Source organism: Streptomyces lateritius, from assembly GCF_014649715.1.
GTDB lineage: Bacteria > Actinomycetota > Actinomycetes > Streptomycetales > Streptomycetaceae > Streptomyces > Streptomyces lateritius.
Genome location: NZ_BMTO01000005.1, coordinates 31,719 through 115,615 on the forward strand (window position 1 = coordinate 31,719; position 83,897 = coordinate 115,615).

The 83,897-nt window shown below is 71.1% G+C and carries 73 protein-coding genes and 1 pseudogene; 31 read left to right on the forward strand and 43 right to left on the reverse strand.

The features are described from left to right. Positions 1-334 precede the first annotated feature (334 nt). The 5 genes from IE136_RS11245 to IE136_RS11265 are packed head-to-tail and all read left to right on the forward strand — an operon-like array spanning position 335 to position 4,473. On the forward strand, positions 335-1,246 hold the full coding sequence (locus tag IE136_RS11245) for an STAS domain-containing protein (RefSeq protein ID WP_158984679.1): 912 nt from the start codon (positions 335-337) through the stop codon (positions 1,244-1,246). Continuing rightward, positions 1,243-1,662, forward strand: a complete 420-nt coding sequence (locus IE136_RS11250) for an STAS domain-containing protein (protein WP_158984677.1) — start codon at positions 1,243-1,245, stop codon at positions 1,660-1,662. Before IE136_RS11245 ends, IE136_RS11250 begins: the two co-directional genes overlap by 4 nt. After that, the gene (locus IE136_RS11255) at positions 1,662-2,216 is read left to right on the forward strand and encodes an ATP-binding protein (RefSeq protein WP_158984675.1); all 555 of its coding nucleotides are present in this window, start codon (positions 1,662-1,664) and stop codon (positions 2,214-2,216) included. The genes IE136_RS11250 and IE136_RS11255 overlap by 1 nt, the downstream gene beginning before the upstream one ends. After that, the gene (locus IE136_RS11260) at positions 2,213-3,217 is read left to right on the forward strand and encodes a SpoIIE family protein phosphatase (RefSeq protein WP_229818770.1); all 1,005 of its coding nucleotides are present in this window, start codon (positions 2,213-2,215) and stop codon (positions 3,215-3,217) included. Before IE136_RS11255 ends, IE136_RS11260 begins: the two co-directional genes overlap by 4 nt. Continuing rightward, positions 3,214-4,473: a PP2C family protein-serine/threonine phosphatase gene (locus IE136_RS11265; RefSeq protein ID WP_229818771.1), complete on the forward strand. Its 1,260-nt coding sequence runs from the start codon at positions 3,214-3,216 to the stop codon at positions 4,471-4,473. The genes IE136_RS11260 and IE136_RS11265 overlap by 4 nt, the downstream gene beginning before the upstream one ends. A gap of 11 nt (positions 4,474-4,484) precedes the next feature. Here IE136_RS11265 and IE136_RS11270 read toward each other — a convergent pair whose 3' ends face one another. After that, positions 4,485-5,474 carry a YihY/virulence factor BrkB family protein gene (locus IE136_RS11270; protein WP_189600246.1) on the reverse strand — a complete coding sequence of 330 codons (990 nt, stop codon included), beginning with the start codon at positions 5,472-5,474 and terminating at the stop codon, positions 4,485-4,487. A gap of 238 nt (positions 5,475-5,712) precedes the next feature. Here IE136_RS11270 and IE136_RS11275 point away from each other — a divergent pair, with 238 nt between their 5' ends. Further along, the gene (locus tag IE136_RS11275) at positions 5,713-6,918 is read left to right on the forward strand and encodes a PP2C family protein-serine/threonine phosphatase (RefSeq protein WP_189600247.1); all 1,206 of its coding nucleotides are present in this window, start codon (positions 5,713-5,715) and stop codon (positions 6,916-6,918) included. A gap of 50 nt (positions 6,919-6,968) precedes the next feature. Here the strand turns inward: IE136_RS11275 and IE136_RS11280 are convergent, their stop codons facing one another. Then, positions 6,969-7,475, reverse strand: coding sequence for a MarR family winged helix-turn-helix transcriptional regulator (locus IE136_RS11280; RefSeq protein WP_158984669.1), 507 nt, complete (start codon positions 7,473-7,475; stop codon positions 6,969-6,971). A gap of 194 nt (positions 7,476-7,669) precedes the next feature. Here IE136_RS11280 and IE136_RS11285 point away from each other — a divergent pair, with 194 nt between their 5' ends. Next, positions 7,670-8,446 carry a SigB/SigF/SigG family RNA polymerase sigma factor gene (locus tag IE136_RS11285; protein WP_189600248.1) on the forward strand — a complete coding sequence of 259 codons (777 nt, stop codon included), beginning with the start codon at positions 7,670-7,672 and terminating at the stop codon, positions 8,444-8,446. Between the two features lie 42 nt (positions 8,447-8,488). Here IE136_RS11285 and IE136_RS11290 read toward each other — a convergent pair whose 3' ends face one another. Beyond that, positions 8,489-8,884, reverse strand: coding sequence for an STAS domain-containing protein (locus IE136_RS11290; RefSeq protein ID WP_229818772.1), 396 nt, complete (start codon positions 8,882-8,884; stop codon positions 8,489-8,491). 171 nt (positions 8,885-9,055) lie between these two features. After that, the gene (locus IE136_RS11295) at positions 9,056-9,562 is read right to left on the reverse strand and encodes a MarR family transcriptional regulator (protein WP_189600249.1); all 507 of its coding nucleotides are present in this window, start codon (positions 9,560-9,562) and stop codon (positions 9,056-9,058) included. Between the two features lie 407 nt (positions 9,563-9,969). On the opposite strand from IE136_RS11295, the gene IE136_RS11300 reads away from it, so the two are divergent. Next, positions 9,970-10,830 carry a PP2C family protein-serine/threonine phosphatase gene (locus IE136_RS11300; protein WP_229818773.1) on the forward strand — a complete coding sequence of 287 codons (861 nt, stop codon included), beginning with the start codon at positions 9,970-9,972 and terminating at the stop codon, positions 10,828-10,830. Positions 10,831-10,869: 39 nt separating this feature from the next. Here IE136_RS11300 and IE136_RS11305 read toward each other — a convergent pair whose 3' ends face one another. The 3 genes from IE136_RS11305 to IE136_RS11315 all read right to left on the reverse strand — a co-directional run bounded on the left by IE136_RS11305 (position 10,870) and on the right by IE136_RS11315 (position 13,125). Next, on the reverse strand, positions 10,870-12,003 hold the full coding sequence (locus tag IE136_RS11305) for a globin domain-containing protein (protein WP_229818774.1): 1,134 nt from the start codon (positions 12,001-12,003) through the stop codon (positions 10,870-10,872). 334 nt (positions 12,004-12,337) lie between these two features. Beyond that, on the reverse strand, positions 12,338-12,523 hold the full coding sequence (locus IE136_RS11310; RefSeq protein WP_189600250.1) for a hypothetical protein: 186 nt from the start codon (positions 12,521-12,523) through the stop codon (positions 12,338-12,340). Positions 12,524-12,735: 212 nt separating this feature from the next. Then, entirely contained in the window at positions 12,736-13,125 is a 390-nt protein-coding gene (locus IE136_RS11315; protein ID WP_158984659.1) for an ATP-binding protein, read from the reverse strand. A 401-nt stretch (positions 13,126-13,526) separates the two neighbouring features. Between IE136_RS11315 and IE136_RS11320 the strand changes: the two genes are divergently transcribed. From IE136_RS11320 to IE136_RS11330, 3 genes are all read left to right on the forward strand, one after another. After that, positions 13,527-14,069, forward strand: coding sequence for a restriction endonuclease (locus IE136_RS11320; protein ID WP_229818775.1), 543 nt, complete (start codon positions 13,527-13,529; stop codon positions 14,067-14,069). Between the two features lie 123 nt (positions 14,070-14,192). Next, on the forward strand, positions 14,193-14,450 hold the full coding sequence (locus IE136_RS11325) for a WhiB family transcriptional regulator (RefSeq protein WP_158984655.1): 258 nt from the start codon (positions 14,193-14,195) through the stop codon (positions 14,448-14,450). Between the two features lie 59 nt (positions 14,451-14,509). Continuing rightward, entirely contained in the window at positions 14,510-15,037 is a 528-nt protein-coding gene (locus tag IE136_RS11330; RefSeq protein ID WP_158984653.1) for a MarR family winged helix-turn-helix transcriptional regulator, read from the forward strand. Here IE136_RS11330 and IE136_RS11335 read toward each other — a convergent pair. Next, the gene (locus tag IE136_RS11335) at positions 14,978-15,844 is read right to left on the reverse strand and encodes an RNA polymerase sigma factor SigF (RefSeq protein ID WP_158984651.1); all 867 of its coding nucleotides are present in this window, start codon (positions 15,842-15,844) and stop codon (positions 14,978-14,980) included. The genes IE136_RS11330 and IE136_RS11335 overlap by 60 nt on opposite strands. A gap of 340 nt (positions 15,845-16,184) precedes the next feature. Here IE136_RS11335 and IE136_RS11340 point away from each other — a divergent pair, with 340 nt between their 5' ends. Next, on the forward strand, positions 16,185-20,498 hold the full coding sequence (locus tag IE136_RS11340) for a hybrid sensor histidine kinase/response regulator (protein WP_158984649.1): 4,314 nt from the start codon (positions 16,185-16,187) through the stop codon (positions 20,496-20,498). Then, entirely contained in the window at positions 20,495-22,972 is a 2,478-nt protein-coding gene (locus IE136_RS11345) for a SpoIIE family protein phosphatase (protein ID WP_229818776.1), read from the forward strand. The genes IE136_RS11340 and IE136_RS11345 overlap by 4 nt, the downstream gene beginning before the upstream one ends. A 30-nt stretch (positions 22,973-23,002) precedes the next feature. On the opposite strand, the gene IE136_RS11350 is transcribed toward IE136_RS11345, so the two are convergent. Both IE136_RS11350 and IE136_RS11355 read right to left on the reverse strand, forming a co-directional pair. After that, positions 23,003-24,223: a phospholipase D-like domain-containing protein gene (locus IE136_RS11350; RefSeq protein WP_158984647.1), complete on the reverse strand. Its 1,221-nt coding sequence runs from the start codon at positions 24,221-24,223 to the stop codon at positions 23,003-23,005. A gap of 125 nt (positions 24,224-24,348) precedes the next feature. Beyond that, positions 24,349-24,768 carry an STAS domain-containing protein gene (locus IE136_RS11355; RefSeq protein ID WP_158984645.1) on the reverse strand — a complete coding sequence of 140 codons (420 nt, stop codon included), beginning with the start codon at positions 24,766-24,768 and terminating at the stop codon, positions 24,349-24,351. Positions 24,769-25,141: 373 nt separating this feature from the next. Here IE136_RS11355 and IE136_RS11360 point away from each other — a divergent pair, with 373 nt between their 5' ends. Continuing rightward, the gene (locus IE136_RS11360) at positions 25,142-25,747 is read left to right on the forward strand and encodes a VanZ family protein (RefSeq protein ID WP_229818777.1); all 606 of its coding nucleotides are present in this window, start codon (positions 25,142-25,144) and stop codon (positions 25,745-25,747) included. Positions 25,748-25,771: 24 nt separating this feature from the next. Here IE136_RS11360 and IE136_RS11365 read toward each other — a convergent pair whose 3' ends face one another. The 12 genes and pseudogenes from IE136_RS11365 to IE136_RS11420 all read right to left on the reverse strand — a co-directional run bounded on the left by IE136_RS11365 (position 25,772) and on the right by IE136_RS11420 (position 43,474). Next, complete coding sequence (locus IE136_RS11365; protein WP_189600404.1) at positions 25,772-27,754, reverse strand: APC family permease; 1,983 nt, start codon at positions 27,752-27,754, stop codon at positions 25,772-25,774. A gap of 472 nt (positions 27,755-28,226) precedes the next feature. Next, entirely contained in the window at positions 28,227-30,473 is a 2,247-nt protein-coding gene (locus IE136_RS11370) for an MMPL family transporter (RefSeq protein WP_189600251.1), read from the reverse strand. Positions 30,474-30,614: 141 nt separating this feature from the next. Beyond that, entirely contained in the window at positions 30,615-30,830 is a 216-nt protein-coding gene (locus IE136_RS11375) for a ferredoxin (protein ID WP_189600252.1), read from the reverse strand. A 4-nt stretch (positions 30,831-30,834) separates the two neighbouring features. Further along, the gene (locus IE136_RS11380; protein WP_189600253.1) at positions 30,835-32,097 is read right to left on the reverse strand and encodes a cytochrome P450; all 1,263 of its coding nucleotides are present in this window, start codon (positions 32,095-32,097) and stop codon (positions 30,835-30,837) included. Positions 32,098-32,240: 143 nt separating this feature from the next. Then, complete coding sequence (locus IE136_RS11385; protein WP_158984637.1) at positions 32,241-32,732, reverse strand: hypothetical protein; 492 nt, start codon at positions 32,730-32,732, stop codon at positions 32,241-32,243. 196 nt (positions 32,733-32,928) lie between these two features. Continuing rightward, on the reverse strand, positions 32,929-33,237 hold the full coding sequence (locus IE136_RS11390; protein WP_158984635.1) for a hypothetical protein: 309 nt from the start codon (positions 33,235-33,237) through the stop codon (positions 32,929-32,931). A gap of 3 nt (positions 33,238-33,240) precedes the next feature. Further along, positions 33,241-33,483: a hypothetical protein gene (locus IE136_RS11395; protein ID WP_189600254.1), complete on the reverse strand. Its 243-nt coding sequence runs from the start codon at positions 33,481-33,483 to the stop codon at positions 33,241-33,243. A gap of 131 nt (positions 33,484-33,614) precedes the next feature. Next, a pseudogene (locus IE136_RS11400) lies at positions 33,615-34,201 on the reverse strand (fumarylacetoacetate hydrolase family protein); the annotation flags it as partial. Positions 34,202-34,301: 100 nt separating this feature from the next. Beyond that, positions 34,302-36,491, reverse strand: coding sequence for a catalase/peroxidase HPI (katG, locus tag IE136_RS11405; protein ID WP_189600255.1), 2,190 nt, complete (start codon positions 36,489-36,491; stop codon positions 34,302-34,304). A 237-nt stretch (positions 36,492-36,728) separates the two neighbouring features. Continuing rightward, complete coding sequence (locus IE136_RS11410; protein WP_189600256.1) at positions 36,729-39,482, reverse strand: S8 family peptidase; 2,754 nt, start codon at positions 39,480-39,482, stop codon at positions 36,729-36,731. Positions 39,483-39,665: 183 nt separating this feature from the next. Further along, positions 39,666-41,306 (reverse strand): DUF4139 domain-containing protein, encoded by a 1,641-nt coding sequence (locus IE136_RS11415; RefSeq protein ID WP_189600257.1) that lies wholly within the window; start codon positions 41,304-41,306, stop codon positions 39,666-39,668. A gap of 8 nt (positions 41,307-41,314) precedes the next feature. After that, positions 41,315-43,474, reverse strand: a complete 2,160-nt coding sequence (locus tag IE136_RS11420; protein WP_189600258.1) for a DUF4139 domain-containing protein — start codon at positions 43,472-43,474, stop codon at positions 41,315-41,317. Positions 43,475-43,594: 120 nt separating this feature from the next. On the opposite strand from IE136_RS11420, the gene IE136_RS11425 reads away from it, so the two are divergent. The 3 genes from IE136_RS11425 (at position 43,595) to IE136_RS11435 (ending at position 46,757) form a co-directional block, all read left to right on the forward strand. Continuing rightward, positions 43,595-43,948, forward strand: a complete 354-nt coding sequence (locus tag IE136_RS11425) for an MmcQ/YjbR family DNA-binding protein (RefSeq protein ID WP_189600259.1) — start codon at positions 43,595-43,597, stop codon at positions 43,946-43,948. Between the two features lie 112 nt (positions 43,949-44,060). After that, positions 44,061-45,539 (forward strand): glutamate-cysteine ligase family protein, encoded by a 1,479-nt coding sequence (locus tag IE136_RS11430; protein ID WP_189600260.1) that lies wholly within the window; start codon positions 44,061-44,063, stop codon positions 45,537-45,539. 120 nt (positions 45,540-45,659) lie between these two features. Continuing rightward, positions 45,660-46,757 carry a carboxylate-amine ligase gene (locus IE136_RS11435; protein ID WP_189600261.1) on the forward strand — a complete coding sequence of 366 codons (1,098 nt, stop codon included), beginning with the start codon at positions 45,660-45,662 and terminating at the stop codon, positions 46,755-46,757. 22 nt (positions 46,758-46,779) lie between these two features. Here IE136_RS11435 and IE136_RS11440 read toward each other — a convergent pair whose 3' ends face one another. The 3 genes from IE136_RS11440 to IE136_RS11450 form a co-directional block, all read right to left on the reverse strand. After that, positions 46,780-47,418: a class F sortase gene (locus IE136_RS11440; RefSeq protein WP_189600262.1), complete on the reverse strand. Its 639-nt coding sequence runs from the start codon at positions 47,416-47,418 to the stop codon at positions 46,780-46,782. Beyond that, positions 47,415-48,101, reverse strand: a complete 687-nt coding sequence (locus tag IE136_RS11445; protein WP_229818779.1) for a DUF4142 domain-containing protein — start codon at positions 48,099-48,101, stop codon at positions 47,415-47,417. The genes IE136_RS11440 and IE136_RS11445 overlap by 4 nt, the downstream gene beginning before the upstream one ends. A gap of 616 nt (positions 48,102-48,717) precedes the next feature. Then, positions 48,718-48,891, reverse strand: a complete 174-nt coding sequence (locus IE136_RS11450; protein WP_158984611.1) for a CsbD family protein — start codon at positions 48,889-48,891, stop codon at positions 48,718-48,720. Positions 48,892-49,089: 198 nt separating this feature from the next. On the opposite strand from IE136_RS11450, the gene IE136_RS11455 reads away from it, so the two are divergent. Continuing rightward, entirely contained in the window at positions 49,090-49,251 is a 162-nt protein-coding gene (locus IE136_RS11455) for a DUF5670 family protein (protein WP_158984609.1), read from the forward strand. A gap of 150 nt (positions 49,252-49,401) precedes the next feature. On the opposite strand, the gene IE136_RS11460 is transcribed toward IE136_RS11455, so the two are convergent. Further along, complete coding sequence (locus tag IE136_RS11460; RefSeq protein ID WP_158984607.1) at positions 49,402-49,629, reverse strand: DUF5133 domain-containing protein; 228 nt, start codon at positions 49,627-49,629, stop codon at positions 49,402-49,404. 175 nt (positions 49,630-49,804) lie between these two features. On the opposite strand from IE136_RS11460, the gene IE136_RS11465 reads away from it, so the two are divergent. The 3 genes from IE136_RS11465 (at position 49,805) to IE136_RS11475 (ending at position 50,947) form a co-directional block, all read left to right on the forward strand. After that, positions 49,805-50,239 (forward strand): ATP-binding protein, encoded by a 435-nt coding sequence (locus IE136_RS11465; protein WP_189600264.1) that lies wholly within the window; start codon positions 49,805-49,807, stop codon positions 50,237-50,239. 23 nt (positions 50,240-50,262) lie between these two features. Next, positions 50,263-50,409 carry a hypothetical protein gene (locus tag IE136_RS11470; RefSeq protein WP_158984603.1) on the forward strand — a complete coding sequence of 49 codons (147 nt, stop codon included), beginning with the start codon at positions 50,263-50,265 and terminating at the stop codon, positions 50,407-50,409. Between the two features lie 70 nt (positions 50,410-50,479). Then, complete coding sequence (locus IE136_RS11475) at positions 50,480-50,947, forward strand: MarR family winged helix-turn-helix transcriptional regulator (protein WP_189600265.1); 468 nt, start codon at positions 50,480-50,482, stop codon at positions 50,945-50,947. Positions 50,948-51,015: 68 nt separating this feature from the next. Here the strand turns inward: IE136_RS11475 and IE136_RS11480 are convergent, their stop codons facing one another. From IE136_RS11480 to IE136_RS11520, 9 genes are all read right to left on the reverse strand, one after another. Further along, positions 51,016-51,417 carry a ChaB family protein gene (locus IE136_RS11480; RefSeq protein ID WP_158984599.1) on the reverse strand — a complete coding sequence of 134 codons (402 nt, stop codon included), beginning with the start codon at positions 51,415-51,417 and terminating at the stop codon, positions 51,016-51,018. A 3-nt stretch (positions 51,418-51,420) separates the two neighbouring features. After that, the gene (locus IE136_RS11485; RefSeq protein ID WP_189600266.1) at positions 51,421-52,110 is read right to left on the reverse strand and encodes a phosphoribosyltransferase; all 690 of its coding nucleotides are present in this window, start codon (positions 52,108-52,110) and stop codon (positions 51,421-51,423) included. 88 nt (positions 52,111-52,198) lie between these two features. Next, entirely contained in the window at positions 52,199-52,870 is a 672-nt protein-coding gene (locus IE136_RS11490) for a dienelactone hydrolase family protein (protein WP_189600267.1), read from the reverse strand. A gap of 429 nt (positions 52,871-53,299) precedes the next feature. Beyond that, positions 53,300-53,926: a hypothetical protein gene (locus IE136_RS11495; RefSeq protein ID WP_158984593.1), complete on the reverse strand. Its 627-nt coding sequence runs from the start codon at positions 53,924-53,926 to the stop codon at positions 53,300-53,302. Positions 53,927-53,964: 38 nt separating this feature from the next. Further along, complete coding sequence (locus IE136_RS11500; protein WP_189600268.1) at positions 53,965-55,059, reverse strand: baeRF3 domain-containing protein; 1,095 nt, start codon at positions 55,057-55,059, stop codon at positions 53,965-53,967. Between the two features lie 247 nt (positions 55,060-55,306). After that, positions 55,307-56,752, reverse strand: coding sequence for a glyceraldehyde-3-phosphate dehydrogenase (locus IE136_RS11505; protein WP_158984589.1), 1,446 nt, complete (start codon positions 56,750-56,752; stop codon positions 55,307-55,309). 82 nt (positions 56,753-56,834) lie between these two features. Next, positions 56,835-58,100, reverse strand: a complete 1,266-nt coding sequence (locus tag IE136_RS11510) for a mannosyltransferase family protein (protein WP_158984587.1) — start codon at positions 58,098-58,100, stop codon at positions 56,835-56,837. A gap of 92 nt (positions 58,101-58,192) precedes the next feature. Further along, positions 58,193-58,666, reverse strand: coding sequence for a hypothetical protein (locus IE136_RS11515; RefSeq protein WP_189600269.1), 474 nt, complete (start codon positions 58,664-58,666; stop codon positions 58,193-58,195). Next, positions 58,659-59,156, reverse strand: coding sequence for a SigE family RNA polymerase sigma factor (locus IE136_RS11520; protein ID WP_158984583.1), 498 nt, complete (start codon positions 59,154-59,156; stop codon positions 58,659-58,661). The genes IE136_RS11515 and IE136_RS11520 overlap by 8 nt, the downstream gene beginning before the upstream one ends. A 640-nt stretch (positions 59,157-59,796) precedes the next feature. On the opposite strand from IE136_RS11520, the gene IE136_RS11525 reads away from it, so the two are divergent. The 4 genes from IE136_RS11525 to IE136_RS11540 all read left to right on the forward strand — a co-directional run bounded on the left by IE136_RS11525 (position 59,797) and on the right by IE136_RS11540 (position 64,144). Then, positions 59,797-61,296 carry a globin domain-containing protein gene (locus IE136_RS11525; RefSeq protein ID WP_189600270.1) on the forward strand — a complete coding sequence of 500 codons (1,500 nt, stop codon included), beginning with the start codon at positions 59,797-59,799 and terminating at the stop codon, positions 61,294-61,296. Between the two features lie 53 nt (positions 61,297-61,349). Then, positions 61,350-62,111: a pyridoxamine 5'-phosphate oxidase family protein gene (locus IE136_RS11530; protein WP_158993967.1), complete on the forward strand. Its 762-nt coding sequence runs from the start codon at positions 61,350-61,352 to the stop codon at positions 62,109-62,111. A gap of 302 nt (positions 62,112-62,413) precedes the next feature. Then, positions 62,414-62,617: a cold-shock protein gene (locus tag IE136_RS11535; protein ID WP_142215547.1), complete on the forward strand. Its 204-nt coding sequence runs from the start codon at positions 62,414-62,416 to the stop codon at positions 62,615-62,617. Between the two features lie 87 nt (positions 62,618-62,704). Continuing rightward, complete coding sequence (locus tag IE136_RS11540) at positions 62,705-64,144, forward strand: DEAD/DEAH box helicase (protein WP_158984581.1); 1,440 nt, start codon at positions 62,705-62,707, stop codon at positions 64,142-64,144. 24 nt (positions 64,145-64,168) lie between these two features. On the opposite strand, the gene IE136_RS11545 is transcribed toward IE136_RS11540, so the two are convergent. Next, entirely contained in the window at positions 64,169-64,819 is a 651-nt protein-coding gene (locus IE136_RS11545; protein ID WP_158984579.1) for a hypothetical protein, read from the reverse strand. After that, entirely contained in the window at positions 64,816-66,453 is a 1,638-nt protein-coding gene (locus IE136_RS11550; protein WP_158984578.1) for a serine/threonine-protein kinase, read from the reverse strand. Before IE136_RS11550 ends, IE136_RS11545 begins: the two co-directional genes overlap by 4 nt. Positions 66,454-67,098: 645 nt before the next feature. Between IE136_RS11550 and IE136_RS11555 the strand changes: the two genes are divergently transcribed. Beyond that, the gene (locus tag IE136_RS11555; protein WP_189600271.1) at positions 67,099-69,162 is read left to right on the forward strand and encodes a phosphocholine-specific phospholipase C; all 2,064 of its coding nucleotides are present in this window, start codon (positions 67,099-67,101) and stop codon (positions 69,160-69,162) included. Positions 69,163-69,233: 71 nt separating this feature from the next. Here IE136_RS11555 and IE136_RS11560 read toward each other — a convergent pair whose 3' ends face one another. Next, complete coding sequence (locus IE136_RS11560) at positions 69,234-70,034, reverse strand: DeoR/GlpR family DNA-binding transcription regulator (protein ID WP_158984574.1); 801 nt, start codon at positions 70,032-70,034, stop codon at positions 69,234-69,236. 153 nt (positions 70,035-70,187) lie between these two features. On the opposite strand from IE136_RS11560, the gene IE136_RS11565 reads away from it, so the two are divergent. Then, complete coding sequence (locus IE136_RS11565) at positions 70,188-71,174, forward strand: SIS domain-containing protein (RefSeq protein WP_158984572.1); 987 nt, start codon at positions 70,188-70,190, stop codon at positions 71,172-71,174. Next, positions 71,174-72,028, forward strand: coding sequence for a class II fructose-bisphosphate aldolase (locus tag IE136_RS11570; protein WP_158984570.1), 855 nt, complete (start codon positions 71,174-71,176; stop codon positions 72,026-72,028). Before IE136_RS11565 ends, IE136_RS11570 begins: the two co-directional genes overlap by 1 nt. Here IE136_RS11570 and IE136_RS11575 read toward each other — a convergent pair. The 5 genes from IE136_RS11575 to IE136_RS11595 form a co-directional block, all read right to left on the reverse strand. Continuing rightward, complete coding sequence (locus tag IE136_RS11575; RefSeq protein ID WP_308432409.1) at positions 72,015-73,763, reverse strand: VanW family protein; 1,749 nt, start codon at positions 73,761-73,763, stop codon at positions 72,015-72,017. The two genes, IE136_RS11570 and IE136_RS11575, sit on opposite strands and share 14 nt — an antisense overlap. Positions 73,764-74,196: 433 nt before the next feature. Further along, on the reverse strand, positions 74,197-75,639 hold the full coding sequence (locus tag IE136_RS11580) for a GH1 family beta-glucosidase (protein WP_158984568.1): 1,443 nt from the start codon (positions 75,637-75,639) through the stop codon (positions 74,197-74,199). 77 nt (positions 75,640-75,716) lie between these two features. Further along, positions 75,717-76,643, reverse strand: a complete 927-nt coding sequence (locus tag IE136_RS11585) for a carbohydrate ABC transporter permease (protein WP_158984566.1) — start codon at positions 76,641-76,643, stop codon at positions 75,717-75,719. Positions 76,644-76,647: 4 nt separating this feature from the next. Then, complete coding sequence (locus tag IE136_RS11590; protein WP_158984564.1) at positions 76,648-77,649, reverse strand: carbohydrate ABC transporter permease; 1,002 nt, start codon at positions 77,647-77,649, stop codon at positions 76,648-76,650. A 100-nt stretch (positions 77,650-77,749) separates the two neighbouring features. Continuing rightward, on the reverse strand, positions 77,750-79,099 hold the full coding sequence (locus tag IE136_RS11595; RefSeq protein WP_158984562.1) for an ABC transporter substrate-binding protein: 1,350 nt from the start codon (positions 79,097-79,099) through the stop codon (positions 77,750-77,752). A 206-nt stretch (positions 79,100-79,305) separates the two neighbouring features. Between IE136_RS11595 and IE136_RS11600 the strand changes: the two genes are divergently transcribed. The 3 genes from IE136_RS11600 (at position 79,306) to IE136_RS11610 (ending at position 83,827) form a co-directional block, all read left to right on the forward strand. After that, complete coding sequence (locus IE136_RS11600) at positions 79,306-80,334, forward strand: LacI family DNA-binding transcriptional regulator (RefSeq protein WP_189600272.1); 1,029 nt, start codon at positions 79,306-79,308, stop codon at positions 80,332-80,334. Positions 80,335-80,515: 181 nt separating this feature from the next. Beyond that, entirely contained in the window at positions 80,516-81,559 is a 1,044-nt protein-coding gene (locus IE136_RS11605) for a phosphatase PAP2 family protein (RefSeq protein WP_229818780.1), read from the forward strand. A gap of 45 nt (positions 81,560-81,604) precedes the next feature. Next, positions 81,605-83,827, forward strand: coding sequence for an NADP-dependent isocitrate dehydrogenase (locus IE136_RS11610; protein ID WP_189600273.1), 2,223 nt, complete (start codon positions 81,605-81,607; stop codon positions 83,825-83,827). The last annotated feature ends 70 nt before the right edge of the window (positions 83,828-83,897 follow it).

Consider the following 83,897-nt stretch of genomic DNA (forward strand, 5'->3'; position numbering starts at 1 on the left):
GCGGCACGGCGGGCGTCGTGCTGCTGGCCGTAGCCGTTGTCGCGATCCTGGTGGGCATCGCAATGGGGCGGTCCAAGAGGCGCTGAACGGAGCCCTCGGCCGGCCAGCTCGCGTCGGCCCCTCCCGGGCCCCGGGTCGGCGGCGCCCGACGTGCTGACCGGGCGCCGCTGACCTGCGGCTCAGGGCGTGGCGCGGGGGCGCGCCTCTCCTTTTCTGTGCGCGTGCCCGGGGTGGGCGGCCGGGGCTGCTCGAATAGTTGTCGTACGGCTACTATCCTGAGCAGGTCGTTGATTCGGCCGGGTAACGCAAGCAGAAGGCGTCTGAGAGGCGAAGGATGAGTTCCACCGAGTCCGCCGTGCGGGAACGTCTGGCCGGGGTACTGACGCGACGCGGCGCCGAGATCGCCGACCGATGGGTACAGCTGCAGCAGGAACGCGCCGATCCCGGCGGGCAGACGGTGCACGAGGCCGAGCTGCGCGAAGAGGCCGACGCGCTCGTCGCCGCTCTGAGCGCGGGCATGGAGAGCGACATCCCGGTCGACCACGTGGTCACGCGCCGGCGCGAACTGCACGAGACCGTGGTCGACCTGTCGCTGCGCCGGGCGCGGGTGGGAGCGGTTCCCACGGCCGCCTCGCTGGCCGTGCTGGGGCTCAAGGAAGCCCTCCTGGAGGCCGTGCGGCAGGAGGCGTTCGAGAAGGACGACCTGTACGAAGCCGCTGTGCTGATCAACCGTGTCCTGGACGCGGCGGGCGCCTTGTCGTTCGAGACGTACGTCGAGCGCCGTGAGGAGATCATCCGTCGGCAGAGCCGGCAGTTGCTGGAGGCGACGACGCCGGTGGTGCGGCTGTGGCGGCACGTTCTGGCCGTTCCGCTGATCGGCAACCTCGACACGGCCCGCAGCCAGGTGGTGATGGAGAACCTCCTCGAGTCCATTCAGAAGGACGAGGCGCTGGTCGCCATCATCGACATCACCGGTGTCCCGACCGTGGACACCTCGGTCGCCCAACACCTGATGCAGACGGTGAAGGCGGTGCGGCTGATGGGCGCCGAGTGCATCGTCAGCGGCATCCGGCCGGCGATCGCGCAGACGGTCGTCCAGCTGGGCATCGACCTGTCGGACATCCTGACCCGCGCCAGCCTCGCCGACGCGCTGGCGACCGCCATGCAACTGACCCGGCAGGAACCCGCCACGGGTGCCGTGGGCGCGGTGCAAGGGGGGACGGACCACGGGCGGGTGGAGCGATGAGCCGGCCGGAATCCGCCCGTGTGCCGATCCTGCGACTGGGTGACACCCTGGTCACCGGGCTGCTCAGTGAACTGGACGACACGTCGGCCGTGGCGCTGGCCGAGGAGCTGACCGCCCGCATCGCGGACGACGGCGCGCGTGGCGTCCTCGTGGACATCTCACGGGTGCAGATCATCGACTCGTTCGTCGCGCGCGCGTTGATGGAACTCAGCACGATGGCTCAGTTGCTGGGGGCGCGGGTGATCGTCGCGGGAATGAGCCCGGCCGTGGCAGTGACACTGGTGGAGCTGGGCATCGACCTCACCGGTGTCGAGACGGCGCTCAACGCCGAGCAGGGCATGGCCGCCCTGGGCTGGTCGAAGACCGGCTCGGGATCGGTGCCGGGCCGGCCGACGGCGGATGGGGTGTCAGTGTGATGCGCTCCGAGGAGGCAGGGTCGGTACGGTCCGGCAGGTCACCCAGGTCGGCGGGGGGCGCCACGGCGACGGCGACGGGCGGGCAGGTCGGAGCCCAGCGAGGCTCCCTCGCCGCCTCCCGCGGCCCGAGGGACTCCGGGGGCACGAGCGGCAGCGCCCCCGTCGAGTGCCTGGTGCGTACGGAGGAGGACCTTCTGCGGGCGCGTCATGCGGTGCGCGCCGCCACCCAGGAGCTCGGGTTCAGTCTCGTGGATCAGACGAGGGTCGTCACCGCGGCGAGTGAACTGGCCCGTAACGCCTTCATCCACGGAGGCGGTGGCGTGCTCTCGATCGAGCGCCTGCGCCGGGCCGGCGCAGTGGGCCTGCGTCTGACCGTCCGCGACGACGGGCCGGGCATCGCCGACCTGGAAGGGGCGCTCACGGACGGATTCACCACCGGCGGGGGACTGGGCCATGGACTCGGCGGAGCGCGGCGCCTCATGCACGAGTTCGAGGTGCGCTCCGCGCCCGGCCAGGGCACCACGGTGACCGCCGTCCGGTGGACCGACCGGTGACTCTTCGCCCGTACCTGCGGCCGCCCACCGCCCACGTGCCCATCGACCACTACAGCGCCGTCCACGTGGCCACCACCCGCGCCCGCGAGATGGCCGTGCGCTGCGGCATGGAGGCGTCGTGGCCCGATCAAGCGGCGGCGGTGGCGAGCGAGTTGGCCAGCAATCTGGACAAGCACGCGACCGACGGGATCGTCTACCTGCAGCCGTTGCCGATGGGGGAGGGGCTGGAGATCCTCGCCGTCGACCGCGGCCCCGGCATGGCCGAGCTCCAGCAGTGCCTGACCGACGGCTACACCACCACGGGCACCCTGGGCACGGGCCTGGGCGCGGTGGGCCGAGTCGCCACCGACTTCCTCATCCGCACCCAGGTGCCGGAGGGAACGGTCGCGTCGGCACGTATCAGCGCCGTCGGCGGAACGACCGCGCCGGGTACGGGCGTGGTGTGCCTGCCCGCCGACGGCGAGCAGGAGTGCGGTGACGGCTGCGCCGTGTTCGAAACGGACGGTGGCGTCACGGCCGCTGTCGTGGACGGCCTCGGCCACGGAGAGGCGGCGGCCCGGGCGACCCGCAGCGCGCTGCAGGTCCTCCGCGACACGAACGACCAGCCGCTGCCCGACATCATGCGGTCGATGCACCGATCCCTGCGCCACACCCGTGGCGCCGCCGTCGGCCTGGTCCGACTCGTGACCGGCGGGGTGGAGTTCTGCGGTGTCGGCAACATTCGGCTGTGCCTGTTGTCCGCCCATGACGTGCAGCGCCGTCTCGACGGCAGGCCGGGAGTCGTCGGATGGAACCTGCCCACCCCGCAGGTGCAGAGCGCGCCCGTGGAACCCGGCCAGATCCTCCTCGCGCACTCGGACGGCATAGAGTCGCGCTGGTCGCACGACCCGTCCCCGTTTCTGCTCCGCCTTCCCGCCGAACTGCTGCCGGCAGCACTGGCCCACCGCCACCGCCGGTCACGAGACGACGCCACCGCACTCAGCCTCACGGGATTGCGATGACCGAACACACCGCGATGACCGAACCCACCTACGGCCAGAGCCCTTTGTCCACCCTGTCCGAGGTGCGGCGGGCCGTGCGCCGCCTCGCCGGTCTGCACGGCCTGCCGGCGGGGACCCGCGCCCGGCTCACCGCCTCCGTCGCGGCGGTGGCCCGCATCGGCCTGGAGAACGGGCAGAGCGTGCGTATCACGGCCCGGCGCGGACCGCGGGAGGAACCGGCCGGCGTCGACACGCTGACGCTCGCCCTCACCACCTCGCTGCCCATCGGCCCCGAGACCCTGGCGAAGCTGCCGCTTGCCGCCGTCGCCACCGATGGCGGAGTCGAATGGCGTATCGCTCTCCCCTCGCCTCGGGAGCAGCCTGGGACGGCTGCTTCCGACGAGGCGGCCGAGGAAGAACTGGCCGCCCTCCTGACGGACCTCGACGCTCTCACCGCCGACCACCAGCAGCTGAAGGCCGAACTCGACGAGACCAACAGCGGCGTCCTCGCCCTCTACGTCCAGCTCGAAGAACGCGACGAGCAACTGCGTCGCGCCCACGGACAGATGCTGCGCGAGCTCGAGGACGCCCTGCGTCCCGCGCCGCTGAGCGTCCCGGGCCTCGAACTCGCCGTCCACTACGCACCCGCCGACACCGACGCCCCCACCGGGGGCGACCTGTACGACTGGTTCGTCCTTCCCGACGGCAGCGTCCACATCACCGTCGTCGACGCGCTGGGCCACGGAGTGGGCAGCACCCGCGCCGCACTCGATGTCACCCACACCGTCCGCACACTCGCGCTCGACGGGTACCCGATGAAGGCCATCGTCGGCCGTGCCAGCGAAGTCCTCAACGGCATGGACCCTCAGCTGATGGCGACCATGCTGCTGGCCCGGATCAACCCCGCCACCGGGGAACTGCTCCTGGCCAACGGCAGCCACCCGCCGGCTCTCGTCGTACGGACCGGCGGGCCGACCGAGTACCTCGAAGTACCCGGCCGCGGCGTGGGATATCCCCTCCCGGGCAGCGACCAGGTCCTGCGCAGCCACCTCCAGCCGGGCGACCTGCTGATGCTCTACACCGACGGTCTGACCGAGAGCCGCAGAGACCCCCTGGAAGGCGAACAGCGCCTCGCCGCGTCGGCCACCCGCAACGCGGGCCGTCCCATACACGAGATTCCCGGGGCCATCGCCGACGACATGCACACCGTGGTCCACCACCCCGATGACACCCTGGCCCTCACGCTGCGTCGCCTGGGAAGTGCTTCCGGCCGTTGAACGCCGGCGGGTCAGGAGTCCGCGCCGGGGTCCGGGTGGACCGGCTCGGTGATCTGGGCGCGTGCGGCTTCCAGCTGAGCGGCGAAGGCGACGCCGAGAAACAGAGCGATGCCGGTGAGATTCGCCCACAGGAGCAAGGCGACGAAGGCGGTGAGCGGGCCGTACACGGCTCCGAACGAGCCGCTGTACTCCACGTAGAGGGCCAGCAGCCAGGTCGTGGCGATCCACAGGATCAGATGGACGGCCGATCCGAAGACCAGCCAGGTGTAACCGGGTTGGCGGCGACGCGGGGCCCAGCGGAAGATCACCGCGGAGGCGATCACCGCCAGGGCGACACCGGCGGGTGTCTGCGTCCAGTGCCACCACTGCGGCAGACCGGACGCGGTGCCGGCGGCGTTCCCGGCCGACGTCCCGGTCGCGGTGAGGACGGCCTCGGCGAGGGTGTCGCCGGCCACGAGGACGAGAAACCCGGCAGCCATCGGCACACCCGCCCCCACTGTCAGCAGCAGACTCCTGCCGTACTTGCGGACGAAGGGCCGGTCGCGTTCGATCCCGTAGATGCGGTTGGTGCCGCGTTCGATCTGTGCCATGACCGACACCAGACTCAGCACGGCGAAGCCGAGCCCCAGCCACATCGCCACCGCGCCCGCCACATCGGTGCCGGCGCTGCGCCGCCCCGCGGCGAGGACGTCTTCGATCAGGGCGGAACTGGCGCCCGGGGCGATCTGCGTGAGTGTGAGCTCCACCGTCCGGCCGATGCCGTCGGAGTGCAGGGTGGACGCCACCCCGACCAGCGCGATCACGAAGGGCACCACGGCGAGTGCGACCTGGAAGGCCAGGGCGCGGGAGTGACTGAAGCCGTCGGCATACCGGAACCGGAGGAAGGCGTCGGTCAGCAGCTTGCGCCCGCCGTACCGCCTCAGCGCCACCCACGCCTCGTCCCCCGAGAGCTCCTCGCCGGCCATGTCCCGGGTCTGTGGCACGCGCACAGCCGATCCCATGTCCCACCCCTGCCTTTCAGCCGTCGGTTTCCGCTGCGCGCGTTCCGCCGCGTGTGTTCGCTGTGCATCCCTGCCCCGGGAGCAGACGAATATAATTGCCGTGTGGCAAATGTTGTGCTGCATTCGTACAATAGAGGGTGTGACTGTGCCGGGGCCCGGCGTACGCTGGCTGGCGTGGGAGCGTGCGTGGCCCTGGCCTGCCGGGTCTGGCTCCCGGCACATAGAGAAGCTGGATGACGTGGACAAATTTGCCGCTGTTGAGCGGGCTCTGCGCAGCGCTGCACCGCACACCCTGTTGAATGTGGTGACTGTCGCACTCATGGAGCAGTACGGCGCCGAGCGCGTCGAACTCCGCCTGGCGGACTACGGAATGCGTTCGCTGCAGGCCGTGGAGAGCGTGCCCTACACGACGGAACCGGTGCTCATCCACGGCTCGCCCCAGGGGCGTGCTTTCGGCGCTCAGGAACCGTGCGTGACCCATGACAACGGCTCCTACGACGTCCATCTGCCCATCACCATCCGCGGCGACCGTATGGGCGTGCTGACCGTAAGACTGCCGGAGGACCGCTACGCGCAGTCGCTGCTCCCCGAGATCCTGCACGTCTGCCAGGCTCTCGGCCACGAGATCCTGGTCGCCGAGCGTGACACCGACCTGTACGTCCTGGCCCGTCGCGCGGCCCGGCTCACCCTCGCGGCGGAGATGCAGTGGCAGTTGCTGCCCGGGCGCTCCTGCGTACGCCCCGAATTCGCCCTCGGCGCCCACTTGGAGCCGGCCTACGCAATCTTCGGCGACAACTACGACTGGTCCGCCTCGGCCAACCATCTGACACTGACGGTCACCAACGGCATGGGGGAGGGCATCGAGGCCGCCCTGCTCACGAACCTCGCCGTCAACGCGCTGCGCAACGCGCGTCGAGCGGGCCTGGGCCTGGCGGACCAGGCGGCGCTGGCGGACCAGGCGGTGTACGCCCAGTACCGGGGCAGCACGTACGTCTCGGTGCTGTTGTTGCGTTTCGATCTCAACACCGGCGAGGTCGAAGCGGTGGACGCCGGCTCCCCGCGCATGTGGCGGCTGCGGGAGCGTTCGGTCGAAGCCGTCTCCTTCGACGCGCAGCTGCCGCTCGGCATGTTCGAGGACACGGTCTACGTCCCCGAGCGGTTCACCGTGAAGTCGGGTGACCGTCTGCTGTTCGGAAGCGACGGTGTGTACGAGGCGTCCTCCCCGGCGGGGGAGCGCTACGGGGAGAGGGCCCTGGCCCGTTCCCTGCTGTCCACCAGGCTGCTGCCCCCTGCCCAGGTGCCGGGCGCCGTCCTGCGCGAGCTCGCCGGATATCACGGGGAGACACCCCTGGACGACGACGCCCTGGTGGTCTGCCTCGACTGGCACGGGCGGCCGGAGAACGGGGACGGCGGGGAGGCCGACGAGGCCTCTGGTGGCTTCTGAGACACCCCCTCGGGGTTGATCCCCGGGGTGTGCTCCTTCGCGGGGCCGCCTCAGGCGCTCTGGGGCGAGGTGCGCGCCGGAGTGTGCGCACGGGCGGCTTCGGCGTCCTCCAGGGCCTCCCGAAAGGCGCTGAGGCCGTCCAGCAGTGCGGCGCGGGCAGCGGGCGGCATGTTCTGGATCGGCGCCATGAGGATCTCCTGCCGCAGTGCTCGCAGCTCTGCAAGGTGCGTCTTGCCGCGGCTGGTCAGGCAGAGCGTCAATTCGCGGCGGCTCACCTGACTGGGAGTGCGCTCGACGAAGCCCATCGCCTCAAGGCGGTCGCAGAGGCGGCTCACCGACGGGGGGGCAGCCCCCAGAAGGTGGCCCAGGCGGCGGAGGTTCATCCCCTCCTCCCGCTCCAGGCAGTACATCACCCGTAGCTGGGAGGCGGAGACCGACGAGGAGGCGGTGACGTCATTGCTCTGTTCCCACAGGACCTCGAGCAGTTCGATGACGGCACTCGCGGCTTGGGCGGCACCTTTGGCGGGTTTCGGACGGGGGCCGGGATCTCTGCTCATGCCGTGACACTCCGCTTCACTCCGGACCGCAACCATATCTCTCCTGCCCCAGGGTGCCGGGGATAGCCGCATACGTCCGGGCGTGTGCGAGACGGCCCCCGGGGGGCGAGGCGGCTTGACCGATCCTTGCTCTGGAGCAACTGTTGATAGGGTGGAAGGGTCCCGGCGGCACGCGAGACGGCCAAGGAGGTGTCATGTCCACCATGACGCCGAGTGTGGAGCGATCGCTCTCGAAGGCGTTCCTCGGCCGGCTGGAGCGGCTCGAGGAAGGCTCACCGGAGTACCAGCGCGTCCGCAATGCGTTGATCATGATGAACATCTCGCTGGTCACGTTCGTGGCGCGTCGTTTCCGCCACCGGACGGAACCGGAAGAGGATGTCGTACAGGTCGGAACGATCGGGCTCATCAAGGCGATCGACCGGTTCGATCTCGGTCGTGAGGTGGAGTTCACGACGTTCGCCATTCCCTACATCGCGGGCGAGATCAAACGGTTCTTCCGCGACGCGACATGGGCGGTCCATGTGCCCAGACGGCTGCAGGAGCTGCGCTCGGAACTGGTCCAGGCGATCAGTGAGCTGTCGAGCGGCCTGCACCGTTCGCCCACGGCGGCGGAGCTCGCGCAGCACCTTCGTCGCCCGGTCGAGGAGATCTCCGAAGGTCTCGTGGCCATGAACGGGTACGTGGCCGGGTCCTTCGACATGTTCCGTCCCGATCAGGACGCCGGCGACGGGGTCGCCCTCCACGCCCGCTTCGGGGATCTCGATCCCGCGCTGGAGCTGGTGGACAACGTGCAGGCGCTCAAGCCCCTCCTCGACGGCCTGGACGCCCGCGACCGCCTGATTCTGCGACTGCGCTTCGGCGGCGAGTGGAAACAATCGGAGATCGGGGAGCTGCTGGGCATCTCGCAGATGCAGGTGTCCCGCCTGCTGGCACGTACCCTCGCGCAGCTGCGCGAGGAGATGCTGACGTAAGGCGGCACGCGCATTTCCCGTGGATTGGCCGCCGTCGCCGTGTCATGAGGACGGAGGGGGCCAGAGGGGCCGCTCGGCGCCCGGTATGTCGGCCAGCGCCCGGCCGACGGAGGGGAAGCAGCGGAGCACCTTGCCGGCGCCGCTGACTGTCAGCGCGCGCATGACCTGGGCGCCCACCCCCGAGAGCAGGAGCCGGCCCTCCATGTGACGGCAGAGCCAGTTCAGTGACAGCAGGCAGTTCAGGCCGCGGGAATCGCAGAAGGCGAGAGCGGTCAGGTCCAGGACCAGGTACCGGCGACCGTCGGCGACGCGTCTTCCGGCCTGGTCGAGCAGATGCGTCTCGGTCCACAGGTCCAGCTCTCCCGTCACCCGCAGGACGGCGCACGAGCCGCTCGCCAGCAGTTCCGTGACGATGATCCGGTCCTTGTCGCCGTACACGCAGCCTCCCCGGCCAGCCCACGGCAACCCATGTCAATAGTTGCCTCAAAACAACTGTACCCTTGAGGCAACACCGTGGGTCGGGACGCGAGGTGCCGACAGTGACGCCCCAGCATCGGAAAGTGAGAAGTCGGGAGTGCGAATCGACTCGGCAGTCCTCGCGCGGCGAGGTCAGGCGGACCGGACGCCCTTGACCGAAGAGGACCGCTGCGGGACAGCACCCGCATCGTTGAGGGCGTCCTGGAAACTCGTCAGCCCCTTCAGCAGCGCATTGCGCGCCGACGGAGTCATCGAGTCGATGACCGCCAGGAGCGCCTCCTGCCGCTGGGCCCTCAGATCGTGCAGGTACGCCTTGCCCCGCGTTGTCAGGTGCAGCTCCAGCTCGCGCCGGCTGACCGGGCTCGGAAGCCGCTGGACGAACCCCAGCGCCTCCAGCCGGTCGCACAGGCGGCTCACGGACGGGGGAGCGGAACCCAGGACCTTGCCCAGCGTGCGCAGGTTGATGCCCTCATCCCGGTCGAGGCAGTACAGGACGCGCAGCTGGGACGCCGAAACGGGGGTCGAGGACACCATGTCCTTGCCGCGCTCCCACAGCACTTCCAGGAGCTCGATGAGCTCCCGGGCCGCATGGGCGGTCTCCAGCGGCCGACGCTGAGAGGAAGCGGGGTTCGCGTCCATATCTAGTGACACTCCGAATCAGACGTCTTATGCCGGCGGCGCTGCTTGTGCGCCACGTTTCTAGTCTCCACATCTCCCCAGAAAGCGGTAATGGTTCGGTGGAACGACGTGTGATGGTGGAACGCGCCTTGCGCGGAGCACCGCCCCATGGCCTTCTGGACTCCCTCCGTACCCATCTTGCGCAGCACTTCGCGGCAACCGCTGTCGACCTGCTGCTGATCGACTACGGGCTGAGCAGTCTCCGTCCCTTCGGCCCCTGTGACGCCGTTCGAGGGCCGGTTCCCGTGGAGGCGAGCCCGGCGGGCAGGGTCTTCTCCGAGCAACAACCATATCTTTCCACCGGGGCGGGCCCCACGGTGACGGCGTATCTTCCCGTGGCGGTTCGCGGCGATCGGTATGGAGTTCTTGTGGTCACGCTGCCGCGGAGCCAGGAGCCGCCCGAGGTTTTCCTCGATCATCTCGGCGCCATCGCCCAGATGCTGGGTCATGCCCTGAGGGTGGCCGAGCGGCACACCGACGTGTACCGCGAAGCCAGGCGGAACGGCCCGCTCACCCTGTCAGCCGAGATGCAGTGGGAGCTGATGCCGGGGCGTTCGTGCTCGCGCGAGGAGTTCGACCTTCACGCGCACGGCGAGCCCGCCTACGCCTCCGGCGGACACCTCTTCGACTGGTCGGCCTCGGCCGACCAGCTCACGCTGGTCGTCGCCAACAGCGCCGGAACGGATGCCGAGGCCGGCCTGGTGAACAACCTCGCCCTCAACGCGATCCGCAACGCCCGCCGCGCCGGCCTCGACCTCGCGGGCCAGGCGGCCCTGGCGGACCAGGCCTTGTACGGACAGCACCGTGGCACGAGGCATCTGTCGACCCTGCTGATGTGTTTCGACCTGCGCACCGGAGCGGCGCAGATCGTCGACGCCGGCTCCCCGAGCGTGTGGCGCGTGTCCGGGCCGACGGCGCGGCGGGTGGAGCTGGAGAGACAGCTCCCCCTGGGCATGTTCGAGGACACCGTCTACGCCGCCCAGCATCTGCGGACCCGGCCCCAGGAGCGCTTGCTGTTCGTCGCCTGCGGTCCGGAGCTGCCGGCATCGCAGGCGGCCCACGCGGACTTCGACCAGGCCGTGAGCCGGGCGGTCACCCGGACGCGCCACCTGCCCGGCGCCGACACCCCCAAGGCCGTCCTGCGCGAACTCGTCGCGCACGGAGCCGCGCCGGACGGCGGACTCGTGCTCTCCCTCGACCTCCGCGGACCGTCGGCCGACGGCGCCTGAGACGGCCGCCCGCCACCGGCTTCCGGCACGCGCACCGGCTCAGGACCACGGCGCGGGCGTCTCCTCCTCGGGGAGACGGGCGGGTTGCAACGGAGCGTTCAACACCGGCACATCGAGCGGGTCGTGATGGATCCGTGCGAGTGGGACCCCTCGTTCCGTCAGCACGTGTGCCGCTGCCGTGACCATGCCGGGCGGGCCGCTGAGGAACACCTCATGACCGCCCCATGGACCGAACTCGGAGATGACCTCGGGAAGACTTCCCTCGGTTCCGGGGATGCGTTGCTGGGAGACGGAGGCCCGCACACTGAGCCAGTGGTGCCGCTGCGACATACGGAGCATGTCGTCCAGGCCGTAGAGCTCCTGAGCCGTGCGGGCTCCGATGAACAGCGCGACCTCACGGTCCGAGCGCTCTGCCGCGACCTGCTCGATCAATGCCCTGATGGGAGCCAGCCCGGTGCCGCCGGCCACGCACAGGAGGTCTCGGCGTGAGTCGGGCGGCAAGGTCATGTCGCCCTCCGGCGGCCCGAGACGAAGGAGGTCTCCCGGCCGTGCCTGGTGGACGAGGGCGGTGCTGACCCGCCCCTGGGGTACGGCCTTCACGTGGAAGGTCATCGTCGAGTCCGGCCGGGGCGCGTTGGCGGGCGAATAGGAGCGCCACTGCCGGGGCCACCACGGGGTCTCCACGCTCACGTACTGGCCGGCCGCATAGGGGTAGTACTCGTCCGTCCGCACCGTCAGCTCGGCGATCCCGTGGCCGTACCGGCGGTGGTCGACGATCCGGGCGGTCCATCGCGCCGGACGCAGCCGGGTGTCGTCGTCGGCGGCGAGCATCATGGTGCGGGATGCTGTGGCGTAGGCCCGCTGCCATGCGTCCGCCAGTTCCGGGCTCCACGCGGGTCCCGCGAATCGGGCCAGAGCGTCGAGGAGGCACTCGCCCACTGCCGCGTAGTGGGCGTTGAGGGTGCCGAACTTCCGGTGGTCGCGCCCCAGTCGGGAGCAGAAGCGGACGAGATTGTCCGCGTCGTCGACGAGGTCGACGATCCGGAGCAGGGCGCGCAGCAGCCGGTCACGCTGGACGTCCATGTCCGGCGGGAACAGACTCCGGACCTCGGGATGGCGCAGGAAGAGGATGGCGTAGAAGTACACCGCCATCTCCTCGGACCTGGGCTCCACGACGGTGAGACTGGCCCGTATGAGCGCCACGTCCGCGGGCGCGAGGGGGGCCGGCAGCGTGGTGAAGGGTGTGGAATGTGGCCGGCTGGAGCGTTGGTTCACCGCGGTGCTCGCGCGATTCCCACTCCGGATCCATCGATCGTGGCGTTGTGGTGCCCGTTCACGCGATGCGTCCTCTTCCGTGGCGTCGGATCGTGGAATTACTGGGGTCGCTGCGGTCCGAGGGCCTCAGGCCACACAAGAGCTTTGCCGTGCGGCAATGCTTGTCATTGGTAATGCATGGGGAGGGCTTCTGGCAAGCCGGAGCGGTAGGCACCCCTCGACTACGTTGGCATTACCAGGCCTTCACCCCTTTTCCACTCCGGTCGGCCCCGGTGGGCGTGCTCAGCGCGAGGAAAGCCAGGGTGACTCCTGTGGCCGGCAGCATGCTCAGGCACAGGACGAGCGCGGTCTCGGCGGGCCAGACCAGTGCGGCCACGGCGCTGCCGGCCAGGACGAGGAAGCACGTCGCGGCGGCCACGCACCACTGCGAGGCTCGTGAGCGTCGAGGGCCGAAGCCGGACCTGGGCATTGCGGTTCACTCCTCGAGGACGTGTCAGGGGACGGGAGTGTGAACGCGGTTCAGCAGTGGTGCGCGTTCACTCCGCCCGGACCACCATGTGCCCACGGAACGTCCTTGCATGCGCATCGATTCGCTGCGGGCGCCGGGAAAGGCACCGGCAGCCGTCGATTTCAGCGCGGGGAGGGGGACCTGAGGATGTGGGCCCAGATGTGCTTGCCGTCCTCCTGGCTGTCGACGCCCCAGCCCGCGGCCAGGTGGTCGAGAAGGTGGAGGCCGAATCCGCCGGTGGCGGTCGTGACACCGGGCGCTCGCTGAGCCGGCTGGGCAGGGCTCTCGTCGCGGACGGCGATGCGGGCGCCGTCGGTTATGGGTTCGAGATGGAGCCAGGCGTCCGTGCCGGCGTGCCGGTGGGCGTTGGTCACGAGTTCGGAGACGAGGAGCACGGCGACCTCTATGCGCTCCGTCGGCCAGCCCCACGTGTGGAGTGCGGTGGCGGTGAGGTCACGGGCGCGGGCGAAAGCGCCCGGCTCTAGCGGAATATGCCAGATATGCCCGCTCATGTTCATCTCATCCACCAGGGTCCTGGGCCGGCCGCACAGTCAAAACGTCGGATGGAAGGGTACCCGCAACCGTCGCGGTGCACCGGGCTTCAGCCCCGTGCGAGGCGGTTCCGAGGAGGAGTTGTTAGAAGCGGCTCCGTGGGGCATACGGCAGCCATGAGTGATCTTGACGCAATTACCCGCGGCGGGGACCACCGCATATGACCGTCCCCCTCAGGCGGCCGGCACGCGAAAGGCGGAGCCCGGCCTTCAGTATGCGGCAGCTGGTGCTGGCTCTCGGACTCGCTGCCATCGTCCTGTGCGCGGTCGGGTTGACGCTGAAACTGATCGTCAGGACGGCGACGGAACGTCCTGGCGCGGCACTGGCCGGGCTCGTGCTTCTCGGCTGCCTCATCGCACTGATGAGAAAGAGGCGCCGCCGTCGTGCCGCGGTCCGTGTCGCGTCCAGCCTCGACGGTCTCGCCCACCGCATCGCGACGGCGCCCGGCCCGCCCGTCGAGCCTTCCTCTTCCCCGGTGGCCGTGGAGGGCGACGCGCCCGACGCGTCCGACGCCTTCCGGGCCGAGGACCTTGCCGCGATGGACCCGGACAGCTTCGAACAGGCTGTGGCCGCGCTGTGCGAGCGAGACGGCTGCCGGGACGTGCACGTCGTGGGAGGCGCGGGTGACCTCGGTGCCGACATCATCGCCACCACGCCCGACGGGCAGCGCATCGTCATCCAGTGCAAGCGCTACGGCCCCTTGAACAAGGTCGGCTCTCAGGACGTACAACGCTTCGGAGGCACCTGCTTCTCGGTTCACGAGGCCCAGGTGGCAGCCGTCGTGACCACCGGCGAGTTCACACAGCCGGCGGCCGAGTACGCCCAGCAGTGCGGGATCCGCTGCGTGGATCACCGTGAGCTCGTCGCATGGACCGAAGGTACGGGCCCCACTCCCTGGGACTGAGAGGGCAAACACCAGGCGCCTGTGGGTGTTTGGGCCCGGCGTTGTCGGTGAGACGGAGAGGATCACGGCCGCGGTGCGCACTGCGACGACGAGACGCTCCACGACGGAGGAGGAACGGCCACCATGACCGACTGGCGCATCAAGGCTGCTTGCCGCGACGAGGACCCTGATCTCTTCTTCCCCGTCGGCAGCACAGGACCGTCTTCGCTCCAGGCACAGGAGGCGAAGACGGTGTGCCGCCGATGCCCCGTGCGGGAACAGTGCCTGGCCTGGGCCATGGAGGAACGACAGGACTTCGGCGTGTGGGGTGGCCTGGACGAGGCGGAACGCCGTGCGCTCAGGCGACGCGCCGCACGCGCGGCCAGGATCGCCGACCGGTGATCACCGGAAAACAGTGCGCTGCCGCACATCAACGTGACCGATGCGGATAGCCGCACCTCATGACCTCACCGCACCGGCCGCCGCACGTGAGTGACCAGGAAGCTCGCCGGGCCGCCGCCATGCTCGTATCCCTGTGGGAGAGCGACGAGCTTGCCGCGGCGCACCAGTTGCCGCGCACGCAGGAGCGCACGCTGGCGGTGATCGACGCCGCGGGGCACATGACGGCGAGCGCACTGGGACAGCGGCTGGGATCCCGTGCGTCATCGGTGAGCCGACTGTGCGGTCGTCTGGAGTCGGCCGGTCTGCTGTCCCGCCGACGTGCCTCACACGACCGCCGCCGGGTGGACTTCACGCTGACCGAAGCAGGCAAGCGAGCCCTCGAAAGCGTGCGGAGGCAGCGACTCGACCGGATGAACGCCATTCTCGCGTCGCTCGACCGGCCGGCACAGACCGCGCTGAAGCGAGGACTCGAAGGACTTGGCGACGCCCTCGCACGGCTTCCCCGTGCCGACTGCCGACGGCGGCCGTCACTCGGTGGTGAGCAGGCCCTTGCGGAGGAAGGCGAGGGCGCGGGAGAGCAGGCGTGAGACGTGCATCTGGCTGACGCCGAGCCGCTCACCGATCTGGGACTGGGTCAGCTCGTCGACGAAGCGGAAATGGAGGATCTGCCGGTCGCGCTCGCTCAGGGCGGTGATGAGGGGTGCGAGGGCGTGGAAGTCCTCGACCCTTTCCATCGCGGGGTCCTCCGTCCCGATGAGGTCCGCGAAGGCGTCCTCGCCATCGGAACCGTCGGCCCCGCCGACGGGGGCGTCGAGCGAGGAGGAGGTGTAGCCGTTGGCGGCGATCCTGGCCTCGATGACCTCCTCCTCCGAGAGGTTCATCAGGGCGGCGAGCTCGCCGACCTTGGGGGCGCGGCCCAGACGGCTGCTGAGTTCGTCGGTCGCCTTGGCCAGTTCGGCCCGGGCTTCCTGGAGCCGGCGCGGGACATGAACCGCCCAGGAGGTGTCGCGGAAGAACCGCTTGATCTCCCCGACGATGTACGGCACGGCGAAGGTCGTGAACTCCACCTCGCGCGACAGGTCGAACCGGTCGATGGCCTTGATGAGGCCGATCATGCCGACCTGCGTGATGTCCTCCATCTCGTCGCCCCGGCCGCGGAAGCGTCCGGCGGCGTACCGCACGAGTGACATGTTCATCTCGATCAAGGTGTTGCGCGCGTACTGGTATTCGTGCGTGCCTTCTTCGAGTACGGCGAGCTGGTCGAAGAACAGCTTCGAGAGCGAGCGGGCGTCCTTCGGGGCCACCTTGTGCGGAGCCGCCACCTCCGGCAGCCCCGGTGCCTTCGCCGTAGCCACGGCCGTGGCCGTTGACGCGGAAGCTGCCGTCACGCTCATGATGTTCCCCTCCCTCGGTGCCCGCCGACCGGCGCGGCCCGGGCGATGAGCGCCGTATACCCCGAGAGCCGAGACGTATGTACGCCAATTACAGAAAGATCATCGCAGCCGGTGCACGGCGGCCAGGGGCCCTGACGCCTGGCCGCCGGGGCTCAGGCTCCTGAAGAGAAGGGGACCACTGTCCCGGCCTGCCTGGCTTTCGTCCGTGACCTGCGACGGGGTAGGCTGCCTCGTATTTGTCGCACGGCAATCATTGCCGACGAGGGGGGCGGCCTGTCCAGGCCGTGGCGGTGTCCGGCTTTCCGGCGGGGCTCCTACCAGCGTTCTACGAGGATTGGTCATGGCTGAGACGACGGTCGACAACGCGCGTGTACCCCGGACACGCGCGCGTGGTGCGGGCAAGGTGGGGGAGCCGGAGCTGCGGCAGCTCCTGGCCGGGCTGACGGCGGTGCGCGACGGTGACTTCGGCACGCGCCTGCCGGACGACGCGGACGGCCTGCTCGGCGAGATCGCCACGGTGTTCAACGGCATGGTCGACCAGCTGTCCCTCTTCACCTCGGAGGTGACCCGGGTCGCCCGTGAGGTCGGCACCGAAGGCACCCTGGGAGGGCAGGCCGAGGTACCCGGCGTCTCCGGCACCTGGGCCGATCTGACCGACTCGGTGAACGCCATGGCGGGCAATCTCACCACCCAGGTCCGTGACATCGCGCAGGTCGCGACGGCGGTCGCGAAGGGCGACCTGTCGCAGAAGATCGACGTGGACGCCCGCGGGGAGATCCTGGAGCTGAAGAAGACCATCAACACGATGGTCGACCAGCTGTCCGCCTTCGCCGACGAGGTCACCCGCGTGGCCCGTGAGGTCGGCACCGAGGGCAACCTCGGGGGTCAGGCCGATGTGAAGGGTGTCTCGGGCACCTGGCGGGATCTGACCGACTCCGTCAACTTCATGGCCGGCAATCTGACCGCGCAGGTCCGTAACATCGCGCAGGTCACCACGGCGGTGGCCCAGGGCGATCTGTCGCAGAAGATCACGGTCACGGCCCGGGGCGAGATCCTGGAGCTGAAGGAGACCATCAACACGATGGTCGACCAGCTCTCGTCGTTCGCCGACGAGGTCACCCGGATGGCCCGTGAGGTCGGCACGGAAGGCATCCTCGGGGGTCAGGCCGATGTGAAGGGTGTCTCGGGCACCTGGCGGGATCTGACCGACTCCGTCAACTTCATGGCCGGCAATCTGACCGCGCAGGTCCGCTCCATCGCCCAGGTCGCCACGGCGGTGGCCCAGGGCGATCTGTCGCAGAAGATCACGGTCACGGCCCGGGGCGAGATCCTGGAGCTGAAGGAGACCATCAACACGATGGTCGACCAGCTGTCCGCGTTCGCCGACGAAGTGACCCGCGTGGCCCGCGAAGTGGGCACCGAAGGCAACCTCGGCGGCCAGGCCACCGTACGAGGCGCGTCCGGTACGTGGAAGGACCTCACGGACAACGTCAACGTGATGGCGTCCAACCTGACCGGCCAGGTGCGCTCGATCGCCCAGGTCGCCACGGCGGTGGCGCGCGGCGACCTGTCGCGGAAGATCACGGTCGAGGCCAAGGGCGAGGTCGCGGCACTCGCCGCGGTGATCAACACCATGGTGGACACCCTCTCGGCGTTCGCGGACGAGGTGACCCGAGTGGCCCGTGAGGTCGGCACCGAGGGCCGGCTCGGCGGCCAGGCACGGGTGCCGAACGTGGCCGGCACCTGGAAGGACCTCACCGACAACGTCAACTCCATGGCGAATAACCTCACCGGGCAGGTCCGGAACATCGCCCTCGTCACCACCGCCGTCGCCAACGGCGACCTCTCGAAGAAGATCGACGTCGACGCCCGGGGCGAGATCCTGGAGCTGAAGACGACCATCAACACGATGGTGGACCAGCTGTCCTCGTTCGCCGCCGAGGTCACGCGTGTGGCCCGTGAGGTCGGCAGCGAGGGCCGGCTCGGCGGCCAGGCCGAGGTCGAGGGAGTCTCCGGCACCTGGAAGCGCCTCACGGAGAACGTCAACGAGCTGGCCGGGAACCTGACCCGTCAGGTCCGTGCCATCGCCGAGGTCGCGAGCGCGGTCGCCGAGGGCGACCTGACCCGCTCGATCAACGTCGACGCCTCCGGTGAGGTGGCCGAACTCAAGGACAACATCAACGCGATGGTCGGCTCCCTGCGGGAGACGACACGGGCCAACCAGGAACAGGACTGGCTCAAGTCCAGCCTCGCCCTGATCTCCGGGCTGATGCAGGGCCACCGCGACCTGGCCGTCGTCGCCGAGCTCGTCATGGACGAACTCACCCCGCTGGTATCGGCACAGTACGGAGCCTTCTACCTGGCCGAGGAAGCCCCCGAGGGCACCGAACTGCGACTCATCGGCTCCTACGGCCGACCCACCGACACCACGGGCCACGACCGCTTCAAGCTGGGGGAGTCCCTGGTCGGTCAGGCCGCCCGCAGCCGGCGCACCATCGCCGTCGACGGAGTCCCCGTCGACTACATCAGCATCTCCTGCGGCCTGGGCCGCACCGCACCGGGCAGCCTGATCGTGCTGCCCATCGCGGTGGACGACCAGGTCCTCGGCGTCATCGAACTGGCCTCCTTCACCGCCTTCACGCCCGTCCACCGTGACTTCCTCGAACAGCTCATGGAAACGGTCGGCGTCAACGTCAACACCATCGTCGCCAACGCCCGCACCGACGAACTGCTCGGCGAATCCCAGCGCCTGGCAGGCGAGCTCCAGGCCCGCTCCGAAGAACTGCAGGTACAGCAGGAAGAACTGCAGCGCTCCAACGCCGAGCTGGAGGAGAAGGCGGCGCTGCTGGCGGCCCAGAACAGCGACATCGAGGGCAAGAACCTGGAGATCGAGCAGGCGCGGCAGGAACTCGAAGACCGTGCCCAGCAGCTCTCCCTGGCCTCGAAGTACAAGTCCGAGTTCCTGGCCAACATGAGCCACGAGCTGCGCACCCCGCTCAACAGCCTGCTGATCCTCGCCCAGCTGCTCGCCCAGAACCCGACGCGGAACCTCACCGCAAAGCAGGTCGAGTACGCGGGCATCATCCACTCGGCCGGATCCGACCTGCTGCAGCTGATCAACGACATCCTCGACCTGTCCAAGGTCGAGGCCGGGAAGATGGACATCAACCCCGAGCGCGTCGCGCTGCGGCAGCTCCTCGACTACGTCGAAGCCACCTTCCGGCCCATGACGACCCAGAAGAGCCTCGACTTCACGATCACCACCGCCCCGGGTGTCCCGGCCGACCTGGTCACCGACGACTCCCGTCTGCGACAGGTCCTGCGGAACCTGATCTCCAACGCGGTCAAGTTCACCGAACAGGGCAGCGTGGAGCTGCGCATCGAACGCGCCGCCGAAGGGGCACTGCCCGCCTCGGTCCACCGCGACGGTCCCGTGCTGGCGTTCCGGGTCAAGGACACCGGCATCGGTATCGCCGAGCAGCATCTCGAAGCCATCTTCGGCGCCTTCCAGCAGGCGGACGGGACCACGAGCCGCAAGTACGGCGGTACGGGCCTCGGCCTGTCCATCAGCCGCGAGATCGCGCACCTGCTCGGCGGCGCGCTGACGGCGGAGAGCGTCCCCGGCCAGGGCAGCACCTTCACCCTCTACCTCCCGGTCACCCGCCTCGACTTCCAGCGCGAGACCGAGCGGAGCACCGAGGACACCCGCACGGCGGGTTCCTCGACCGCGGCCGACCCCTCCGACACCCGCCGCTCCGGCCGTGGGGAGAGCGAACCGCGCAAGCCCCGCCGACTGCTCGTGATCGAGGAGCGCCCGCGCGGACTGCTGTCCCTCGTCGCCGAAAGCGCCGTCGCCGAACTGGCCGGCGGGCACGACCGCGACACCATCGAACTCGTGGCGGCCGTCGGCCCGGAGGAAGCCGCCGGCGCCCTGGCGACCGCACCCGTGCACTGCGTGGTGCTCGAACTCGACCGGGCCGACAGCGATGCCATGCACTTCCTCGACGCGATGGACGGCGATGCCGCGCTGCGCAGTGTCCCCGTCCTCGCGCACAACAACCGGCGCCTCGACGCCGCATTCGAGTCCACCCTGCAGGACCGGGCCCGCAAACGGCCCCTGGAACTGCTCTCCAGCCTGGACGAACTGCGGGAGCGGATCGCGCTGTACCTCTCCGCCGAGCAGCCGGGCGACGTCGTTCCCCTGGTCCGTATCGAGGAATCGCGTCCGCAGACCTCAGAGACCGTGGACGACTCGCTGCGCGGCCGGACCGTCCTCGTCGTGGACGACGACGCCCGCAACCTCTTCGCCCTCAGCGGCATCCTGGAGCTGCACGGCATCAACGTCCTTCACGCGGAGAACGGCCGCAAGGGAATCGAGGCACTCGTCGAGCACCCGGACATCGATCTGATCCTCATGGACGTGATGATGCCCGAGATGGACGGCTACACGGCCACCGCCGAGATTCGGCGGATGCCCGACCACGCCGACCTGCCCATCATCACCGTCACCGCCAAGGCGATGCCCGGCGACCGCGAGAAGAGCCTCGCCTCGGGCGCCAGCGACTACGTCACCAAGCCCGTCGACGCCAACGACCTCATCGCCTGTGTCCGTCGCTGGGTGAACCCGCAGCACGACGCGCGGGTGAGCTCATGACCTCTGTCGAGAACTCCGACGGGAAGCGTCCCATCAGCGGCTCGGCCCAGGACCTCACCGCCCCCTCGGTCATCACGTCGATGGCAGCGGGCCTCGGCGACGCCGAACCCAGCCACGACGCCCAGGCCGCGCAGACAGGACACCAGGCGTCCACGGTCGGTCGCCTGGCGGCCACCGTGGAACGACTGCGCGCGGAGGTACGCGCCGCGCACGCCGCCGCCGAGGGCCGAGCCCTGATCGAGCTCGCCAAAGGCGTGATGATCGAACGGCTCGGGTGCGGGCCGGCGCAAGCCGCGCGCCAGCTGACCGAACTGGCCCAGCAGGCCGGCCTGTCCTCGCTCGAGCTGGCCGCCGACATCGTCAATCAGGCCGCTCACGACCAGGTCGCCGCGGTGGCGGAGGACTTCGTCCGGTACGCCACCGGGCCGGATACCGAGCCCGCACCGTCCGTCGCCGTCCGGCTGCGCACCGCCGAGAGCGCCGCGCTCGCCGCGAGCGACACCCAAGCCGTCGCCGAATCCCTCCTGGAACACGCCCTCGCCCCGCTGGGAGCGACCGCCGTGGCCGTATGGGCAGCCGGTTTGGAAGCCTCCCTCACCCTGTACGGCCACGCCGGCTTCAGCGCGGACGAGGCGGACCGCTGGCGGTACGTCCCCCCGGGCGTCGTCACCGTCGCCCGCCAGGCTCTCGACGAGCGACGCACCGTGCGGATCGAGTCCCTCTCCTCGGTGGGACTGCCCACCATCGGCCGCGCCCAGTCCCTGAACGGCGGCCGCGTCGCCCTGCCCGCCGGTACCGGGGGCCGTATCCACGGCGTCCTCGAGATCTGCTGGCCCGAGGCGCTCACGCCCCACTCGCCGGCCATCACCCGCCAGATCGAAGCCCTGGCCGAACTCTGCGCGCACACGCTCGAAAGCCTGCCGCCGTCCGTCGGCCTCCTGACGGGCACACGGGAGTCGGCCGGCGTCTCGGAACTCGTCGACCTCGCGGACGGCCTGTACGACCCCGCACTCGTCCTCACCCCCCACCTCGATCCCGAGGGCCATCTCACGGACTTCCGCATCCGTCACGCCAACAACCGCTTCCTGGATCCCGCCGGGCGTCCCCGAAGCGCCGTCAACGGCTCCCTGCTGCTGGAGGCCTATCCGACGGCGGGCGGCGAAAGTGAACTTTTCGAGAAGATCGAACGCGTCTACGCCACCGGCGAGCCCTTCCGAGCCCAGCGCATGACGCTCACCGCCCTGGTGGACCAGGTATCGCTGGCCTCCGTCGCCGATCTCAGCATCAGCCGGCACGCCGACAGCGTCCTGCTCATCTGGCGTATCGAGGACGAGACGGCGCGGCTGGCCAGTCTCCTCCAGCACGCGCAGCGCCTGGGGCGCATCGGCGGCTTCGAGGAGAACCTCGTCACCGGGGACATCACCTGGAACGGGCAGCTCTTCGCCCTCTACGGACGAGCGGTCACCGAGAAGCCGGTGCCCCTCCAGGACCTGGCCGAGTACGCCCACCCTGACGACGCCGTGGCCATCGGCCGCTTCCTGCAGGCGGTCCTGCACCATCGCCGCGCCACTTCGACGGCTTTCCGTCTTCAGCGGCCGGACGGGGTCACCCGCCACATCCGGGTCATCGCCGAGCCGGTCCTCGACGCCGACGACCGGCTCCTCGCCGTGCGCGGCGCGTACCAGGACATCTCCTCCCAGCACTGGACCGAGGTCGCCCTCGCAGCCACACGGGACCAACTCGCCCACACCGAGCAGGAATCGGCGGAGCGCAACCGGCTGGCGTTGCAGCTCCAGCACGCCATCATGCCCCCGACCCGTGCTCCTCTCGACGCGCCGGGCCTCGACGTCGCCGTGCGCTACCGGCCCGCAGAGACGGAGTCCCTGGTCGGCGGCGACTGGTACGACGCCGTGGTCCTGCCGTCCAAGCGCATCCTGCTGTGCGTCGGCGACATCGCCGGTCACGGCATAGAGGCGGCGACCGGCATGGTCGTTCTGCGCAACGCCATGCGCGGCCTCGCCGTCACCGGCGCCGGCCCCGGCCAGCTGCTGTCCTGGCTCAACATCGTGGCGCACCACCTCAGCGAACAGGTCACCGCCACCGCTGTGTGCGGCGTGTACGACCCCGAAACCCGCGTCCTGCGCTGGGCCAGGGCAGGCCATCTGCCGCCGGTACTGGTCCGTGGCGAGGAAGCCAGCACCCTCCCCCTGCTCCGCGGACTCCTCCTGGGCGCTCTTCCCGAGGCGGAGTACGAGGAGGGGGAGGTGCAGCTCGAACTGGACGACACGCTGCTGATGTACACCGACGGCCTCGTCGAGCGCAGGGACACCGCGGTTCAGGAATCCCTGTCCCAGCTGCTCGCCTCGGCACAGGACCCGGCCTCCTCACTGGAACGCCGGCTCGACCGGCTGCTGCTGCACAGCAAGTCGGACACCGACGACGACACCTGCCTCATCGGCATCAAGGTCTCGTGAGCCGAAGGAGGCCTCGGCGCCGCTCCGGCGTCACAGGAAGCGGCGAATGGGAAGGACGGCCGTCTCCCCGGTGCGCTGGAGGAACGAGCGGCCTTTCCAGCGGCCGGGCATGATCTCGACGCACACCTGGAGGTCCTGGTCGAAGTGTTCGTCCAGCCTGGCGGTGAACGCCGTGTCGAGGACGGCGAGCATGACCTCTTCGTCGTGGTCGAGGGAGCGCCGGTTGAAGTTCGTCGATCCGATGAGGGCGGCTGCCCGGTCCACCGTGATGACCTTCGCGTGCATCATGGTCGGCTGGTACTCGAAGATCCTCACGCCGCACGCGAGGAGATCGTCGTAGTAGTGCTGTCCGGCCAGCTGGCAGACTCTCTTGTCGGTGTGCGGGCCGGGCAGGAGGATCTCCACCTCGACGCCGCGGCGCGCCGTGGCGCAGAGCAGTTCGATGAAGAAGGTGTCGGGGGCGAAGTAGGCGGTGGTCAGCCTGAAACGTTCCTGCGCGCTCTCCAGCATGACTCTCATCAGGGTCTGCATGTCCTGCCAGCCGAAGCTGGCCGAGCCGCGCACGACCTGAACGACGGCATCACCGTGCGGGCGGTGATCGATGAACCGATCCCGTTCGTCGAAGAGTTCCTCGTGACACTCCGCCCAGTTCTGCGCGAAGGCGGCGGCGATGCCGTCCACCGCGGGGCCACGGACCTGGACGTGGGTGTCACGCCATTCACGTGCGTTCCGGGCGTTGCCGCACCACTCCTCGGCGATGCCGACACCGCCGGTGTACGCGACCTCCTCGTCGACGACGAGCACCTTACGGTGACATCGGTGGTTCTGCTTGAACGGGGAGAGGCGTAGTGGTCTTCGGAACCAGGACACCTTCACACCGGCGTCCTCCATCGCCCGCAGCTGCTCCTTCTCGATGAGCCGGCTGCCGAAGCCGTCCAGAAGCAGCCGCACGCGTATCCCCTGGCGGGCACGCTCGGCCAGGGCTTCCGCGAACTGTCGCGCTATGTCGCCTCTCCAGTACACGAAGGTCATCATGTCCACCGTGTACCGGGCCGAGCGGATGCTGCCGAGCATGGCCGAGAAGATCTCGTCGCCGTTGAGCAGGGGGACCAGAGCGTTGCCTTCGGTCGCGGCGATGCCGATCAGCCGTTCCAGGCGCCTGCGCAGACGCGCACCGGAGCCGGAGGCTGCTGTGTTCCGCGCGTCCTCCGTGAGAGAGACCGGGCCCAGCGGGCCCTGCGTACTCGTCATCGTGCGTCATCTTCCTGATCGTGTCCCGACTTCCAGGGACACACTGTGCCGCACACAGGTGTGGCCCCGCGTTCCTTCCGGGCGGGGCCACACCCCGTGCGTGACTCTGGGGGACCGGGGCGGGTCTACTGCTCCGCACTCTCCTGGATCGCGGGCCCAGCCTGAGCCTCGGCGACCGGATCCTTCTGCCGCACGGCCGCGAGCGCCTCCGCGACGTCCGCGTGGATGGGCGTCGTCACATTGAGCCCCGTGATCTCCAGGAGGCGGCGGACGGCAGGTGTGGGAGCCACCAGGTGCAGATCCCCACCCATCTCCCGGGCTTCTCGGGCTCCCTTGATCACCACGTTGAGACCCGAGGAATCCATGAAGCTCAGAGCCGAAAGATCCAGCACGAGGTGACGGCGCCCGTGCAGGAACTGGTTGGCGACGTGGTGGTGCAGGAACGTGGCGGTTTCGATGTCCAGTTCGCCGCCGACCGTCAGAATCGCGGTGACGGCGTCGCAGACCTTGACCTCAACGTCCAGGTTCTCTTCTCGAACGGGCATGGTTCCTGCTTTCTGCAAATATGGTCAGTTCGGGCTGAGCGACGGATCGCCGCCTGGTAGCGGCAGTCCAGCACGCCTGTGTGCCGCCTGTGATCGACGACGGGCAGCGCAGACCCAAGGCAGCACAGCAGATGCCTCCCAGCGACCGAGCCTCACGGCGGATCGCCATGTCAGATGCCCAGGCAGCGGCCGCGTCATCGACGCGACCGGTGAGTGAGATCAACCCCACAGTGCCCAGGTCGGTAGCTTGTCACCCGGCAAATATTAGCGGGTGCGTCAACTCTCGGGGGCGGGGCGACGGGGCGGAATGGTCGCCCTCACTGCGGGTAACCGCAGGGCCAGTGCCGTCACAGCGAACTGAGGGGGAGTCACCATGAGTGGCACGGCTCACAATGACGATCATGGCAGCAGGGACGCGAGCACCCACGGCACGCCCGACGGCCACGTCCCCGGTCGGGCACCGATGGGCCCTGCGCTCCGTGCGGTCGCCATGCTCGTCGCCTTCACGGGGACGGTCGCCTTCAGTGTGGTGCTTGCTCACCTCACCCTCGAACCGTCGGTCGCATCGGAATCTCTCACCCACAGCAATCTTCGACCCGGTGACTCGATCAGCGACTACCTCAGCCGGCCGGCGCTGCGGGACACCGTCAAGCAGCTGGGTGGAAACATCGTCCTGGGCATTCCGTTCGGCCTGCTGCTCCCGGTACTGGCACCGCGGGCACGTGGACTGCTCCGTGTGATGATCGTGACCGCGATCACCATGCTGCTGGTCGAACTGGTCCAGGGCGCCCTGGTCACCGGACGAGCCTTCGACATCGACGACGTCATCCTGAACACCACCGGCGCCATGCTGGGTTATCTGCTGCTCGGCCGACGGCTGGGCAGGGCCGTCCACCCGCGCCGCCACCACTGGTGGCACCGCTGGACGAAGAAGCGGGCGGTACGGACCGATGCCTCCTCCGGAGAGAGCAAGATCTGAACCCGTCCCTGCCTCGGTGGGCTGTCAGCCACCCACATGGATGCCGGGGCGGCGGTCGGGGTCGGATTCGTGTTTGCGGATGATCTCCCTGGTGACGGGGGCGGTGTCGCCGCGACCGAGGAGGAAGTAGCGGAACATGTGCTTCAGGGGACTGCCTTCGGCCCAGGCGAAGTAGCAGTGCGGCTGGACACCGGTCGTGTCGCGCAGGGCCAGGAGGATCGCGGCGATGGCGTTCGGGGCGGCCGGGGCCTCGGCGCGCAGGATCCGGTAGCCCTCGACCTCGACGCCGTGGACGGCGAGGGTCTCGCTGAAGTCGGAGGGGTCGACCACGTCGATCTCCAGGAACAGAACGTCGGCCGGGCCGGGCACCGGATTCGTACCGCGCTGTTCGCGTTCCTTGGCGGAGTACTCGGCGCTGTCGCCGGCCTGACGGCGGTTGGCGATGATGTTGATCGCGTTGTCGTGGGCCAGGGTGTCGGTGATGAACCCGCGGGCGGCCGGGTCGAAGAGGATGCGGTCGGCGCGCAGCTCGGTGGTGCGGGACACGCGCGAGATCAGAGACACCACGATGATGCCGGCGATAAAGAAGCCGGAGATGGTGATGCCGTCCGGCTTGTCGACGATGTTGTGGACCAGGGCGTAGAGCAGGACCAGGGTCAGCAGCGCGAACCCGGCGGCGACCAAGCGGCGGCCGCGGCGAGCCACGGAGATGGTCACCGCGAAGGCGCCGGAGACCATCATGGCCAGGATGCCGGTGGCGTACGCGCCGGCCTGGGCGTCGACGTCGGCGTCGAAGGCGATGGTGATCACAATGCACAGGGCGGTGTAGACGATCACCACGGGCCGTACCGCGCGTCCCCACTCCGGGGCCATGCCGTAGTCGGGAAGGTAGCGGGGAACGATGTTGACAAGCCCCGCCATGGCGGACGCGCCGGCGAACCACAGGATCAGGATGGTGCTGATGTCGTAGACGGTGCCGAACGCCTCCCCGACATGCTCGTGGGCCAGCCAGGCCAGGGCGCGGCCGTTGGCCGCGCCGCCCGGCTGGAACTCCTTCTCGGGGATGAGGACGGTGGTGACGAAGCTCGCGGCCAGCAGATAGACGCTCATGATGAGCGCGGCGCTGGTCAGCAGCTTGCGGGTGTTGTGGACGCGTGAACGGAGCCGTTCCTCGTCGTCCCGACCGTCGGCGGACACGAGGGGCATCATGCTCACCCCGGTCTCGAAGCCGGACAGGCCCAGGACGAGCAACGGGAACGCGAGGAGCGCCGGCGTCAGCAGGTCGCCGAAACCACGTCCGCCCCCGACGAGCGCGTCAGTCCAGGCGGAGAACGCCCCCGGGGTGGTGAACACATGGACCATGCCGACGGCGACGATCACCGCGTTGAGTGCCAGGAAGACGGCGACGAGGGGGATGGCCACGCTGACGGCTTCGCTGAAGCCGAGAAGGAAGACACCGCCGAGCACCAGCAGCAGCGCCACCGTGAGGGCCACCTCGTGACCGTGCAGGGCCTCAGGGAAGAAGGGGTTCTCCACCACGTGGACGGAGGCGTCGGCCGTGGACAGGGTGATCGTGATGATCCACGACGTGGCCACGAAGCCGAGCAGGACCAGCACGAACAGCTTGCCCCACCAGAACGGCAGCAGATCCTCCAGCATCGCCACCGACCCGGCCCCGTGCGGGCTCTCCTTGGCCACGCGCCGGTACATGGGCAGCATGCCCAGCAGGGTCAGGGCCACGATCAACAACGTGGCCAGAGGGGACACCGCGCCCGCGGCGAGCGCGGCGATGGCCGGGACGTAGGCGAGGCTGGAGAAGTAGTCGACCCCGGTCAGGCACATCACCTTCCACCAGGCATGCGGTTGTGCGTGCCCCTCGCCGGCCGCCGGCCCGACGGCCTGCACCTGGTGGCGCAGCATCCACCGCGCCACACCTCCGGTCGGCCGGGGGCTGAGAGCGGGGCTGTCCACCACTTCTGGCACGGTCGGACCGTTCGCGTCCTTCATGTCCCCCATCTGCCCTTCCTCGCTCCAGCCACGGACGTCTCCGTCACCACACCCGCGGTGGCAACGATCAACGAGTATGCGACCGCGCTGTGGCACCCGCCCGCCAAGGCGACCCTGTCGATCGGGGTGCTCCGGGGCCACCGTGCCGCGAGCGACGGGCCGCATGCCGGGACGGGTGAGTGCCGCGAGGCGACCTCGCCGGTCACATTGAACTGCCGTGCAGGCAACCGCTGTTACTTCGGTGGGCGGGCTTCGGGCGGCAGCGCGAACCGAGCGCGAATCGCACGATCGGGTCCCCGGCGACCCCGCAGCGGTCACACGATGGCGAGACCGGTCACCCGGCCGAGGAGACGCCAGATCCTGTCGCATTCTTAACGTCGGGGAGAGCCGGGCGCCCCGGCCACCGACCACCGATCGCCGGCCGCGCGACACGGCCGGCGACGTACCGGTGACGTACTGGTGACCGGGGTGCTCAGTCCACGAGGTGCGGCTCGCGCTCCGCCTTCTCCCGCGCCGGCCGCCCGGACGGGGCGGGCGTCAGCTTCTCGCCCTCGACGTCGATGTTCGGCAGGAGCCGGTCGAGCCACCTGGGCAGCCACCAGGCGGACCTGCCCAGCAGGGCGAACAGGGCGGGCACGACGGCCATGCGGACGACGAAGGCGTCGAAGAGGACAGCCGTCGCGAGGCCAAAGCCGATCATCTTGACGAAGTCGTTGTCCTCCATGATGAAGCCGGAGAAGACGCTGGTCATGATGACGGCGGCAGCGCTGACCACCCGGCCGCTGTGGCGGAATCCCGTGACGACCGCCTCGCCGGGGCGAGCGCCGTGGACGTACGCCTCCCGCATCCGGCTCACCAGGAACACCTCGTAGTCCATCGCCAGGCCGAACACGACTCCGATCATGAAGATCGGCATGGTGCTCATCACCGGGCCCGGCTGGTCCACGCCGATGACGTCGGCGAGCCAGCCCCACTGGAAGACGGCGACGACCGCGCCGAGGGCGGCGGCCACCGAGAGCAGGAAGCCGAGCGCCGCTTTGAGGGGGACGAGTACGGAGCGGAAGACCACCATCAGCAGCAGGAACGCCAGGCCGACGACCAGCCCCAGATACGGCAGCAGCGCGTCGTCCAGGGTCTGCGAGAAGTCGATGAACATCGCGGTCTGACCGGCGACCAGGATCTCGGAGGCGCCCGTCCGGGACTCCAGCCCGCCCGCCATGCCCCGCAGGGAGCGCACCAGGTCCTCGGTTCTCGCGTCGGCCGGACCGGTGTCGGGGATGACGTTGACGAGGGCGGTGTCGCCCGACGGGTTCGCGGTGGCGGGGGAGACGCCGGCGACTCCGGGGATTTCCTCCAGCGCCGTACGGACCCGCGCCGCCGTCTTCTTCGCGTCCTTCGCCTCGACGGTGACTGTCAGCGGCCCGTTGAAACCGGGGCCGAAGGAGTCCGACAGCATGTCGTAGGCCTTGCGCTGCGTGGTCTGCGGGGCCATGGTGCCCTCGCCGGGCAGACCCAGTTCGAGGCCGGCGGCGGGCACGGCGACGGTGCCCAGGCTCACGACGCCGAGCAGCAGCACGGCGACCGGGTGACGTAGCACGAGACCGGCCCAGCGGGCGCCGAGGTTGGGCGTGCGGCGGGCCTCGCGCTTGGCGGCCCCGCGCTGCCGGCGCTTGGACAGCGGCTTGCCGGTGTGACGCCCGCGGTCCCTGCGGGCGAGCACCCTGACGGGCGCGAAGCCGAGGAGCGCCGGCACGAACGTGATCGCGACGAGTACGGCGACGGCGACCGTGCCGGCCGCGGTCAGGCCCATCTTGGTGAGCATCGGTACGTCCACCACCGCCAAGCCGGCCAGGGCGATGATCACGGTGAGTCCGGCGAAGACGACGGCCGAACCCGCGGTGCCCACGGCGCGGGAGGCGGCCTCCGTGCGCTCACGCCCCTCGGCGATCTCGGCGCGGTAGCGGGAGACGATGAACAGGGCGTAGTCGATGCCGACGGCGAGACCGATCATCATCGCGAGCGTCGAGGTGGTGGACGACAGGCCGAGAGTGCTGCCGAGCGCGGTGATGCCGCTGATGCCGATGCCGACGCCGATCAGGGCCGTCAGCAGGGGCATCCCGGCGGCCACCAGGGAGCCGAAGGTGAGGAGCAGGACGACGGCGGAGATGAGGATGCCGATCTGCTCACCCGTGCCTCCCATCGTCTGCTCGATCTTGACGGCGTCGCCGCCCGCCTCGACGACGAGGCCCGTGCTCCGGGCCCGCTCCATGGCGTCGGTGAGACCGTCGTGTGCCGCGTCGGTCAGCTCGGTGGCCTGCGCCTCGTACGTGACGTACGCGTACGTCGTCGTACCGTCGCCGCTCACGGCATCGGCCTTGAACGGGTCGGGCACGCCCGCGACTTGAGGCATCTTGGCCAGGTCGGACACGAGCCGCTCGACCTGCGCCCTGCGGGCGGGGGAGGTGATCTTCTCGGCGCCGGGGGCGCGGATGACGACGCGGGCGGCGGCGCCGTCGGCGCGGGCGTCCGGGAACTTGTGCTGGAGGAGGTCGAACGCCTTCTGCGACTCCGTGCCAGGCATCGAGAAGGTGTCGGCGGGCGGGGCGGCGGCGGTGGAGGCGGCGAAGCCCGCGCCGACGAGGGCCAGGAGCCACAGGAGGACGATAAGGCCCCGCCGTCGGAAGGCGAAGCGGCCCAGTGAGGAGAGGAACGTAGCCACGGTGGTGGAAGTCCTGTCGGTGAGTGGAGAACGGGTGTTGGGGCGAGTCGTGGAGCACGGCGGGAGACGGTCGCGCCTCGGCCGGCGGGAGGGGCGGGTCGCTCAGAGGTGACACGCGCGTACGGTGGCGCTCACCCCTGCTTACGGGGCGGTGGAGGATCCCCGCTCCGTGACGGTGATGACGGCGGCCGGGCACACACCGGCGGCGACGTGGACGGCCGCGTGCCGTTCCCGGGGCGGCCGGGCGTTCAGCAGGACGACCAGGCCCTCGTCCTCGTCCTGGTCGAAGACCTCCGGGGCGGTCAGGGCACACATTCCGGCGCCGAGGCACCGGTCGCGGTCGACGCGGATGTCCATGGGATCAGTCCTCGTCCCAGGTGACCGGCAGCCGGTGCACGCCGTAGATGCTCATGTTCGTCCGCAGGGGCACCTCCTCGGCCGGCACGTCGAGCCGCAGCGTGGGGAACCGCCTCAGCAGCGCGGGCAGGGCCACCGTCATCTCGACACGGGCCAACTGCTGGCCCAGGCACTGGTGGATGCCGTGTCCGAAGCCCAGGTGTCCCGTGGCCTTGCGGTGCACGTCGAGGACGTCCGGGTCGGGGAATCTCTCCGGGTCACGGTTGGCCGCCTCGAGCGAGAGGGTGACGCTCTCGCCCGCCCTGATCAGCTGTCCCTCCAGTTCGACGTCCTCCAGCGCGGACTTCACGCTGGTGTGGGCGATGGTCAGATACCGCATCAACTCCTCGACGGCCTGGGGGGCGAGGTCCGGGTCGGTGCGCAGAGCCTCGGCCTGGGGGGGGTTGCTGAGCAGCGCGAACGTCCCGTGGGCGATCATGTTCGCGGTGGTGTCGAGCCCCGCGGCGAGCAGGAAGCCGCCGACGCCGACGAGTTCCTCGTCGGTGAGATCGGACTCCTGGACCAGGTCGCCGAGCAGGTCGTCGGAGGGCGCTGCCCGCTTGGCGGCGACCAACTCGCCCATGTACTTCTCGAGTCCGACGAAGGCGGCGTACCGGTCCTCGGGGCTCACGTCCATGGACATGAGCGTGTGGGCGTGATTCTGGAAACGCTCGCGGTCGTCGTAGGGCACGCCGAGCAGCTCGCAGATCATCAGCGCGGGAAGGGGCCGGGCGAACGCCTCGACCAGGTCGGTGCCCGGGCCGCGGCGCTCCATCGCGTCCAGGTGCTCGGTGGTGATCGCGGCGACCCGGTCGGAGAGCCGGCGCATCCGGCGGACGGTGAACCTGCCCATGAGCAGCCGCCGGAAGCGGGTGTGTTCGGGAGCGTCCATCCCGGTCATGTCGCCGACGGGGGCGGGCGGCAGGGGGCCCTCGGGGCCGCCGGGGAAGGGGTAGTGCATCAGCTCGTACCGCGAGCTGAAGCGCGGATCCCCCATGATCGAGCGGACGGTGGCGTAGCCGGTGGCCAGCCGGCCGACGTGCCCGTCGGGATATGTCATCCGGGCCAGCGGCCTCACCTCGCGCAGGTCCGCCAGCCCGGCGGGCGGGTCGAAGGGGCAGCCGGCGGCACGCTGTGTGGGGAGCGTGACGGGCTCGGTGACCTCCGTGGTCCGAGGGGTCCGGGTGGCCCGGGTGGTCTCGGGCCGGGTCGACGGTTCGTGCTGCACGTGTCCTCCGTGGAGAGTGCTGAGGGAAAGTCAGGGCGCGACGACGGAAGAAGGCATGGCTGTCCCGTCCTCTTGGTACTGGTGTGTTCTCGCGCGGGTGGTCGGTGAGGGTGGAGTGGTGTACGGCTGGGGGCGACGGGCGGTCAGCGGGCCCGGCAGCCCGGCTCCAGGGCACGGGCCACCGCACGGACGAGCCAGGCGTTGACGGACAGTGCCCCCAGGCCGGCCGCCTCCTCCACGCGGGCCTTCAAGGGCGCCGGGAGCCGGAAGTTGATGCGGGCCGTACCACCTTCGTCGCCGTCCGCCGCAAGTGGTGCCATTGGCGCCATCGGTGGCGCCACCGGCATGCCCAGCTCGGCCGGAATCTCGCCGGAGCCCTCCGCGGCGGGCGGTGCCGGTGCCGTCACCACGAACTCGGGATCCAGCCCCCGTAGCCGTACGTCCACCGAAACCGGCGTCAGGGCGCGCGTGATCTCCGCCGATGCGGCGGACAGCGCGTCCAGGAACGCCAGCCGGGAGGCCGCCTCCAGAGGGGCGGCCAGTCGTTCGGCAAGGGCGCGCGCATCGTCACCGCCGACGTTCGCGGCGACCGCGAGCTCATGACGGAGGCGCTCGACGTAGGGGGTCAGCTCCATGGGCTTATGGTGGCACCATTATGGCGCCACTGCAAGCCTATGTGGCACCACATGGCATCGGTCCGTCCCTCCATGGGCTGCCAGTGCGGCGTCGTGGAGCTGGCGGACGGGCCGACCCGGCCCCACCCCCGCCGCCCGCCGGGCGGGACGGACGGCGACCACGCCGGAGCGGAGGGAGGGCCGGCGGCGTCCCCGCTCAGGGCCTCGGATCGATGCGCTTCCAGCGTGGGCGGGCATCGGCGCCGCGGCGGCCGGCGACCGAGGCGCAGCGTGGGCAGACCCGCCGTACGCGGTCCGCGGCGCCGCCCGACTCCGGGAACGTGTCGGCCCACGCGACGTGGGCGAAGCGCCGGAGCTGCGACCGGCTGAGGGACAGCCCGCACACCGTCTGGTTCAGACCCCGCTCCCAGGCATGCACCTCTCCGGAAGGCAGGCGCCGCCGGCCGTCGTCCTCGTCGATCCACTGTCCCGAGGCGGCCACCGCGTACCGCTGCGGATTCGGCACGGGTCAGCGTCCTCTCCGCTGCGCGGAGGTGAGCGCCGTACCGACGCCCACGCGGCGAGCGTGCCGGACGCCGTCCTCCTCGGAGGCCGCGCGCAGCATGCCGCAGCCGGCGAACAGCAGGAGGCCCCCGCTGGTCTTCTGCGGCCACTCGTCGGAGACAGGGCCGTAGCCGCGCGCGAAGGTCCGGCACGAGACCAGGGGCCAGGCGCCGCCGACCACGTGGAACAGGCCCTGGGCGCGGGCCACCGTCCGTGGATCACGGCGTGGAAGCTCGGTTCCGACACGGCGCACCGGGCACCTCCCGGAGGAACTCTGGCCCCTTCCCGCTGCCCACCGCCGACGGAGGCAAACAACGTCTCCCCACCCGGGCGGGGCGGTCATGGCCGGTCCCGGTGGCGGCAGCCGGTCGGCACCGGGGCGGGCTCCGGACCGGGCACGACGGTGGTGGTCAGGGTGCCCGATGTTTCGGCCGTGAGGGAGACGGTGTCGCCCGGCCTCAGGGGCGGCGGGCACTGCTCGCCTCACCGGCCCCACAGTTCGGCGGGGCGGCCGCCGTTGCCGCAGATGCCGGAGCCGAGGACGTCGCCGGGCATGACGCGGACGCCCCGGCGCGGGTAGGTGGTCACCTCCTCGAACGTCCGGCTCATGGGGGACAGCAGGTCGTCGCCGACCCTCTCCCCGTCGAGCTCGGCCGCCAGGACGAGGCGGAGGAAGCCGTCGGTGTCGCGGTACGGCTCCAGCTCGTCGGATGTCGCGAGGTAGGGGCCGAGGGTGGTGGCGGTGTCCTCGCCGTTGCCAAGCCCGAGGGCCACCTTCGTCTCGGCCGACTGCAGGTCGGGCGCGGACCAGTCGTCGAAGACGTGCAGCCGGCGATGTGGTCGCGGGCCTGCTCCGGGGCGAGGTCTCGGCCCCCGCGGCCGATGACGGCAGCCGCCTCGAGCTCGAAGTCGAGCACCGTCGAACCCGTGAGACGGCGGCACGGGTAGGCAGGCACCTCGCACCGCCACCGACGGGCGAGCGTGAGGGTCCGGTCGGCCACGGGTGCGGCCGACCGGACCCCCGGCTCAGCGCAGATCGAACCGGTCGAGGCTCATCACCTTGTCCCAGGCCGCGACAAAGTCACGCACGAACTTCTCTCCCGCGTCCTGGGACGCGTAGACCTCCGAGACGGCCCGGAGCTGGGAGTCCGAACCGAAGACGAGGTCGACGGCGGTGGCGGTCCACTTGACCTCGCCCGTGGCGCGATCCCGGCCCTCGAACACGTTCTCGGCCGAGGTCGACGCCTGCCACTCCGTACCCATGTCGAGCAGGTTCACGAAGAAGTCGTTGGTCAGCGTCTCCGGCCGGTGGGTGAAGACACCGTGGGAGGAACCCCCGAAGCCGGTGTTCAGCGCCCGCATACCGCCGACCAGCACCGTCATCTCCGGAGCGGTCAGGGTCAACATGTTGGCGCGGTCCAGGAGGAGCGTCTCGGGCGACAGCTTCTCTCCCGCCCTCAGGTAGTTGCGGAACCCGTCCGCCTTCGGCTCCAGCACGGCGAACGTGTCCGCGTCCGTCTGCTCCTGTGAGGCGTCGGTCCGTCCCGGCGCGAACGGGACCGTGATCGCGTGCCCGGCGTTCTTCGCGGCCTGTTCGACGGCGGCGCAGCCGCCCAGGACGATGAGATCGGCGAGGGAGATCTTCGTTCCGCCGGCCTCGGCGCCGTTGAAGTCCTGCTGGATCCGCTCGAGGGTCCGTACCGTCTCGGTCACCTCGGGCAGGTTGTTGATCTCCCAGTCCTTCTGCGGCGCGAGCCGGATGCGCGCCCCGTTGGCCCCGCCGCGCTTGTCGGTGCCCCGGAAGCTCGCCGCCGCCGCCCACGCGGTGGTGACCAGCTGGGGCACGGACAGTCCGGAGGCGAGGATCGTGCCCTTGAGGGCGGCGACGTCCCGGTCGGTGACGAGCTCGTGATCGACCTCGGGGACGGGGTCCTGCCACAGCTGCGGCTCGGGAACCCACGGGCCGAGGTAGCGCGAGAGGGGGCCCATGTCACGGTGGAGCAGCTTGTACCACGCCTTGGCGAACGCGAGCGCGAGCAAGTCCGGGTTCTCGTGGAACCGCTTCGAGATCGGCCCGTAGATCGGGTCGACCTTCAGGGCGAGGTCCGTCGTCAGCATCATCGGGGCGTGCCGCTTCGACGGATCGTGGGCGTCGGGCACGGTGTTCTTGGCCGACGGATCCGTGGGAGTCCACTGCTTCGCGCCGGCGGGGCTCGTCGTCAGCTCCCACTCGTACCGGAACAGGTTGTCCAGGTAGCCGTTGTCCCACTTCGTCGGCTCGGTGGTCCACGCGCCCTCGAGCCCACTGGTGAGCGCGTCGGCGCCCTTGCCGGTGCCGTAGGTGTTCCGCCAGCCGAGGCCCTGCTGCTCGACGGGGGCCGCCTCGGGCTCCGGGCCGATGTACGAGGGATCGACCGCGCCGTGGCACTTGCCGAACGTGTGGCCGCCGACGATGAGCGCGACCGTCTCCTCGTCGTTCATCGCCATGCGCCCGAACGTCTCGCGGATGTCCCGGGCGGCGGCCAACGGATCCGGATTGCCGTTGGGGCCCTCCGGGTTGACGTAGATCAGTCCCATCTGCACGGCACCGAAAGGGCCGGTGAGTTCCCTTTCGTCGCTGTAGCGCTCGTCTCCGAGCCAGGTGTCCTCGGGGCCCCAGAAGATCTCCTCGGGCTCCCAGATGTCCTCACGTCCGAAGCCGAACCCGAACGTCTTGAATCCCATGGATTCCATCGCGCAGTTGCCGGCGAAGACCAGAAGGTCGGCCCAGGAGATCTTCCGGCCGTACTTCTGTTTGACCGGCCAGAGCAGGCGGCGCGCCTTGTCGAGGCTCGCGTTGTCCGGCCAGCTGTTGAGGGGGGCGAAGCGCTGGGCACCGGAACCGCCACCACCCCGGCCGTCGGCGATGCGGTACGTCCCCGCGGCGTGCCAGCTCATGCGGATGAAGAGCGGCCCGTAATGGCCGTAGTCGGCGGGCCACCACTCCTGGGACGCCGTCATCACCTCGAAGACGTCCCGCTTCAGCGCGTCGAGGTCGAGGGTGGCGAACTCCTTCGCGTAGTCAAAGTCTTCGCCCATCGGATTGGCCTGGGGCGAGTGCTGGTGGAGAACCTGAAGATCCAGCTGGTTCGGCCACCAGTCCCGATTCGTCCTGGGGCGAGTCGCCGTCGGGGTCGGGGAGGGGATTGCCGGGTTCTCGCTTTCGCTGCCGGACACGTCCGTCCTTCTTCCTGTCTCGGTGTTTCCATGGGCTCGCTGCTGCATGGTCGCGCACCGAGGAGCGCGCCGCTACGAGACACACGCAGAGCACCCCGAGTCAGAAAAGGCGGGCGTTTTCCGGGCGTCGTCCCGCAGGCCGGAACAGGTGAGGCCCCGGGGGAAGATCCTCCGGGGCCTCACCTGCTCCACGTGCGTCCGGTCGTGCCGTTCGGGCATGGCCGGTTCGCCGCAGGGTCAGCCGATGGACCAGCCGAAACCGCCGCCCGCGGCCGGAAGGCCGTTCTGGCCCGGCTGATGGGTGGTCACCGAACCCGCCGTGCCGGTGCGGCCGCCGGTGGCGTTGCTCCACGGCAGGTCGTACGCGGCCCCGTACGGAGCGCTGCCCGGCACACCGGCGTACAGCCTGGTGGCCGTGGCGCTCAGGTGGTTGCCGATGGCGTGTCCGGCCGTCGGGGTGCCGCCGAGGCCGGAGGCGTTGCCGGCCTCGATCCAGTAGTCGGTGTCGCCGGGAAGGCCGAACGGGTAGAAGGTCTGGACCGAGCCCGCGTCCGCGGTGGTGCCGACGTCCTCCCCCGGGATGCCGACCGCGAGGACGAGGGTGGTCGGGGCGCCGGGCGCGCGCGGGGCCAGGTTGGCGAGGACGGCCTTCTGGCCGAACTTGTCGCCCGCCTCGGCCGCGCCCTGCACATTCTCGACCTCGGCGTTGAAGTTGGCGGCCTGGGTGACCGCGCCGGCTCCGGTGACGCGGAAGCTCTGGACGGCGCCGGCCTGCGTGACGTCGGTGGTGCCGACCGCGAGGGCCTCCCCGGGGGAGCCCACCGCGAAGACGGTGTCCGTCGCGGCGGCCGTGGCGGACGGACGGTATGCGACGGCCGCCACGGAGGCGCCGAACTGGTCGCCCGCCTCCGACGCGCCGGACACGAAGTCGTCGTCCTGGCTGATGCCCAGGACCGGGGCGGGGATGCCGTCGGCGCTCAGGTCGTGCTTGAGGATCTGCACACCGCCCGCGTTGGCCAGGGTGCCGATCGCCTCACCCGGCGAGCCGACGACGATGTGGTTCGCCGAGGCGGCGACGGAGGAACCGAACCTGTCGCCCGCCTCCGCGGTACCCGACATGCCCGTCTTGTCCTGGTGGATGGCGATGTTGACGCTGCCGCGCAGGTAGTGGGCGCTGCCGGCGTCGCTGACCGTGCCCAGGTCCTCGCCGGACACGCCGATCACCAGATACGGCTCACCGCCGGTGGTGTGACCGGCGGCGACGGCGTGCCCGAAGCGGTCGCCCGCCTCGGGCGCCGAGGCCAGGATCGAGCCCGCGCCCGTGCCCTGGACGAGGTCCAGGGGGGCCTTGCCGGTGGACAGGCCACCGGCGGCGCCGTAGAAGACCTGGGCGGAACCGGCGTCCGTCTGAGTGCCGACGTCCTCGGCCGGGACACCCACGACGAGGTCGGTGCAGCCGTCCCTGTCGTGGTCGAATACGGCGAGGTTCTCACCGAACATGTCGCCCGGCTCGGCGCCTTCCGGCACCGCGGCGAGATCCTGGTTGATCTCGGCGGTGCCCTTGCCCCCGCCGTGGATCACGCGGACGACACCGGCGTTGGCGTCGCCGCCCACGGTCGCCCTCGGGTCGCCGACGACCGTGTCCTCCACGCCGTCGCCGTTGAAGTCCGTGATCCGCGGCGCCAGGTCGAGCCGGACGCGCGGAGTGGTGGCACCGGTGTAGCTGATGCTCTTGCCGCCGGTCTCCAGGACCTTCTCGAGCTCCGCGACGCTCGCCCGCGGGTACGCCTGCTTGAGCACCGCGAAGGCGCCCGCGACGTGCGGGGTGGCCATGGACGTGCCGCTGTACGAGGCGTAGGCGTTGCCGGGAATCGAGGAGACGATGCTGCTGCCCGGGGCGAACACGTCAAGCAGTGGGCCCCGGTTGGTGAAGGAGGACAGCTGGTCGTCCTTGGTGGTGCTGCCCACCGTGATGGCCGACGAGATGCAGCCGGGGGCTCCCACCGCGTTGCTGTACGCGTCGTTCCCGGCGGCGATCACCGTGGCGACGCCGGCGGTGCGCAGGCTGTCGATGACAGCCTTGCGGACGTCCGTGTCGCAGGCTGCCGTGTACTGGCCGCCGCCCAGGCTCATGTTGGCCGACACGACCGGCACGCCGGACTGCCGCAGCTGCAGGACCTTCTCCAGGCCCGCGAGCTGATCGCTGCTGTAGGACTTCACGCACGGCGCCTTGCCGACTCCGCAGTTCGTCTCGGAGCTGAACCTGCTGAACACCTGGATGGCGACGATGTCGGCACCGGGAGCGACACCGGCCTTGGGCGCTCCGGTCACACCCTGCCCGTTGCCCGCGGCGATGCCGGCCACATGGGTTCCGTGGCTGCAGATGCGAGTCGTAGCGCAGGCGCCGGTCTCCACGTCGGCCGCGCCCGCCCCTTCCTGGTGCTCGGTGCCGTTGGGGCACAGGCTGGCGACCCCGGCGGCGGTGTCGTTGGTCGAGAAGCACGCCTCGGCGCTGATCCGGTCGCGGAGGAAGGGGTGCCGGACGGCGACGCCGGTGTCCAGGATGGCCACCGTGCTGCCCGCGCCGGTGTTGCCCGCGGCGGCGGTCTTGTCCGCGCCGATCACGGGGACGCTCGAATCCAGGGTCGGGGGAACCGCCACGTCTTCGGTGACGCTGACCACGCCCGGCTGGCCGGCGAGCTTCTCCAGACCGGCCTTGTCCACACGCAGGGTGGTCACGGGCAGCGTGGAAAGGGTCTGCAGGGCCTTGCCGGCGCGGGCCGCGGCGGGCAGGTCCGCACGGTTCCTGGTGACGACGTTGACTCGGACCGTGCCGCCGTCGGAGACCTGGTCCTCAAGGGCCGGGTCGACGGGGTCGGCTGCGGCCGGGGCCGCTTTCTCGGGGCTCACCGGTGCGGCGTAGGCGGGTATCGCGCCGAGAGAAACGGCCACCACCGCCGTGATGACCGTGGACCATATTGGTCTTTTCATTTCACTCCAACTGGAAGCGGGCACAGGGGGATGCCCACGGGGCGTGCGAAAGAACGCGTCACGGTATCGAACGCGTTGACGAGGGGGAGCGGTTACCTCTGTGGCGGTCACGCTCGGGTGGGGCGGTCACGCTCGGCTGGGGCGGCTGGGGCGGCGCCCGGTCGCGCCGCGCCGCCCGGGAGTTCAGAGGCCGGCGACCTTGGCGCTCGCCGACAACTCGTAGACCAGGGTGACAGTGCGACGGCCGCCGGGCGGGAGGGCGACGTCCCAGCGGGCGATGCCGTCGGCGTCGACCACGTCGGGCGCCGGGGAACAGGCATCCTCGCGCAGGCGCACCTCGACCGCCGAGACCTCCGAGACCGGGATCCGCTCCCTCAGAACGATCAGCCGGTCGCCCTGCTCCCCGGGCGCGGAGAACCGCGAGAGGTGCAGCCGGACCGTGCGGGTGACCAGGGTCCGCTGCGTGAGTCCGGTGGTCTCGCGGGACTCCTCGGCATGCCGGACCACCCGGTGGTCGTCGCGACTGCCGAAGGCGAGCTCGACGGGGGCGCCGGGAGCGGTGAAGTCCAGCGTGCCGCGGCCGGTGAACCCACTGCCGCGAATCAGGTCCACGGGCCCGGCGAGCAGCGCGTGGCCGGACAGATTGTCGAACCGGACCACCTGGGTGACCAGCGGGGACAGTTCGGGTGAGCAGGCGTACTCGCTGCTCGCGGGCGTGGTGAAGACGGAGAGCGGCACCCGGTGGGCGCGGCCGTCCGAGGCGACGGAGACCGGCGCGGGGGAGTTCAGCACCCGGACCTCGCCGCCGTCGTCCACCCCCGGCAGGCCGAGCACGGGAGCGGGGCCGAGATCCGCGATCTCCTCCTCGCGCAGCTCGACATCGACCGTGCGGCGCTCCGCGGCGGAACGGTCCTGGAGCGTCAGCCGGTCCTCGGCGAGCCGCGGGGGATCGGTGGCCAGCGCCGACCGTGCCGTCGACAACGTCAGCCGTACGTCCGACCAGTCCTCGCCCGTGCGCTGCCAGACCATCGCGTCGGTCTCCAGCGTCAGCGTCTCCCCGTCGAGCACGGCCCGGTAGGCGGGCCGCCACAGCGCACACGGGGTGAGGTGACTCAGCCGCAGTCCGACCGGCCCGGCGACCACGGCCTCCACCGTCAGCTCGATGTGGCCGACCAGCTCGGCGGGCTCCTCCTCGGCGAGCTCCATGGCCCGCTGAGCCTCCCCGAGTTGGACCCCAAGGGCGGCCAGGTGGGCCTCGACCGTACGGAGTTCCTCGCCGTACGCGTCACGCTCTCCGTCGACCCGGTCCAGTTCGCGGGCCCAACGGGGCCCTTCGTACTCGCCGGAGCCGGCGCCTTCGCCGATCTCCCGCAGCACATCGGTGGCGAGACGGCCGAGCAGGTCGAGGCGGGCGTGCAGCCGATCGCGTCGCTGCCCCAGGACGATCCGCTCCTCCTCGAGGGTGTGCACCCGGCGGCGCAGGGCGGAGTCGTCGTCGGTGGCCGGCACCGGCCCGCGCGGTGTCCACTCGCGGACGATCCGCACGTCGAGCACGGTCGCCGTATCCGTATCCGTATCCGTATGCGTGTGAATATGCGTATCCGCATGGGTATGCGGATCCGGAACCGGATGCGCGTGCGGAGGCACGGAGGTCAACTCGGCATGGAGGGTGCGGTCGACGGCCAGCGCGCTGACCGGCCCGAGACGCAGCCGCTGCACGCCGGCCTCCAGGTCGAGTACGACGGAGCGCTCGACGTGGGCGCGGTCCTCCAGGCAGGTCACGGCGGTGACGGGGAGAGGGATCGGCTTCCGGGCCGTGGACATGGCGGGTCTCAGCTCCTGCGGTTGCCGCCGGCCAGGGCTTTGCCGGCCGGGATGCGGATCTCGTATCCGCCGTCGAGTACGGCGGTGCCACCTGCGGGCAGGTCCACCCGCCAGATGCGGGTGCCCGGGGCATGGTGCTCGGGCCCGGCGCCGTCCGCGGGTGCCTTCCAGTCGGCCCGTTCCTCGATCCGTACGTCCGGTTCGGAGGTGACCGGAACCCGCTCCCGCACCTCGACGGTGGCGGGCCTCGCGAGCCGGTTGGCCAGCTCCACGTGGACGCGGTGGTCGAGCACGGTGGTGTTGTTGCGCAGGCCCGAGGTCGACTCCTTGAGGTGCGTACGGCGGGTGACCCGGATGGCCTCGGCGGGCCCGAGCCCCACCCGGCGGACACCGCCCGGCGCGAGCGTGGGCAGCGCGGCGGTCAGCAGGAAGTCGTCGTCGACGGTGACCTCCACGGGGCCGGCCGGCAGAGCCTGGTCCGTGGCGTTGGAGAGCACCAGCGTGGCGTACACCGTCTGCTCCACGGACGGCACGCAGAGGTACTCGGTGCGCAGGCCGACCGCGATCTCGCCGACGGTGACGGTGTGCCAGGTGCCGTCCGACGGAATGTCGGCGCGGGCGGCGGCGTCGAAGCGGTGATCGAAGGAACCCGCCGACTCCCGGGGCCGCACCGCGTGCCCCGGCGGCGGCAGCGCGGCCACCGCTTCGGCACGGCGGCGGTACTCGGCCGTCACCGGGTCGAAGGGAGAGACGGGGAACAGCCGGCCTCTGCGACCGCCGGGCTCGTCCGGACCGCTCAGAACGAGGGCGGCGTAGTCCAGCTCGACCCCGCTCGGCCGTGGCGGACCGGCCGCGGGAACCTCGGGTGCCGGAGGCGGCGTCGGCGCGGCAAGGCCGTGAGCAGCCGGTGCCGACGGCGGCGGCGCGGCCGCACCAGGAGACCCGGGTGCGGCGGGTGCCAGGCCGGCGGGCGCACCCGTGAAGGGCGCGCCACCGGCACGCGGCCTGCGGGCCGATCGCGACGGGCCGTCCCCCGCGAAGCCGGGCGTGCCGCTGCCGAAGGCCTCTCGGGAAGCGTCGTGGACGCCCTCGGGCACAAGGAACGCCGGGGGCGGCGCGCCGTAGCCCTGCGGCGCCGGTGGTGGCGGTGGCGGTGGCGGCGGAACGGGGCCCGGCGCGGCGCCTCCGGCGGCCCCGACGGCCAGGGGTGCGGCGGTCGTCGCCGGGCGGGGTCCGGCCGCGTCGTACCCGGCGAACAGGTCGCCGAGCCCTCCCGGAGGCTCACGCCATCCGGTGGCGGCGGTGGCGGGCTGACGGCGTCCGATCCGCATCGAGCGGAGCCTCGGCAGGTCGGTACGGCGCCGCAGGTCGGCGGTGGCCAGGGCGATGCGTACGCCGGTCCAGTCCTCGCCGGTGCGCTGGGCCACCGAGGCGCGCAGCACCAGACGGCCGCTGCCGTCGCCCTGACGGTGGGTGAGACGGTACGCCGGAACCCAGACGGCGCCCGGCACCCCGTACTCGAGCTCCAACTCCAGCTCCGCGCCCGCGTCACCCGTGCCGTCGAGGGTCAGGACCGCGCTGACCGTGGTCTCCAGGTGCGCCGACGGTGCGTCGGTGGACGCGCGACCGAGCCGGTCCGAGGCGACGTCGAGCTCGTGCTCGACGCGGAGCAGCGCCTCCTCCAACTCGCCGAGACGGGTGTGGAGTCCCGTCAGTCGCCCGTCGACGAAATCGGCGAGCTCCAGCCACGCGTCGACCGGGGTGCGGCGGTGCGGGTCCTCGCGCCGACGGGGCGGCGGCACCGGGTGCAGACCCCTGACCTCCTCGATCAGGCGCCGTTGCCGGTCCCGGCGTCCCCGCGCCGCCGCGTACGCGTCGCGCAGCCGCTCGACCTCGCGCCGCAGGTCGTCCGACGTGCCGGTGCCGCTGTCGAGTGGCAGCGGCTCGGCCTCGACCTCCACCCGGGCCTCGGTGACGCGCACGCCGGGGGCGCCCAGGACCCGGGCCCGCAGCGAGCCCGGGTCCAGCGCGCGGGGCAGTCCCGCCACCCGCAGCCGTCCGTCCGGCGGCACGATGCCCCGGGCCAGGCGACGGCAGAGCGCGCCCTGCGCGTACACCACGACCTCATCGAGGGTCGATCCCCACCGCTGTGCCGGCTCCGCCGTCATGTGCCCCCGCCCCCCGCCGTGTCCATGCTGAGCGCAGCCTAACGCCCGAGCGTTCCGCACGTCCGTGCCGAGTGCCGGGTACCGAGTCCCGATGTCAGTGGTCCGTCGTACGGTCGGGACATGAGCACCTCCGCCGAAGTCCGCGCCGTCGCCCTCTCCTTGCCGGAGACGACCGAGAAGGAGGCGTGGTCCATGCCCACCTTCCGCGTCGCCGGGAAGATGTTCCTGACCCTGCCCGACGAGGAGACGTCGATGGCCGTCCGCTGCCCCAAGGAGGAGCGCGGCGAGCTGGTCCTCGCCGAGCCCGAGAAGTTCTGGGTCGCGGACCACGAGGCGGCCTTCGCCTGGGTGCGGGTGCGCCTGGCCGCCCTCGACGACGCGGACGAGCTCCGCGCGATCGTCGTCGACTCCTGGCGCCAGGCGGCTCCACCGGCCCTGCTCAGATCCCACGCCGACCTCGCGCCCCCGGCTTAGCGCCCCCGTCCACCCCCCGGCCCGGACCACCGGTGGCTTCGGTGGTTGGGCCGCCCGTGGAGTGGGACGCTGAAGGGGAAGGGCCGTGCCGACGAGAGTTCGGGAGGGACGAATGGGACGCGACGTCCCGGCGCTGGTGTTCACCCGTGACGACCGTCGCCAGTTCCGGAACAAGATGCACACGTGCCTCGACGTGTTCGCGCGGATGCTGCGCGAGGCACGGTTCGACTTCGAGCGGCCACAGGTCGGCCTGGAGATCGAACTGAACCTCGTGGACGACGACGCCGAGCCCGCCATGCGCGGCTCGGACGTCCTGGAGGCGATCGCGGACCCCTCCTGGTCGAGCGAGCTGGGCCGGTTCAACCTGGAGATCGACATCGGGCCGCGCCCGCTCGTCGCCGGGCGTCCCGACTCCTGGGAGCAGGAGATACGCGACGCGCTCAACCACGCCGAGGTCCAGGCGGCCGCGGTCGGCGCCCATCTGCTCATGATCGGGATTCTGCCGACGCTGGAACTGAAGGACGTCGGTCTGGCGGCACTGTCCGAGAACCCGCGCTACCACCTGCTGAACGAGCAGATCTTCTCCGCGCGGGGGGAGGACCTGCTGATCTCGATCGACGGGGTGGAGCGGCTGCGGACCTACGCCGACACGATCACCCCGGAGGCGGCGTGCACCAGCACCCAGTTCCACCTGCAGGTCGCGCCGCATGACTTTGCGGACCACTGGAACGCCGCCCAGGCCATCGCGGGGGTGCAGGTGGCACTGGCGGCGAACTCTCCCTTCCTGTTCGCCAAGGAACTGTGGCGCGAGACGCGTATTCCCCTCTTCGAACAGGCCACCGACACCCGGCCGGACGAGATCAAGGTGCAGGGCGTACGGCCCCGGGTGTGGTTCGGCGAGCGCTGGATCACCTCGGTCTTCGACCTCTTCGAGGAGAACGTGCGGTACTTCCCGCCACTGCTGCCGCTGTGTGAGGAGGAGGACCCGCTGGAGACGCTCGAGAGCGGCGGAATCCCAGGACTGGCCGAACTCACCCTCCACAACGGGACGGTCTACCGCTGGAACCGCCCCGTCTACGCCGTCGTCGACGGCGTACCGCATCTGCGGGTGGAGAACCGGGTGCTGCCCGCCGGGCCCACGGTGGCCGACGTGCTGTCCAACGGCGCTTTCTACTACGGGCTGGTCCGGGCGCTGGTCGACGAGGACCGTCCCGTCTGGACCCGGATGTCGTTCTCGGCCGCGGAGGAAAATCTGCACGCCGCCGCGCGCCACGGAATCGACGCGCAGCTGTACTGGCCCGGGATGGGCGAGGTTCCGGCGACCGAGCTGGTGCTGCGGCGACTGTTGCCGCTCGCGGACCGCGGCCTCGAACGGCTGGGCATGGACGCGGCGCGGCGGGAGCCGCTGCTGGGGGTCATCGAGCAGCGGTGCGTCAGCGGGCGCAACGGCGCGGTGTGGCAGTCGGAGATGTTCCACCACATCCACGACATCGATCACGCGGACCGGCACCAGGCGCTGCGGCGGATGACCCAGCAGTACATCGAGTACATGCACATGAACGCCCCGGCGCACATCTGGCCGGTCGAGTGATACCGGCTCCGGGCGCTGTGGTGCCGAATGGGCCATCGTGCCGGTCCCGGCGCACCCTTTCAGGCGAACGGCCTGTGTCCGCGCGCCCCTCCCATGATCCGCACGCGGAGACTCGGCACCATGGAGCCGGTCACTGTCGGGGTGGAAGAGGAGTACCTGCTGCTCGACGCGGACACGTTGCCGGTACCGCTGGCGGAACAGGTGCGCGCGGCCGCGGGTCTCGGACCGACCGTCGAGGAGCACGAGCTGCAGTCGGAGTTGCTGCAGGTGCAGGTGGAGGTCGCCACCCCGGTCTGCAGCGAGCTGGACGAGGTCGGCGGGCATCTTCTGCGGCTGCGGCTCGCCCTCGGCGCGGCGGCCGAGGCACAGGGATGCCGGCTGGCGGCCTGCGGGGCGCCCCCGCGCAGGAGCGCGGTCACGGCGCCGGTGACCGAGAAGCCGCGCTACCGCGCGATGCGCGAGCAGGCCCCGCAACTGGTGGCCGAGCAGCTGGTGTGCGGGATGCACGTCCACACGGCCGTGCCGTCCCCCGAGGTCGGGGTGGCCGTCCTGAACCGGCTGAGGGGGTGGCTGCCGGTCCTGACCGCGATGGCGGCTAACTCACCGTTCTGGGACGGCCAGGACACCGGCTTCGCCAGCTGGCGCACCGTCGTCTTCGGGCGCTGGCCGGTGAGCGGCCCTCCGCCCGCCTTCCGGGATCTCGCCGATCACAGGGAGCGGGTGGCGACGCTGCTGCGCAGCGGCGTCATCTCCGACACGGGACAGCTGTACTGGCAGGCCCGCCTCTCCGAGCGATTCCCCACGGTCGAGGTGCGCTGCACCGATGTGCAGCTACGCGCGGACGAAGCCGTCATGTTCGCCGGCATCGTACGCGCGCTGGTCACCACGGCCATCCGCGAGGACGAGCTGGGCACGCCGGTCCCGGACGTGCCGCCCGAGTTGGCACAGGCGGCGAACTGGCAGGCGGCCCGGCACGGTCTGAACGGTCATTTGATCGCGCCGACGGGTGAGCGGCGGAGCGCCGGCGACCTCGTCGCTCGCATGATGGAGCACATCACGCCGGCCCTCGACGCGGCCGGTGACACCCGTGAGGTGGCCTCGCTCGTCCACCGACTTCTCCGGGAGGGCACGCCGGCCGATCGGCAGCGCCAGGCGATGGCCGAGGGCGGCCTGGCGGCGGTCGTCGACTTCGTCACCGCCGAGACCGCGGCTCCCTGAGCGACGTCAGGATGTGGCGCGGTCAGGCGGGCGTGGCGAAGAGCACGAGGTTGCTGTCGTAGGCCGCCGCCACGGGGTCGAACGAGCCCGTGCAGGTGACGAGGGCCAGTCGATGGGGTCCGGTCCGGGTGAAAAGGTCGCGGGGCAGGGCTTGTTGACGGTACGTACGGCGGGCCGCGATCACGTACCGGTAGGTCCTGCCGTTCGCCGCGCGCACCTCCACGCGGGACCCCAGGGGCAGTTCGTGCAGCGTGGCGAACGCGCCGAGCCCTGACCGGCGGGTGTCCACGTGCCCGGCGAGCAGGGTCGTGCCCTCGGCGGCGCCGGCCGGCGCTCCGAGGGCCCACCAGCCGCCGGTGCGCGTGTCGTCGGGGAGGTCCAGGACGCCGTCCCGATCGGCGCCGACGGGTACGAGGTTCGCGCGCAGGCCGTGCGGGCCGTCCAGCCGGTTCGGCGGCGAGGCGTCGGCCGCGCCGACGGCGCCCCGGCCGGAGGGGTGCGCCGACGCGGGTACGACTCCGGGATCCCCGGCGGTCGTCCGCCGCGCCGGAGCGCTGCCGAGGAGCAGCGCTCCGGCCGTGAGCAGCACGGCGCCGAAGAGGACAGCCGCGCCGCCGCCGACGCGCCTCGCCGGGCGCGTACGGGTACGGGTACGGGTCAACGGTCCTGGTTCGTCCGGCGCCGGCCGCGGATCAGCCAGGCGGCACCGAGGACCGCCAGGAGCCCGCCTCCGGCCAGGCTGGCCACGCCGGCCGCGGCGAGGGTGTCGCTGCCCTCGGCTGCGAGCAGCCCGCCGCTGCCGGCTCGTACGGTGCCCGCGTCCTTGGCGGCATGGCAGACACCGCCCCGGACCATGTCCAGGTGCATGACCACCACGGGGCGCGCGGCCCTGGCCGCGGCCTTGACCTCGGCGTTCTGTCCGGCCTTGAGCTCGGAATCGATCCGAGCGAGCGTCTTGGTGTGCGCGGCGTCCTGGGTCTTCAGCCACGCCGTGTCGTACGCGGAGGTGCCGGCCTTGGCCCGGACCGAGGCGAGCTCGGCCTGCTGCTCGGCGGTCGGAGTGGCGGGCAGGGCGATGCCCAGCTTCGCCGCCAGCGCCTTCACGTCGGCGTCGAGCTTGCCGTGGTCGCGGACGAGCACCCTGCCGACCTCCTTCACACAGGCACTCGTGGCGTGTTTCTGCGCATCCTGGCCCGCGGCCATCTCGGCCAGGTTCCCCTGGTGCGCGGACCTCACGAACCCCGTGTCCTGATCACTCACCGGCGCCGCGGCCGCGTACGGCGCCGTCGACGCGGCTATCGCGATGACCAGTGCGGTGACCGATGTCAGCCGGGTAACCCTCACGACATGCTCCCTTCCTCTCCGCCGGCCGTCCGACCGCGCGGAACACCGAGGCGCTCCCATAGCACCTCGAAAGGGATGGATCCCCCGTGCCGCGCCGGACCTCCGCCGGATCGGCAGCCGTTCACCCGAAGGGCGATGGTCACTCTCCGTGACGCTCCCGGGGAATCCGGACGCGGACCGTGAGGATCTCCGACGAGGGCCTCCGTCGGCGGTAGGCCGTTCGGCTCCTACCGGTCGTCGTGACGGGAGAGGTCGGTTCGACGCGGCCGGGACCGCTACGTCCGCGTCGGCCTCGGGCTGAGGAGGCCGGACGTCCTGCGGAACCACGGTGCGAGCCGGATCACGCCGAGGGCCACCTCGACGCCCAGGGACAGCCAGAGGTTCCCGTGGCGCCATGGGTCACCGCTTACGTGACACACCGCGAACAGCACGCGCGCGATGCCGTCTGAACAGGCCCTGGTCGGGCAGCGGCCCGACGAGGAGCGGGGCGGCCCACACGGACATGTCCGCCCACGCCCGTAGCGTGCCGGAGTGCCGATCGCCGACACACAGGAGGGGCGGCTCCGGAATTCCGGAGCCGCCCCTCTTCCCTGATCGGGTCCCTGCGGACGCGAAGTCAGTGCTTGAAGGCGTCCTTCGCCTTCTCCTTCGCGTCTCGCGCATCACCCTGGACCTGCTCGGCCCGGCCCTCGGCCTCGAGGCGCTCGTTCCCCGTCGCTCGGCCGGCCGCTTCCTTGAGCTTGCCCTTGGCCTGTTCGCTCTTGGCGGTCATCTTCTGCTCGCTCGACACGGCTGATCACTCCCTGTGCGATGGACCATTGCTGACAACAGAACGCCTGACCTCGAATCGCCTGCCTAAACCGAAAAAATTGAGCATCCGAGAAAAGGAGGCGGCCCTATTTCCCGGGCTTGCGGAACGGAAAACCCGTCAATTCGAGGGAATGCGCGGGATGGTGCGGGGTACGCGGCACTCCGGAGGTTGATAACAATGGTTCCCCTTCTGTTGGTTCTTCTGCTCGCGCTGATTCTCTTCGGTGCCGGTTTCGCGGTGAAGGCGCTCTGGTGGATCGCCGTCATCGTGCTCGTCCTGTGGCTTCTGGGCTTCGTGGCCCGGCCGAAGGGCGGCACAGGGCGCTGGTATCGCTGGTGACCGTCACCTGACGGACACCTGACCGCGATCTGATCGCCGACGCGAAAAGACCGAACCCGGGGCGCTCCCCCTCGCGAGGGGGAGCGCCCCGGGTTCGGTCTTCGGTACGGAGATTTCGGAGTTCGGCCTTCAGTGCGGGAGTGCGCCGATTCAGGCCGTCAGGATCGAGTCGTCCTCGGGACGCGCGCCGGGCAGCCGATGGCGGGCGGCGATGAGCGCCGCGTCCACGTCACGCGTGCCGGTGGAGACGCACAGCGTGTACGCGATGTCGTCCATGCGCCGCCGCACCTCCTCGCTCCCGTTCTCCGCGTGCAGCATCCTCAGTGTCTGGTACTGCTCCATCAGGTTGCTCAACACCGCGGGATGGGCCATCAACACAGTTCGTCTCCCCTCGCCGACAGGGCGCCGACCGCCCGGCTCGCTCCGCCGTCTGCCCCGTGTTCCCGGTTGTATGCGGGCCGTCCGGCCGGTAGGCGCGGTATGGAATGTGCGAAGTGGGGAAAATGCGTAGGACGAGGCGGGACGCAGGATGCCGCGTGGGGAAGGAGAGGCGATGACGGACGTGATCGCCAGGGACAGCGTGACGCGACGGCCCGCGCTGTCCGCGAGGGTCGACTTCGAGGGCGGGGTCGGTATGATCGCGGCGTCCCGGGACTTCACCGCCGACTTCCTCGCCGCCTCGCCGAACGCGGGGCGCGGGCCGCTGGCAGAGGACCGCATCGATGTCGCGCGCCTGGTGGTCAGTGAGCTGGTGACCAATGTCGTACGACACGCCCCCGGGCCCTGCCGGCTCGAACTCGCCCTCCATCCGGCCGTGTTGGAGATCCGCGTCCACGACGCGCGACCGGTCCCTCCCGTGGCCCGGCCTCAGGACCCGAACAGGATCGGACAGCACGGAATGGAGATCGTGCTCGCGGTGTGCACCCGGGTCGACATCGAGGCGACGCCCCACGGCAAACGGGTACGGGCCAGAGTCCCCCTGTCCTGACGGGCGCACCGCCGCCGGTCGAGGTGCTCGCGTTCGACACGGCGGATCCGGCGCTGCGCGGCGGAATCGGGATGCCCCGCGTCGACAACGAGACCGGTACGTGGATGACGCTCGACCACCTCGCCGAACTCGTCGAAGGAAGCACGGCCAACCCTGTTGACCCCAAGTGAACTTGAGGTTCTACGTTGATCGCGTTGCAACGTTGCGGCGTCGAGGCGATCGGCCGAAGGGGTACGGAGCATGGAGATCAAGGAATTCTCGCCGGAGGAAGTGGCCGCTCAGCCGGTCGCGTACTGGACCGGTCTCGCCTACGAGGAGATCATCGGCTTCATCCGGGCACGCCAGGCCGAGCTCGGATTCACCCAGCCGCAGTACTGGATGCTCCGGCACCTGTCGCGGAACGACGTCTCGGCGGACGGGCGCGGCATGACCGTGGGGGAGCTGGTGGAGGTCATGAAGACGTACCTCCGTCCGGAGGACGACCCGGCGGCGGAGGCCGCGACGCTGCTGGAGCGGGGCTGGGTCACGCGGGACGACGACGGCCGATTGTGGATCACCGAGGCGGGCGACGCCGCTCGCGCGGACCTCAAGACGCACGCGCCGGTCTGGCGCGACCGGATCCACGAGGGAGTCGACGACGCCGACTACGCGACGACGCTCAACGTGCTGCGCCGCATGATGCACAACGTCGGCAGTCCGCTGGTGTGAGTAACGGTCGCGAGAGACACGGGGACGCGCGGCGCCCGCGCGCCGCGCGTCCCATCGAAAGGGCCCAGTCAGGAACGGGCCTTGCGGGTCCGTGAACGGTTCTCCTTGCGGATCGCCTCCAGCAGCTCCGACCTGCTCATCCTCGACCGGCCGTCGATCTCCAGACGCTGGGCCAGCTCGTACAGATGCTGCTTGGTGGCCTGCTCGTCCACTCCCTCGCCACTCGGGGCCGGCTGCTCCCGGGGCGTCGCGGCGCGCGCGTCCGAAGGTCCCTTGCGGCCGTGCTCCTTGCGCTCCCAGTGGTCGGCGACCTTCTCGTACTTGTGTTTGAGCGCGCTGAAGGCCACTCGATGCGCGCGTTCACCCTCGCCGTACTGATCCACGGCCGAGTCGTGGGCCTTGATCCACGTGCGCTGCGCGTCCTCGGGCGAGCGCTCCAGCGTCGAAGGCAGTTCTTCGCGTCCTGGCATGGTTCACCTCCGATGGGATGCCGGGCGGGTTCCCGGGCCGCTCCGGACGAAACCGGGGTCGCGCAGTGTGGCGATCACCTCGTCGTCGGAGACCTGCGCGAATTCCTCGTACCACTCGCCCACCGACCGGAAGGAATTCGGCCGGAAGAGGCACACGACGTCGTCGGCGTCCCGCCTGATCGTCTCCGCGGCGTCCGGCGCGCAGACCGGCACGGCCAGGATCAGCCGCGCCGGGCGGCGGGACCGCAGGTGGCGCAGGGCGGCACGCGCCGTGACGCCGGTGGCGAGCCCGTCGTCGACGAGGATCACCGTGCGGCCCTCGACGGCGGGCGGGGGGCGGCCCTCGCGGTAGAGGGCTTCGCGGCGGTGCAGCTCGGCCCGCTCGCGGGCCACGTCGGAGGCGAGCTCGTCCTCGGCCAGTCCGAGCATCTGCAGGGCCCGCCTGTCGTAGACCGGGGGATCCTCGCCCGCGATCGCCCCGATACCGAATTCCGAATGGCGGGGCGCGCCGATCTTGCGGGCCACGAGCACGTCCAGCGGCACGCCGAGCGTGCGGGCGACCTCCGCGGCGACGGGCACGCCGCCCCGCGGAAGTGCCAGCACGATCACGTCGGTGCCGTCGTTGTCGGCCGCCCGGTCGAGGAGCAGGCGGGCGAGTTCCTCACCCGCCTGCTGGTGGTCGTGGAAGCGCATCTGGGGTCCTCCTCGCGAACGGACGTGAGCCCGGCCCCGGGGTGGTGACGGAACTGCTGTCACGGCCGGTCGGCACCGTCCGGTGGGATCACGGCCCTCGGCGCGACGGCTCCTCGCGGGGGCCCGGCCGCAGGAACCACTCCCGGGCCGCCGCGGCGACCGCCTCCAGGGCTCCGGGCTCCTCGAACAGGTGCGTCGCCCCGGGGACGACGTGCAGCCGGTGCGGAGCGCTCAGCCGCGCGGCCGCCTCCCGGTTCATCTCCAGGACCTGTGTGTCCTCGCCGCCCACGATGAGGAGGACCGGTGCACGGACCCGGCTCAGCACGTCACCGGCCAGATCGGGCCGGCCGCCGCGGGACACGACGGACCGGACAGGGCCGGGCCGCTCGGCCGCCGCCACCAGCGCGGCCGCGGCTCCGGTGCTCGCGCCGAAGAGCGTTACGGGGAGCCGCGCCGTGGCCGGCTGTTCGCCGAGCCAGTCGATCGCCGACACCAGCCGCCGTCCCAGCAGTCCGATGTCGAAGCGATGCCGGGCCGTCACCACGTCCACCTGCTCCTCCCGCGCGGTCAGCAGGTCCATCAGCAGCGTGCCGAGCCCCACGTCCTGGAGGGAGGCGGCCACCGCTCTGTTACGCGGGCTGTGCCGCGAGCTGCCGCTGCCGTGGGCGAAGAGCACCACCGCCGCTGCCTCTGGTGGAAGCACCAGGTCACCTGCGATCGCCGATCCGTCGGCGGGTATGGAAACCGCTTGCGAGGTCACCGTCATCCTCTCCTTCCCGGCGCGGGAACCGGCGCGGACAGGGGCGAGGCATCCACCGCAGTGCAGATATCCCTCAGATCGCCCGTTATGCGTGAAAAGCTCCAGGATTCAGAGCCCGCCGTACAGCCGCATATCAGAACAAAAAGTCCAGATCAGACTAGATTCCCGTCTCGGTGGGCCGACGACCGAAACCGGCGCTGGGCCAGATCCCGTCCACGACTCCGTCCGGCCCTTAGCCGGCTTCCGGCGGACCGAGCCGTCTACGAGGTACGCCATGACCCACGCGGACACGAGTGACGACACCGCCACCGAGGGAGCCACGCCCGCGGTCGAGCTGCATGACCTGCCCCCTGATCCGGGACGCCGTCCACTTCTGACGCCGGCTTCTGATGCCGACCTGACACCGGCTCCTTACACCGAATCCGGACGTCAGTAGCGCTGCGCCTTGGTCAGTCGGGGCGTGAGAATGGGCTCGGCCGGTTGGCGGCTGATGACCAGCGGCTGGGCCCGTTCGCCAGGGGCCAGGTCCTCCGCACCCACGAACTGGGTCTCGACGACCTTCCCCGAGTCGTCGATGAAGTCGACCTGAGCCGCGTAGGAAGCCGTCGCGTCCGTCTTGTTGGTGATGCTGACGACGGCGGTCAGTCTGCCGCCGGTCTCGGCGCGCGGCTTGCCGGTCATCGACACCTCGCCCACCGCGTTGCCCCGCCCCTGGACGTTCTTCAAGGCGTCCTCGGCCGCCTTCCGGGACCGTTCGACGTCGGCGCCGATCGACGCCTTGCGCGACGCCTCCCGCGCCGAGGCCGAGGCCGCCGCGGAGGAGGCCGACGCCTTCGCCGACTCGATCGCGGCCTGCGCCGAGGAGGCGACGGACGACGGCAGGACGCCGGAGAACGAGGCCGTGTCGGGCGCCGTGGGCCGATCGGTGAATGTCGGACCGGTGTTCGCGTCTCCGTCCGTACCGCACGAGACCAGGCCGGCCGCGCCGAGCCCGCCGAGAACGACAGCGGCCGCCGCGGTCACCAGTCGCACGCCTCGCGACGATGATCTGTTCATGGGGTGTGTCCTCCGTCGTGGAGTGGTGCCATCGGGTGTCAGTAGCGGAGGACGCCGGCGATGCGCCCCATGCCGGAGAGCGTGTCGTCCCGTACGAACCGGACGTCGGCGCCGGTCTCCAGCGCCCGCTCGACGATCTCGTCCACGATGTCGTCCCGCGCGTCGAGATCCTCCGGGTCGGCGGGATCCAGGTGGTCACCGTAGTCGCGCACGACGGTCCGGTAGTGCTCCTCGACCGCCAGCAGCCGCAGCCGGCCCTCGTTCGCGGCCTCCCGGACCTCGTCGAGGCCGGCCGCGTACTCCCGCCTGCCCCGCGCGGCGTCGAGCTCCGCCAGGACGGTGGTGACCAGTGCCGTCTGCCTCGCGGTACGCAGCGGCTCGACGGCCTCGTGGACCGCCGTGGCGGGGCCCCGCGCCAGGCCGCCGCGCTGGATGGTCGTGGTGTCCACGTGCGGCGAACCGTTCGATTCCAGCAGGGAGAGTGCGGCGGCCTCGCCGATCACGTACAGCGGTCGTGGGTCGGCGCTCAGCACCGCCCGCAGCGCGTCCAGCGCCTCCCGCAGGAACTGACGGGTCTGTTCGTCCCGGAACGTGCTCGGCACGTCCCCGACGCGCTCCCGGCGCTCCGCGTCCGGGACCTCCAGGGTGCGGGCCAGCGGGAAGCCGCCTTCGGTGTACTCGGTGGCCCGTTCGGCGTTGCCGCTCCACAGCGACACCCGGTCGGCCGCCACGGCCATGGCCCAGTACGGCTGTTCGGCGGCCTGGGCGGACACGAGATTGCGGGTGAGGAAGGTGTCGGCGACGACGACGCGCTCCGGAACGTCGCGGGCCACCGTCCACACATGGTGCTCACCCGGGGCGGCGTAGATCACCAGCCCTTCCTCGGCGTGCGCGAGATCGATCTCCGCCACGGCCCGCTCCAACTGGCCGAGCACGTCGGCGCGGCGCTCCTTCGTGACCGCGGGGTCCTCCTGGAGCGCCCTCTCCGCCCTGGCCAGGAGATTCCTCAGCCGTAGGGCGTCCTGAGCGTTGTCGGGCTCGCGCCGGTGGGTGGGCATCACCAGCGACAGGGCCGGGTGGGGGCGGGGCCGACGGAGCTCCGCGAGCACGTCCGTACTGAGCGCAGGCTGCATGGAACGGGGCCTTTCCACGGGCGGGTGAGCGCGGCGTGGCCGCACTCCGAGCCGTCGGCGCGCTCCGTACGACCGCTCTGCATGCCACAACTCGCCATGATTGCCCGAAATACACCCTTTCGCGAGTGGAGGACGCGAAAGCGCCGGCGCACGAGAACGGCGGGTGGCGGTGGGGGCGACCGTATGCCTCTCGGCATCGGTCACCGTCCACCGCCACCCGCCGGACGTGGTCGGACGTCGGTCGTGATCAGACCGTCGGAACCGGGAACGTCGGGTACTCGACACCCGAGACGTGCTGGACGACGCGGATGACCTGGCAGGAGTAGCCGAACTCGTTGTCGTACCAGAGGTACAGGATCGCGTTGTCGCCGTCGACCTTGGTCGCGCCGGCGTCGACGATCGAGGCGTGGCGCGAGCCGACGAAGTCCATGGAGACGGCGTCGGGGGCGGTCGTGAAGTCGATCTGGCGCTTCAGCGGCGAGTGCAGGGAGACGTCGCGGAGGTAGTCGAGGACCTCCTCGCGCGTGGTCTCGCGGCCCAGGCGCAGGCTGAGGATCGCGATCGAGACGTCCGGAACGGGGACGCGGATCGAGCTGCCGGTGATCGGCGCCTTCAGGTCGGGCAGCGCCTTGGCGACCGCGGAGGCCGCACCGGTCTCCGTGATGACCATGTTCAGCGGCGCGGAGCGCCCGCGGCGGTCGGCCTTGTGGTAATTGTCCAGCAGGTTCTGGTCGTTGGTGAACGAGTGGACGGTCTCCACGTGGCCGCGCAGCACGCCGTACTCGTCGTCCATGGCCTTCAGCGGCGGGACGATCGCGTTGGTGGTGCAGGAGGCGCAGGACAGGATCTGCTCGTCCGGCTTGATCGTGTCGTGGTTGACGCCGTGGACGATGTTCGGGACGTCGCCCTTGCCCGGGGCCGTCAGGACGACCTTGTCGATACCGGGGCGCAGATGCTTCGAAAGCCCCTCGCGGTCGCGCCACTTGCCCGTGTTGTCGATGAGGATGGCGTCCTTGATGCCGTACGCCGTGTAGTCGACCTCGGACGGGTCGTTGGCGTAGATCACCTTGATGGTGTTGCCGTTGGCGACGATCGTGCTCGTCGCCTCGTCCACGGTGATCGTGCCCTGGAACTGGCCGTGGATCGAGTCGCGGCGCAGCAGCGAGGCGCGCTTGACCAGATCCGCCTCGCCGCCGCCCCGGACGACGATGGCGCGCAGCCGCAGTCCGTTGCCGGAGCCGGCCTTCTCGATGAGGAGGCGGGCGACGAGCCGGCCGATGCGGCCGAAGCCGTAGAGGACGACGTCGCGTCCCTCGCGGCGCTCGATCTTGTTGGCGCCCGTGGCGCCGGCGACGGCCTCGGCCGTGAAGTCGGCGACCGACAGACCGCGGTCGTCGGTCTTGTACGTCGCGGCGAGCATGCCGATGTCGATCTGGGAGGGGCCGAGATCGAGCGTGGTCAGAGCCTGCAGGAAGGGCAGCGTCTCGGTGACCGACAGTTCCTCACCGGCTATCTGCCGGGCGAATCGGTGGGTCTTGAGGATGCTGACCACCGACTTGTTCACCAGGGAGCGGCTGTGGAGCAGGACGGTGACGTCGTGCTCCCGGTGCAGCTTCCCGACGATCGGGATCATCGACTCCGCGATCTCCTCGCGGGTCTTCCAGTTCGTGAACGAGTCCTCATTGACAGTCACAAGTTTATCTTTCGAGCTAGGCGGCGCTCATATGCTAACCCCCCGCCGGAACGATCCTTCAAACGGCCTCCGGCATCGCGCGCTACCCCGCCCAGCGGCCCGAAAGGAAGGCGACGGCGTAGATCATCGACACGGGCACGGTGAGGCAGAGGTAGACGGCGGTGAACCGCCGGCTCGTACGGGCGCGGTGGGCGAGGGCGATCCACAGCGGCCACCACAGCAGGGTGGCCCGCGGGATCGACGTGTACCAGTACGACGTGCCGAGCGCCCACAGCGTGAGGGCGAGGTAGAGCGCCTCGGGCAGGCGGCGCCACCGGATCAGGAACCCGAGGAGGACCAGGCCGACGAGCATCGCGACCAGTTCCGCCTGGAACATCAAGGCGTACGGCGTGGACTGCGACTGGCTGAAGGCCGCCTCCCAGGTGTGGGACCAGGCCTCCCACGGGGCGTGGAAGTCGCGGTACCAGCCGCGTTCCTGTGCGTGCTTCCAGGCCATCCAGTCGCCGGTGTGGGCGTGGAGGTACCAGGTGTAGAGGCCCGCCGGCACGGCCGGCAGCGCGAGCCATGGCGCCTTGCGCCACGATCGGCGGTCGGCGCGCGCGGCGATCAGGAAGTGCAGGGCGACGGCCGCCGCGAGGAAAAGACCGCTCACCCGGACCGTCGTCGCCAGCGCCGTCAGGGTTGCCGCGAGGGCCCAGTCGTGGCGCTGGGCCGCGAGCCACGCCGGCAGCGCCAGTGCCAGGAACAGCGCCTCCGTGTAGCCGGCGGCGAGGAATGTCCCGCACGGGGAGACGAGCAGGAAGAGGACGGCACGGCGGCCGACGTGGGTGTCGGGGACGTGATGCCGGGCGATCCGCGACAGCGCGACGACCGCCACCGCCCCGGCGAGCAGCGAGATCAGCAGCCCCGCCGCGGTCCAGTGCGGTACCGCGACGTGCACGGCGCGCAGCACCAGCGGAAAGCCGGGGAAGAACGCCTCACGGTTGTCCCCTCCCGAGGAGCCGGGGGACAGGTCGGCGGGAAAGTATCCGTCCCGCGCGATGTTCAGGTAGTGGCCCCAGTCCCAGCGCTCGAAGGGAGCGAGGACTCCCGGGGTCTCACGGGCCTCCGGGTCGGCCGGGAAGAGCCGGCCGGTGCAGTAGGCGGTGATCCACAGGGCCGCCCGCGTGACCAGGTACAGACAGAGCACCTCGGCGTCGTCGCGCCCCAGTCGAAGAGCGACCCGGACGCGTCCCGCCGGGCGGGGCGGCCCCTTCCGTCGCGCGGGGGTGACCGGCCGCGGCGGCGGAGTGCCGCGGTAGGGGGCCGCACAGGCGGGTTCACGTGTCGGGGGCGGTGAAACCGGCATTCGACGCTCTCTCAGGTGGTCGCGGGCACGCCGGATGACCCCGGTGTGCGCGGGCAGGCGGTGCGGGGCTGGACGTGCGGGTCTCTCGGGGGTCAGGGCCGGGTGGAGACGGCTCCACCCGGAGGCGGCTGCGTGGCGGTCCCGTACGGGCCGCCGGCCGTCGAGGTGCCCGACGCCGGGGGACCCGATGTGGACGCGCCCGACGTCGAGGTGGCGGGCGGCGAGGTCACCGGAGCGTCGGAGCCCGGCGTGCCGCGGTCCGCCGGTGGCGTGGTGAGGGACGGCCGGATCGTCGCGGAGCTGGTGGGCGCCGGTGGCGTGTCCCGGGGAGAGGGGGTCGTGGCGGGGACCACCGGTGTCGGCCGGCCCGTCACCAGGAGGGCCGTCGCCGCGCCGCCGCCGGCGAGGACCAGACATGCCGCCGCCGTGAGGCCGGCCAGGCGGCGTCGCCTGGCGCGCCTGCCCCGATCGGCGATCCGCGCGAACGGCGGGGCGTCCGCGTGAGCCTGACCGGCGTGTGCCGCCTGGTGGAACAGGTGCCGCAACGGGTCGTGGGGCTCAGGCACCAGGGGCCTCCTCAATGCGTGGATCCTGCAAGCGGTGGGCGAGTGCGGCCCGCGCGCGGCTCAGATGCGTTTTGACGGTGCCGGTGGACATGCCGGTCTCGGCGGAGATCTGCTCGACGGTGAGGTCGCACAGATAGTGGAGGGTCACCGCTCTGCGCTGACGGTCGGGCAGCCCGCGCAGGGCGTCCACCAGCGCCACCTCCTCGGGTCCCGGTCCGGCGACCTCCGTCGGGGTGTCCCTGCGCCGCCAGGCCTCGGCCGAGCGCCGCCGGAAACGCCACCGGCTCACCGCGAGCCGCCAGGCCACCGTCCTGATCCAGGCCTCCGGCCGGCCGTCACGGTCCAGTTGCCGTCGCCGGCTCCACCCCCTGACGAACGCCTCCTGGACGACGTCCTGCGCCTCGTGCAGATCGCCCAGCATCATGTACAGCTGCCCGGTCAGGCGGGCGACCGTCTGGGCATAGAACTGTTCGAACTCCTCGACGGTCAACAGCCACTCCTGGATCTCTCTCGCTTCACCCCGCATACGCTCCGCGCAGGGCGTCCGGTTGACACGGGGAGCGAGGAAGCGGCGTGACGCTCGTCACGCCGTGCGGCACGGCGTCCGACACCGCGCGCGACCCGCAGGGCCGCCGCCCGTCAGGCCTGCACCTCGGCCGTCCGTGTGAAAAGAGAACGTGAAGATGGGGGTCGAAAGCTGTGAGGAGGCCGGGGCGGCGGATCGCGGTGAGGGGGTTATTCTTCGGCCGAATCCGCACACATGGGTCCCGAATGCTTTGTGGCATCCCTTGAACCCGTCGGTAACTTCGGTCACCGGCCCGGTCACTGAAGTGCATAGAAGGCCGAATAGCGGGAAAGCGGCCGGGGCCGACCCCCGGGGCATCCCGTTCAGGGTTCAGGCGAGGGGGGTATGGTCGAGCCCGTTCGTACCCCTGTACGTCTGTACGCCTGTCAATGTCCGCGCCCCACTGGCGGCAGGGGTGGCGGCGCGCCAAGTGCCGCGCATACCACGTGCTTTGGGGAGATGGGTGTGAGTTCCTAGGAATTCTGAAAGAGGAAGGCAAATAGGGGCACAGTCGGACTTCGCAGTGCGAAGGGCGACGGAAAGACGTTCGAGGCGAGGCAAACCCATGGATGCTCCGACCAGCGCGTCGGTCGACAAGAGCGGCTCCGGCGGCAGCAAGGCGAGCGGGGGCTGGTTCGGTACGAGTCCGAAAGCCGGTCCGAATCCGAGTCCCGGCCCGAGTGCGCCCCCGTCCCCCGGTCCCGCGGCGAACCCCGGTCCGAGCGAGAGCCCGAGTCCCGTGACGAGCGGGAGACCCGGCCGGACGGGCCAGGAGAACGGTCGAGCGGCGGAGGACCGGATACCCAGCCGCCCCGTGACACCGATACGCCCCGTCGGCACCGGTGCGGAGCGCGGTCGTACGGCACCCCCGTCGCCTCCGCCGCCGTCGCCCAGACCCGACGCCGCTCCGGCCCCCGCACCGGCGCCCACCCCCGAGGACACCTCCGACGCCGCGCTCATCCGCCGCACCATGGCCGAGATCGAGCCCATCGCCGACAAGGTCACCTCGCACTTCTACGCGCTGCTCTTCCTCCAGCACCCCGACCTGCGCGCCCTCTTCCCCGCGGCCATGGACACCCAGCGCGACCGCCTCTTCAAGGCGCTGCTCACCGCCGCCACCCACGTGGACGACCCGGCCACCCTGACCACGTACCTGTCCCACCTCGGGCGCGGACACCGGAAGTACGGCACCCGGCCCGAGCACTACCCGGCCGTCGGCGAATGCCTCCTGGCCGCCCTCGCCCGGTACGCCCCGCAGACGTGGGGCACTCGGACGGAGGCGGCCTGGGTGGGCGCCTACACGGCGATCTCCCAGATCATGATCGACGCCGCCGCCGAGGACGAGCTGCGCGCGCCCGCCTGGTGGGACGCGGAGGTGGTCGCCCATGAGATGCGTACCGCCGACATCGCGGTCGTCACCGTACGGCCCGACCAGCCCTACCCCTTCCTCGCCGGGCAGTACGCCGCCCTGGAGACGCCCTGGTGGCCGCGCGTGTGGCGGAACTACTCCTTCGCCTCCGCCTCCCGCTCCGACGGACTGCTCTCCTTCCACGTCAAGGCCGTTCCGGCGGGCTGGGTCTCCAACGCCCTCGTACACCGGGCCCGACCGGGTGACGTGATCCGGCTGGGTCCCCCCACCGGCTCCATGACGGTGGACCACAGCACCGACAACGGTCTGCTGTGCCTGGGCGGCGGAACCGGCATCGCCCCCATCAAGGCCCTGGTCGAGGACGTGGCCCGGCACGGCCGCCGCCGGCCCGTCCAGGTCTTCTACGGCGCCCGCCGCGACCACGACCTGTACGACATCGACACCATGCTCCGCATGCAGCAGTCGCACCCCTGGCTCTCGGTGCGCCCGGTCGTCGACGAGGGCCCCACGGGCGATCTCTGCGGGCAACTTCCCGAGGCCGTCAGCCAGTACGGCCCCTGGCACTCCTACGACGCGTACCTGTCCGGACCCGCGGCCATGGTCCGCTGCGGCGTGGACACCCTGAGGGGTATCGGCATCCCCTCCCACCGGATACGGCACGACTCCATCGAAGAACTGGTCGGGGCACGGAATTGAGCACATTCGAACAGGTCGGGCACGAGCCGAGGCGGACGGAGGACGACCGGCCCATGCCGCCGGTACGGACCACCCGCCCGGGCAGTGACGGCGAGCACCTCGTCCAGCAGCGCATGGGCACCACCGAACGGGCCGACCGGTTCTACGCCGACCAGGTCCTCGACCGGCTCAACACCCGGATGCGGGAGTTCGTCGCGCGGCAGGAGATGTTCTTCCTCGCGACCGCCGACCGTCACGGCGAGTGCGACAACACCTTCCGGGCGGGGCCGCCCGGCTTCCTCCAGGTCCTGGACGACCTCACCCTCGCGTACCCCGAGTACCGGGGCAACGGCGTGCTGGCGAGCCTCGGCAACATCGAGGAGAACCCCCACGTCGGCATCCTGATGGTCGACTTCCTCCGAGACCGCATCGGACTGCACGTCAACGGCAGGGCACGGATCGTCCCCGACGACGAGATGCGCCGCGCCCACGCGGGGCTGCCGGTGGATCCGGTGCCCGGCCGCCGGGCCCAGGTCTGGGTGGAGGTCACCGTCGAGGAGGCGTACATCCACTGCGCCAAGCACATTCCGCACCTGCAGAGGGTTCCCGTGGGGGAGCGCGGCCGGGCGTGGGGCACGGACGACGTCAAGCGCAAGGGCGGTGACTTCTTCGGCGCCGCGGCCGAGGCGGCCGAGCGGGGCCCGTTCGTCCCGGCGGCGCGCGCGGACGCCGCGGCGTGGCGCGAGGAGGCCGCCAGGGTGCTGGCGAAGGCCGAGGAGCCGAAGGCCGAGGACAAGGCCTTCACCGGCTGGTTCCGCAGAAACGTCCCCGCCTGACCCGCGGGGTGACCACGAGGCGGCGGTCGGGCACCGGCCTGGCGTGCGCCGCGGCGGCGAAAACTCTTCGCGCCGCGGCGCACGCGAAAAGTCGATTTCCGTGCACAGGTGCCCACGGCGTGCTACAGTCGAGATCAGTTGCAGTTGTGGTTCCCAATAAACTTCAAGTGCCTTCGACGATTCGACATCGTCGGGCACTTTTTTGTTTTCAGTACGGTATTTCCGGACGGGGTAATCATCGCGGCGACGCCGGGATTCACACAGTGTGAATTCTGGGGCACTGCCCCGAAGGAGAGTTTGACATGGCTACTGGCACCGTGAAGTGGTTCAACGCGGAAAAGGGCTTCGGCTTCATCGAGCAGGAGGGTGGCGGCCCGGACGTGTTCGCCCACTACTCCAACATCGCCACCTCCGGCTTCCGTGAGCTCCAGGAAGGCCAGAAGGTGAACTTCGACGTCACGCAGGGCCAGAAGGGCCCGCAGGCGGAGAACATCGTTCCTGCCTGACGCTGACGCGTCTTGACGTAGCTGGGGCCCTCACCCATGTGGTGAGGGCCCCGGCTCGTTGCATTTCCCGGCATTCGGAAGGTCACCATGAACAGCTCAGCCCGCACGAACAGCACCCGGCGGCGCGGCCCCGCGCCGAAGGACGAATTCGCGACGCCGGTCAGCCACACCCCGGCCCTGCCGCCGGCCGCGAGCTTCGCCGAGCTGGGCCTGCCGTCCGCGGTGCTGGAGCTGCTCACCCGCCTCGGCGTCGACGAGCCCTTCCCGATCCAGGCGGCCACCCTGCCGAACGCCCTGGCGGGACGCGACGTCCTGGGACGCGGCCGGACCGGATCCGGAAAGACACTCGCCTTCGGGCTTCCGCTGCTCGTCCGCACCGCCGGACGGCGGGCCGAGGCCCGCAAGCCGCTGGCCCTCGTCCTCGTCCCCACCCGCGAACTGGCGCAGCAGGTCACCGACGCGCTCACGCCGTACGCCGGGGTGCTGAGGCTGCGCATGGCCACCGTGGTCGGCGGCATGTCGATCGGAAGGCAGGCCGCCGCGCTGCGCGACGGGGTCGAGATCGTGATCGCGACGCCGGGCCGGCTCATGGATCTCGTCGAGCGCAAGGACTGCCGACTGGAGCGGGTGACCGTCACCGTCCTGGACGAGGCCGACCAGATGGCCGACATGGGCTTCATGCCGCAGGTCACCGCGCTGCTCGACCTGGTGCACCACGAGGGCCAGCGGATGCTGTTCTCCGCCACCCTCGACCGCAATGTCGACCTCCTGGTCGAGCGCTACCTCCACGACCCGGCGGTCCACTCCGTCGACCCCTCGGCCGCCGCCGTCTCCACGATGGAGCACCACGTGCTGCAGGTGCACGGTGCGGACAAGTTCGCCACCGCCACGGAGATCGCCGCCCGCGACGGGCGCGTGATCATGTTCCTGGACACCAAGCACGCCGTCGACCGCTTCACCAAGCACCTCCTCGGCAGCGGCGTACGGGCGGCGGCCCTGCACGGCGGCAAGTCACAGCCCCTGCGCACCCGCACCCTCGACCGCTTCCGGACCGGCGAGGTCACCGTCCTGGTTGCCACCAACGTCGCGGCCCGCGGCATCCACGTCGACGACCTCGACCTCGTCGTCAACGTCGACCCGCCCGCCGACCACAAGGACTACCTGCACCGCGGCGGACGCACCGCCCGCGCCGGCGAGTCCGGCAGCGTCGTCACCCTGGTCCTGCCCGACCAGCGCCGGGACGTGGTCCGGCTCATGGCGGACGCCGGGATCCACGCCCAGGTCACCCAGGTCCGCTCCGGCGAGGCCGAACTCACCCGCATCACCGGCGCCCGCACCCCCTCCGGCGTTCCCGTCGACGGCAGCGCGCCGACCACCGAACGCCCGCCGCGCGGCGGCGCCCCCTTCCGTGGCATCGGAACCGTCCCGGGGCGGCCCGGACGCGCCAAGAACGAGTCCCGCCGGTCCGCCGAAGCCCGCAAGACGGCCGAGGCCCGCCAGGCCGCCCGGATCCGCCGCGGCGCCTGACACGCCTGCGGGAGGGTGCGGGACTCAGGCGCACCGGTAGGTGAACGCGGCCGAGGCGGTGTGCGGGGTGGGCGAGACGATCACCAGCCGGGCCGTCGCCCGGTACTCGCCCCGGCCGTGGAAGGTCCAGAGCAGGCGGAGCCTCGCCTGCTCCTGATGGCGTGCCAGCCTCTCCCGCAGCAACCCGGACGTGGTGCCGTCGCTGCGCTCCCAGCGGTACGTCACCGTGCCGGGAAGCCCGTCCGTTTCCACCACGGCCACGACGTCCGCCGTGCCGTCGCAGCCCAGCGTCCCAGGCGGGGCGACGACCGCGACCCGGCGGACGGACACCTCGGGTCCGAAGCGCTGCCAGGCGAGGAACGCCGGCACGGCGAGGAGCACCAGGCCGGCCAGGGCGTACCGGCGCAACCGCCGAGGGCGGGGCCGGGGCGGGGGGCCGTCACTGCCGTGGCCGGTGAGGGTCCCGTGCCAGATCCGCGCCGCCGTGGGCCCGTCGGCGGGGCGGGCGAGCGCGGTCGCCGTCACCCCGGGACCGAAGCGCAGGACCTCGCCCTCCACGCGGTCCGGCGCCACGTCGTGCGTCGGACGTTCGAACCAGTGGCTGCCGAGGACGGTGGCGCTGTACTCGTCGGGGTCGAACGGGGGGCCGTCGTAACGGGGCCGGGGATCGTTCATGAGACCGTGCACCGCCTGGTGAGAATCTGCTGCGTGGAACCGCCGTTCGCGGCCGAGGGACTCGTCGTCGCCCGCACACCCCAGTAGCACCCCTGGCCCTGGAAGGCGTGGGTGAGGGTGAACGTGTACCGCGTCGCTCCGCTTCGCCCATGGCTCTCGGATCCGTCGGAGACGCCGGGCTCGCCCTGGGCGTCGCCGGTGAACCAGGTGACGGACAGGGTCACCGGCCCGGGGCCGTCGGTCACCACCTCGAACGTGGCCTCGGCCTCTCCCGGACCCTTCTGCCGAAGACCGGTGACCGTCACCTCCTTCACGGCGACGGGCCGGGCGCTCGGCGGCGCGGACCCGGGCTCCGTGGAGGGAGGAGGAGGCGAGGACGTCGGTGCGGTGGGAGAGGCGGGCGGAGACGGCGGGGGAGTGGTCGGCGCGCTCGACGGTGAACCGCTCGGGGGAGACGCCGCCGTGGGCGGGGCGGAGAGCGGAGCCTCGGACGACGGAGCCGCCGACGAGGGGGCCGGGGACGCCGGGGCGGAAGCCGTCGGCGACATACCGGGGAGCTCGCTGGTGGTGGCGAGGGCCTGCGCCGTCGTACGGCCCGGCGCCTCGTCGCCCGCCCGGGCGGCGACGGCGGCCAGAACGCCGAGGATCAGCGCCGCCACCGCGGCCGGCCACGCCCGGGGCCGGCCTCTCGGCATCCGAAGACGCGGCGGGGGTGGTGGGGGCAGGGTGGTCGTGGCGACGGTGGTCGTCCCCGTGGTCGGCCCGTCCGCCGAGGGGAAGAGCAGGGGCAGAAGGGCGGCGAGGGCGGCGAGCCTCCGCTGACCGCGCTCCTCCCAGTCGGGCCCGTAGCCGGCGGTGGCGACGGCTTCCAGCTCGGCCACGAACACCGCCGCGTCCACGGGCCGTTCGCGCGGTACCTTCGCCAGACCGCGCCGGATCAGGGGACGCAGCGGTTCCGGCGCGTCCTCGTCCGGGACGGGCGCCTCGATGTGCCGCAGCGCCAGCTCGGCGAGGTTCTCGCCCGCGAACGGCTTACGGCCGGTCAGACACTCGAAGAACGTGGCCGTCGCCGCGTAGACGTCGGCGGCGGGCGAGGCGGGCTCGCCGTGCCACTGCTCCGGAGCCATGTACGCGGGGGTGCCGGCGACCCCGGGCGTGCTGCCGTGGTCCGTGGCGATCCCGAAGTCCACGAGCTTGGACGAGCCGTCGGCTCCGACCAGGACGTTCTCGGGTTTGTAGTCGCGGTGCACGACGCCCGCGCGGTGCGCCGCGGCCAGCCCGAGCAGCGACCCCTTGAGCACGACCAGCGCCGCCTCGGCGCCGGTGGCCCCCTCCCGGGAGAGCAGCGCGCGCAGGGCCACCCCGTCGACCAGCTCCATGACGATCGCGGCGCCCCGCGGGGCTTCCACGTACTCGTAGAACCGCACGACATGGGGCGTGTCGAGGCCGCCGAGCAGCCGGGCCTCCGCACGGAAGCCTCGCACGAAGGCGGCGTCGGCCCGCATGCGCTCGGCGAGGTACTTCACCGCCACCGGCACGCCGGTGGCGTCATGGACGGCCAGGACGACGCGTCCGCTGCCACCCGAACCCAGCTCCCGGTACTCGGTGTAACCCGGGACCGTCCACGCGTCCATCCCGCCCCCCTCGGTGGCGACCGCATGCCCGCGCCCGCCCTGCGATGGTTCACGCCTTTTTCAGAGGGGACAGATTCCGGCCACGACCGGTTCCCGTCCGCGTGGAAGACGCAGGCCGCCGGAGCCGAGGGCCGAGGGCGTCAGTCGAGGAGCCGCCCGCAGGTGCGGGCGCCGGCGCTCCCCTCGTCCCGCAGCCCCCGGAGAGCTCAGGAAGATCGGCGCTCCGTGTCGCGGGCTCTGCCGGCCCGAACCCGGCCCGAACCCGGCACGGACCCGGCCGAACCCGCCCCGGACGCATCCGGCGTCCCGGGCGATCCGTATGCCGCCGTCCGTGATCGACCCGGCCGCGTTTCGAGCGGTCCGTGCAGCGGGCCGGGGGCCGCTTCACCGAACTCGACGCCGCCGTCGGGCATGGACTTCTCGTGCGAGTCCATGGACTCTTCGCCGCGCGGCCCCGGGCGTGGTGGACCGGCCGAGGGCCGCCCCCTACCGTGAACCCGGCCGTGGGGACGTCCGCTCCCTCCCCGCGTTCACGTCCTGTACCGCGCCCCCACGCGTCGCCGACACACCCCCTTCCTCTCACCGACTGATCTTGGGCTCGCTCACCACACCGTCCCCCGGAATCCATCAGAGGTGCTCAGACACATGACCGAACTTAACCGGCGCCGGTTCCTCCAGATCGCCGGCGCCACCGCCGGCTCCGCCGCGCTCCAGAGCAGCATCGCGCGGGCCGCCGCCATCCCCGCCGCCCGCGCCTCCGGGAGCCTCGCCGACGTCGAGCACATCGTCGTGCTGATGCAGGAGAACCGCTCCTTCGACCACTACTTCGGCAAGCTGAACGGCGTCCGCGGATTCGGCGACCCCCGCCCGGTCACCCTGCCCAGCGGCAAGCCGGTCTGGTACCAGCGCGACGGCGGCAAGGAGGTCCTGCCGTACCACCCGACCGCCGAGGACCTCGGCATGCAGTTCATCGCGGGCCTCAACCACGACTGGGCCGGCGGCCACAAGGCCTTCAACAACGGCAGCTACGACCAGTGGATCCCCGCGAAGTCCGCCGGCACGATGGCGTACCTGACCCGCGAGGACATCCCCTTCCACTACGCCCTCGCCGACGCGTTCACCGTCTGCGACGCGTACCACTGCTCCTTCATCGGAGCCACCGACCCCAACCGCTACTACATGTGGACCGGCTACACCGGCAACGACCGCACCGGCGGCGGCCCGGTCCTCGGCAACGACGAGCTGGGATACGGCTGGACGACGTACCCCGAGCGTCTGGAGCAGGCCGGGATCTCCTGGAAGATCTACCAGGACGTCGGCGACGGCCTGGACGCGGCCGGGCACTGGGGCTGGATCGACGACGCCTACCGGGGCAACTACGGGGACAACTCCCTTCTCTACTTCAACTCCTTCCGCAACGCCCGGCCCGGCAGCCCGCTGTACGACAAGGCCCGCACCGGTACGAACGTCAAGAACGGCGACGGGCTCTTCGACGTCCTGCGGGCCGACGTCGCCGCCGGCCGGCTGCCGCGGATCTCCTGGATCACCGCGCCCGAGGCGTTCTCCGAACACCCCAACTGGCCGGCGAACTACGGCGCCTGGTACATAGCGCAGGTGCTCGACGCGCTGACCTCCAACCCGGAGGTGTGGAGCAGGACCGCCCTGTTCATCACGTACGACGAGAACGACGGCTACTTCGACCACGTCGTCCCGCCCTACCCGCCGGCCTCCGCCGCCCAGGGCCTCTCGACCGTCGACACGACGCTTGACCACTTCCCGGGCGACTCGCGGTACGCCGCCGGCCCCTACGGCCTCGGCCAGCGCGTCCCGATGCTCGTCGTCTCGCCCTGGAGCAAGGGCGGGTACGTCTGCTCCGAGGTCTTCGACCACACCTCGATCATCCGGTTCATGGAGCGCCGCTTCGGGGTGACCGAGCCCCACATCTCCCCCTGGCGCAGGGCCATCTGCGGCGACCTGACCTCGGCCTTCGACTTCGGCCTCGAGGACACCGCGCCCGCCGCCCTGCCCGACACCGCGGGCTACCGGCCGCCGGACGGTGACCGCCACCCCAGCTACGTGCCGAAGCCGCCCACCAAGCCGGTCCCGCCCACCCAGGAGCCCGGGGCCCGCCCGACCAGGGCGCTGCCCTACGAGCTGTACGTGGACGGGGCGTCCACTCCCTCGACCGGCCGCTACACCCTCACCTTCGGCGCCGGCGCCAAGGCCGGCGCCTTCTTCCACGTCACCGCTCTCGGCCGCACCGACGGCCCGTGGACCTACACGGCGGGCCCCGGCAAGAACCTCGCCGACACGTGGAACACCGCGTACTCCGCGGGTGTCTACGACCTGACGGTGACCGGCCCCAACGGCTTCCTGCGTACCTTCAAGGGGCCGGGCAGGACCGCGGGACCGGAGGTGACGGCACGCCACGACACCGTCGGCGGCAACCTGGTGCTGACCATGACCAACCCGGGCGCGGTCGACGTCCACCTCAAGGTCACCAGGGCCGCCGCCTACGGGGGCGGGACGCAGACCTTCAAGGTGGTCAAGGGCGCCACGGTGACGCACACCGTGGATCTGCGGGGCAGCCGACGCTGGTACGACGTGTCGGTCGTCTCGGACGCGAACGCCACGTTCCTGCGGCGCTTCGCCGGCCATGTCGAGACCGGCGCGGCGGGCGTCAGCGACCCGGGCATCATCACGGGCTGAGTCGCGGGCCGGGCCCGGTCCGGCTTCGGGGCCGAGGCGCGGCCGGCCCCATGGGCGGTGCGGACCGGCGGTCAGACGGGGACGACCTCCACCCCGGCGTCCGTCAGCCGCCGCACCGCCTCCGCCGGGATCGCCGCGTCCGTCACCAGGACGTCCACGCGGTCGAGCCCGCAGATCCTGGCGAAGGCGCGGCGGCCCAGCTTGGAGGAGTCGGTGACCACGACGACGCGGCTGGCGCGCTCGGCGAAGAGCCGGCTGATGCCCGCCTCGTCCTCGTGGTGCGCCATGATTCCCAGCTCGGGATCGATGCCGTCGACACCGAGGACGACGACGTCGAGCACGACCTCGTTCAGCACACCGGCCGCCAGCGGGCCCACCAGTTCGTACGTCTGCGGGCGGGCCACACCTCCCGAGACCACGATCTTGATCTGGGGCCGTACCGCCAGCTCCCCGGCGATGTTCAGGGCGTTGGTGACCACCGTCAGAGCGGGGGAGCGCGGGGACGCGGTCGACTCCGGCCCGCCGCCGGCGAACCGGAGCGCCAGCGACCGCGCCACCTCGGTCGTCGTCGTACCGCCGTTGAGGCCCACCACCTCGCCCTCGTGGATCAGTTCCGCGACGGCCGCCGCGATGCGCTGCTTCTCGGAGGCGTGCCGGGAGGACTTGTAGCGCAGCGGAAGTTCGTACGAGACCCCCTGCGGGACGGCCCCGCCGCGCGTGCGGAGGAGCAGCCGCTGCTCGGCGAGCTCGTCCAGGTCCCGGCGGATCGTCGCGGGGGAGACGTCGAGGGTGGCCGCGGCCTCCTCGACCTCCAGCCTGCCGGTGGCCGCGAGCAGTTCGAGGAGCGTGTTCCACCGCTCGTGCTTGGACATGAGCGCGATCCTATCCCCGCCCGCAGGGGGAGTCCCCTGGACCGGAGGCCCCGGCTGGTGGATACTGCGCATCATTGGATGCTCGAAGTTGCTCGAAACTCAGCTTATCGGAGCAGTAACGAGCAGAGTCCGTAGTCTGTGAAGGAGCCGCACGTGCCCACCTCGGGTCCCTCCCGCACCGCCGTCGAGATCACCTCCCAGCCCGCCTGCTGGCGCAAGGCCGCCGCGACCCTGCCCCAGCACCGCCCGGCGCTCCCCACCCGGGGCGAGCGCGTCGCCGTGGTCGGCTGCGGCACCTCCTGGTTCATCGCCCAGGCCTACGCCCGGCTGCGCGAGAGCGGCGGCCACGGCGAGACCGACGCCTTCGCCGCCTCCGAGTTCCCGCGCGGGCGGGGCTACGACCGGGTCCTGGCCATCACCCGCTCGGGCACCACGACGGAGGTCCTCGACCTCCTCGCCGAGGTCGCGGGACCGGTACCCACCGGTGCCCTCACCGCCGACCCGGCGACCCCCGTCATGAGCGCGGCCGACGCCGTCGCCGTCCTCGACTTCGCCGACGAGGAGTCGGTCGTCCAGACCCGCTTCGCCACCACCGCCCTCGCCCTGCTCCGCGCCCACCTGGAGGCCGAGGACGCCCGCCCGGCCGGGGTCCGCACGGTCGAGGAGGCGGCCCGCGACGCCGAACGGGCCGTCTCCGCACCCCTCGCGGCCGACATCACCGGTGCCGAGCAGTTCACCTTCCTCGGCACCGGCTGGACCTACGGCCTCGCCCTCGAAGCCGGCCTCAAGATGCGCGAGGCCGCCGGCGCCTGGACCGAGGCATACCCGGCGATGGAGTACCGCCACGGCCCGATCAGCATCACCGCCCCCGGCCGTGTGGCCTGGGCCTTCGGCCCCGTCCCCACCGGTCTCGCCGACGACGTCGCCCGCGTCGGCGGCACCCTCGTCGCCGAGTCGGGCACCGCCGCGGACCACCTCGACCCCATGGCCGACCTCATCCGCGCCCAGCGCCTCGCGGTCCTGCTCGCCGAGGCCCAGGGCCAGGACCCGGACCGGCCCCGCAACCTCACCCGCTCCGTCGTCCTCACAGCGACCGCCGCGACCACCGCCACCGCGGGTACCGCCGGGGAGAACGACTGATGCCGCTCACCACGACCGACGAGATCGTCCTCGGCGCACGCGAGCGGAACGCCGGCGCGGGCGCGTTCAACGTCGTCCAGATCGAGCACGCCCAGGCCATCGTGGCCGGGGCCGAGGCCGCCGGTCTCCCCGTGATCCTCCAGATCAGCGAGAACACCGCCCGCTACCACGGCTCCCTCGAACCGATCGGGCTCGCCACCCTCGCGATCGCCCGTCGGGCCGCCGTCCCCGTCGCCGTCCACCTCGACCACGCCGAGTCCCTCGACCTGGTACGGGAGGCGGTCGCCCTCGGTTTCCGCTCCGTCATGTTCGACGCCTCGAAACTCCCGTACGAGGAGAACCTGGCCGCCACCCGCGAGACGACGGACTACTGCCACCGCCACGACGTCTGGGTGGAGGCCGAACTGGGCGAGGTCGGAGGCAAGGACGGCGCCCACGCCCCCGGCGTGCGCACCGACCCCGACGAGGCGCGGGCGTTCGTCACGGCCACCGCCGTCGACTCCCTCGCGGTCGCCGTCGGCAGCTCCCACGCGATGGTGACCCGGGACGCCGTCCTCGACTTCGAGCTGATCGCCCGGCTGCGGGAAGCCGTCGGCGTGCCCCTCGTGCTGCACGGCTCCTCGGGCGTCGGCGACGTCGACCTCGCCTGGGCCGTCAGCGCGGGGATGACGAAGGTGAACGTCGCCACCCATCTCAACAAGGCGTTCACCCGGGCGGTACGGACCCACCTGGAGGAACAGCCGGCGACCGTCGACCCGCGCCGCTACCTGGGCCCCGCGCGCGACGCCGTCGCCCACGAGGTCACCCACCTGCTCCAGGTCCTCGCCGCCGACGTCGAACTCAGTCGCACGTGACGCGGTCGCGCGGGGTGTAGTGCGTCCGGAAGGTCTCCCGGCCGACCTCCTCCCCACCGTCCCGGAAGACCCGGTCCACCGTGATGTCGAAGCCCTCCAGCGGGGTCTGCGGCTCGCACTTGGGGCCGGTTCCCTTCCGCTCCCCGGGCTCGGTCAGGTTGGTGCGGGGACCCTCCACCGCCTCCACGGAGTCGTACTTCTTCGTGCCGTAGAAGGTGACGGTCACCGACGAGTCCGTGGAACTCGCCTCGATGTAGATCGCGTTGCCCGAGTCGTTGCGGAACTTCAGGTCCAGCGTCCCCCAGGCCACGGTCGCCTCCCGGCCCGCCGGGTAGCGCTCGATGTAGAACGAGTGCGCGCCGTACTCCACCGGCTTGACCCCGGCGAAGAAGACCGCGTTGAAGACGGTGGTGGCCACGGCGGACACACCGCCGCCCGGCGCCGAGTGGTACTGCCCGTCGAGGATCATCGTGCCGTCCACGAAGCCGTTGGCCTTGGTGCGTTCGCCGACGGTCCGGTTGAAGCTCCACACCTCCCCGGGCCGCACCAGCGAGCCGTTGATCAGCTCGACCGCCCGGCCGATGTTGACCGTCCGGTAGGGCGCCGCGGGGAAGTGGACCGTGAAGGTGGACATCTGCTCCCTGATCCCGAGCTTCGCCACCGACTCCCGGGTCAGCTCCGGCTGGATCAGCTCGGCGGCGAGGGGCCCGGTCCGGGCGGCGGCGCCCGTCTTCGGTAGCAGCGGCCGGACGGCGTCTCCCAGCGCCTTCGCCGAAACCTCGTGGCCCGGCCGTCCGTCCGTCTCCACCACCACCCTGCCGTCCCGTACGCCGAGTTCGCCCTCGACCGGCCCGGTGGCGATCGCGTCGAGCGGGCGTGCCACCTCCGGGTCCTTCCTCAGCCCCTGCGCGTCGAGGGAGGCGGTCAGGCGGCCCTTGTCGTCCGCCGCCACCTTCAGATGGTCGGAGAGGGTCGCGGGCGCGATCCCCAGGCGCTCGCCGTCGGTGGTGAGCGTCACCGGTCCCGACATGGCCGGGGTGCCGAACTCCTTCATGAAGCGCGCGACCTCCGCCGCGCCCACCTTCGGACGGGAGACCGTGGCCGGCAGGACGACAGGGCGCGGGCCGATGCCCGGATAGGCCGCGCGCAGGGCGTCGACGGCGCCGTCGACGGCCAGCTTCAGTCCGTCACGCGGCTGCACCGCCACGGCGTTGCCCTCCTTGAAGGAGACCGCGCCCTCGACGGTCCTGCGGTCGAACATCTCGGCCGTCCGGGCCATCCGCGCCCGCGCCTTGTTCTCGTCGAACGCCACGACGGGCTCGATGTCACGGTCCTCGGAGGAGAACAGCCGGCCGATCACCGTGACCGGGTCGCGGGAGGGATCGGCGGCCCGGTCGGCGGTCTTCGCCGCGTCGACCGTGAGGCCGGCCGCGGCCGGCTCGACGGTGCCGGTGTTGTCACCGACCCGTACGGTCATCGGCTCGGTCCACGAGGCGGGCGGCGCGTCGGTGAGTTTCCGCCGGGCCTCTTCGCGGCTCATGCCGCCTATGTCCACCCCGTCCACCCGGGTGCCGCTGGATATGTCGTCGCCGGTGGCCACGAGCCCCGCGGCATACAGACCGCCGGTGGCCACGAGGACCGCGCCCGCCGCCGCCACCGCGACCCGCGTCCGCCGGCCGCGGCGGGACGAGCGGGACGGATAAGGAGCGTCGTCGTCGTGCCTGGAGCCGCGCACACAGCCTCCCGGTGCGGTCGGGGTCCCGAGCTACACCCGCGACGTTACGCCGAGCGGGTGCACCACGCATGTCGGAATCCGCTGACCCGGCCTTACGCACCGCATGCCAGGCACCCCCCCCGGTACGCTGGACGGGTGCGGTCCGCCGCCGCCCCCACCACCCCCCGCCCGCGACCGGGCGCTCGCGATCCGCGTCGCCGTCGCCGACGCAGGACGGCCCGTCGCGGCGAAGGCCCTGGCACGGCACCTCGGCTGCGCACCGCCCCTCCGTGTACCACCTGGCCGGGCCGCCGGTCGCCCGAGGTCATCTCGTACGGACGGCCGACGGGTACGCGCCGGGGCCGAGGATTCCCGCGCTGTACCGCTCCTGCCGGCTCCACCGCCGACTCGGGTTGGGGCGCGATGGCCGAACTCGCGCCCCGCACCGCCTGAGTCAGACCTCCTGCGGCGCGACGAGCTCCCCGGACCGCGCCACCCGCCCGTACCAGTGCGCGCTCGTCTTCGGCGTGCGGGCCAGCGTCGCGTAGTCGACGTGGACCGCGCCGAACCGCTTCGCGTAGCCGTACGCCCACTCGAAGTTGTCCATCAGCGACCAGAGGAAGTAGCCGCGGACGTCCACCCCGTCCTCGATCGCCCGGTGCACGGCGTCCAGGTGCGCGTGGACATAGGCGGCGCGCTCCGGGTCGTGGACGGTGCCGTCCGCGCCGACCTCGTCCTCGTAGGCGGCGCCGTTCTCGCTGATCACCAGCGGCAGGCCGGGGTAGTGGGAGGAGACCCGGGTGAGCAGGTCGTACAGGGCGCTCGGGTCGACGGCCCAGCCCATCGCCGTGCGCTCGCCCGGCGCCCGGTGGAAGGCGACCGAGTCCGCGCCGGGCCAAGGCGAGTGCTCGCTGTTGCCGTGGCCGTCGTCCTGCGGCTTCTCCCCGCCCTCCGCGACGTGTGAGACGACCGTCGGGGTGTAGTAGTTGATGGCGAGCAGGTCCAGGGGCTGACAGATCGAGGCCGTGTCACCGTCCCGTACGAAGGACCAGTCGGTGACGGTCGCGGTGTCGGCGAGCAGGTCCTCCGGGTAGGCGCCCTCCAGCATCGGGCCGAGCCAGACCCGGTTGCCGACGGCGTCGATCCGGCGGGCCGCGTCCAGGTCCTCGGCCGATCCGGTCAACGGGCGTACCTCGTGCAGGTTGAGCGAGACCGCGAGCTGCCGGTCCGCCGGCAGCGCGGCCCGCAGCGCCTGGACGGCGAGGCCATGGCCGAGGTTGAGGTGGTGGGCGGCGCGAAGGGAGGCGACCGGGTCGGTCCGGCCAGGGGCGTGGACCCCGGAACCGTAGCCGAGGAAGGCGCTGCACCAGGGCTCGTTGAGCGTCGTCCAGCGTGTCACCCGGTCACCGAGGGCCCCGGCGACGATCCCCGCGTACTGGGCGAACCGCTCCGCGGTCGCCCGCTCCGGCCACCCGCCCGCGTCCTCGAGATCCTGGGGAAGGTCCCAGTGGTAGAGGGTGAGGGACGGTTCGATGCCGGCGGCGAGCAGCTCGTCGACGAGCCGGCGGTAGAAGTCCAGGCCCTTCTGGACGGCCGGGCCCCGTCCGGTGGGCTGTACACGGGACCAGGACACGGAGAACCGGTAGGCGTTCACGCCGAGGTCCGCCATCATCCGGACGTCGTCACGGAAGCGGTGGTAGTGGTCGACGGCCACATCGCCGGTGTGGCCCCCGACGACCTTCCCCGGCGTGTGCGAGAACGTGTCCCAGATCGAAGGGGTACGGCCGTCCTCCGCCGCGGCGCCCTCGATCTGGTAAGCGGCGGTGGCGGTGCCCCAGAGGAATCCGGCCGGGAACCGGCGGGTCGTCGTGCGGGGGCGGGGATCTGTCGCGGTCATGCGGAAGTGCTCCCGAGTGAGAGGAGTGTACGTACGGAGTGGGGGGCGGCCCGGCGAGGGAGGGCGGCCCGGCCGGCTCAGCTCTTGACGGCGCCCGAGGTGATGCCGCCGACGATGTGCTTGCCGAGCACGGCGAAGACCAGCAGCAGCGGCAGCGTGGAGATCAGCGCGCCGGTCAGCACGACCGCCTGGTCGACGGTGTGGTTGCCCGCGCCGAGGCCGGCCAGGGCGACCTGGAGGGTCGGGTTCCCGTCCGGGGTCAGCGCGATGAACGGCCAGAAGAAGTCGTTCCAGGCCTGGACGAAGACCAGCATTCCCAGCACCGCCATCGCGGGCCTGGCCACCGGGAACACCACGTGCCAGATGATCCGCAGGCTGTGCGCGCCGTCCATCCGGGCCGCCTCGACGAGCTCCACAGGCAGCGCCTCGATCAGGTACTGCCGCATGAAGAACACGCCGAACGCGGCGACCAGGGACGGCAGGACGACCGACTGGAGCTGGTCGACCCAGCCCAGGTCGGTGATGATCCGGTACAGCGGGATCACGCTGAGCTGCGGCGGGATCGTCATCGTCGCCACGACGAGCGCGAGCATGGCGTTGCGTCCCTTGAAGGGCAGCTTGGCGAAGGCGAAGCCGGCCAGGGTGGAGAAGAGGACCGTGGAGAGGGCGACCAGGCCCGCGACGACGGTCGTGTTGATCAGCGCCTCGCCCATGTCGACCTGGTTCCAGGCGAAGGTGAGGTTGTCGAAGAGGCGGGGCCCGGGCAGCAGCGGGGCCGGAGCCTCCACCACGCGCTCGCCCGAGTGCGAGGCGGCGACGAGGTTCCAGTACAGCGGGAAGAGCGAGACCAGGGCGGCCAGGCCCAGCAGGACGTAGGTCAGCGGGCCCGCGTGGTGCTGTCGGCCGGCGGACGGGCGCCCGAAGCGCCGCTTGCCGTCGGGAGAGGGGCGCCGCTTCCCGTCGGACGTGGAGCGCGGCTTCCTGTCGAGGGTCGTGTGCGTCATGAGGTCAGGCCCCCAGTTTCTTGCGGCTCGCCCGGGAGAAGAGCATCCGGACCGCCCCGACCAGCAGCAGGAGCAGCAGCATCACCCAGGCGATGGCGGATGCCTGTCCCAGCGCGCCGGTCACCCAGCCCTTCTCGTACATCAGCAGGCTCAGCGTCTGGAACTGGTTGCCGCTGCCGCCGCTCACGCCGAGACTGCCACCGAAGATCATCGGCTCGCCGAAGAGCTGCGTGGCGCCGATCGTGGACACGATGACCGTGAACAGGATCGTGGGGCGGATCGACGGAATGGTGACGCTGAGGAACTGCCGCCATCGGGAGGCCCCGTCGAGCGCCGCCGCCTCGTAGAGGTCCTGTGGCACCGCCTGCATCGCGGCCAGGTAGATCAGCGCGTTGTACCCGGTCCAGCGCCAGGTCACGATCGTCGAGATGGCGATCTGGGCCGGCCACTTGGAGGACTCCCAGTCGACCGGCTCGAAACCGACCCAGCCGAGGACGGTGTTGATGAGTCCGTAGTCGGTGTTGAAGAGCTGCGCGAAGACGAGGGTCGCCGCCGCGATCGAGGTGGCGTACGGAGCGAGCACCGCGACCCGGAAGAAACCGCGGCCGCGCAGCTTGTAGTTGAGCAGATGGGCCAGGCCCAGGGCCATCAGCAGCTGGGGAACGGTCGAGACCACCCCGATGGTGAACGTGTTGGCCAGGGCGTTCCAGAAGAACTCGCTGTCCGCGAGGTGGGCGTAGTTGTCCAAACCCCTCCACTCCGCGTCACCGCCGAGCTCGACCCGGTGGAGCGAGAGCCAGCCCGTGTAGAGCAGCGGGAAGAGCCCGAAGGCCGCGAAGGTGAGGAAGAAGGGGGCGACGAAGGCGTACGGGCTCAGCCGCAGGTCCCACCGGTAGAGCCGGCTGCGCCGACCGCTGTGCGGGGGAGGCGTGGCGCGGCGGGTGGGGGAGGAGGGCGGGGCCGGCGGCGGGGTGCCGTCGGCCGCGGCCCGGAGGGAGGTGGCCACGAGGGGCGTCCCTTCGGTGTCGGTGCGCGTGCGGTGCGTTCGGAGGAGTAAGGCCGGACGGCCGCCCGGCGGGGGAGCGCCGGGCGGCTCGTCGGCGCCGCTACTGCTCGATCTTGTCCTCGATGAGCTTCTTGACGTTCTCCCACGCCTTCGCGGGGTCGGTGCCGCGCTGCTCGATGTCGAGGACGCCGTTGTCGGTGATGAAGGTCTTCACCTGGCCGTCCCAGCGGCTGATGGGGGCGGGCGTGATGCCGGCCGCCGCGTCGGAGTAGATCTTGCCGACCGGGGTGTCGCCGAAGTACGGCAGCTTGGCCTCCTGCACGACCGTGGAGGTGAGGGTGTGCTTGGTGGAGGGGATGTTGCCGTTCACGCCGAAGACCTTGGCGTGCTGGGCCGGGGCGGTGAGCCAGGCGGCCAGCTCGGCGGCCTCCTTGGCGTGCTTGCCGGACTTCGGCACGGCGAGGAAGGAGCCGCCCCAGTTACCGGCCACCGGCGGTGCGGCGATGTCCCACTTGCCCTGATTGCCGGCGCCCGCCTGGTCCTTGATGATGCCCGTCATCCAGCTCGGGCAGGCGACCGTGGCGAACTTGGAGTTCTTGAAGGCCGCGTTCCAGGTGCCCTTCTCGTCGAACTGGCGCAGCTTGGCGGTGACCCCGCTCGTCGCCGCCTCGACGGCGGTGTTCCAGGCCAGCTTCACGCCGGGGCTGTTCTCGTAGTCGAGTTCACCCTTGGTGTTGGCGTACTGCACCGGCTGGCTGGAGATGACCGCGTTGAACAGCCCGCTCGCGGAGTCGTGGAAGGCGGTCCCGGCCGGGGCGTTCTTCTGGTAGTTCTTACCCGTCGCCAGGAACTTCGACCAGTCGCCCTGCCACAGCTTGGCGACCTCGGTGCGGTCGGTCGGCAGCTTGGCCTTGGCGAACAGGTCCTTGTTGTAGCAGATGGCCATCGGGCCGATGTCGGTGCCGAGACCGATGACCTTGCCGTCGGGGGTGGTGGCCTGATTGACCTTCCAGTCGAGGAACGCGTCGAGATCCGCGCCGCCGGTCTTGCCGAGGTCGACCCACTTGTCGGCCATGGCGGGGCCGGTGGCCTCCGCGACGTACCCGACCTCCAGGGCCTGGATGTCGGCGAGACCGCTGTTGCGCGAGAGACGCAGCTTCAGGGTGTCCCAGTACTTCTGGCCGTCGGCGACGTTGGACTCGACGATCTTGACGTTGGGGTGCGACTTCTCGTACTCGGCGTAGAGCTTGGCACCCGTCTTGTCGTCGTAACCGAAGGAGCCGAAGGTCCCTATGCGCAGGGTGATCTTTCCGTCGCCGGCCTCGCCGGAACCACCGTCGGCGCCGCAACCGGTGATCAGGGCGGTGCAGGCCGCGAGGCCCGCCACCGCGGTGATCGCGGTGCCGCGGCGCCTCTGTCTGCTGCGGTGGCTCGTGCTGGAAGTGCGCATACGACTCTCCTCGTCCAGGGTGGAGCGCCCGCGTGGTCTCTGATGCGGCCACGTGTGGGAGCGCTCCCACTGCGTCTCGCCGGAAGGTTGCTGCCTGGCCGGTACGGGTGTCAAGAGGTATGCGGGGATCCGTTACGCACTCGGTGGGAGCGCTCCCACTGTTGATAAGGTCGCAGGAACACAGGGGACGCGAGGGGAGACGGCAGATGGTGGTGAGCGGGCGCCAGACCGGCAGGCCCACCCTGGAGGAGGTCGCGGCCAGGGCCGGTGTCGGCAGGGGCACGGTCTCCCGGGTGATCAACGGCTCCCCGCGGGTGAGCGAGCAGGCCAAGGCCGCCGTCGACCGGGCCGTCGCCGAACTCGGCTACGTACCCAACCGTGCGGCGCGGGCGCTGGCCGGCAGCCGTACCGACGCCGTCGCGCTGGTGATCCCCGAGACCGAGGCCCGGCTCTTCGCCGAGCCCTACTTCCTCGACATCATCCGCGGAGTCAGCGCCGAACTCGCCGATGCGGACAAGCAGTTGCTGCTCACCCTCATCCGCAGCGACAAGGAGCGGCAGCGGTTCGAGCAGTATCTCGCCGCCCAGCGCGTGGACGGCGTGCTCCTGGTGTCGGTCCACGCCGACGACCCGCTGCCCGACCAGGTGCGCGCCCTCGGACTGCCGGCCGTCCTCAACGGCCGTCGCTCCGAGGCCGAACCGGTGGCCTACGTCGACTCCGACAACGTCGGCGCCGGACGTTCCGCCGTCGCCCATCTCGCGGGGCGCGGCCGCCGTCGTATCGCCACCGTCACGGGCCCCCTCGACATGTACGTCGCCCGCTGCCGCCTCGACGGCTACCGTCAGGGCCTCGCGGAGGCGGGCCTCGCCTCCGACGCCGCCCTGGTGGCCACCGGCGACTTCACGGAGGAGGGCGGCCGGCGCGCCATGCGTGAGCTGCTCGCCCGCACCCCGGACCTGGACGCGGTCTTCGCCGCCTCCGACGTCATGGCGGCCGGCGCGCGCGGGGTGCTGCGCGAGGCGGGGCGCCGGGTCCCCGAGGACGTGGCCCTGGTCGGGGTCGACGACTCGGCGGTCGCCCGGCACATGGACCCGCCCCTGACCAGCGTGCGCCAGCCGATCGAGGAGATGGGGCGCACGATGGCCCGGCTCCTGCTCCAGGAGATCGGGATCGCCTCCGAGGAGCAGCCCCGCCGCGTCCTGCCGACGGAGCTGGTGGTCCGGGACTCCTCCTGAGGGTGCGCCTCGGGACGGCGGGACAGCGCCCGACGGTGACCGCCACCCCGGCCGCGCTCGCTCCGGCCCGGGCGGCCCGGGTGACGTGGGCGCCTCTGCCGTTCCCGCGCGGATCCCGCTCGGCGATTCGTTCGGGTGCGTCCAGCGGGCGGGTGAGGGCCCGGCGGGTTCGAATCGGGGCATGGCCCCCTACGACAGGCTCCGTACGGACGACGGGGCACCGCAGCTCGAGACCGCCACGTGGTGGTACGCGGCCGTCGCCGGCGAAGCGTCCGACTCCTTCTGCACCCGGGTGCGCAAGCGGATGCGGGGCGCCTGCCTCGCCTCGGTCCTTCTCCTCGCGGTCGTCTACGCCGGCCTCGTCCTGACCGCGACAGGCCAGCGCTGGGAGAACGCCGTGCTCACGGGACGGCTGGCCGACGAGACGCTGGCCGCCGCCCACGCGGCGAACCGCACGCTGCAGCACATCACCCTCTCCTCGCTCGCCGCCGCCCTGCTGACGCTGACCGTCATCGGGATCCTCCGGCGGCGATCGCTGCTCACATTCGCGGCGCTGGGCACGGTCACCGTCTCCGTGTGCCTCGCCGAGCTGCTCAAACGCCACCTGCTGACCCGCCCGGACCTGGCAGACGCGCCCCCGCACCTGATGCCCAACAGCTTCCCCAGCGGACACACCGCCATCGCCATGAGCGTGATGTTCGGTCTCGTCGTGGTGGTCCCGTACCGGAAGCGCGGCCTCGCGGTCGGCCTGTGCGCCCTGTGGGCCACGGCCGTCGGCGCGTACACCGTGGCCGCCGGATGGCACCGGCCCAGTGACACCATCGGCGCCGGCCTGCTCGTCCTCGCCGTGGCCTGCGGGCTCCTCGCCCTGCTCGCCCGCCGGGGCAAGCTGGGGCCCGCCCGCAGACGCCGCTTCCCGCTCCGCACCCTCTTCGTGACCCTCCCGCTGTGCCTCGTCGCCCTCGGCGGCCTCGGCATCGGGCTCGTCCTCCTCGTCGACTCGATGTTCGTCCTCGCGCCCGGCGACCCGCACCTTCCCCGCCTCGCCTACCGGGCAGGACAGGCCCTCGCCGCCGGGGCGAGCGCCGCGGCCACGCTCCTCCTGCTCGGGCTGCTGCGCCATGTCGACCTCGACGCCCGACCGGTTCCGTACCAGCTCACGGGATCCGTCACACCCGAGGAACCAGGGCCCTTTCCCCCCGACCCCGATCACGAGATATCTTGATGTCGAGCAATCTCGCAGACGCAGACGTGGAGCGGAGCACACCCGGTGACTGACTCGACCATCATCTACACGCACACTGACGAGGCGCCCGCCCTGGCGACGTACTCGTTCCTGCCCGTGATCCAGGCTTACGCCTCGACCGCCGGGATCAATGTCGAGACCCGTGACATCTCCCTGGCCGGCCGCATCATCGCCAGCTTCCCCGAGCGTCTCGAAGAGGGGCAGCGCATCGACGACGCCCTCGCCGAGCTCGGCGCGCTGGCCAAGACGCCCGAGGCCAACATGATCAAGCTGCCGAACATCTCGGCCTCCATCCCGCAGCTCAAGGCCGCGATCGCCGAGCTCCAGGCGCAGGGCTACGCCCTCCCGGACTACCCGGACGACCCGCAGACCGACGAGGACAAGGACGTCCGCGCCCGGTACGACAAGGTCAAGGGCAGCGCCGTCAACCCGGTCCTGCGCGAGGGCAACTCCGACCGCCGCGCCCCCGCCTCGGTCAAGAACTACGCCAAGACGCACCCGCACCGCATGGGCGCCTGGACCCCCGACTCGAAGACCAACGTCGCCACCATGGGCGAGAACGACTTCCGCTCCACGGAGAAGTCGACCGTCGTCTCCGAGGACGGCACGCTGCGCATCGAGCACGTCGCCGCCGACGGCACCACCACCGTCCTGCGCGAGTCGGTCCCGGTCCTCGCCGGTGAGGTCGTCGACGCCTCCGTCATGCACGTCGCCGCCCTGCGCACCTTCCTCGGCGAGCAGATCGCCCGTGCCAAGGCCGAGGACGTGCTCTTCTCCGTGCACCTCAAGGCCACGATGATGAAGGTCTCCGACCCGATCATCTTCGGCCACGTCGTGCGCGCCTTCTTCCCGAAGACCTTCGCGAAGTACGGCGAGGTCCTCGTCGCCGCCGGTCTGTCCCCCAACGACGGCCTCGGCACCATCCTGAACGGCCTCGCCTCCGTGCCCCACCTCGGCGAGGAGATCAAGGCGTCCTTCGAGGCGGAGATCGCCGAGGGCCCGGCCCTCGCCATGGTCGACTCCGACAAGGGCATCACCAACCTGCACGTGCCGTCCGACGTCATCGTCGACGCGTCCATGCCGGCCATGATCCGCACCTCCGGCCACATGTGGGGCCCGGACGGCCAGGAGCACGACACCCTCGCGGTCCTTCCGGACAGCAGCTACTCCGGCGTCTACCAGGCCGTCGTCGACGACTGCCGCGCGAACGGCGCCTTCGACCCGTCGACCATGGGCTCCGTCCCGAACGTCGGTCTGATGGCGCAGAAGGCCGAGGAGTACGGCTCCCACGACAAGACCTTCGAGATCGCCGCGGCCGGCACCGTCCGCCTCGTCGACGCCGCCGGGAACGTCGTCCTGGAGCAGGAGGTCGCCGAGGGCGACATCTTCCGCGCCTGCCAGACCAAGGACCTGCCGATCCAGGACTGGGTCAAGCTCGCCGTCACCCGCGCCCGCGCCACCGGCTCCCCGGCCGTCTTCTGGCTGGACGAGACCCGCGCGCACGACGCCCAGCTGATCGCCAAGGTCGAGCAGTACCTCCCGCAGCACGACACCGAGGGCCTGGACATCAAGATCCTGTCCCCCGTCGAGGCCACGAAGTTCTCCCTGGAGCGCATCCGCCGCGGCGAGGACACCATCTCGGTCACCGGCAACGTGCTCCGCGACTACCTGACCGACCTCTTCCCGATCCTGGAGCTGGGCACCAGCGCCAAGATGCTCTCGGTCGTCCCGCTGATGAACGGCGGCGGTCTCTTCGAGACGGGCGCCGGTGGCTCGGCCCCCAAGCACGTCCAGCAGCTCGTCAAGGAGAACTACCTGCGCTGGGACTCGCTGGGCGAGTTCCTCGCACTCGCGGTCTCCTTCGAGCACCTGGCGACCACCACGGGCAACGCCCGCGCCCAGGTCCTCGCCGACACCCTCGACCGCGCCACCGGCACCTTCCTCAACGAGGACAAGTCGCCGAGCCGTCGCCTCGGTGGTATCGACAACCGCGGCAGCCACTTCTACCTGGCCATGTACTGGGCCCAGGAGCTGGCGAAGCAGACCGACGACGCGCGGCTCGCGGAGGCCTTCGCCGGCCTGGCCAAGACCCTGACCGAGCAGGAGGAGACCATCGTCGCCGAGCTCATCGCGGTCCAGGGCTCCCCGGCCGACATCGGCGGCTACTACCAGCCCGACGCCGCCAAGGCCTCGACCGTGATGCGCCCGTCCGCCACCTTCAACGAGGCCATCGCGTCCCTCGCCTGATCGGGGTCCACCGCGCCCGATCGCGGTGCGACGACAGCCGGGGCCGCCCCGGCCGGACCTCCGTCCGGCC

Bases quoted from the DNA above. Each gene is read 5' to 3' on its own strand.
- IE136_RS11350 (WP_158984647.1), bottom strand. From the start codon at position 24,223: ATGACGAGTACGCAGGGCCCGCTGGGCCCGGTCTCTCTCACGGAGGAC.
- IE136_RS11255 (WP_158984675.1), top strand. From the start codon at position 1,662: ATGCGCTCCGAGGAGGCAGGGTCGGTACGGTCCGGCAGGTCACCCAGG.
- IE136_RS11285 (WP_189600248.1), top strand. From the start codon at position 7,670: ATGTCCACCATGACGCCGAGTGTGGAGCGATCGCTCTCGAAGGCGTTC.
- IE136_RS11360 (WP_229818777.1), top strand. From the start codon at position 25,142: ATGAGTGGCACGGCTCACAATGACGATCATGGCAGCAGGGACGCGAGC.
- IE136_RS11250 (WP_158984677.1), top strand. From the start codon at position 1,243: ATGAGCCGGCCGGAATCCGCCCGTGTGCCGATCCTGCGACTGGGTGAC.
- IE136_RS11555 (WP_189600271.1), top strand. From the start codon at position 67,099: ATGACCGAACTTAACCGGCGCCGGTTCCTCCAGATCGCCGGCGCCACC.
- IE136_RS11420 (WP_189600258.1), bottom strand. From the start codon at position 43,474: ATGACGGCGGAGCCGGCACAGCGGTGGGGATCGACCCTCGATGAGGTC.
- IE136_RS11435 (WP_189600261.1), top strand. From the start codon at position 45,660: ATGGAGCCGGTCACTGTCGGGGTGGAAGAGGAGTACCTGCTGCTCGAC.
- IE136_RS11500 (WP_189600268.1), bottom strand. From the start codon at position 55,059: ATGCAGCCTGCGCTCAGTACGGACGTGCTCGCGGAGCTCCGTCGGCCC.
- IE136_RS11280 (WP_158984669.1), bottom strand. From the start codon at position 7,475: ATGAGCAGAGATCCCGGCCCCCGTCCGAAACCCGCCAAAGGTGCCGCC.
- IE136_RS11425 (WP_189600259.1), top strand. From the start codon at position 43,595: ATGAGCACCTCCGCCGAAGTCCGCGCCGTCGCCCTCTCCTTGCCGGAG.
- IE136_RS11385 (WP_158984637.1), bottom strand. From the start codon at position 32,732: ATGGAGCTGACCCCCTACGTCGAGCGCCTCCGTCATGAGCTCGCGGTC.
- IE136_RS11535 (WP_142215547.1), top strand. From the start codon at position 62,414: ATGGCTACTGGCACCGTGAAGTGGTTCAACGCGGAAAAGGGCTTCGGC.
- IE136_RS11315 (WP_158984659.1), bottom strand. From the start codon at position 13,125: ATGAGCGGGCATATCTGGCATATTCCGCTAGAGCCGGGCGCTTTCGCC.
- IE136_RS11475 (WP_189600265.1), top strand. From the start codon at position 50,480: ATGGAGATCAAGGAATTCTCGCCGGAGGAAGTGGCCGCTCAGCCGGTC.
- IE136_RS11340 (WP_158984649.1), top strand. From the start codon at position 16,185: ATGGCTGAGACGACGGTCGACAACGCGCGTGTACCCCGGACACGCGCG.
- IE136_RS11320 (WP_229818775.1), top strand. From the start codon at position 13,527: ATGAGAAAGAGGCGCCGCCGTCGTGCCGCGGTCCGTGTCGCGTCCAGC.
- IE136_RS11345 (WP_229818776.1), top strand. From the start codon at position 20,495: ATGACCTCTGTCGAGAACTCCGACGGGAAGCGTCCCATCAGCGGCTCG.
- IE136_RS11525 (WP_189600270.1), top strand. From the start codon at position 59,797: ATGGATGCTCCGACCAGCGCGTCGGTCGACAAGAGCGGCTCCGGCGGC.
- IE136_RS11415 (WP_189600257.1), bottom strand. From the start codon at position 41,306: ATGTCCACGGCCCGGAAGCCGATCCCTCTCCCCGTCACCGCCGTGACC.
- IE136_RS11600 (WP_189600272.1), top strand. From the start codon at position 79,306: ATGGTGGTGAGCGGGCGCCAGACCGGCAGGCCCACCCTGGAGGAGGTC.
- IE136_RS11265 (WP_229818771.1), top strand. From the start codon at position 3,214: ATGACCGAACACACCGCGATGACCGAACCCACCTACGGCCAGAGCCCT.
- IE136_RS11365 (WP_189600404.1), bottom strand. From the start codon at position 27,754: ATGAAGGACGCGAACGGTCCGACCGTGCCAGAAGTGGTGGACAGCCCC.
- IE136_RS11245 (WP_158984679.1), top strand. From the start codon at position 335: ATGAGTTCCACCGAGTCCGCCGTGCGGGAACGTCTGGCCGGGGTACTG.
- IE136_RS11485 (WP_189600266.1), bottom strand. From the start codon at position 52,110: ATGCGCTTCCACGACCACCAGCAGGCGGGTGAGGAACTCGCCCGCCTG.
- IE136_RS11270 (WP_189600246.1), bottom strand. From the start codon at position 5,474: ATGGGATCGGCTGTGCGCGTGCCACAGACCCGGGACATGGCCGGCGAG.
- IE136_RS11355 (WP_158984645.1), bottom strand. From the start codon at position 24,768: ATGCCCGTTCGAGAAGAGAACCTGGACGTTGAGGTCAAGGTCTGCGAC.
- IE136_RS11410 (WP_189600256.1), bottom strand. From the start codon at position 39,482: ATGAAAAGACCAATATGGTCCACGGTCATCACGGCGGTGGTGGCCGTT.
- IE136_RS11495 (WP_158984593.1), bottom strand. From the start codon at position 53,926: ATGAACAGATCATCGTCGCGAGGCGTGCGACTGGTGACCGCGGCGGCC.
- IE136_RS11510 (WP_158984587.1), bottom strand. From the start codon at position 58,100: ATGCCGGTTTCACCGCCCCCGACACGTGAACCCGCCTGTGCGGCCCCC.
- IE136_RS11570 (WP_158984570.1), top strand. From the start codon at position 71,174: ATGCCGCTCACCACGACCGACGAGATCGTCCTCGGCGCACGCGAGCGG.
- IE136_RS11530 (WP_158993967.1), top strand. From the start codon at position 61,350: ATGCCGCCGGTACGGACCACCCGCCCGGGCAGTGACGGCGAGCACCTC.
- IE136_RS11325 (WP_158984655.1), top strand. From the start codon at position 14,193: ATGACCGACTGGCGCATCAAGGCTGCTTGCCGCGACGAGGACCCTGAT.
- IE136_RS11545 (WP_158984579.1), bottom strand. From the start codon at position 64,819: ATGAACGATCCCCGGCCCCGTTACGACGGCCCCCCGTTCGACCCCGAC.
- IE136_RS11430 (WP_189600260.1), top strand. From the start codon at position 44,061: ATGGGACGCGACGTCCCGGCGCTGGTGTTCACCCGTGACGACCGTCGC.
- IE136_RS11560 (WP_158984574.1), bottom strand. From the start codon at position 70,034: ATGTCCAAGCACGAGCGGTGGAACACGCTCCTCGAACTGCTCGCGGCC.
- IE136_RS11580 (WP_158984568.1), bottom strand. From the start codon at position 75,639: ATGACCGCGACAGATCCCCGCCCCCGCACGACGACCCGCCGGTTCCCG.
- IE136_RS11585 (WP_158984566.1), bottom strand. From the start codon at position 76,643: ATGACGCACACGACCCTCGACAGGAAGCCGCGCTCCACGTCCGACGGG.
- IE136_RS11540 (WP_158984581.1), top strand. From the start codon at position 62,705: ATGAACAGCTCAGCCCGCACGAACAGCACCCGGCGGCGCGGCCCCGCG.
- IE136_RS11295 (WP_189600249.1), bottom strand. From the start codon at position 9,562: ATGGACGCGAACCCCGCTTCCTCTCAGCGTCGGCCGCTGGAGACCGCC.
- IE136_RS11605 (WP_229818780.1), top strand. From the start codon at position 80,516: ATGGCCCCCTACGACAGGCTCCGTACGGACGACGGGGCACCGCAGCTC.
- IE136_RS11335 (WP_158984651.1), bottom strand. From the start codon at position 15,844: ATGAGCGTGACGGCAGCTTCCGCGTCAACGGCCACGGCCGTGGCTACG.
- IE136_RS11375 (WP_189600252.1), bottom strand. From the start codon at position 30,830: ATGGACATCCGCGTCGACCGCGACCGGTGCCTCGGCGCCGGAATGTGT.
- IE136_RS11480 (WP_158984599.1), bottom strand. From the start codon at position 51,417: ATGCCAGGACGCGAAGAACTGCCTTCGACGCTGGAGCGCTCGCCCGAG.
- IE136_RS11550 (WP_158984578.1), bottom strand. From the start codon at position 66,453: ATGGACGCGTGGACGGTCCCGGGTTACACCGAGTACCGGGAGCTGGGT.
- IE136_RS11595 (WP_158984562.1), bottom strand. From the start codon at position 79,099: ATGCGCACTTCCAGCACGAGCCACCGCAGCAGACAGAGGCGCCGCGGC.
- IE136_RS11465 (WP_189600264.1), top strand. From the start codon at position 49,805: ATGACGGACGTGATCGCCAGGGACAGCGTGACGCGACGGCCCGCGCTG.
- IE136_RS11455 (WP_158984609.1), top strand. From the start codon at position 49,090: ATGGTTCCCCTTCTGTTGGTTCTTCTGCTCGCGCTGATTCTCTTCGGT.
- IE136_RS11330 (WP_158984653.1), top strand. From the start codon at position 14,510: ATGACCTCACCGCACCGGCCGCCGCACGTGAGTGACCAGGAAGCTCGC.